The sequence below is a fragment of the Shewanella sp. DNRA4 genome (assembly GCF_012843185.1).
Classification (GTDB): domain Bacteria; phylum Pseudomonadota; class Gammaproteobacteria; order Enterobacterales; family Shewanellaceae; genus Shewanella; species Shewanella xiamenensis.
In genome coordinates this window covers 57672-173014 of the sequence record NZ_JABAIP010000009.1, presented here as the reverse complement: position 1 = coordinate 173014, position 115343 = coordinate 57672, and the positions used below count along the sequence as shown (strand labels likewise).

The following is a 115343-nucleotide window of genomic DNA, read 5'->3' as shown; positions in this document are numbered from 1 at the left end:
GAATAATATTTTTTAAATTCTTTGCCATCAAATCGATTCAAACCATTTAAAGTGCCAATCCAAACATAGCCATCTTGGTCTTCAGATATTGCTGTGACAGTGCTCTGGGATAAGCCTTCTGCAACGCTAAAGGATTTTGTGTTTAGATTGGTCGGAATTGACGAAGAAGTATGAACCAATTCTTGGCTAATAGCGGGCATACAAAACAAAAAAACATTGATAATAAATAGATACTTTAAGAGTATTTTCGGCATAGTGTTGTTCTTAGTATTGTCCGAGGATGCCATGAAACAATTGTGTTACATCACTTTTCCAGAAATAGAAGCTTTTGTCAAAAGTGAGAATGTAAAAATTCCTTTAAATTGCAGACAGATGGCGTTAGATAGTGTGCAGCATTTGATCTAAGGGGCGGATTGGCCATGTTTTACATTAATTTTTACTACAAAGACCAGAGATACTACTGCACAAATGCATGAATGCAGCGGTTTTGTTTGTTTACAGTAAATGCTGGATTAATGATCTAACAGCTTTTTTTAGGTTAAAAATTGAACTTTTCAGCGTTTTGTTTGAACAGTTTTAGATCGGTAATCATATTGTCAGATTTGAGGGCAGATTGAGATACATGCTCAGAACCGGTACTAAAAAGCACTAAGCGATCACTATGCTTAGTGCGCATTTTTTGCATCATAAACTTGATTAAATCGGGGCGGGTGAGCTTGCTGATTTCAGCCACAACCAGTTCCCGTTGATTGAACTGATAATCTCGATTACCGACACTCACCCAATAACGTTGGCCACGAGTTTTAAGATTGGCATCATGTTCCATTACCTGGTTGATGAGTCCTTGTTTTGTGCTTTCCCATTCTTCATTCGTTATTTGCATAACAGCATAGTTAAAGTCCGCGATAAACTCGTCGATTGCTTCCAGTAAATGCAGTGGACCCGTTGTGGGTGATTGAATATAGAAAATGAGCCCAGGATGGCGATTTAGTGGAAGGTAACCTGTGCCAACCATGTAGCCTAATTGTTTTTCAGTACGCAGTTCATGGAAGAAGGTTGAGGACATCGCGTGATTGAGTAAGCTAAACAGTGCCATTTTTTCTGGCGTTGCCCTTGCTGATTGGTAATAGACGATAATGGCGCTGTCTTGATGATCTATCGCCAGTTCTCTTAAAAGGGTGCCTTGTCCGGTTAAATTAATTAATTCACGGGTGGATTCTGCGCTAGGGCTAGAGACTAGGGACAAGATATGCTCCAGACGTTTGCCGAGTGCCTGCGCCTCTGAGACTAACCAATCGCCGTAAATTAATCCTTCTAGATAAATTTTTTCGTAAAATGCCCTTACATGGTTATGTAGATCATTCAAGGTTATATTTTCAAGTGCTTGGGCCATTCTGGCTGGTTCGTAACTGCGCTTCTGTAATGTTGCTGTCAGGCTGGTGAACAGTTGTGAAATCGGCTTAGCTTGAGCTAAATTTTGCCAACTACGTAACAGCTGAGACTTGATTAAGGCAAACCGTTCTTCGGTAAAATTACGTTCTCTTGCTTTATGGATAAGCAAAGCTAACAGTGTCTCTTGATTACCGGTAAAACCGGATAAATGTAGCGTTATGCCCCCTTGGTGTGGATAGATGTTGTAGCTTAATCCTGCGACTTCAGCTTGATAAGTAGGCTCGGTTAGATAATCGAGTAACATCTCGACATACAAGCGGGTGAGAGCGGCATGTTTGGGGGTTTTACTTGCTTGCTCAGAGTCGAGTGATAAATACATATGCCCTTTAGGGACATTAAATTCATCGTCTTTTTTATGCCAAATACGATATCCCGTGGATTTCGCAACGATAACAGGGACTGCGACTTCGCTTTTATCGGGGCGAGCAATAGAGTCTGCCACGATAAAGGGATTGGCAGCAGGTAACTGGAGTTCTGGACGAATCTGAGTGACTTGCCAACGGGCGAGGGACTCAGGCTTTATCGGCAAAATTTGGTATGGCGTGTGATACCAGTTAGCTTTACGGTCGTTCTTAACGGACTGTGCAATAAGTTGCAACCGCATGTTTTGCGGTGTCATTAGTGCCAATAACTCGAGTGTTTCGGGCACGTCTAAACCATCCATACGATAATCACCAAAGAGCAGATCTTCCACTTCATAGTGGTGCATATTGATGCTTAAGTGGCTGGCCAAATCGAGGGATTTAACGTGTTCTTGATAGCGAAATGCCATTTTTAGCAGATTTGCTCGCTCCAAATAGCGCCAGTCTTCAAGGCCTTGAGTTTTGATTAACTCAATATACTCAAAACAGCTGCAAACAATGTCTTCAATATTGCTCATGCCTTTATCTGTGAGCTGCAGGCCAATGCAATAGTCCTTGAAGTTATAGCCATTGACACCGCCACCTGCCGATAAATTATTCACTAAACCTTGTTCTTTAAGATACGACAACAGGCTGCCTTTACTCTCATTACCGAGAATATGGCTAATGTAGGTGAGAGGTTTACGTTTGTAGTAGTGGTCGATGCCTGGGAAATTAAAGCTGATGCTTAAACGTTTTTGTTCCTTTAATGGAACAATATTGATTTGCTTAAGCAGTTCATTTTGTGAAAACAGCGGAACATCAGGATACTGTTTGACTAAGTTTAAGTTACGGATCTCGCTGAAATATTGTATTGCAAGTGCTTGCAACGCATCTAACGACATAGGTGCAACTAAACACAGTGTCATTAAATTAGCACTGTAGTGAGTTTGATAAAACGCCAATAACTCGCTTCTAACCTGTGCCTGCGTTCCTCCTAAAGTAACTAAGTTTCCCACGGAGAACTTTGAGAATGGATGCTGTTGATTGACGGTTTCTTTTAGCACTTGATAGCTGCGGCGGATATCATCTTTCAGCTTTAAACTAAATTCAGATTCAATGGCTTGGCGTTCTCTATCCACCAATTCCAAGTCAAATTTTGGCGCGATAAAGAATTGGCTAAATCTGTCTAAGGAGTCGGCGAAAACATCAGCATTGATGGTAAAAAAGAAATTGGTATGCTCGGTGCCTGTCCAAGCATTATTGCTGCCACCATGCTGATTGATAAATGAGTGGTATTCGCCTGAGTCGGGGAATTTTTCGGTGCCTAAAAAGAGCATATGCTCTAAAAAATGCGCCATACCGGGTCTATCCACAGGATCATCAAAATGTCCCACTGCGACCGCCATGGAGGCGGCGGCTTGGCTAGCGTCCAAATCTTCCACCAATAATACCCGCAGCGCATTATCTAACACGAGATAACGGTACTGGCGATGATCGTTTGGACTTTTGTAAATAGACTGAGAGGCTTGCAAAGAGACACTCCGATGACGATGGCTTGTTATATATTGATAGTCTTAATGGTTTTTGGCAAATATCTCTTGTGCTTATCGACTAAAGATTAACTCTTGCAAGGTTTGTCGAAATCCATTTTAGGGCTACAATTGGGATAAAACAAAAACAAGTATGGGTAACGAGAGACGTATGCAGCTATTTTTGATGCGACATGGTGATGCTGGATTTAATGCTCAGTCGGATAGGGATAGAACGTTAACCGATGTTGGAAGACACCATACAGTGTTAATGAGCAACTGGTTAGCTCGAAGCGTCAGCGATTTTGATCTTGTTTTGGTTAGTCCTTACTTACGGGCTCAGCAAACTTGGCAAACATTGAGTCAACATTTTCCTGAGCCGCGCAAATGGCTGGTTGCCGATGATCTCGTGCCATCTGGCGATCCTGCCAATGTCGCCGCCTTGATTTTGGCTTATGCCGAGTTATACAAAGCCGATAAAGTGTTGGTGATTTCCCATATGCCGCTGTTAGGTTATTTGGTGAGTGAGCTAGTTGCAGGTGTTGAACCGCCCTTATTTGCGACTTCTGGGATCACATTAATCGATAAACATGCCGAGCAAGCCTCTCTTATGTGGCAGCATGCTCCCCATAGTATTAGTTAATAAATTCAATATAAAACAAAGGGCTCACAGATGTGGGCCCTTTGTTTTAGTATGCTTTTTTTTATAGAGTTGGATAGCTTAACGTCTATGGGGCTGGTCGCCAATATCGATAAGTACTAGCAGCGCCGCATCGCCACCCCATTCTTTGGGCGCTTGGTGAAAGGCTTTCACCATAGGATGTTGCACTAACCACATTGGCACTTGTTGTTTAAGTATGCCCGTGCCATAACCGTGCATCACACAACAACATTGGCTTTGCTGTTTTACACAGGCTTGGATCAGCGCTGCTAATTCGAGTTTGGCTTCCGACTGGCGATAACCGTGTAAGTCCAGCAGTAAATCCGGCTGATAATCGCCACGTCTTAAGCGTTTAAGCTCCAGACTATCGACACCCTCGTCGAGCCAACGCATTGGCCCCTGAACGGGCAGTAAAGGTTGATAAGTATCTGAGAAATAACTATTAGCATGCAACTGCTGCTCTTTTAGTTCAATTTCTTGTTTGGTTTTTAGGGGCGCGCGAAAATGCCGCTTATCTTGGGTGATAGGTTTTATCCCCTCGATTAGCGCCGAAAACATCGCCATGCCTTCTTTGTCATCGTCTTTATTCATGGCGGGTATTCTATTGAATCCTATGGTTTCTGAATAGAGTTCAGTTACAATGTTTGTGAACATACAAGCGGGAGAGCGTTTTGGATAAGATCTTTGTAGATGAAGCTGTGACAGAGTTACGCACCATTGGTGATATGTTGCGTTGGGCGGTGAGCCGCTTTAATGATGCTAATGTGTACTATGGCCACGGGACGGATAACGCGTGGGATGAGGCGATTGCCTTAGTGTTCCATGCGCTGCACTTGCCTGAAGAAATCGGCCAACAGGTGATTTTAAGTAACTTAACCAGCAGCGAAAAACACAAAATCGTTGAGCTGATCATTCGCCGCGTACGTGAGCGTTTGCCTGTGCCTTATTTAACCAATAAAGCGCGCTTTGCAGGGCTTGAATTCTATGTGGATGAGCGCGTATTGGTACCTCGTTCACCTATCGCCGAGATGATCGCCAATCGCTTTAGTCCTTGGTTATACGGCAAGCCAGTTAATCGCATTTTAGATTTATGTACCGGCAGTGGTTGTATCGCGATTGCCTGTGCCTACGAATTTGATGAAGCTGAGGTCGATGCGCTCGATATCAGTGATGATGCCCTCGATGTGGCGCAAATCAACGTTGAAACCTTAGGGGTGATGGACAGAGTGTTCCCGATGCAATCGGATCTGTTTTCAGCCATTCCTGAAGGTCCACAATATGATTTAATTGTCTCTAATCCGCCCTATGTGGATGAAGAAGATATCGGCGATATGCCAGATGAATACCACCATGAGCCTGCGATTGGTTTAGCCTCGGGTCGTGACGGCCTCGACTTAACCAAACGCATTTTAGCGAATGCGGCTCAATACCTGACACCAACGGGCATTTTAGTGGTTGAGGTGGGTAACTCTATGGTGCATCTGATGGAGCAATTCCCTGAAGTACCTTTCACTTGGGTTAACTTTGAACACGGCGGCGACGGTGTGTTTGTGCTAACTCGTGATCAATTGATCGAACATCAATCGCTTTTTGCCATTTATCGCGACGCGGAATAATCACAATAAGCACATAAATTAGGTTGAGTCTTTTCCCGCTGCCAGTTAGGCTTGCAGCGGGAAAAAGAATTGTCCAGCCATTGCTGGGCGCGGAGCGAGAAGCAAATCATTTAAGGTGTAAAAAGCGGATGTCTGGAAACAGTATTGGTCAAAATTTTGTGGTGACTACCTTTGGTGAAAGTCACGGTGTGGCGCTCGGTTGTATTATTGATGGTTGCCCACCAGGGCTCGAACTCACCGAAGCCGATATGCAGCATGATTTAGACCGCCGTCGTCCTGGCACATCCCGTTATACCACCGCGCGTCGTGAGCCTGATGAAGTACGGATCTTATCCGGTGTGTTTGAGGGCAAAACCACGGGCACCTCCATTGGGCTTTTGATCGAAAACACCGATCAGCGCAGCCAAGATTATTCCAATATCAAAGATTTATTCCGTCCAGGACATGCCGATTACACCTATCAGCAAAAGTATGGCCTGCGTGATTACCGTGGTGGCGGCCGTTCATCGGCACGCGAAACCGCTATGCGGGTTGCTGCAGGCGCTGTGGCGAAAAAGTATTTAAAGCAAGTGCATGGGATTAATATCCAAGGCTATATGTCGCAACTTGGACCGATTAGTGCCGAGACCCTCGATTTTAGTCAAATCGAGCAAAATGCCTTTTTCTTCCCCGATGCGAGTAAGCTCGAGGCGCTGGATGAGTATATGCGCGAGCTGAAAAAATCCGGTGATTCCATTGGTGCAAAAATTTCGGTGGTGGCGACTAATGTGCCTGTTGGACTGGGTGAGCCTGTGTTCGATAGGCTCGATGCCGACATCGCCCATGCCTTAATGGGCATAAACGCGGTAAAAGGCGTGGAAATCGGTGATGGTTTTGGGGTTGTGACGCAAAAGGGCTCAGAAGGGCGCGATTTAATGTCGCCGCAGGGTTTTGAATCTAATCATGCGGGCGGCATCCTCGGCGGCATCTCATCGGGTCAACCGATTATTGCTCATATCGCATTAAAACCGACCTCGAGTATCAGTGTGCCGGGTCAAAGCATGACGGCCCAAGGTGAAATGGCAGAAGTGGTGACTAAAGGTCGTCACGATCCCTGTGTCGGGATCCGCGCGGTACCGATCGCCGAAGCTATGCTGGCGATTGTGTTGATGGATCATCTGTTAAGACACAGAGCTCAAAATCAGGATGTTCGCAGTCATACACCGATTCTCGGCATGAGATAGGCGCGATGAATGAGACAGTCTGCATGGAATAATGATGCATAGCGGCTGTGTAATAAATGGAATGCGTTAATGTTTACAATCTCTAGCACAAGCCAGCAATTACGCTGGTTATGTGCTTGCTATTTTTTCTTCTTTTCAATTCTCGGCACTATGATCCCCTACCTTGGGGTCTTCTTTGAAAACCGGGGATTTAACCCTCAAGAAATCGGTTTTTTACTCGCGATTTTAATGGCGACGCGTATCGTGGCCCCCAATGTGTGGGCGAAGGTGGCCGATCGTACTGGCATGCGTTCCGAATTAATTAAGATGGGCGCGGGCGCTGCGATGTTGGCGTATTTAAGCTTTTTCTATCACGGTGGTTTTGTGTATATGGCGCTGAGTCTTGCGTTGTATACCTTTTTCTGGAACGCGATTTTGGCGCAGCTTGAGGTGATCACCCTCGAAACCTTAGGTGAAAATGCCAGCCGCTATGGACAAATCCGCAGCTTTGGCAGCATTGGCTATATCTGCTTAGTGGTCGGTGCCGGTTTTGCCATCGGTCAATGGGGCACCGAGGTGTTGCCCTATATTGGTTTAGTTTTGTTTACGGGGATGCTGGTGTGTGCCTTGCCATTGCCTGCCAATCGGGCTATGCGCCCACAAGGACAAGAGCGCCAGCCACTTAAATGGACTAAACCCATTCTGTGGTTCATGGTGTCGGCGATGTTATTACAGATGAGCGCAGGGCCTTTTTACGGTTTCTTTGTGCTCTATCTTAAGCAGGCGGGTTATACCGAAGCGGCCGCGGGGATTTTTGTCGCCCTCGGTGCAATGGCCGAAATCGTGATGTTTATGTTTGCGCCTCGCTTGCTTGGACGTTATGGCGTCAATACCTTGCTTGTCGTCAGTATTGCCATGACCGCCGTGCGCTGGTTGTTGGTCGCCTTTGGCGTAGAGAGCATGTTATTGCTGGGCTTAAGCCAAGTGCTGCATGCGTTCACCTTCGGCTTGACCCATGCGGCCTCGATTCAATTTGTGCATCGAAATTTTGATGCCAGTCATCGCAGCCAAGGGCAAGCCCTGTATGCCAGCTTAAGCTTTGGGGTTGGCGGCGCACTCGGCACTTGGATTTGCGGTTATATCTGGGGTGATGGTAGCGGCGCTGTATGGTCTTGGGTATTTGCGGCGGCCTGTGCCTTTGCGGCCATGTTAGCGGTATTTTTGATCCCTAAGGATAGGGCGCAAGCGGTTGCTGCATAAGCTTATATTGATTGTGAAAGTAACTCATTGTAAAAACTAGAATAATTAACAAGAGAGGTTAAGGTGATCCGGTTTCGTTTAGGCTTAGTCATCAATCCACTGGCGGGTTTAGGTGGCAGTGTGGGTCTTAAGGGCAGCGATGGCGTGGCAGAAGAAGCCCTTGCCTTAGGCGCCGAGCCCAAGGCGATAAAGCGTATGATGCAAGCCTTAGAAGTGATTGCCCCTTTTGCCAAAGATATCGAAATCATTACCGCCTCAGGTGTGATGGGGGAGGATGCCGCCAACGCCTTAGGTTTTAACACCCGTGTGGTGTATCAAACTCCGGATAAAACCCAAGCCGTCGACACGCAAGCCGTAGTGCGTACCTTGCTTGATGAACCGTTAGATTTATTACTGTTTGCGGGGGGCGATGGCACGGCGCGTGATGTGTATAGCGTGTTTGAACAAGCCGTTATCGACGATAAATTACCCGTGCTTGGTGTTCCTGCTGGAGTAAAAATCCATTCAGGTGTTTACGGCATCACGCCCCATGCTGCGGGTATGGTGGTCAAAATGTTGCTTGAGGGTGAGTTAGTCAGCCTGATGAGTGCCGATGTGATGGATATCGATGAAGTAGCTTTTCGCCAAGGCACGGTGCGCGCCAAACGGTTTGGTGAGCTATTAGTGCCCGCTGAACCCCGTTATGTGCAAGCGGTGAAGATGGGCGGAAAAGAGGTCGATGAGCTCGTGCTTGCCGATATTGCCGCCGATGTTATCCAGCAAATGGAAGACGAGCTGTACATTATGGGCTCGGGCAGCACGGTCGCCTTTGTAATGGAAGAGCTTGGGCTCGATAACACCCTGTTGGGGGTTGATCTTATTCAAGATAAAGCCTTGGCGGCGAGTGATTTAACCGCCAAGCAGTTGCTCGACTTTACTCAAGATAAGCCCGCAAAACTGGTTATTACCTTGATTGGCGGGCAGGGGCATATTCTCGGTCGTGGCAATCAACAGTTGTCGCCAGAGCTTATCCGCCGCCTCGGTAAGGACAATATTATTATCCTCGCCACAAAAACTAAGCTAAAAGCACTTGAAGGACGCCCCTTAATTGTGGATAGTGGCGACCCTCAATTAGATCGTGAGCTTTGTGGCTATTACAAAGTGACGACGGGTTACCATGATTATGTGATGTATCAGGTGGCCAACCCCGACTAATCAGATTTATTCTCCTCGGAGATTGCAAGCACCGAGGGGCCAGCGGCCATTTGGGCGAAATACGTTATTGGAGAGTTTGACCCGATGTTAGAGCAGTATGAAGAAGCACTAGAACAGTGGATTGAGTCTGTCGTAAGCCATGGTGATGACGACGCCTTATTTGCCTGCGGTTATCTGCAAGGCCATGTGGCGGTGGTGTTATCGCAACTCGAAGACGAAGGCGAGAGCACTTTAGAAGCCTTACTTGAAAAAATGACCGACTGTTTAGCCCTCGCGCGCCAAGAATTAAATGATGCCGATTTTGCATTAGTGGAAGCGGCTTGGACACAATTACATGGCAAGATTGTTAGTCATTTAGCGGCCTAATTAATGAGTATATCCACGACGACTTCGGTTGATGCCATGGCTGAATCTGAGGGGCAGCAAGCGGTTTATATCGGTCTAGTCAATCCGAAAACCCCGACGAACGTAGGCGGCATTATGCGCGCTTCGGGTTGTTATGGTGTCGATGCCGTGTTCTACACGGGTAAACGCTATGAATATGCCGCCCGTGGGCCGCAGCAATATAACGCCGATACGCAGAGCGCCGCCGAGCGGATTCCATTGACTGGAGTGGCCTCCTTACTCGATGCGCTCCCCTCTGACACTAAGCTGGTGTGCGTGGATTTAGTCCTAGGGGCGACACCCTTACCTGAGTTTGTGCATCCCGAGAAAGCCTTTTATGTGTTTGGCCCTGAGGATGGCACCATTGGCCAAGAGATTATCGATAGGGCGGATGCCGTGGTGTATGTGCCGACGGTAGGCTGCATGAATCTGGCTGCGTCGGTCAATGTGCTGCTGTACGATAGATTAGCGAAAGCCCATCGTGAGCAAGTATCAGCTCAAACCGAGTTCGATGGTGATGCCTTGATCCGTCAAAGTCGCGACAATAATAATCGCACTCGTGTTAAAACCACTAAGCGTGAGTCTTCGAAGTAGTCTTTACAATCAGCATCTGTTCCAAAAAGGATTAAGCAATGGCTTAATCCTTTTTTGTTTTTGCACTTTTATCTTGAGAAAATACCAGCATTGGAGTGCTTAGTTTTCTCTTAGCGATAACGCTTAATTGCTGCAACTCTGCTTCTTTATTCAACAACTAATCAGAAACACTAAAACCACTGTGCTCACTTTCACTAAAGTGCTTTGCCTTTGAGCAATTTGCGTAGCCACATTCGATTCGGGCTGAGTTTATGGAGTGTAGGCCAATCGAGTGGAAGCGGCTCACCGGTTAATTGTGCCGCTAAGCATTCGGCCGCCAACGGCCCTGAACTTAGCCCCCGCGACCCTAAACCACCTAGGATATAAAGGCCATTGAGGATGGGAGCTGGGGTTGTTTGCCAATAATGCTTGCTTTGTTCGGCCTGCTGCTGATTGAGTTGATGCTGTTCATAGCGCGCCAATATTTCAGCCACATCGGGCGCGCAGCCCATCATCGGGAAATGATCCCGCGTTACCATGCGCACGCCAACTCGGGCGCTATTGCCCCTGATGTCGATATCGTCAACCCAGGCTTGATTGGGGTAGCTTTCTTGCATTTTGCCTAGGTTTTCCCGTTGCTCCTGCGGGCAAAAATCGAGGTGAGCTGCCGCTTTTACATAACTGGCGCCAAGACAATGCAAGCCTTGATGACTCGGCGTGAGGTAACCATTCGCGCATAACACGGTCGCCAATTGGCTCAGTTTAAATTGGGCGGGGACGTGGCTCACTTGGCCGCGAAACGGACTTATCTGCAAACGTTCACTGGCCGAAAACTGTGTCAGCTGCGCGCCATTGGCGAGCACGAGTTGGCTGTATGGTCCAAAACGTTGGCCTTGAGTGTGGAGATACCAAGCATTTGTATCACACTTGATTTCGGTGATGTCGGTATTGAAATGGCACTGCACATGGGCAAGTTGCGAGGCCTTATCCACCGCGGCCTTGGCGTATTCAAATGGGCATACCCAGCCACCGAGTGGATAAAAAAATCCAGCCTTATCAATACCTATTTGAGCGATTTCGTTGGCTTCATTCGCATCAACAGCGTAGGCGATTTCCGCTGGCCAGTCTTGGCTTTGGATGATTTTATCGAGCCGTTGTTGGCTGCGCTCATCATGACCCGTTTGCAGCACACCACAAAAATCATGGGAAATTGGTGTCACGCCAGATGTTCCGTTCGTGCCCATCGTTGATGCAAGACTCAGCGCCTCAATACGGCGGCGACTGAACAAAAAGGCCTGTTGGAAAAAACGGCTAAGTTCATCATTTTCTGGCGTGAGTAGGGGATAGATGGCCCCTTGGCGATTACCAGACGCGCCTTGGCCTAACTCATTATCCTTACAAAACAATATGCTACTTTGGCCTCGTTCGGCGAGTGATAGCATCAGATGTGCTGACGCGAGTCCGCCGCCTATGATGGCAATTGGCTGCTCTTTAGTGGCGAGTGCCGAAGGTTTTGGGGTAAATGCCTGAACGGTATCGGCTTGTTGACGCAGCAATTTACGCTCATGGATCAGAATATTGTCGCTGATAATCTGGCTTCGCAGTGAGTCGCAGGTATTTTCATTGAGAGCGTCTTGGCTGACGTCAAGCGTGCTAAAGCCGCAACTGTGGGCAAGGTGTTGCGCTGTTTCACTAAGATTAAGCCCAATCAGTAGGGCATCATCCGCACTCAAGCGCGCCATTTGCCAGAGCTGCTTACCATTTAGCTGCGCAGGTAAATGCGGTAAAACCAGCCATTGCTGAATGGGATGAGAAGTACTGTGGGGGAGTTGGCTAAGTGCTGTGTTCAGATCGCCAAAATGCAAATCGACTGTGATTAGGCCGTCATCAAAAATTAATCTCTGGCACCCTATAATGCGCGCAGGCTTTGCCTTAAGTATGGCATTGGCAATGGGTTGTAAATGAGGCTTGGAAATTAAACTTTGCGATTGATCCCAAAGTAATTTAAGTTCGTAATCGTTAATGGGATTGGGCTCAAACACTTTGACTAACAGACGCGTTTTGCCTTGAGATTGAGTATGCGTTTGCCAGTGATGCAGTAAAGAGAGTAGCTCGAGTCCATCGCCTAATCCCCATTGCCCCATGACGTGCAAGCCCTGAATGAGCTGAGTTGATTGCGTCGGTAAGCGAGAGAGTTGAAGGAGAGTAAAATTGTCCAGAGACTGTGCAGTAGTCAATGCGCATTGGGGATAAAGGTTGATTAGTTGCGGGTAATCACGCTTAAATTGGTAAGATTTTTGGGGCTTAGCAGTCAAAGAAATATACTCTCGGTCTCATATTAGGCATTATTTTACCCGCCTTTATGGAAAGCTGACCACTTAATTGAAGCAAAACAGATACTATTGGCTCAGCAAAAAGTAGGTACTGACATGTACACAATGGATAGCAATAAAATGAAAAGAGTCGTGATCACCGGAATGGGTGTTGTTTCAAGTATCGGTAATAACAAGCAAGAAGTGACTGAGTCACTTAAAGCGGGCCGTAGTGGTATTACACATTCCGCTCAGTTTGAAGAAATGCAACTACGTAGTCATGTATGGGGCAATATCAAATTAGATCCTTCTGAGCTGATTGACCGCAAAGCGCTGCGTTTTATGGGCGATGCCGCGGCATATGCTTACATTGCAATGCAAGAAGCCATTAAGGATGCTCAGTTAACTGAAGAGCAATATTCAGATCCTCGCGTAGGGTTAATTGTGGGTACAGGCGGCGCTTCGTCTTCTAACCAAGTGCAAGCGGCTGATATTCTACGCGAAAAAGGCGTAAAACGCGTGGGTCCTTATATCGTGCCACGCATTATGTCGAGCACGGCCAGCGCTTGTTTAGCGACACCCTTCAAAATCAAAGGTATGAACTACTCAATCAGTTCAGCCTGTGCGACCAGTGCTCACTGTATCGGTCACGCCGTTGAACTTATCCAAATGGGTAAGCAAGATATGGTGTTTGCGGGCGGTTCGGAAGAAGTGGATTGGACTCTGACCATGGGCTTTGATGCGATGGGCGCGCTATCGACTAAATACAATGCCACTCCAGAAAAAGCCTCTCGCACCTATGATGCTGACCGTGATGGTTTCGTTATCTCTGGTGGTGGCGGTATCTTAATTGTTGAAGAGTTAGAGCACGCTCTGGCTCGTGGCGCGAAGATTTACGCTGAAGTGATTGGTTATGGTGCATCATCAGACGGTTACGATATGGTGGCTCCGTCTGGCGAAGGTGCGGTGCGTTGTATGCAAATGGCACTGGCCGATGTGGACACACCAATTGACTATATCAACACCCACGGTACATCTACTCCAGTAGGTGACGTGCGTGAATTAGAAGCCCTGCGTGAAGTCTTTAAAGACAAGTGTCCACCAATTGCATCTACTAAGTCTATGACTGGCCATGCATTAGGCGCCGCAGGTGTACATGAAGCGATTTACAGCTTGATCATGATGGAAAACAGCTTTATTGCCCCAAGCATCAACATCGATAACTTGGATGAAGCTGCGAAGGACATGCCAATCGTGCGTGAATACCGCGATGCAGAGCTAAACACTGTCATGAGCAACAGCTTTGGTTTTGGTGGCACTAACGCAACGTTAGTGATGCGCAAATATAAATAAGTCATTATTTTTGTTAAAAAAGGAAGCTTCGGCTTCCTTTTTTATTGGCTAAATTGAGTAATACCAATCACATTAAATATCTAATCAGTTCAGAGCCTCACAGGCATTTCAATCCAAGGCGCATTGATGCAGAAATGGTTATTCCCTTTTAAGTCAATGTAACGCGGGAGTGGGATGCCAGTGTGGCTCCCGAAGGGCGGGTTTCTACGCGCTTTATACTGCGTTTAAGGCTTTCGACAGAGCACCACTATGCCTTCAAGCCTTCGCCTTGTCTAAAGCGCGTTGAATTCCCGCTGAATGAACAGATATTTAATACGATTGGTATAATTCGACTCAGGGATTGGGTTTATGATCAGAGTCTTGCTAGAATCCTTGGCTACTCACTCTCTAGCCCATTTTTATCAGAAAGGTCCCCATGAAGATTGTTGTCGATGAAAATATGCCCTATGTCGAACCCTTATTTGGGGCGTTAGGCGAGATAATCCCAGTCAATGGCCGCACGCTAACGCCTGAGCAGGTGCAAGATGCCGATGTGCTGCTGGTGCGCTCTGTCACCCGAGTCAATGCCGCACTGTTAGATGCCAATCCAAAACTTAAGTTTGTCGGCAGTGCAACTATAGGGACTGATCATGTGGATCTGGCCTATCTTGCTGGGCGTGGCATTCCCTTTTCGAATGCACCCGGCTGTAATGCGACCGCTGTCGGGGAGTTTGCCTTTATTGCGATGTTAGAACTGGCGGCGCGGTTTAATTCGCCGCTCAAGGGTAAAGTTGTGGGGATTGTCGGTGCGGGCAATACTGGTAGCGCAACGGCCAAATGCCTCGAAGCCTACGGTATTAAGGTATTGCTCAATGACCCCATCAAAGCGGCCGAAGGCGATCCCCGTCATTTTGTGAGCCTTGAAACCCTATTACATGAAGCGGATATCATCAGCCTACATGTGCCCATCACTCGCACTGGCGAGCATAAGACACTGCATTTATTCGATGAATCGCGCCTAATGAGTCTTAAACCTAATACGTGGTTGGTGAACTGTTGCCGCGGTGATGTAATTGATAATCAAGCCTTAATTAAGGTTAAGCAGCAAAGGGATGATCTTAAATTGGTGCTCGATGTATGGGAAGGGGAACCGAATCCCATGCCGGAGCTGGTGCCTTTTGCTGAGTTTGCGACTCCGCATATCGCCGGTTACAGCTTAGAAGGTAAGGCTCGTGGCACTTTTATGCTGTACCAAAAGTTGTGTGAGTTGTTAGCCATTCCGGCCACCAAACGCTTTTTCGAGCTATTGCCTCCATTTCATTTTAAGGCGGTTGAACTCGAACAAGTCCCCGATGAAAAAGCCCTATTACAGCTCGCAAGATTCGTCTACGACCTGCGTGATGACGATGCCGTATTCCGAAATGGCTTTGCAAGGTCGAATGGCTTCGACACTATGAGAAAAAATCACAAACATCGACGCGAATTTAGTGCATTGGCGCTGGCTTATCACGGTCAATCTGAGGTAGATTGGTTGTCCAATTTAGGTTTTTCAGGAGTCGGTCGGTAATTATGTCGCAGGAATTTAATGTTGTCGTTTTAGGTGCATCGGGTGCAGTGGGTCAAACAATGATTGAGATCCTCGAAGAGCGTAACTTCCCGGTTGCGAACTTATATCCTTTAGCCAGTAGCCGTAGCGCCGGTGAAACGGTCAGCTTCCATGGCAAACAAGTTACCATTTTGGACGTCGAAACCTTCGATTGGAGCCAAGCGCAGTTAGGCTTCTTCTCTGCCGGTGGTGATGTCTCGGCCAAGTGGGCGCCTATCGCAGCTGAAGCGGGTTGTGTGGTGATCGATAACACCTCTCACTTCCGCTATGACATTGATATTCCATTGGTTGTGCCTGAAGTTAACCCCCATGCGATTGCTGATTTCCGCAACCGTAATATTATTGCCAACCCGAACTGCTCGACCATCCAAATGCTGGTGGCTCTAAAACCGATTTACGACACTTATGGCATCAGTCGTATTAACGTGGCGACTTATCAATCGGTCTCTGGTACGGGTAAAAAAGCGATTGAAGAACTGGCAAAACAATGCACTAAGCTGTTGCAAGGTCTGCCTGCTGACGCTGACGTTTATCCAAAGCAAATCGCGTTTAACGTATTGCCGCAAATTGATAAATTTATGGACAATGGCTACACCAAAGAAGAAATGAAAATGGTCTGGGAAACCCAGAAGATTTTTGGCGACGATGACATTCTCGTTAACGCGACTGCTGTGCGCGTGCCGGTATTCTATGGCCATTCTGAAGCGGTTCACATCGAAACTCGCCAACCTGCCGATGCAGAAGATATTAAAGCTTTACTGCGTAATGCCGAAGGAGTGGTATTGTTCGAGTCCGATGACGAATATCCAACTGCTGTGACCCATGCAGCGGGTACCGATCCTGTTTACGTGGGCCGTGTGCGTAAGGATATCTCCCATTCTCACGGTATTAATCTTTGGGTAGTGTCGGATAATATTCGTAAAGGCGCAGCCTTAAACAGCGTGCAAATTGCCGAGATTTTAGTGAGAGATTATTACTAAGTCTTAAGTAGCAATTGATGCCCAATGAAAAAGCCTGCTGCCAGCAGGCTTTTTTTGTTTTACAATTGTGAACAGTAGCAGGGCTGGGATTTCTAGTTTATAGTAATCTCAATAAATACAATTGCCTAAAGCCTGTTATCAGCGAGATAACTTAAATAGCGCTTCAAAGGGAAGGATTGATGAAATTTCGCACTTCGTATCTTGTGGGCCTGATGGCCACCGTTTTAGCTGTTTTTTCCACGACCTCTTTTATTGATCCTGCGATAGCTGCCGATACTCCCAAAATAAAACCTTTAAAAATCATGGGACCAGATGGACAAATCCGTCAGGTCAATCATCAATATGGGCCAACGACCGCTAAAGATACTTTCTGGAGTATTGCGCAAAAAGTCCGTCCCGATGCCAGTGTCAGTGTTTATCAAGTCATGGCTGCAGTATTTGATGCCAACCCCCATGCGTTTAACTCCGACAGTTACAATAGCCTCGAACGTGGCATGATTTTGCTTATCCCTTCGAAAGAAGTGATGTTATCCATTCCCAATAGTGTAGCGATTGCCCGCGCCGAACGCAGCGATAAGCAAGTCCGTAATACCGCCAAAGCGGCGACTAAACCAGTATCTAAACCCACTGTTGTCACTCCCGTAGTTGAAAATAAACCTAAGGTAGAGCCTCAACCTAAAGTCGATGTTAAACCCGAAGCGGCTAAGACCGAAGTTGCTAAAACGGATGCCGTTGCGACGCCACCCGCTGCGACGAAAATGGTGAGTTCCGATGTGAATACTCGCCTTGAGGCCGCGGAGAGCAAAAATTTATCCTTAACTGATGAGTTAGCCAGAGCACAAGATCAGCTCGCGGTAAGAAATGCCGATGTTGAAGCCCTTAAAGCCAAAATTGAGGATTTAAACCAACAAATTGCGGTATTAGAGGAAACCTTACAGGCGAGTAAAAAGCAAAATCTTGCACTGAAGGCCGAGGTGGAAGCTGCTCAAGCCCCATCAGATGCCGATGCGCAGCCGCAAACGCCTACTGAGCCTGAAGATCTATGGCGAAACTTGATAAATAATCCGCTGTTATTGGTTGCAGCAGCGGTGGTCCCTGCATTGTTACTACTGCTGCTTGTGTTCTGGATGCTTCGTCGTAAGCGTAATAAAGAACGCCGTGAGTTAGCAGCCCAGCAGGTAGCCATGGCGACAGGTGCTGCTGGTGTGGCAACGGGAGCATCAGTGCTGGCGATGGATGACGATGATCTTGACGATATGGCTGTGCATTTAGACACTGACCATGCCGATTCCATTGATAGCTTATTAGATGTCGGTAGCGTGAGTTTACAACCCGAGCATGAAATGACCGATGGCCATGAGCAGATGGACATCGCTTCTGAAATGTTTATTGACCCAGGTGTTAACACTGCGGCAGAACCACAATTTGAAGAGGACGAAGGCCAATCCTTAGATGATCTCTGGGCTGAGGCCATGGGCGACCAAGAGGAAGCCTTTGCGGAAGAAAAACCCAAATCAGGTAATATTCTCGAAGAAGAGGATCTTGATGCATTATTGGCAGGGCTTGGCTCCGAAGAGCTTGATGCGCCATCTACTAATGAGAACCTTGATGAATTAGCGGGATTTGATATTCCAGCCGACCCAGAGGTGGTTGATGCAGCTGAGTTAGATACCGATCAAGATTTAGCCGCATCGCTTGCTGCTGAATTAGATAATGAACTTGAAAATATAGCGTTAACTGAAACGGCTGAAGATGATATTGATGCCTTGCTCGCCGGGTTTAATCAATCTGAAATGACCGATTCGGTATCTGAGCCAGTGGCTGAGGACGACCTCGATGCATTATTAGCGGATTATGGTAAGGAAAACACCACTACAGCATCCGATCTTAGCGATGAAATTGCTGCTGAATTAGATAATGATTTAGCAGAGCTAGGGGTCGCGCAAACCGACGATATTGATGCGTTACTGGCCGATTTTGATAAACCAGCTGCGCCAGAGCCTGACTTAAGCGATGAAATCGCCGCAGAATTAGATACTGAACTTAATGATATCGGTGTCATTGAATCCGACGATATTGATTCTCTGCTCGCAGGTTTGGATGCACCAACCGCGCATGATCCTGCGCTTGCAGCAGCCATTGCTGCCGAATTGGAAGATGAACTAAACACCGACCTGCCAGTCAATGATGATCTTGACCAGTTGCTCGCAGGTTTTGAGGACCAAGATTCGGCGGAACAACAAACGTCTAGCGATGAATCCGACATCCCTCACGATATGCTGGCAGCAGAGCTCGAAATGGCATTACCTGAAGAGTTATCGTCTGCAGATGATGATCTCGAATCTCTTCTCGCCGAATTTGATGTGCCAGAGCAGGCTGAAGCCGACGCGGATGAGTTTAATTTCGACCTCGAAACCACCTACCCTGAAACAGATGATAAGCTCGAGGATGAAGGCTTACTCAAGGGCATCGGTGCTGCCCATGCGATTGATGGTACGGATGATACCTTTGAGCTTAGTGATACGATTGCGAAGAGCCCAGATGATAATCCTAACGAAACCATTGAGCCAACATTTACCGGTTTCGATGCTGATAATCAAGCGGATGATACGGTACTCGCCACAGCAGGTTTAACGGCTGCGACAGCTGCCGCAGCGGCAAAAGTTAAAGAGAAAGAGGCTTCTTTCTTTAACGACTTAAAAGCTAACAAGAGTAAAGATCCCCACGTACTGGATTGGGACACTGAGCTTAACTTTGCGCCTACGTCTAGCGCACAAACTGACAGTCCTAAATCCGAACCTGTTGCACCCGTGGATCCTATCGCTGTCGATCCGCAAGCGGTTTCCCCGCGTCAACCTCTGGAATTTGTTTTAGACGAACCGATTGATAAGGTCGAGCCTACATTCGAGATTATCACTGACAAAGATGATGATATTGTTGATGAGGATGTCGCTCATGAGTTTGCTTTCAGGGCGGACTTAGATACTGATGACGATATCGATTTAAGTGACGACAATGTGCTTGCTGCTTTTAGTGCCAATACCGAAGTTGAAGATGATGAGGTATTAACACCAGAAGATAGCTTTGCCCTCGATGAAGAGCACACTCTCACGGTCGATGAAGCATTAGCAGCGCTAGATGCGCAGGAGTCACGTCAGTCGAAGAAGTTTGTACCTGAGCATGATTTGACTAATTTCCAAAACGAACATGGCTATATCGATATTGAAAAACTGCTTAATGACGCCGAGCAGGATAACACTGAGACAGATCTCTACCCTGAAATGGATGTGGATATGAGTGATGTGGGTGCCCTGATTGGTGATGCAGCCATGATTGATGTGGACGATGAAGAGAACTCTGTTAACGCTAAGCTCGATTTGGCCCGTGCCTATATCGAAATCGATGACAGTGACAGTGCCAAAGCGCTACTCCGTGAAGTTCAAATTGATGGTAATGAGCGTCAACAGGACGAAGCGGCTCGTTTACTTAAAGAGATCGGCTAAGTTTGAACTGGCATTAAGCTTTAATGTTAACGATCAACGGCGCTCACAGCGCCGTTTTTTTTACGGGCTGCTGTGATAAAATGCGCCGCTAAATTAATTGTGAGGATGTGTGATGCGGATTGCATTAGGTATTGAATATGACGGCAGTGGCTATTTTGGTTGGCAGCGTCAGGCCGAAGTCGATTCAGTACAAGGGCAATTAGAACAAGCCTTGTCTAAGGTGGCAAACGAGCACATTAGCTTGTTTTGTGCAGGAAGAACCGATGCTGGTGTTCATGCAACGGGGCAGGTAGTGCATTTTGATACCAACGCCGTACGTAACGAAGGTGCCTGGACCTTAGGTGTTAATGCCAATTTACCCGATAATATTGCCGTACGCTGGGTAAAAGAGGTAGATGAGAGCTTCCATGCCCGCTTTTCGGCCACGGCTAGACGTTACCGCTATGTGATTTACAATCATAATCTTCGCCCAGGGATCCTACGCCACGGCGTCAGCCATTATCATGGTGATATCGACGTTGATAAAATGCATATTGCGGCGCAGGCGCTGCTCGGCGAGCAGGATTTTACCAGTTTTCGTGCTATTCAATGTCAATCTAAAACCCCGTTTCGCAATGTGCACAGCGTTAAAGTGACGCGTCAGGGCATGTATGTGATCGTCGATATATCTGCCAACGCCTTTTTGCACCATATGGTGCGTAATATTGTCGGTTCGCTGCTGGAGATTGGGCTTGGCAACCAGCCATTGACCTGGATGGCGGATCTGTTGTCACTAAAAGATAGAAATCAAGCCGCGGCAACGGCTAAACCGAACGGACTTTATCTTGTGGATGTGACATATCCGGAGCAATATCAATTGCCAAAGTTAGCGCTTGGGCCATTGTTTATGTTGGATTAATGGCTTTTATAGTGGCAGAGCTTAAATGCGTTTCGAAGGAAGGAAATAACCGATGACCATAGCCCCAAGTGAATTGACAGCCTTAGTTGCGCCAGGAGCAAACGCGCCACTGGATCAATGGCTCGCGTATTTATTATCGATTCACCCAACCGAAATCGACATGGGATTAACTCGGGTTTCTAAGGTTGCCGAGCGCCTTAATGTATTGGATTTAGGGCCAAGTCAAATTGTCACTGTTGCTGGCACCAATGGTAAAGGCACGACCTGCGCCATGCTAGAGAACATCCTGCGTTTATCAGGGTTGACGGTGGGCGTCTACAGCTCGCCCCATATGCTCAAATACAATGAAAGGGTGCGCATCAACGGTCAGGACGCCAGCGATGACGCCTTTGTAGCGGCTTTTGAACAGATTGAAGCGGCACGTGGCGAGATTTCGCTGACCTTTTTCGAATATGCCACCTTGGCGGGCTTAATCCTATTTAAAGCGGCCAAGCTGGATGTGGTGATCTTAGAAGTCGGTCTTGGCGGCCGTTTAGATGCCACTAACATGATTGATGCTGATATCAGCGTCGTGACCTCGGTTGATTTAGACCATGAGGCGTATTTGGGTAATACCCGTGAGCTGGTTGGCCGCGAAAAGGCGGGGATTTTTCGCCAAGGAAAACCTGCCATTGTCGGCGAGCCAAACTTGCCCCATACCGTCAATGATGTCGCCCAACACCTAGGCGCCAAGTTGTATCGAGTCGGGACAGAATTTACCTATCAGCAAAATGGCAACACTTGGGACTATCAAGGGCAAGTACTTAAATTAACACAGCTTAGTCTCCCCACATTGCCATTACCCAATGCTGCGACAGTGATTGCCATTGTCGAACAGGGTTGGCCACATATTGCTGCCGATATTATTGCCAAAGGCATCAGCAGCGCCCGTTTAACTGGACGTTTGGAGCAAGTCAATGAGCAGCCACTGATTTTACTCGATGTGGCTCATAATCCACATGCTGCAAGGTTTTTAGTCAAGCAACTCACGCCCATCGTCGCGGGTAAGCGAGTGTTTGCCCTGTGCGGTATGCTAAAGGATAAGGATATTGGCGGCGTATTACCTGTGGTTTCGCCCTTAATTGACACTTGGTACTTAGTGAGTTTACAGGGCGAGCGTGGCGCTAATGCCAGCTTGCTACGTCAAACATTAGCTCAAGACTGCAAGGCCCTCGAATTCGAGGATATCGCCACGGCTTGGACGGCATTAAAAGCGCAAATTCAACCCGATGATGTGGTAATTGTGTTTGGCTCCTTTTACACTGTGGCAGGTTTTAAGTCTCTCTTTAAGCAGGATAACCGTTTTGTCTAGCCAGTTTCATAATCGATTAGTCGGCACTGTGGTGCTGGTCGCCCTCGGGGTGATTTTTTTGCCGGATATTTTAGACGGTAAGAAGGAGCGGCAAGAGGAGCAATTTGCCGAAATTCCCTTACGTCCTACCGCGATAGCGCATAAAAATGCCGATGACACGTTTGAAGTGCTATCTGCGCAAGACGTGGATGGCAAAGATGTTATGCCAGAAGAGCCTTCTCCCAATGATGAGGCGACATTAGCGCAGGCAGTGGGCGCGGATGCTAAGCCAGAGTCTAAACCTGAATCTGCATCTGAACCCGTGCAAGCTGCGGCTAAGGAGCAACTTAAGCCACAGGCCGTACAAACTGATGCCAAGGCTGAGTTGAAGGAAACGGCAAAAACTGAAACGGCAAAGTCTGAACCTAAAAAAGATGCACCTAAGCCTGCGATAGCTAAAACCGAACCTAAAAAGCCAGAGGTTAAACCAACCACGGTTGCAAAAGCTGAAAAGCCTAAGGCCGAAACGGCGAAAACTGAATCTGCAAAACCTGCCAAAGACGATGGCATAAAAGTGGTGAGTCGTGATTCATTAAAGCCCGGACTTACCCTGCAACTGGGCGCATTTAGCAATGCCGCCAATGTGAAAGCGCTAGTGGCGCAGTTGCGTAAAAGCGGTTACAAGGCGTACACAATTCCAGACACACCAAAGGATGGCGTGTTGACTAAAGTGTTTGTGGGGCCAGATGTGTCAGAAGTTAAGTTGAAGAAAATACAAGAAGAAGTTGAAAGTCTGACACGTTTAAAAGGTCGGATTGTGCCTTTTAATCCGTTGGAATCTTAATGCAGAACTGCCGAGGCTGAAATAATTTATTTACCTCTCTAGGGGTGAGAATCGTTTCAGTCTCTGGTAGAATCGCGCCGTCTTAAAGCCTATGCTGGAAAGCCATCTCAATGGTTTGGATTGATTACGCTATCATCTTCGTTATCGGGTTATCGACTCTTATTAGTCTGATCCGTGGATTTGCCAAAGAAGCCATGTCGTTAGTGGTATGGTTTGCTGCTTTCTTTGTTGCCAGTCAATTTTACCAAGACCTCGCCATCCATCTGACACAAATGAACGATGAGATGCTGCGCAATGGCGTTTCTATAGCCATTCTTTTTATCACCACATTAATACTCGGTGCCCTTATCAATTACATCATTGGGCAATTAGTGGTTAAAACCGGATTATCTGGCACTGACAGACTTTTAGGTCTGTGTTTCGGTGCTATTAGGGGCGCGTTGATTGTCAGCGCGCTGCTGTTTTTTATGGATGCTTTTACAGGCTCACCTAACGCCCAATGGTGGAAGGATTCTGTATTAGTGCCCGAATTTGGCGTTGTCATCCAGTGGTTCTTTAACTATTTGGAAAACACCTCCAGCTTTGTACCCAAACTATAAAAAAGACAATAAATTTATCCTAAGTGATGAAAAATAAGTCTGCTTTGAACTCTGTCGTGCTATTGGTGCAGACTCAAATCGAGGCGAAGGTCGCTGGTCAAATGGCTGGGGAGTTACTTCGTGTTTTACTTATATTTCACATGAAAGGGCATAGAACATCTTACAATGAGGAAGCTTACCCATGTGTGGTATCGTCGGAATAGTTGGCCAATCATCGGTTAATCAGACCATTTATGATGCACTGACTGTGCTTCAACACAGAGGTCAGGATGCGGCAGGTATTGTCACCGTTGATCGTGGTGCTTTCAGACTACGTAAAGCCAATGGTCTGGTCAAAGACGTATTTGAAGTCAAACACATGCAGCGCTTACAGGGCAATGCGGGCATTGGTCATGTGCGTTATCCTACTGCTGGCAGTTCCAGCGCGTCAGAGGCGCAACCTTTCTATGTTAACTCGCCATTTGGGATTTCATTAGCCCATAACGGTAACTTAACCAACACGCTTGAATTGGCCGAAGGCCTGATTAAAAAGCGTCGCCATGTGAATACCACATCCGACTCCGAAGTGTTGTTAAACCTGCTCGCCGATGAGCTACAAAAAACCACGAGCTTAGCACTGACGGCTGATGAAGTGTTCGACACTATCGCCAAAGTGCATGAGCAAGCCCGTGGCGCTTATGCCGTTGTGGCGTTGATTGTTGGCCAAGGTTTAGTCGCGTTTCGCGATCCTTTCGGCATTCGCCCCTTAGTGCTGGGTAAGCACGAAACCCCAACTGGCACTGAATATATGGTTGCCTCTGAGAGTGTGGCACTCGATGCTGTCGGCTTTGAAGTGATGCGTGATGTCGCGCCGGGTGAAGCGATTTATATTTCCCTCGACGGTAATCTTTACACTCGCCAATGTGCAAAAGAGCCAAGCTACTCGCCCTGTATCTTCGAATTTGTGTATTTTGCGCGTCCAGATTCTACTATCGATAATGTCTCGGTTTACGCCAGCCGCGTGAACATGGGTGCCAAGCTCGGTGAAAAGATCAAAAAAGAATGGTACGACCATGATATCGACGTGGTGATCCCAATTCCGGAAACCTCATGCGATATCGCATTAGAAATCGCCCGTTGCATGGACTTACCTTACCGCCAAGGTTTTGTGAAAAACCGTTATATCGGCCGTACCTTTATTATGCCTGGCCAACAAGAGCGTAAAAAATCGGTACGCCGTAAACTCAATGCCATCAACACTGAGTTTAAAGGTAAGAATGTCCTGTTAGTCGATGACTCCATTGTACGTGGTACTACTTCAGAGCAAATCATTGAGATGGCCCGTGAAGCAGGGGCGAAGAAAGTGTACTTTGCTTCGGCTGCACCGGAAATTCGTTTCCCGAACGTGTACGGTATCGACATGCCAACCTCGAATGAGCTTATCGCACACGGTCGTGATGCCGATGAAATTGCTAAGCTTATCGGCGCCGATGGCATTATCTTCCAAAATCTGCCGGATCTAGTCGAAGCGGTGAGAATGGAAAACCCAGAGATAAAACGTTTCGAAACGTCAGTATTTGATGGTCACTACATCACCAACGACGTTGATCAGTCCTATCTCGATCATTTAACGCAGCTTCGTAACGATGATGCCAAAGCTGACCGCAATAAGGATATTGGCACTAACCTTGAGTTACACAACGTCTGCCATCCATAAGACTAAACGCTTAAGATGAAAGAGTGTGCTTGGCGTTAAGCGTCGGCACACTTTAAAATGCACAATAAAAAGCCAGTGATAAGTCACTGGCTTTTTGTTTGGAATTTTAATCTTTAGGAGATTTTTGGATTCTCGTTGGATTGGCTCTGTGTTAGCTCATCCTGCGCATTTTTACGTTCAACCCAATAGTCAGCATGGTGAATACCGAGTTTTTCAGGATCAAACTGTGGCTCAATACCTTGTTTTTGCTGAGATTCATAATCTTTAAGACAAGTGAAGGCAATTTTTTGCAGGAGAATAATGGCAATAATGTTTAACCACGCCATAATTCCCACACCAATATCACCCATCCCCCAAGCCAAGTCTGCGGTTTTCACTGTGCCATAGACTGTGGAGGCCATTAGCACGACTTTCAGTACCACTGTAAGCCAAGGACGATTCACTTTGCGATTGATATAAGCGATGTTTGTTTCGGCAATATAGTAGTAGGCCACAATGGTGGTGAAGGCGAAGAAGAATAGCGCAACGGCGACGAACATATTACCAAAGCCTGGCATCATGCTTTCCATTGCGGTTTGTACATAACCAGGGCCCGCCGCAATCCCCGCAATCCCGGTATAAAGCGCTGCGCCATCAGGGCCCTGCACGTTATACAGGCCCGTGATCAGCAGCATAAAGCCAGTGGCTGAGCAGACGAACAGGGTATCAACATACACTGAGAAGGCTTGCACTAACCCTTGTTTGGCTGGATGACTCACGGCGGCGGCAGAAGAAGCGTGCGGCCCAGTACCTTGACCCGCTTCGTTGGAGTAAATACCGCGTTTTACCCCCCACATAATCGCAAGACCTAAAATCGCACCAAAGCCTGCATCGAGTCCGAAGGCGCTTTTTAGGATCAACAGAATAATATCGGGCAGCTGGCCAATGTTAAGGGCGATAATCACGCAGGCGACAATGATATAGCCGAGCGCCATAAAAGGCACTACAGTACTGGCGAACTGCGCAATCCGTTTCACCCCTCCAAAAATAATAAAACCTAATAGCATCGCAAGAATGGCTGCTGTGACATTAGGGTCAATATTGAAGGCGGTTTTTAAGCTTGAACCAATGGAGTTGGCTTGTACCCCTGGCAGTAAAATCCCGCAGGCAAAAATGGTCGCAATGGCAAATGTCCAAGCGTACCACTTCATGCCTAAGCCTTTTTCAATATAAAAGGCGGGGCCGCCGCGGTACTCCCCGTTGATTTTTTCTTTGTAGACTTGGCCTAAGGTGGATTCAACAAATGCTGAGCTTGCGCCCAGAAACGCTACCATCCACATCCAAAAAAGAGCACCTGGGCCACCAAAGGTAATCGCCGTGGCAACACCTGCGATATTACCGGTACCTACACGACCCGCTAAGGTCATGGCTAAAGCTTGGAAGGAAGACACGCCAGCATCGGTGCTTTTGCCATCAAACATTAGACGGATCATTTCGGGTAAATGACGTAACTGTAAAAAGCGTGAGCGCAGGGAGAAAAAGAGTCCTACACCGAGGCAAAGATAAACGAGCGCGGGACTCCAGACGATATTGTTGACCGCATTAACAATCTCATTCATATAATTCAACTCCAATATTCTGTTGTTTTTTGCAGAGTTTTTAAGATTTTTTTAGGTGATTTTGGGTACTAAACAGCCAATTAGGCCTAAGGTTAAAACGCGTGTGTGCGTCCAAGAGCTTCAACATAACGATTTTTTTAGTCACTTCATAGCTAAAGTTGTTAAATATTTGATAATTTAACGTTCTTTATTTGATGGGGTTACTGAGGAGCTTTATTTTGCAGCGTGTTATCTCTGCTGCATTGAGATTTGTAATCTAGCAACTTGAATCATTGAGAAAAGCGGGGGAGATAAGGCGAATTGATTGAGACTATTAACTCTGCCACAGTGGATAGCCGGGACGGTATTTGTGCAAGGCAAACAAAACTTGGCTTAAATTACCAGCCATAACAGCATCCACAGTCCAAAGAGCCATGCCAGGCTACGGCGGCTAACGCGATGTTTTAATAGCAAAGATAGACTTACAGCTACAGGTAGAAACAGGATAAAAGCCCAAGAGAGGAACGGAACCTCAAGATTTAATGTTTCAAGAACCATCCCACAAAGCAGACTTAATGCCAGTAATAAGAGGCTATGAAATAGCATTAATTGATTGAATCTTAATACTAATGCTGGTTTGAATGCGGGTTTAGCATGATAGGGCAAGGTCAGTGTATTCATCTCTTTTTCCTGATTCCTCTTTAAGTGATGGAAGGAATAATAAATTTAGATGAGAATGATTCTCAACTAAATTTACACAGCTTTAGTGTTCAGTTAGAGCTTAACGAGCTAAATTGGCTCTTGAGCTAAAGAAGGCTGTTTGCACTATTGTCTGCTTTGGGCTAAATTACACTGTAATTATATCCAGTGTTTAATATAGATATGATCCTCTATATTGCTGAAAAACCAAGCCTTGGGCGTGCCATCGCCGATGTGCTACCAAAACCCCACAAAAAAGGTGACGGGTTTATTGAAGACGCCCAAGGAAACTGCGTGTCTTGGTGTGTTGGGCATTTGCTTGAACAGGCCGAGCCCGATGCCTATAACCCCGAGTTCAAATCGTGGAAGTTTGAGCATTTACCCATAGTGCCCGAGAAGTGGCAGCTTAAACCTAAGGTCGCGACCCGTAGCCAACTCACTGTACTTAAAAAGCTGGTAAAACAGGCTGATACCTTAGTGAATGCGGGTGATCCAGACAGGGAAGGGCAATTATTGGTTGATGAAGTAATCGCCTATTTGGGCGTGACGGGCGATAAATTACAGCAAACGCAGCGACTCCTTATCTGCGACTTAAACCCGCAGGCGGTGAAACGTGCCTTGTCGCAACTTCGTAGTAACCGTGAGTTTATTCCTTTGTCTACTTCTGCACTTGCCCGGAGCCGTGCCGATTGGCTCTATGGCATGAATATGACACGGGCCTACACCATCCAAGGGAAAAAGGTCGGCTATCAGGGCGTGCTATCCGTCGGTCGAGTGCAAACCCCGCTCCTTGGGCTTATCGTGCGCCGCGATGAGGAAATCGCGCGATTTCAATCTAAACCCTTTTATGAAGTCTTAGCGCATTTAGTAACGGATAAACAACAATCTTTCACTGCGAAGTGGCAACCCAGTGAAGCCTGTTTACCTTATATGGACGAAGAAGGGCGAGTGCTTGCTAAGGGCTTAGCACAAAATGTGGTGCGTCGGATCACCGATAAACCCGCCAAAGTGACCCAGTTAAGCACTAAGGATAAACAGCAGAATCCGCCATTGCCTTACAGTTTATCTGCACTGCAAATTGATGCAGCTAAGCGGTTTGGGATGAGCGCTAAGGAGGTGCTCGATACCTGCCAGAGTTTATATGAGCGGCATAAGCTGATTACCTATCCGCGCTCTGACAGCCGCTATTTACCTACAGAGCAACATGGTCTAGCAAGCAGTGTATTAGCGGCCATTATGGTGGGGGCGCCCGAGTTAGTCGCACACGCTGAGGCGCCGAATCCTCGGCTTAAATCTAAGGCGTGGGATGATAAAAAAGTCGATGCCCACCACGCTATTATTCCAACGGAAAAACAGCCGAATTTAGGCAGTTTAAGCCAGCGGGAAAGGCAGCTTTATCTACATATTGCCCGCCAGTATTTGGCGCAGTTTTACCCCGCCTATTGCTACAGTGAAACGGCGGTCGAAGTGACGATTGAAGGTGGTCTCTTTAAAACGAAGGCTAGACAGGATAAATCCCTAGGTTGGAAACAACTGTTTGCACGGGAAGCTGATGAACATAAAGAGTCTATGGGGCGAGAATCGCTTAAAAACACTGATGATAAAAGTACCGATAAGGATGCAGAAGATGAGGTGTTTTGTGGCATTTTACCGCCTTTAGCCCTAGGACAAATCCTTCACTGCAACCAAGGTGAATTGGTCGAGAAGCAAACTCAGCCCCCCAAAGCCTTTACCGATGCGACCTTGCTGAGCGCCATGACGGGGATTAATCGTTATGTGACTGACCCCGAGATCCGCAAAATTTTAAAGGAAACCGATGGCTTAGGGACGGAAGCGACCCGCGCAGGCATTATTGAACTGTTATTTAAACGGGGATTTATTCAGCGTCTGGGCAAGTCAATTGTGGCAACTGAGGTGGGTAAAGGTTTAATCAATAGCTTACCCCTTAGTGCCACCACGCCCGATATGACGGCGCTGTGGGAGGCAAGCCTAAATGGCATCTGCCATAAGGAAATCTCTTATCAAGGATTTATGCAGCCACTGCTGGGGACGCTAAATCACTTAATCGAAAATGCGGGCGCCCAATTACCCTCAGCCCTCAATGGCTTAAAAGGACAGGGTTTTAAGCGAGCAGCTAAAAAGTCCGTCTATCGAAAAGCGGGAGCCAGAGGCGCTGCTGGCGGGAAAAAAGCCGGAACGGGCGCTAAAAAAGGAAATGCTAGAAATTCAGCCGCAGCATCTTCCACATCCACAACAGCTAAACCGACCGTCCCTAGACGGCGAACGAGCAAAGCGACCGCCCAAGCCTGATGACACAAATGTAATCAAACTGTCGATAATGTTCGCGATTTGGTAACGATATTTAATTTATTCCGCGATATTTAATTACCGCCAATCACGTTATTTCGTGATTGGCCGATCCACTTCTAAAAAATACCTAGAAACTCAACTTTTCTGCTCCGTGGCATGCTAACTGCTTTGCCTTGGCCGGAGAATATAATAAGCCAATCAAATCATAAGATTATTTATGATTTAGCTGAATGAATAGGTATAGATGATATGAAAATGAAATTGCTTGCAGTGATGATCCCCGCGATGTTACTCACAGGTACAACTCATGCGGTCGAGCTGTATAACGATCAAACCAATAGTGTCAATATGATGGGGTGGTTAGGCTTTGCGGCGTTAAATGATGGTCATGAAACCTCAGTTATCGATAACTTTTCCCGGGTGGGATTTCGTTTTGACCGCCAAGAGAAAAACGGCTGGCGCTCCTTTGCCCATACTGAATGGGGTATTAATATGGTCACCAGCGACGATGGTCTAATTTATACCCAAGGCCAAGGTGGCGGCCAATTATCCGCTTCAAAAACCTCAGATTTCCTATTTAACCGCTTAGGTTATGTTGGCATGTCGCACGACAAATGGGGCACCCTCAGCTTTGGTAAGCAGTGGGGAGCTTACTACGATGTTGCCTATACCACGGATGTGCTCAATGCGTTTACTGGCTGGTCGGTCGGTGCTTATACCTTCGGTGATGGGGGGTTAACGGGGGCTGGACGTGCCGATGCGGCGCTGCAATACCGTAATACTTTTGGCAATCTACATATCGCGGTGCAATACGCTTCTAAGCAAAATAGCGATGTAGCAATTTATGACAACCAGGGTCACGCCTTAAACGATGGTTCTGAGCTGAGCTTCGACCCAAGCTATGGTGCGAGTGCGACTTACTATTTCACTGATAAATTTAAGGTGTTAGCAGGTTTTAACCGTGGCGACTTCACTGGCAATCTTGCGGGTAAAGACGTAGACAACACCAACCAAATCATCGGTATCGGCGCACAATACGGCAGTTTCTATCAATATGCACCGGGTCGTGATGCTAAGGGATTGTATGTTGGTTTTAACGCCCATAAGAGTGAGCAAAACGAGTTAGTGGGGGGCGAACTGTACGACTCAACTGGTGCTGAATTTATCGTCGCCTACCACTATGATAATGGATTCGTGCCTAGCCTACTGCTGACTTACCAGGATTTGGATACCGATGAAAACACGGCAATTCAAGGTAAATGGACCCGTCAGTTTGCTGTGCTTGGTCTGCATTATCGCTATAGCCGCGACACCATCATGTATGCCGAAGCCAAAATCGATTTCAGCGATATGGACGATAAAGCCTACGAAGACCTACAAGATAACAACTACGCCGTTGGTATTCGTTATTTCTTCTAAGTTCAATGACTTGAGCGACTAATTCGGCAGCATAAATCAAAGGCCACAGATTGTGGCCTTTATTATAACTATCCATTTCTACTCAAAGAGTTAAACAATCCCTAACTTCTTCATTTTACTGCGCAGGGTATTAGCATTGATATCCAGTAATTCAGCGGCACCGCCCGGGCCATAGAGTTTACCCCCCGTGATCCTTAAGGCATGGTTGATGTATTTTTTGGTCATCACCTCTAGCGGCACCAGCTTATCGCTGGCATGGCTTGGATCGATAATCACGGTTTGATTTGATGGGGTTTTCACTTCTTCACAGTGTTGTGGAACCAGAAAACGAAAGTCAAGCGGACCTGCAGGATGCTGGATCATGGCGCGCTCAAGCACATTGATAAGTTCTCGCACATTGCCGGGCCAGCCATATTGATTGAGGATATTCAACTGTTCTGGTGCAATCCTTGGTAACTGCGGCAAATTAAACTTGGCACTGAGCTGCTCGACAAAATGTTGCACTAACAGAGGAATATCTGTGCGTCTTTGTCTGAGTGACGGGATCTCGATGGGGAAAATCGCCAGTCGATACCAGAGATCTTCACGGAACACTTCTCTGTGCACCATAGCTTGAAGGTTTCTGTGGGTCGCCGCGATAATACGAATATCAAGTTGCACTGCATCGTGGCCGCCAACACGGGTGATACAACTATTTTGTAGAACCCTGAGTAGTCTAACTTGGGCCGAAAGCGGTAGCTCGCCAATCTCATCCAAGAAAATTGTGCCGCCGTTGGCTTGTTCGAAGTAACCAATTTTGCGCGAATCGGCACCTGTAAATGCGCCTTTTTCATAACCAAAAAGCTCGGAGTCAATCAAGGTATCAGGGATAGCGCCACAGTTAACCTTGATAAAAGGTTTACCCGAACGTTCCGACAGCTCGTGAATGGCGTTGGCGATGACTTCCTTACCGCAGCCGGTTTCTCCCAGCATTAACACTGTGGTGTTGATTTTGGCGATGGATTGCACCTGCTGCATCACCTGTTTTAGGCCCGAATTGGCACCAACCACGCCATTTTGAATATCTAAAGTGCGGCGCAGACTGACGTTTTGTTTTGAGAGCGCTTCATTTTCTTTGAGTAAGTTTCGATCCCTTAAATTTAGCGCCGTGATCAGCGCTAAGTTCTGCATATGCGGCGCGATTAAGTCGGCGTGACGTGGTCTAAATACCCCTGTCGTTTTGGCGTAAAAGCCAACGATTCCAAGATGAGTATTTTCTATCGACATTCGCAGGATAATCAGTGACCGAATATCTTTAATCACCTGAGGTGCGACTAATGCAGTAACAGGATCATGCTCAATATCATTAACAATTCTAACCCTTGGTCGCTCGGGATCTTCTAAGTATTGCGCCATTTTTTCAGGAATTTGGACACGCTTATCGAGCGTACAACATTGGGTGTCATCTACATGGGCAATAAACTGTATATCATTAAATTGTTTGCGGAAAATGTTCACAAATAGCCCATCAATGGGCAGTTCATCCCGAATAAACTCAAAGTAGCTCTGTAGGGATTTCTCCAGTTGCAGACTACTACAGAGCCTTAGGGTTGATTCGTAATAAAAGTGTTTTTCCATTGATATTTCAAGTTGATCACTAAGTATCGTGATTGTAGATCTTTATATTTCGTGATTTTGTGCCTGCAATCAAAATTCACCACTTAAATACTTCCTTTTAGGTGCTTGGCACAGCACCTGCACTTTCATGCTGACAAGTTCCAGTGATTATTGAAGGAAATCAGCATGAGTAAAACCCAAGATATTAATGCGGGGCGTCGCCAGTTACTAAAGGGAGGCATGGTCATAGCCGCAGGGCTGGGGGCAAGTATGGCGCTGCCTGCCACAGCAAGTTGTGATTCGGCCCCTGTCAGCTTTGATGAAATAGTGGATGTGCTGGTTGTTGGCAGCGGTTTTGCTGGTATGTCAGCAGCGCTGCAAGCCAGAGAGGCCGGTGTGAGCGTGATGATTATCGATAAAATGCCTGTCTTTGGTGGCAACTCGACCATCAACGGCGGTGCGATGGCGGTAGCAGGTTCTGTCCTACAGAAGCAGGCTGGGATTGAAGACTCAGTCGATGCCATGGTCGAAGACATGTTACGGGCAGGCCGCGGCATGAACGATGTTGAAATGCTTAAACTGGTGTGCAACGGCACAGCAGAATCTTGCCAATGGCTAATTGATTACGGTGTTCACTGGAAGCCCTTTGTACAACATTTTGGCGGTCACTCAGTACAACGGGTACTGCAAACCGTTGAAAGCTCAGGTGCGGGCATTATTCGTCCTTTGATCAAAGCTGCGCGTGACAAGGGCGTCATCATGAAAAATCAGACCAAGCTCGAAGGCTTTGTAAAAGATGAGGCTGGACGGGTGATCGGTGTCGAAGTTCGTGAAGGTTTTTATTTTCCCAATGAGCGCACGGGTAAAATACGCCGTATCGGCGCGCGCCGCGGCGTGATTATGGCGACCGGTGGTTTTGGCCGTGATATCGAATACCGCATGATGCAATTACCTGAGTTAAATAGTGATTTAGATTCAACCAACCATGCAGGTGCCACCTCTGAGGCACTCAAGCAAATGATGCTGATTGGGGCCAATCCCATTCATTTAGACCAAATTCAACTCGGTCCCTGGGCATCTCCTGACGAGAAGGGGTTTGGCACGGCTTCACAATTCAACACTATTGCCACTTATCCCCACGGCATTGTTGTCGATGTACGCACCGGCGAGCGTTTCTTCAATGAATTAGCCGACCGTAAGGCGCGGGCCGACGCCATTATGACCAGACGAGATGAAAAGGGACAGCCTGTCTACCCCATCGGTTTTACCAATGCCGCCGGTGCCAGCAAGGCGCAAACCCTAGATTGGGGACTGAAATATAACGTCATCAGCAAAGCCGAGACCTTAGACGAACTGGCTGCTATTTACGGCATGCCTGCTAAGGCGTTAAAGGCGCAAGTCGAGCGCTGGAATGAGGCGGTTAAGACTGGTGTAGATAAAGAATTCGATCGACCAATGCAAGAGGCCATCGTGCTAGACAAAGGACCTTGGTATGCGGTGCGCATGTGGCCGAAGGTGCATTACTGCATGGGCGGCGTGAAGGTAAATACCCAATCCGAAGTGCTGCATTTGGTCAGCAATAAAGCCATCCCCGGATTATATGCCGCTGGCGAAGCAACCGGTGGTATCCACGGTGCAAGTCGATTAGGTGCCTGCGCCGTTGCTGAAGGGGTGGTGACGGGGCGTAACGCTGGCCGTAACTGCGCCGCAGCGAGTGCTGTGACACTTAAGCAAGCCTAGATTTTACTAAATATAACAAAATGTTGGAGATGATTATGAATAAATCAGTGTTGATGGCTTCACTCACCTTGAGCTTACTCTCAGGCAGTGCGTTAGCGATGGAGCAAGTCGTGCTTGATGGTAAACATTTAACCCAAGACCAAGCTTGGGCAATTGCCGATGGCGCTAAAGTAAAAATTGCTCCACAAGCGAAAACCCAATTAGTGAAAGCACACGAGCTATTGATGGAAGCCGCACGTCTAGGTAAACCCGTTTATGGTCTAACCGTAGGTGTTGGACTTAATAAAGACCACAAACTGTTCGATGCTAATGGCAAATTGAGTGATGCAGTACTCGATGCCTCAAGAAGTTTTAACTTTAGTACTTTTCGTGCTCATAGTGCAGGCGTGGGTGACGCTGCGCCCATCCGCTTAACACGTTTGGCATTAGCTGTGCGGTTAAATACTATGCTAGCCGGACAAACCGGTGTGCAGCCTGTGGTGGCAGAGCTTTATGAAGCTTATCTTAACAAGGGGTTGACACCTGTGATCCCAGCCAAGGGCACGGTAGGTGAGGCGGACATTCTACTCTCATCCCATGTCGGTTTAGCCATGGTTGGCGAGTGGGAAGTATTCTATAAAGGTCAGCGTGTTAGCAGTAAAGAGGCGATGGCTGATGCGGGCATTACGCCATTAGTCCCAATGGGGAAAGATGCGCTGTCGATTTTATCTAACAACGCCTTTGCCGTGGCGTATGCAATGCAAGGTTACCGCGAGGCGAAGCAACTATTGGTCGTGTCGCCCACCGTCTTTGGCTTAAGCCTTGAGGGATTAAACGGTAACGTGGCGCCATTCTTGCCACAAACCAATGATATTCGCCCATTCCCTTATATTAAAACCGCCGCTAGTGACATTTTAAAACAACTCGATGGCAGCTATTTATGGCAGCTGAATGATGAGCGTCCTTTGCAAGATCCGCTGAGCTTTAGAACGACAGCTTATACTTTTGCTGGCGCCGAACAGGCCTTAGCTTCATTGGATGAAGTACTCAATATCCAAATCAATCATTCAGATGATAACCCCGCAGTAATTGTGGGTGCCTCAAACCAGTATGCACAGTTCCCACAAGTGGCTAAGTATTTGGTTGAAGGGCAGGGTGGTGTATTCCCAACCACTAACTTTGAGCCGCTGCCTGTGGCTCTCGCGGTGCAAAACCTGAGTGTGGCCTTGACCCATGTGTCCCATAACAGTGTGATGCGTACGATTCATTTGTCCGATGAACACTTTACTAAGCTGACGCGCTTCCTAAGTGCGCCTGAAAACCAAGGCCATGCCTTTGGTGCGATTCAAAAAGCCTTTGTGGATATGCAAGTGCGTAACAAGCAGTTAGCGACGCCAGTCTCCTTCGATGGGATTTCTATCGCTGGTGGTATTGAAGATACCTTCACTAACCTTAAGTTAGCGTCGGATAACCTGATCCAAATCGTGGATAACACGCGAGTTATCTATGGTTTAGAGCTGCTACATTCAACTCAAGCGATTGATTTACGCAAACAAGCGAATCCTGAGCTGCAACTTGGTAAAGCGACGCAAGCCATGTACAAGGCTTACCGCGAGAAAGTGCCTTTTGTTGCGAAAGATCGCCCATTCACGCCGGACATCCAAGCGTCGACTGACTTTATTACACACTATTAATCTGCGATGCGGGGCACCATGCCCCGCCTAGGAAGACTCTGATGTTAAAACCCGTATTTATTCTATTACTCGGTGCCATGCTGGCAGCACCTATGGCTGCTAATGCAATGAATATCAAGGATTACCATAAAGAGGTAATGACTGGAGCCGATGGTAAAGTCGATTGTGCGGCATGCCACGGTGATGCAAAACGTAAAACCGTTCCCGATGCTGCGACTTGCAGTCGTTGTCATGGATCACCCGAGGAAGTGGCTAAGTTGACTGCGCGCCCTGCGGATGCGGGTCATTCGGTTGAGCCGAATCCCCATAACAGTCTGCATTATGGTACTGATCTGCCTTGTACTTACTGCCATCAGGAACACAAAGAAAGTAAAGTCTATTGCAATCAATGCCATGAGTTTACTTATCCCCAAATGAAACGTTAATTTCATCCTCGTTAAACACCCGCTCCCCTGTATTTTGACGATTATTGTCATGCACTCAACTTTGTTGAGTGCATTTTTTCAGCAAAAAAAAGAGTAATCCAACTCGGATTACTCTCACGGAAAATAGGTCGTTGAACGTTGTAGCCAAAATCACTCATTTGGATGAGGAGCCTGCACACAATGACAGCTTTTACTTAATTAACCCTTAAAATTAACATTTATCTTAAGAGTTCACCGCGGTTGAGACTGATGAGCTTATCTAAGATCCGCTCGCCATCCATTCGAATACCATTGTGTTCATATTCTGAGGTTAACCAATACTTTAGGTGCGCTACCTGTTTGGTGGTTTCTAGGCTGAAATCCATCTCGACATACATATCTTCGCTATAAATCGCGGCCGCAACTGGGACGCGGTTTTGGCTGAGCTGCTCAAGATTGTATAGCGCTGGCCAGTCCGTTTTATGGGCAAGAATATTGGCTGCGGCTTTAAGTGGCGCTAAATGGCTAAATTGTTCAAACATCCAAGGGTAAATCATCTCGCCAGTAAACAGGAAAGGCTTACCCACTTGATAGTTAAAGGCCGGATACTGCTCCCGTACCCTATGGGCAGACCACTGTGACGCACTGTGTTGGCAGTAGATGGCCTCGTGTAACAGGGCAAAAATTGGGTTGGTGTTATAGTCGAGTAATTGGCAGAAATGATTTAAAAACAGCGGGTTGACATAATCACCTTGGGGCGAGTGCACTAGGGCCTGTTCAAGTAAATAGTAGACTGACTCAGGGCCTTGCTCCATGCCTAAATTAATGCCAAGCAGTTGCAGCATTTCAACCGTGAGGCGTTCACCCGTGGCTAACTGCACTGGATGTTCGAGTAAATGTTTGGCGAGGCGAGTCACCAGATGCTGCGCATCGTGGAAGCGCTGGAAGAAGTCCTTATTCTTGGCGAGTACGCGCTGATAGGTGGCTTGATAAACCTCATCACTGCTGCGCGTGAAGGAAGGAATACCACCTGTGATATAGGCTTCACTTACGCCCTGAGGCGCAGCACTTAAGTAGTGCAGCACGCAGAAACCACCAAAGCTTTGACCGAGGATAGCCCATTTATCGGCGGGGCAGAGCTGGGTGCGGATTGATTCGGCGTCACGGATGATATTGTCGGCTCTAAAATGGCTTAAATATTCGGCCTGTTGCTCAGGGGGTAAGTGACTGAGGCTCTGATAATTGATGGGGCTAGAAAGGCCTGTGCCCCGTTGATCGAGCAATAAGACTCTAAACTCTTTGAGTGCTCGACGGATCCAGCCGCTATTGCTGGCGGGCCGCATAGCAGCAAAGCCAGGACCTCCTTGGAAAAAGACGATATAGGGTAATTTTTTATCTTTATTTTCAATGGCGCAAAGTTCTCTCGCAAACACAGTAATCTGCTCACCAATGGGTTGTTGGTAGTTGAGTGGCAAAGTAAATGTGTGTTTCTTGGCGAAAACACCAGCGAGCATCATATCGGGTTTCATCAATTGACCTTAAGGGCTAGGCTTGTTATTTATGGCAGATTGTATACAAAAGCCCTGTTGTCGCAAGTTAGGATTATTTGATTAGCCTTTGGTTGAGATCAATTTTTATTATAAAAAATTGAGCCATGATAACCCTCTTAGCGTAATCTATCGGCTATGGATAACACGAGATTGAAGCTATGAAGTACCAAATTATTCCTGTGACACCTTTCCAGCAGAATTGCAGCTTGATCTGGTGTGAAAAAACTAAGCATGCAGCGGTTGTCGATCCGGGAGGGAACGTTGACCGTATTTTAGGTGAAGTCACTAAATTAGGGCTGACCCTTGAAAAAGTGTTACTCACTCATGGTCATATTGATCATGTTGGCGGTGCTAAGTTATTAGCACAACAAACGAATGTACCCATCGTTGGTCCACATGAGGCGGATAAGTTTTGGATTGAAAATCTGCCTAAACAGAGTCAAAACTTTGGTTTTCCCCACTGTGATGCCTTTGAACCCGATCGATACCTGTGTGATGGCGATACCGTCACCGTGGGCGAGCAAAGTTTGACTGTGCTGCATTGTCCTGGCCACACACCAGGACATGTGGCGTTTTATTCGGCCTCATCCAAGCTTGCATGGGTCGGAGATATTCTCTTTAGAAGCTCGATTGGCCGTACTGATTTTCCTCAGTCAAATCATCAAAGCTTGATCCATTCAATCACCTCTAAACTCTGGCCTTTAGGCGCTGACGTGGAATTTATTCCTGGCCACGGACCTATGTCTACCTTTGGCGAAGAGCGTGAACATAATCCCTTTGTGGCTGATCAGTTACTGCTCTAAGTTGCATAACACTGCGTCGATTGACTTAATATCAGCCAAAATGCGAGTTTTAATCAGGTACAATTCATATTTACTGTGCCTGATTAAACCTGCAAACCTCATCTCTGCTTGACACACATCTTGGGTCTTTTTAGTTAGATTTATCCGCAACTATCTATTTTTAAGCATTATATTTTGACCTAAACCAAATATCGGTTATTTACGCAACTGAGAATTGCTCGTAACTCTGTGTATTATTCATCAAAATTCTGTTTTTTACTTTTTAGTTACATTTTACTGACTAGACTTAAAGCTAACGTTGTAGGTGTCTATCGGGGTAACTATGAATACAAAAACGATGATGAGTGTTGTTTTTTCCACAATCGTCGCTAGTGCAGTGATTACGGCGGCGCTGAGTTTTAATGTCAAATCTAAGATTGAACTTTTTAATGATGCTGCGAATATTCGCTATCAATCCTACCAAATTGCTGATGAACTTCGGCAAAGTTCTGATGATTTGACCAGACTTGCCCGTACCTATGCGGTGACTGGGGATGAAAAGTACGAAAAAATGTATATGGATATTCTGGCCATTCGTAACGGTGAAAAACCTAGGCCGGAAAAATATCACCAGATTTATTGGGATTTGGTGCTCAGTTATGGCGATAAACCTAAGCCTGATGGCGCCAGAGTGGCCATCAAAAGCCAAATGAAGGCTTTGGGGTTTTCCGATGAGGAGTTCCATTATCTCGAGCAGGCACAGCAAAATTCTGATGCTTTAGTCGCCCTTGAGGTCAAGGCGATGAACGCGGTGAAAGGAATTTTTATCGATCCAAATACCCAAACCTACAGCATTAAAGGTGAGCCGAATCTCGCGATGGCGAGGGAATTACTACATAGCGATCAATATCATAGTGAAAAAGCCAAGATCATGCAGCCGATCGATCAGTTTTTTACCGCCTTGGATAAACGCACTGAAGGTGAGGTGAGTAATCGATTGGATTCTTTAAATATGGCACTCAATGGTTCGCAGTTTGTACTCTTTTTGGTGATTTTAGTTGCCGTTGGCGGCTTTATTATTGTTAAAAGTAGGATTGTGACTCCACTCGTACAAACCTGTCGCGAATTACTCGATATTCAAAGGTCTAAAAATCTTGCCCGCAGGATTTCAGTTTCGACTCAGGGTGAAATTGGGGAAATTGTTAACCAAATTAATTTATTCATTTCATCTCTAGCCAGTTCATTAGCGACGACGGACAGTATTGCGAAGGAGGTGGCAGATCTCGCTAAACAAACCAAAGCTTCGATTCAAGTTTCCCGTCAAAGCTCAAACCGAGTCGCCAAAGAGCTCGATGCCAGTGCGAGCGCGATGGAAGAAATGACGACCACCTTAGTGCATGTTAGTGAGAGCACCTCGAACGCCGAAATTCGGGCAGCGGAAAATGAGACCCATGTGGGCGTTGGTCAGGATACGGTTTCAGAGGCATTGAATGCGATGGCGGTGCTCGAAAGTGAATTTACGACCACCCAAGATTCGATGCAGCATTTGGTGAATGAGAGCACTCAAGTCAGTAATGTATTAAGTGTGATTAAAGCGATTGCTGAGCAAACTAACTTATTGGCACTCAATGCCGCCATTGAGGCGGCGAGGGCGGGTGAGCAAGGGCGTGGTTTTGCGGTGGTAGCCGATGAAGTGCGTTCACTCGCACAGCGCACTCAAGATTCTACCAAGGAAATTGATGATATTGTTGCCAGTTTACAAAATCGCACCAATCAGGTGGGCAGCTCAGTCACCCAAGCGGCTAACTTAATGAAAAAAGCCTCAGGTGAATTGCAACGTATCGTGACGGTTTTTGATGATATTCGCCATAGCACTGCGGCGATTCATGGGATTAATACCCAAGTAGCGGCATCAACCGAAGAGCAATCTCTGGTGTCTAAGGATATTGCCACCAGTCTTATGGTAATCCGCGATAATTCCCGCGAAGTGTCACAAATTATTGAGCAAATCGAATTCACCTCTATTAGCTTAGATAATCAATCCCAAGCACTACGAACTAAGGCTGGTGAGTATCAGTTTTAACCCTTAGTTCAAGGCTATCTCACACTTGTTGACAGGGATGTCAGCTTTATCCTTTAGCTATTTTGTGTTTCCCCGCTTTTGCCCTTTTAAATTCAATTTTCCTTTGTTAGCTTGTTCTACATAAAGATAATTTTTTAATCAGTTACGCTGATTTCAATCGTGGATGCATTAAATGTGTCCCTAAGTTAGCGAAATAGAGAGGAGTCAATGTCGATGGATCACCAAATGGAAGACTTATTAGAACATTGGTTGCCCCTCGCGGATGATTCATGGGTGCTGGCGGTGATTACCCATATCCAAGGCTCGTCCTACCGTAAACCCGGCGCCATGATGTTATTCCACGAGTTTGGCCAAGGCGCAGGGATATTAAGTGGTGGCTGTTTAGAGGCCGATCTTCGCCGTCATGCGCAGCAAGCCATGCAATCGCAACAGATTACTTGTATCACCTATGATGCAACCGATGAATCCGATGCCAGCTACCGCCTAGGTTGTGGTGGTAAAGTCGATATCATGTTGATCCCTCTGCTTAAAGAAAATCATGATCTTGGCCTAGTGGACATAGTACAAGCGTTTCGCAAGGGGCTGTCGGGCTACTATCAATTGCCCTTAGTGCCTGCGGGCAGCGATGCTCGCAGTTACGCTGCACAGTTTTATCCGGCGCAAAGTGCCCCTTTTCCTACGGCGGATTTTCCAAAGGCGGGCATACTCAGTCAGCCTGAAGGGGAGGCGCTTATCATCCCACTCAGACCACGATTTCATTTAGGGATTTTTGGTGGAGGAATAGATGCTAAACCCGTGGCAGCGATTGCCCACAGTTTAGGTTGGCAGGTGAGCGTGTTTGATACGCGCACCGCCTACGCCAGAACGGCGGATTTTCCCCATGCTCATATCGTCAAGCAAAGCCTTGATGATGCCGAAGCGCTTGTCGCGCAATTAGATTGCGCCGTGGTCATGCACCATAACCTGAATTTGGATGCGGCGGCGCTCAAAGCTATTCAACCTTTTGATCTTAAATATGTTGCACTCTTGGGGCCCGCTCATCGGCGGGATAAAGTGCTGGCGATGGCCGGACTCAATACGGAGTCGTTTAGTGGCTTTTTCTCGGCACCCGCGGGGCTTGCTCTTGGTGGCGAGTTACCGAGCGCCATTGCCTTGAGTATCTTGGCCCAATGCCATGGGGTGCTTCATGACGCGGCATTTTCCTCGCTCGATGGAATGATGCCTTAATGCACATCAGGCAAAGATTGCTCATTGCTGTGCTCGCGGCAGGTGAGAGCCGGCGCTTTCAGGGGGCGAAGCTGGCACAACGTTTATCAACAGCGGCGAGTGAGGGGCAAGGGCATAGCATCTTACAACGCCATATCGACCGTTTGGCTCGCTTCACCTCGGCTCCATTAGTAATGGGAGCATCTAATCAAGTCACCGCAGACCTGTTGGTCGTGCTTGGTGCCCATCAAACATTGTTGCGTCCGCAACTTGACGCTCTCGGAGCGCTAAAACTGACGTTGCTTGATAATCCTAATTGGCAAACAGGTTTGGCGTCGTCGCTGCGAGTTGCGGCGGACTTTGCAAAAGCGCAGCAGTTTGATGGCATGTTACTCACCTTAGCGGATCAAGTTGCGCTGACATTTGAAGACTATCGGCAGGTGATTGAGACTTGGCAGACGAGTCAACAATCTGTGGCCGCTTTTTATACGAACGAAGCTGAGATGTTGAATGGACAAGGGACGTTGGATGAACAAGGAACGTTTGATGAATTAGGCGCCCCTGCTATTTTTAATGCCTCAATACTCGATTTATTAACGGATTTGACTGGCGATCGCGGCGCCAAATCTATCTTAAAACAACTGGCAAATGTGGGTGAGTTAGTGGCAGTTCCTTTGCCCCATGCCGCGATTGATATTGATACTAAAGCCGATCTTGCGTCGTGGTTGGCACTTAAGGAGTGAGTTATGGCAATACCATCCTCGGAGGCGGCAAAGGACCAGAGTCTTGCGATGCCTTCCCTAAACCTGACCATTAATGGCAGATCTTTTACCTTAAATGCGGATCCGAATATGCCTATCCTCTGGGCGTTACGGGATATTTTAGGCTTAACGGGCACTAAATATGGCTGCGGCGCGGGGCTCTGCGGCGCTTGTACCGTGCATTTAGATGGTCAGCCTGTGCGCGCCTGTTTAACCAGCGTATCCCAGGCGCAAGGCAAGCAACTGACCACGATTGAAGGGCTGAATAATCAAAAGCTTAAAAATGCTTGGGCCGAACACAATGTACCTCAGTGTGGTTATTGTCAGGCGGGGCAATTAATGTCAGCAGCGGCTTTAGTCACTCAGCATCCAAAACCATCGGCGGAACAAATTGATGCTGCCATGTCGGGTAATTTGTGTCGCTGTGGTACTTATCCTCGGATAAAAGCGGCGCTGCAAAGCTATGCCAAGCAGGAGGGCTAAGATGAGTACATTCACCGCAGTTGAAAATATCAGTCGCCGCGATGTGTTAAAACTCTTCGGCGCCGTCGGGGGCGGTCTCGCCCTTGGTGCCAGTGGCCTCAGTTGGAGTCCAATGGCATTGGCACAGGACCAACAGGCGCGGCTCAATCTGTTTATCGCCATCGGTGAGGACGACAAGGTCTATTTGACCTGCCACCGCTCCGAAATGGGTCAGGGGATCCGCACGGGGATTTTACAAATCTTGGCCGAAGAACTGGAGGCTGATTGGGATAAAATTGTGCCTATTCAAGGGCTCGCCGATAAACGCTACGCCAGCCAAAATACCGATGGTAGCCGCAGTATTCGCGAAAACTATGATCGCATGCGTGAGATGGGCGCGATGGCTCGAACCATGCTTGAGCAAGCCGCAGCAGCCCGCTGGAAAGTCCCTGTGAGTGAAGTGCAGGCTAAAGATCATCAAGTGCTGCATGCCAAATCTGGCCGTTCTGCCAGCTTTGGCGAATTAGCCCTCGATGCGGCGGCATTACCACTGCCTGCGGCTGATTCGCTGCGATTAAAGGCGGTTAAGGATTTCAAGCAAATAGGGGCTTCGCGTCAGATAGTCGATATGCAAGCCATGCTCACGGGTAAGGCTGTCTATGGCTATGATATCCAACTGGATAACATGCTTTATGCCAGCATTATGCGCCCACCCGTATTGGGGAGCGATGTGGCTAGTCTTGGCGATAGTGCGGCGCGCAACGTAGCGGGTGTGGTCGATGTGTACCGTTTGCCAACGCCCAAGGGCGCTCCCGCTTTTCAAGCCTTAGGCGGCGTAGCTGTGGTGGCGACAAATACTTGGAGTGCGCTGCAGGGACGTAAAGCCTTGCAAGTGAGCTGGACTGAGTCTGCCAACAGTAGCCACGATTCTAAAACCTACCTGCAAGAGCTGGTGGACAAGGTACAAGCCCCTGGCAAGGTGGTACGTCAAGTTGGTGATGAGGTCAAAGCGTGGCCGAAGGACGATACCCTTAAGGCGATTTATACCGTGCCTTACCTTATCCATTCCTCCATCGAGCCGCCTGTGGCCACCGCTAATGTGACCGAGAATAGCTGCGAAATTTGGGCATCGACGCAAACACCTCAAAGTACTCAGCAAAATGTGGCTGCGGCCTTAGGTATCGCCGAAGATGCGGTCAAAGTGAATGTCACGCTTCTGGGCGGCGGCTTTGGGCGCAAGTCCAAACCAGATTTCAGTGTGGAGGCGGCGCTACTCTCCAAGCAATTTAAACGGCCGGTGAAGGTGAGTTGGAGCCGTGAGGATGAGATCCAAAACGGTTATTACCATGCCATCAGTGCCCAGTGTTATCAGGCCTTGTTCGATGCCAATAACCAGCCAACGGCGCTGCTGGCGCGTACAGGCTTCCCGTCAATCAGCTCCACCTTTGCCGAGGGCGTCGAGTATCCATCCGGCGGAGAGTTGGACTTAGGTTTTGTTGATGTGCCCTTTGCTCTGGCAAATTTACGCTATGAGGCTGTAAAGGCCAACGCCCATAGCCGTATTGGTTGGATGCGCTCGGTATGTAACATCCAACACGGGTTTGGCGTGGGCAGTTTTGTCGATGAAATGGCCCATAAAGCTAAGTTATCTTGCCCCGATATGTGGCGCAGCTTACTGGGGCAACCAAGGCAAGAGACTTTTGAAAACCAAGGCTTTAAATATGGCAACTATGGTGAAGAGTTAACTCGTCATCCCGTTGATGTCGGCCGTTATCTCAAGGTGATAGAGGCGGTTGAACAAGCCCAAGCCAAGGCGCCGAAAGCGGGTAAGAATCAAGGTTGGGGCTTTGCAGTGCACCGCAGTTTTGTGAGTGTGGTTGCGGTAGCGATACGGGTCGAGGTTGGTGAAGATAACCAGCTTAAAGTGCTTAATGCCATTGCAGCGATTGATGCCGGCACTGTGGTTAACCCCGACAGGGTGAAAGCACAGACCGAAGGCGCGATAGTATTTGGCTTAAGCTTGGCACTGATGGGGGAAATTAGTTACCAAGAGGGTAAGGTGATGCAGTCTAACTTCCATGATTATCCCCTGCTACGTTTACCCCAAGTGCCAGAGATGGAGATCATCATTATCGACTCGGATGCGCCGCCTGCGGGTGTAGGTGAGCCCGGCGTACCGCCGGTGGCGCCTAGTCTGACCAATGCGATATTTGCCGCAACAGGCCTTAGGATCCGCGACCTGCCGGTTAATAAACAGTTAAAGGTGTGATGCTGTAAACGACACCTGAGTGAGCAAAAAAGCGCCTAATAAGCGCTTTTTTCGTTTTTTTACCACAAATAAATTGCTTGTTAGCAAATTTACGGGCATTAATGCCGAAAATTAGCAATAGATCAGGTTTTTGTTACCAGAATAGAGGTAATTTAACCAATATGTTTACTCAAGTGACCTAAGGTATGCGGACTCGCGTACACATTCATTTGAATCGGTTACTAGTCGGCCTGTGAGTCAGTTTTCGATTGCAGATCCCTACTAAAAATTGATCGACACGGAAGTGAAGGGCGCTATAACACCATAATACAGCCGCACCTTGAGCGCATTTGAGTAGTTAACTTCCGTGAAAACAATAAAGGGGTCATCATGGAAAATCGTTGGCAGGTCGCTATTTCTGCGGGGCTATTAGCCGCAATATGGTGTGGTATCGCAGATACTTTTCATCTTGTTACTTGGATTGGCTTTTTAGGTTGTAGCACGTTTTTTGCTCAGCCGAAGGCCGGTTTTCAAGGCGTGATGATGGCGTGGTGCACCAATCTCTCCGGTGTGTTTTGGGCTTGGCTCATTATCAGCGGTAGCAGTTTTTTCGTATCGCCTGTGGCGGGTTATCTGTTTACGGGTATCGCTACCTCGGCAATGTGCCTACAGGCCAGTTATCAAAAGCTCAGTTTTATTCCCGGTGCCTTTATCGGCTGTTGTATTACCTTTGCCATGGCTGGGGATGTGGCCAATATTGTGCCGCCTTTAGTGTTAGGCGCACTGTTAGGTTTTTGTATGAGCTTGTTAACGGCGCAGTTAATCACCCTTCGCCAAAAATGGTCAGCATCAACAGGTTCTGAAATCGCCAGTGCCGATTAATCTTCCATCACTTTTGTGTTCGCATGATAGCCATGCGGTAACTGAGTGATCGAATAGATGAGCTATAATGCTGATTTAGTACCCGATAGCTTTAGGTCTTAGGAAATATCAAGATGAAACAAATCCAGTTTCGCACCATTGATGCCATATTGATCAAGTTCAGTCTTAACGGCAAATTTTGGATTGTCTGTTCTATGGTGGCGTTAATCACGGCTACCATCGCACTTATCAATTACCAACATGCTCACCGCAACCTAGAAGCAGCCTCTTTGGCTCGAGTTCAGGCGACGGTTGATACCTTTGCCCAAGTCGCAAATGCGCAACAGTTGCAGGGCGATGCATTATCACAATTTGCCCGAGACAATGGGCTGAGTGTTGTCTCTCGCCAAACTGAGGCGCAGCGCCAAAGGGATAATGTTACCGCCAGCGCCACGGTGGCATCTGGCAGCGCGCTCGCACTGTCGCAAAATGTGTCCGAATGGGAAAGTGATGGCCGCAGCGATGCTAATTTGATGTTTTGGCTTGCATTAATCGGTTTATTGCCCTTATTCCAATTAAGCTATTGGATTTCAACTTCCCTCGGCGGTGGTCTGTGGGATATGTACATGGCCATCAAACGCTTAGCCGATGGCGACTTAAGTTTCAGATTAAACTTTTTCGGTACTGATGACTTCAGCTTAATCGCCCGCGAAATTGACCGCTGTGCCGATAACATGAGCGAAATGGTGAGCGCTATCCGCAATAATGCCCAAACACTTTCCCTCGCTGCCGATGAGTTTAATCAGCAAGCAAAAATCAGCGGTGAGTTAATTGGTGCCCAGCATCAATTTTTAGATTCAGTGGCTGTGGCCATGGCGCAAATGACTTCGGCGATTGAAGAAGTGTCGGTTAATGCCAGTAACACTTCACTACAGACTAAAGATAACGCCAGCCAAATGAGTGCCAACCAAGGGCGTATTAGCCATACGGTGGACAGTATTGGTTTGCTCTCAACCAAAATTGGTGCAGCCTTTTCATCGGTAGAACAATTATCTAAGGATGCGGCGGCTATTGATGCGGTAGTGACAACCATCAATAGTATTTCTGGGCAGACTAACTTGCTGGCGCTGAATGCGGCCATTGAAGCGGCGCGCGCAGGTGAGCAAGGTCGCGGTTTTGCGGTGGTTGCCGATGAAGTGCGTACCTTGGCAGGGCGAACCCAGCAGGCAACGGTAGAGATCCAAGCGATGATCGAAGGCTTACAATCTGGCACCCGTCAGTTATCTAATATCACCACCGAGATTGTGGATCGTGCCGATGAAAGTCGTAGCGCCATTGTTGCCGTCGGCAGCGATGTGGAAGGCATGTCGCAATCAGTGAATGCTGTATTTGATATGAGTAGCCAAATTGCCGCATCGGCGGAAGAACAGAGTGTTGCCGCCCGTGATATCGCCGCTCAACTTAATGAGATCCGCCATCAATCCAATACCATTAAACAAACGGCGCAGCGCAGTGTCACCCTCGCGCATGATTTGCAGCAGGCCTCGGTTGAACTCGAAGGGATCCTTAAACAGTACCGCACTAGCTAAGCCGAGGCTTTTATGGATTGGTTCTCATTAGTATAAAAGCGAAACGGTGGTTAGCTGGCGAGGCTTAGTCGCCAAATCTAAATAACTAAATACAAATGGCGGTTGCATCTAATGTAGTCGCCATTTTTTATGCTTATTTACATCCGTTATCGTTATTGCTTTGGCCGAGACACGCCAAAATTAACCAAAGCCTTACAGACTTTTATTTACCCTTACTGCACTGAAAATACAGTTTAGTTCTGACTCAAATTGTTGTTAATAAAAGGTAAAAACTTTATCAGTCTAAAGCGTGACTTTGGTTTCATTATCAAAATACCGTTGGAGAGGCGCTGAAACTGGGGTAGGTTATCAGCCTTATATCCCCAGTGATTAGGGGGGGAAGGCATAAGAGAGATTTGACGAACATATGCAAAGGGTTGAGAAAGCAGCTTGCGTGGTTAAAGACACACTTGATGGCTACCAAGAGGAATTTGATGGCTTGGTGAGGGAATATGCGAATTTCTCCCATACTCAAGGTGAAGCTTACTGCGATTTTTTTGTTGATATAGCATCTATGATGAATGGTTCATGGCTATTAACGGCCGAGCTTGAGTCTGACACTATTGCTAATTTTAAATCCTTCGACTGGTACCGTATCTTGGCCATTGATGAAGCGCATTCACCAGAAGATGAACTGATCACATTGTTACAGACGGCCTATAAAATCGGCTATCTCTGGTTAATAGAACGCTTGTCATCACTAAAACAGCAAATAGAGATGATTGAAATCCGGCTGTATCACAATGGTAGTCTTGATTATCAAGCTTTGAATTAGCGGAATGAGGTTGATTTTCCAAGCTCAATATCTGCCTTTTATTGGTAATGAGTGCGACAACCAACCCGATAGCATTGTGTTTTCATTAATGGATTACCTTCAATTGGTCGATGATACCGGCCGAATTATTCGCAACGATAAACGTGGATGCATCAGTGAAAATAGCGCCAAGATACTGAACAGATTAAATATCCCCCATGATAATTGGCTCAAGCTAACCACCGAGTTTGGCAAACTATTTCACGGTCCTGTGGGCACTCTGCAAGAATTGACCGACTACTGCGAACACTTAGAAAAGCGACGACGGCATTTTGCGTCAAGCTGTCAGCACTTTCACTGCAATTGACAACGACTGACATCACTTCAAAAGCCTACATTCAGAACACATCCCAAGCACTAAGGAACGATATCCCTCGTCTGAAATGCTCCATTTTTTAAGGAATTAGCGCAATTTATTGCCTCTATGCTGCCCCTATGGCTTTTAATGACTCTCATTTAAGCAATATTAGCCAGAGCAGGTTGTATGCAAACCGAAAGTGCATTATGTTGTTGATTTAAAATGGGTGGCTGGATTTTTTCCTATCCACTAACTTTCAGTTGTATTTAAATTGGAAAATTTGAGCAAAGGAATAGAAAAATGGCTATGAATCCAATAGTTAAAGCGCAGTTAAATACTTTTGGAAAAATGAATCCTCATGAAGATTTGGATGAGTCTAATTTATTTGAGGTGATGTCTATATTTTCAATAGAGAATGGTATTCTTGGAGAAAATATAGATCCGTTTAGAGCCCATCTAAAAGGTAATGAATTTGGTATTGATGGAGTAGCAATTTCTATCCAAGGAACACTTTGTACAGATGTCGATGAAGCTGCAGAAGTTTTGGCTATTGGTAAAAACCATAATTCTGAGTTTCATTTCTTTCAATCAAAAACATCTGACAAATTTGATTACGGTAACATTTCTAAATTTTTAGATGCAGTTTATGATTTTTTTACGAATCAATCATTAGTAACAGGTGAGCAAATAGAGAGCTTGATAGAGATAAAAGAGGCTATTTATTCTGCTGCAGCTAAAACAAGCCCGAAATTACGATGTTATTACTGTACTACTGGGTCTGGTGAAATATCTGATCTAATAAGTCAATTGATTAAAAATAATAAGGCGCGCTTAGCTGAATTAAATATATTTGATGAAATTAATATTGAGTGTGTCGGGGCTAAAGTAATTCAGAATGGCTTCCGTGCAGCAACAAATTCTTCATCTGCAAAACTACACTTTCCAAAAGCCGTTACTATGCCACCTCATGATAAAGTAGATGAGGCATATATTGGGTATGTTTCTGCTTCTGAGGTATTGGCGATTGCTTTTGGAGAGCCTGATCAAGATGGAATTACTCATATTAACAGATCGTTATTTTATGATAATGTGCGAGACTTTAACCCCGAATCAGAAATTAACAAATCCATAATTCGCGAGTTGAAGTCAGGAGATAACTCTTCATTTGTTTTTAAGAATAATGGAATTACCGTTGTTTCAAAAAGCATAGAGCGTAAGGGAGATACATTCAATCTTGAAGACTATCAAATAGTAAATGGATGTCAAACCACTAATATACTAGCTCATGTTCGTGAAACGGTTGATAATATATTTGTCCCATTCCGTCTAATAGGCTGTAGTGATATTGATTTTGTTTCTAGTATTATTATGGGTACTAATCGTCAGAATGAAGTTAGGGAAGATCAATTTTGGGCATTGCGCCCATTCATGAAAGATCTAGAAGAGTATTGTGCATCCCAAAGTAGTGAAGACCGGATTTATATAGAAAGGCGAGATAATCAGTATAGAGATGTAGGAATTGAGCGAACACGTATTCATCGACCATCAGATCTGATGAAGGTTGCGGCCGCGATGTTTTTTTTCCAACCCCATCGTGCTGCACGAGATCATCGGGGTATAAGGAAAGAATTCGCTGAACGCATCTTTTCGGATAATCATAATGTAGAGCTCTATCATGTTGCTGCATTAGCATTATATAAATTTGATTACTTGGTACGCTCAGGAAAAATAGATAGAACAAGAGTTATTTTTCGTTTTTATGCTTTGTATGCACTAGTGAGAAAAAATTGGGATACACCAGATATATTGGATGCTCCGATAAAGTCTCAGAAAAAAGTTACAACTGCTATCATCGCAGTTTTAAAAAATAATGATAAGTTCGCCGATCAAATAGAAGAGGTTGCAGCACATCTTGAAGATATAATTTCGAAATCAGGTATAACCAGTCGGGAGAAAATCCGAGATTTTATTCGAACAGAAAGTGTTGTAGGCGAATTTACTAAAAGGCTTTTTCCAAAAAGAGCAAAGAGGTAATCAAAGCCGTATAACAAGCACATTAGCACCGCAGGGGGCAAATAACGCTTGGCTTTTAGTACTCACTCCCAAACAAAAACATCGGCCTAGGCCGATGTTTTTCATATCGATTAAAGAATTCACCCAAGCGAGTTAGGCTTCTTTAAAGGTGCTCCAAATTGGCGCGTGATCTGAGGGTTTATCGATGCCGCGCAGATCGTAATCGACGTCGGATTCGACTAAACGTGCGGCCAGTGACGGCGTAGCTAAGATCACATCGATGCGTAGGCCACGGTTATCATCGAAGCCTTTGCTGCGGTAATCGAACCATGAATAACGCTCGCTGCGGTCGGGGTGTAGTTGACGGAAGGTGTCCACTAATCCCCAATCTTGCAGGGTTTTCAGCCATTCACGCTCTTCGGGTTGGAAGCTGCATTTACCGGTTTTTAGCCAACGTTTGCGGTTGACTTCACCAATGCCGATATCCAAATCGATGGGTGAAATATTGATATCTCCAATGATGGCGATATCTTCATCGTTGTTATGATTAGCGTGCAAATGCGCCATTAAGTCCTGATAAAACTTACGCTTAGCAGGGTATTTTGTCGGATGGTCGATACTTTCGCCCTGAGGGAAATAACCATTCAACACAGTTAGCGGGCGGCCATTTGCCTGAGCAAAGGTGCCGATAATCATGCGGCGCTGCGCATCTTCTTCATCGGTTGCAAAACCCTTTTGCACCTTAAGTGGGGCGGTTTTGGAGAGCATGGCTACGCCATAGTGCGCCTTGCCACCGTGGTAATGCACGTGATAGCCCATGGCCTCGACTTCGGCGAGCGGGAAGGCTTCATCGTGCACTTTGGTTTCTTGCAGGCCGATAATGTCGGGCTGATGGCTGTCGATTAACGCTTGCAATTGATGCAGGCGAGAACGCAATCCATTGATATTGAAAGAAACGATTTTCATTAAGGGAGAACTCGTTTAAAGGGTTTTACCAGAACGCTTTGATATACGCCCGCCGCGAAGTAAGGATCGGCATCTGCCCAGGCTTGAGCCGTGGCTAACGAATCGAAATCCGCAACCACTAATGAGCCGCTAAAACCCGCATCGCCTGGGTTTTCGCTATCGATAGCGGGGTGTGGACCCGCAACAAGTAAGCGACCTTCATCGGCCAGTTCCTGTAAGCGTGCTAAATGCGCAGGGCGCGCCGCTAAACGTTTTTCTAAGCTGTTCTCAACATCTTGAGCTGAAATCATATACCACATTATTTGAGTTCCTTGCGTTGATCTTCGGGAAGATGTTTGTAAAGGTAAAAGACGGTGATAACGGTATTAATCAGGGTTAAGGCGGTGAGGCCAAACACTTTAAAGTTCACCCAAGTTTCTAATGGCAGTCTAAAGGCGACATAGATATTAACTAGGCCACAGATGGCAAAAAAGCTTACCCAGTACCAAGTTACGTGTGCCCAAATCTTATCGGCCACCTTCATCTCTTTACCCAACATGGACTTTAAAATCGACTTGTTGAGTAGCTGGCTCACACCAAGGGCTAGGGCAAATAAAGCATAAATAATAGTGACTTTCCACTTGATAAAGGCATCGTCATGGAACACTAAGGTGAGGGTGCCAAACACTGTCACCATAGCGAAGGTAATAAGGTGCATCTTCTCCAATTTTTTGTACAGTGCATAGGTCACGACTAATTGCAGTGCGGTGGCTGCGATTAAGGCGCCACTGGCGATATAAATATCGAAAAATTTATAGACGGCAAAAAAGATAATGAGGGGCAGAAAATCAAGCAGTTGTTTCATAAATAATCGTGTTAAGAAGACGTGGGCTTGAGTGTAGCACGGGGGGCTAGAGGTAAAAAGCCGTGAAAGGTGACCGATTGCTAACTGTTGCATGAAAGCGGCGCGATCGGCTGTTGCAATCCATGTTGCCCTTATAAGTTGCCTGACCGATAAGGCTAAGCTTGCGCGGCACGTTTGGCTTGGGCGCGCGTGGCTAATGGGCAATCGCCGCAGCGATGACTGTTGGTGAGTTGATACCTTAAGCAGCATACGCGGCGAATATTGTCAGCGTGAGCAGCTGAGGCGGGCAGCAGATTAATGCTGTTGTAGAGTGGATTCGCCTCGCCATCTTCAAAGGCTTTTGTGTTAAATAGAAGTTCCTTAAGGTGTTCAAATTCAATATTTGGCAATGCCATTTCGCCTAAATACCAGTGAATAAGATAGCCTAAATGGCTCCAATACAGCTTGGCGGGTGTTGGGCTTAAACCGGTTAATCGCTCAACACTAGGGACTAGATGGCGTTGAATCCACTGAATAATTTGTCGTTCGCGGTGGGGCGTTAAGACCGTGGTTTTAACTATGGCAGCTTTTACTATGGCGGTTTTCACCTGAGGAGTGGGGGCTAAGGTTAGTTGAAACTCAAAACCTGCGACTCTGCCCGAATCGTGGGGCCTAAGATAAAAATGCTCAGGCGCTATATCAATTTGCTCAATCTGCTCAAGGGGGCTGGAGAGCGAGTGCGGCGCATTAATAATCCACTCCAGCATGGGTGGCACTAATAGACCGAAATACCACTGCCCCCAGAGCGAGTGCAGGGCTTTGGAATTATGGCTATGGCTGAGCAAAATCTGCTCGGGAATATTTTCTAATGGGATGGGTGATGTGGTTTTTGCCAAAGGTGGATAGGCCTTGGCAAAGTCCAGTAATAGCTGCTGATAAACGGCTGGCTGACTCCAAGTATCAAAACTGAGCCCTTGGGGCTTAGTGGTTGCCACAAAATGCTGGGCATAAAAAGGGGCGCGCTGCGCTAGGTACTGATTAAACTCCTGAGCTACTTGAGTTAAATCCATTTGACTCTTTGTTAAATCCATTTGGTTATTTGTTAAACCGAGTTCTGTTTGTTTGGTGCTCGCAGTGTTTAAACTTTGCGAGCATTTGCTATGGCAGTGCTTGGTATGACTCGGTTTAGTCTTATTGGAAAGCTTGACTAAGGCAGGGGCTGATTCTCCTTGGCGCGCCATAATCACTCCTTTGGCTTGAATTGATTAAACTGCGGCGAGTCTACTCTCCGCAGTTTTCATTGATGAACAACTGGTTATTGACAGCCTGTTAGAAGCGATAATCCAAATTCACGCTCATGCTGCGTGGGGCGCCGTATTGGAACTGGCTATATTGCCCCACTTGGCTGTAGTAGGTTTTATCTAAGGCGTTGTGCACATTGGCGCTTAGCTTTAGCTGCTCGGTAAAGGCATAACTTGCCATTAAGCTTGCCAATGCATAGGAGTCTTGCTCAACCTCGACTCTGCCTAAGGGCGAGTTCACGGTTTGATAGACTCGGCTTTGCCAATTGACCCCAGCGCCAAGCTGCAACTTGTTCCAATCGCCGCTAAAGGTATAAGTGGTAAAGAGTTTTAGCTGCTGGCGAGGGGAAGTTGTGTTGATGCGATTGCCCTTAGGATCGTCGGTGCTGAATTGGGTGTAGCCGAAGTAGATATTCCAGTCATCGGTGATTTTGCCCGTGGATTCAAACTCAAAGCCTTGGGTTTTCGTGCCGTTAACCTCTCGATACACTGGAATAGTGGTGCCCGGCAACACATCACCAGTGCGTTCGCCAACATTATCTTGGCGAATTTCAAATACCGACAACGACATATCTAAGCTTTCATCCATCAAGCTGGCCTTAATACCCGCCTCGTAGTTTTTGCCTTTGACGGGGTCGATGTAACTGGCATCGATGCGCTGCAAGGTTTGCGGCGCAAAAATATCCGTATAACTGGCGTAAAGGGAGTATTGCTCGCCCAGAGCGTAGGTCAGGCCAAAATAGGTGGTGAGCTCATTGTCGACCTTAAAATCATACTTGCTGCCAAAGTTATCTTGGTCGGTTTGCCACTGGTTCAGGCGCAGCCCCGCAAGCAATGCCAAGGCATCGGTCAGATTGAGCTGCGTGGCTACATAGGCGGCGCTTTGTTCGGTTTCACCAAATGAGCCCGTGGTGTGAGTCTCCTTCCACTGAGGTTTTGGATACTGGAAGTTAGGATCGCGAAAATCACCCAAGGGCGGCACGGCGGCCGTAGGATAATAGTAAGGGTTGGCAAACTCTTGGCGCTGACCCGTCCAACCAAAGGTGAGCTGGTGCTCTTGGCCAAACAGGGCAAACATTCCCTGCGCCCGTAAGTCGAGGTTATGTTGGGTACGACTACCATCGACATAGGCGATTGAGCCTGCAGTTGCGCCTATGTTTGTTACCGGATCGGGATAGCCTGTAGCCCAGAGTACATCGTATTTCAGCGAGTTATCGCCGTAACTGTAGGTGCCTTTTAGTTCCCAACCGTTATCAAAACGATGTTCAAGGCTGGCGAAGGTATTAAGCCCTTGGGTATGCGCCGAGGCCCAATCGGGGGCCGTGGAGGTAGCGCGATCGTAATTTGTACGGCTGCCATCACTGTGGAACAGCGGCAGACCGCCGGACATAGTGCCTTCGGGCGTGGTGTCTTGATAATCCACGCCTAAGGTAAGCAGTGTGCTGGCGGTAATATCGGTTTCAACAATGCCATAGAGGGTGGTGCGTTGTTGCTCATATCTGTCTTGGAAGGATTCCTTATCTTGATAGGCGGCGACAACACGGCCACGAATGCTACCACTGTCATTTAAGCCGCTGGATAAATCGACCATGCCGCGCAGATTGTTCCATGAGCCGACACTCACTGAGGTGCTGCCCATAAATTCTTGGGTCGGGCGTTTACGAATAAGGTTAATCGCGGCCGAGGGATTACCCGCACCCGTCATTAACCCTGTGGCGCCACGGACAATTTCCACCCGCTCGTAGATGGCGGTATCGATAAGGTTATCGCCGTAGTTAAAACGAGTGTCATAGGTGGTGGGCACGCCATCGTAAAGAATACTAGTGACCGCAATTCCGCGGGAGCTGATGCTGTATCTGTCGTTGTCCATCGGCCGAGCATTGATGCCGGCCACGCTGGTCATGGCTTCAATCACGCTGTTTAACTGCTGATCTTGCATCATTTGGCGAGTCACAGAGGTGACGGATTGCGGCGTCTCTAAATAAGACAAATCTAGGCCTGTTGCCGTGTTCATTGCTGGGGTTTTGTAGCGCTTATCGTGGAGGTCCTTAGCGCCAACGACATTAATGATTTCAATGTCTTTGGTGGATTTCTGGGTATCGCGAGTATCGGCAGAAGCATAGGGCATGCTGAGTATGGCAGAGCAGAGGATAAGCTCTGGGCGTTTGATGACGAGTTGGCAGTGCGCCGCGAGTTGGTTGAGGGGGAAGGTTTTCATAATAATGATCTTAAATTCCATTTTGGCTGTTTGATTGACTAGGTTGTTTTTGGGCACAGATGAGTGCCCAGAGTGGGCGTGGGCCCACTCAAGGTTAAAAATCTTTAGGGTTTGGGTTTAAACTTCTGATTTCCAAAGGCATGGCTTTGCCTAAAGGCGGCTAGCGGATTATCAATCCCGCCCGCAAATCGCAGATTTTTCTCCCTGTCGGCTAGGTCAATCATCTGCTGGTTGTTATTAAGCTGAATGCGATTCAGGCAAGTGCGCACGAAGCTGTCTTTAAAGAGATCGTATTGTGCAAATTTGTCCGCCAACTGCGGATGCTGCGCTTGATAGTCGCGTACATTGTCTGCCACAAGCTCCCAAAACAGCGCTTCGCTGACCTCGGTTTGCTTATCCAGAATTGGCGCTAAATAACGGAAAATACAGTCGAAAATATCGAGCAAGATATAGTTGAGCTTCATCTCTTCCTCAAGCTCGACCGCAAGGCGCTGCACTTCTTGCGGCAGTGGCTCGCTGCCGTTCAGTACCGCGACTTCTTCTCCGATATCCTTCATCAATATTTTGACTGGGATACCGGCATCGAGCACTAAAATCAGGTTCTCGCCATGGGGCATAAACACCAGATCGTAGGCAAAGAAAGCGTGCAGTAGCGGCGATAAGTAGAGGTTGAGATAGCGCTTGACCCACTCCTTGGCGCTTAAGCCTGAGTGCGCGATTAAGGCGGCAAGCAGGGCTTGCTCCTGATGATCGACGTGCAATAGCGCCGCCATGGTCATCAGGGTTTGCTGCGGCTCAATATGCGGCAACGGACTCTCGCGCCACAGCGCCGACAGCATTTTCTTATAGGCGCTATCTTGGGTGAGTGCCTCTTCGTAATATCTGTGGTGATAACCGATTGCGGCGATTTCTTTTAGGATCACAAAACCTTGCTCGGCAAAATAGCTATCGCTTTCGATAAGCTTGGCCACCCAAGCGTTGATCTGCGGGGTGCAGCTCATATACAGCGGCGAAAGCCCGCGCATAAAGCCCATGTTTAGGATAGAAAGCGCGGTTTTGACGTAGCATTTTTGCGGCGCAGTTAAGTTAAAGAAGGTGCGGATCGATTGTTGAACTTGATAGCAATCTTGGCTTTCGCCGAGGTAAATAATGTCGCCACGGGCGATTTCGCCAGCAAAAGTGCGGGCAATTTTTTCGCGCCACTGCCAAGGATGAACGGGCATAAAATAAAAGCTATCGGCCGCTTGCCCCTTTGCGCTTAAGTGTAGTTGAAACGCGGTGAACTGTTCGCCAAGTTCCTGTTTTAATAAGCTATCATGGTCTAGCCATTCGAGGGCGGAGAAGGTGGTTTTGTCCTTACGCACTGCAATCCACACTAGCTGAAGCGCGCTGGCACTCTCGGGGGCAAATTGGTCGTAGTCCTGCATATCAAAACCAATGCGGCCATTATTGGCGATAAATACTGGGTGCCCCTCGGTCATGCCCGCCTCAATGGTTTGATAGTCTGCCTTAGCGAGTGTTGCGGCGGGGATGGCTTGATGGGCCAACTTATAGGCCTTGCTGTAGAGGGTGCTGGTGATTTCCTCAAGGTAAGTGGGCAACAGGGTTTCACTTATGCCTAAGGCATCTTTCAGTTTGATAATCAAACTCATGGCATCGAGTGGCTTGTCTTGGCCCGCGCTGCTGACCCGAATCGAACCGGTTTCTATCTCAAGGTGGTCGAGCTGATAATGGCGCGCACTGAAGTAATAGGTGCAGTCCTTGAGCCTCAGCTCATAGTGATTGATGCCTGCCGCTTGGCGGTAAATTTGTGGGGTGATGATCTTCTCATGGGTAAATTCGCAGAGGATTTTCTTCACCAAATGGCGATTGGCCGCCTGCCAATGTTGGGGCGTTAAATGGGCGGGCACATGGGCGTAAGAGGATAAAGCCTCGATATTCGGCAACTCGGATTGGGCGAATGGTTTGAGTAATAAGGTGTTAGTGGCTAAGTTCATCGGTTCACCTACAAAGTGATAAGGTTAAAAGTGACTGGGTAACAGGACGATTTTCACTCGGCAATTGGGGGGCAGCTTGAGTTGCCGTCTGGCAGCTTTGGGCACTGCAAAAACCTAAAAATGCGGCTTTGGTACTGAGTTGGATGGCTTTTTGATAACGGATCCCAATTTGGCAATTTAAGCGGTGGATTTTGTGGTTTTGCTGATCTGGCTCGACTACCAGTCGCGTAAAAGCAAGGGTTTCAAGAACTAGTTGGGCGATAGCCTCCATCACTTGGCGGGATAAGCCATGAACGGGTTTGCCTTCAATCGGCGCAAGGATTAAATGCATACCGCAATCGAGCGGCTTAACCTGATAGTGCTGGCCAATTTCGTCATGGGAGGGATCGTAGAGTTCCACCATAAACAGCGGTTTGGTTTGCCATTCACCGATCAGCGAGAACTTGTGCTCGCTTGGCGCCATCGCTTGAGCAAGTGCATCAAGACTCATCCCCTGCATGCCCCAAAACTTGGCATAGTCTTGGTTAAGCCATGATTGCAGCATGGCAATGTCTTGCTCAAGGTTCAGTGGTTTAAGCACAAACTCATTGATTACAATCTGTTTTGAGAGCAAATCTAAACAGCGTTGGCTCCATTGGCTGGCCATTACAGTGCCTCCTTATTCGGTGCCATTAAGGCCGATGCACTGCCACCAGAAGGGCTTATCCGTAGCACGGTTTGTGGCTCATTACTGGGTTGTTGCGTGGGCTTGGCTGACGGATTTGACTCCTGACAAGGCTTAGAAGATGCAACCGCTGAGTGAGTGTTGCTTTCGACGGGTTGGTTTTTCGCGTCGTTGATGTTGTTGGGGTCAAAGGTTTGGAAGGCGATCCGCGTTTCAATCGGATAGGGGGCGTAACCTAAAACCGCTTGCAGAATGATGGCATTGCGATAGCAGCCCATACCCAAATCGGGTGAGCTAATGCCATGAGTATGTAGGCCCGCATTTTGGATAAAAATATCGCCTCTGACATCGATGCCATAGTCACGCTGGATGGCGAGTTGGCCACGATCATCAAATTCGATTTGTGATTTAATTCCTTGAATAAAATCAGGTAAATGATATTGATAGCCAGTGCCTAAGACGACGGCACCTGTCAGTTGCTCGAAGGCATATTCTTGCTCGAGGTGGTTGAACTTGAGTGTCAGCTTGTCGCCCGAGGTATCGATTGCTGTCAGTGCCACGTTAGTCAGCAGCTGGCATTGGATATCGCTGACTAAACGCTTTTGGTAAAGCAGGTCATAAATATCGTTGATTAGCTCGGCATTGATCCCCTTGTAGAGGGACTTTTGCTCTGCGATTAAGCGATGGCGTTTTTCCGGCGACAGTTCGTGGAAATAATCCACATAATCTGGCGAGGTCATCTCTAGGGTGAGTTTGGTGTATTCCAGCGGATAAAAGCGTGGCGAGCGGGTCATCCAATTTAGTTGATAACCATATATTTCAATATCTTGTAGAAGGTCATAAAAGATTTCCGCAGCACTTTGGCCACTGCCAATCACTGTGATAGCATTTTGGCTTTGCAAGTAGGCTTTTTGCCGCATATAGCTGGCGCTGTGCATCACACGCGGGTCTTGAATTGGGCAATTATCGGGTAGATAGGGAGTTGTGCCTGTACCTAATACCAGTTTGCGGCAGAGATAAGTGTGGGGTTTACCACTGCGTCTATCTACTCCCGTAACATGGTAGATGCCTTCACCGGCGTTGTAATCTAATTGTGTGACCTTAAAACTGAATCTCAGATTGGATAGTTGTGTGCTAACCCATTGGCAATATTGGTTATATTCATGCCTTGGGAGAAAGAAGTTTTCACGGATATAAAAGGAATAGAGTCGGCCTGTTTGTTTGGCAAAGTTAAGATAACTAAAACGACTTGTCGGATCGGCCATAGTGACCAAATCGGACATAAAAGGTGTTTGTAATCGAGAGGAGTTGATCAGCATACCCGGGTGCCAATCAAACTCGGTTTTAGCATCTAAAAATAAACAGCTGAAGTTATTAAGAGGTTCACACAGAGCCGCCAGTCCTAGATTAAATGGGCCTATGCCAATGCCGAGTAGATCGTAAATCGTACGATCAGTTTCCTTTTTTGGGGTAGTCACTTACGCCTCCTTGAATTCCTATTAAAACGGTTGCAGCCACCATCGACTGATGGATGAGTAGATGAGTGGACCTCTCTACTGTTGCTTTATGAATCATTCTTTTGTGCTGCCGAACAGGAGCTTTACCGCTTGTTTTGCTATTACTTGCTCAGTGCAACGAGGAATAAATTAGCATCATAAAAATTACAAATGCAAATCATTCTCATTTGCCACTTGTCGGATGAGTCGTACTTTTGACTGTTAAATAAAAGGCTGAAATACGGTTTGTCGGTGAGTTGATCAATGGGGAAGAAGGAAGGTCTAAGAGGTGTCTAAATGTATTATCAAAAATAATATTTATTTAAAAACAGTTAATTAAGTTGTTTTTTGGTTGGTGAGATTTTGCACTAATTGTTTTTAGTGGCTTTTTAGGAGGCAACGAAAGTATGAATAACTGCTGAGTGTAAATCGACTGTAAATCCGAATTAGTTCGTCAATTAACACTGCTAGTCAGCTATAAAAGAGTGGATAAGCAAACGTAAAAGCCATCTTAAAAATGGCTTTTTGTGGAGTCAAAAGCAGAGGGAGAAGCAAAGGCCTAAGGTAATTGCACAAAAGCGGCGGTAAGTTTACGCACTAGGGGCAATACCATCAGCAGAGTCGGGAATGCCACCACCCAAGAGATAAACCATGCGCTCAACCAGAGCTCAACAAATTGTGCTGATGCGCCGACACCATTAAAAGTACTGATCCCAGAAACGATGCAACTCATTAAAATAGAAAGAAAAAATGGCATCACAACTGTGGCGTATTTTGCGGGTAACTTTGGTGTACCAAAAATAGTGCGGCTTTTATTTGTTGGTACAGAGTGTAAGCTGGACATGGAAACCTCAACAGGGTGTGACTTAGGCGAAAGAGCTTGCTGATTAGTGCTTAAGATTTACATGTATTTATGTAAACCCAAAGCGCAATCCGTTCGCCATTTTAGGAGCAAAACACGGCAAAAGCTATGGTGATACAGACCGATACTGGTCGTTTTGCGTTGGGTGAATAATCAGAACTAATCGTTTTATCGCCTAGGCTTGCCAATTGGTTGCCCATAATTCCCCGGTAACGTTGACCCAGTGACCGCGAGAAATTGGTGAGGTACCGAGTTCATTATCAAAGGGTAGGGTGAAACTTGATTGCAGTAAATACACAGTATCATCAGGCGTTTGGGTGATTTCAACAATTTGTCCCGAGGCCTCAAAGTGACAATTATGTTTGGGGAATTGCAGACTTTGGCGATGTTCAATAATGTCGGTTTGCAAATTTGCCTTGGCTAAACGGCCAAACAGTTCAACCGTCACCCATTGATTGACGGGGAAACGTTGCTTAGCTTGTTGATCATTGCCTTGATAGTAAAACCACACTGGAGCGCCATTATCCCATTGGGCGGCGACTTCACCTTGAAAACCACAGCCCCAGGGGGTGACGTCGAGAATATAGATCCGATACTGCATATAAAGTCCATTTACCATAACAAAAGCGTCGATATTATTTGCGCTATATTAACATTTATCTCGTAAACGCATGAGACACAGATCCTAATATAAGCCTTGGGTTTGACAGTTTTAAGATGCTGTTGATTCTGTGCTAGCCATGGTTGTTACTGCTATGGGGAATATATAAAAAAGGGCCAACTCTGCTGATTTGGCCCTAAATCGGGACGTTATTCAGATGAATAGATTAGGTTGCCGCTTTCATCGCGCGGGTAAAATCGCCTAATGCTGCAAGTAGTTTCACTTCATCCTGTTGATAGGTTTCGATAATTTTCACCACGGCCGAGCCAGAAATTGCACCCGCGGCGCCTGCTTGAATGGCGGCGCTCACTTGAGCAGGCTCTGCAATCCCAAAGCCTAATAGCGGTGGCGGCGCATTAAATGCTTGCAGCTTAGCTAAAATTTCTTCAACGGGCGTACCTGCCTTAGTGTCTGTACCTGTTACGCCAGCGCGGGACAATAGATAGGTATAGCCTTCACCACTTTGGCTGACCTTCGCAAGGGTGTCACTGTCGGCATTGGGCGGCGCAATAAAAATTGGCGCAATGCCATGGGCTTTGGCCGCTTGAATAAATGGTGCGGCTTCTTCAACTGGCACATCGGCAATTAACACTGAATCCACGCCCGCTTGCTGCGCTTTGGCATAAAAAGCATCTATGCCATTGGCGAATACGAGGTTCGCATACAGCAATAACCCAATTGGAAGTTCAGGGTATTTAGCGCGGATCTTGGCCAGCAATTCAAAGCAGGCTGTTGGTGTTGTACCCGCGGCTAAGGCTCTGAGATTTGCGCCTTGGATCACGGGGCCATCGGCGAGCGGATCAGAGAAGGGAAAGCCTAACTCCAGCGCATCGGCACCGTTTTGCACTAAGGTGTCGATAATTTTCAGTGACAGCTCAGGACTAGGATCACCCAAAGTAACAAAGGGCACAAAGGCGCCGCGGCCTTCGGCTTTTAAACGGCTAAAAGCGGCGTGATAACGGCCAGCTTGATGAGGGATAGTTTGGTTTGAAATGCTGCTCATCTTAGTTATTCCTCTTTACCGTTTAAAATGTCTGACACAGTGAAAATATCCTTATCGCCTCGGCCTGAGAGGTTGACAACCAAAATGGTCTCTTTGGTGCACTCTTTCGCCAGACGCATTGCATAGGCTAGGGCGTGGGCCGATTCGAGCGCCGGAATAATCCCTTCGCTGCGAGCCAGTAATTGGAAGGCTTCTAGGGCTTCATCATCGGTGGCCGATTCATAGCGGGCACGGCCGATGGCGTTCAAATGGGCATGCTGTGGGCCGACCGAGGGAAAGTCTAATCCTGCTGAAATCGAGTAAGACTCTTCGATTTGGCCTTCGTTGTCCTGCATCAATGGGGCTTTCATACCAAAGAAAATCCCGGTTTTACCATGTTTTAGCGGCGCGCCGTGCATATGGGTATCAATACCTTTACCCGCAGGCTCGACGCCAATCAGCTCAACATTGGCTTCATCAATAAAGTCGGCAAACATCCCGATAGCATTGGAGCCGCCGCCGACACAGGCGATGACCGCATCGGGCAGGCGACCTTCGCGCTCAAGTATTTGTTTTTTGGTTTCTTCACCAATAATACGTTGGAATTCACGCACTATGGTCGGGAACGGATGTGGTCCAGCAGCTGTGCCGAGCAGATAGTGGGCTTTTTCGTAGCTACCAGACCAGTCGCGCATCGCCTCGTTACAGGCGTCTTTTAAGGTGGCAGAACCAGAGGTTACAGGGATAACCTCGGCGCCCATCAGCCGCATTCTAAATACGTTAGGTGATTGGCGGGCAACGTCTTTCGCGCCCATATACACTTTGCATTTTAATCCCAGCAGTGCACAGGCAAGGGCGGTGGCAACACCGTGTTGGCCTGCACCCGTTTCGGCAATGATTTCTTTTTTACCCATACGCTTAGCCAGTAACGCTTGGCCTAATACCTGGTTGGTTTTATGGGCGCCGCCGTGGAGTAAATCTTCCCGCTTGAGGTAGATTTTAACCATGGGATTGGGGCTTAAATTACGGGTTAAGGTGAGCGCCGTGGGGCGACCCGCGTAGTTTTTCAGTAAGTCGGTAAACTCGGCTTGGAAGGACTCATCGGTTTGTGCGTCGACAAAAGCACTCTCAAGTTGCTTGAGGGCGGGGACTAAAATCTGCGGTACATACATACCACCATATTCGCCGAAATAAGGGTTAAGCTTTAACTGTGACATACCTTGTTCCTTATCCTATTCATTTGTTTCAATGGCGGTTTAGGTTAACGCCATCGAGTTTCAATTCTTGCTAGCCTGTGCTTTGCACAGGTTTTTATAAAAGTGGGTCTAGAGTCGTAATTGACTAAATGCCGCTTGGATTTTCTCTGCCGACTTAATGCCGGGGGCCGTTTCGAGGCCAGAGTTAAAATCTAAACCGTAAAATCCTTGGGCATTGGCTCGGGCAGCATTGTCAGCATTGAGGCCGCCCGCAAGCATGGCCTCGGCTTTATGGGCAATGGGGAGTTGCCAATCAAAGGCTTGCCCAGTACCACCAAAACCTGCGTCATTCTTGCTATCGAAGAGATAACGCTGTACCCCTCTTGGCATAGCAGCAAGTTCGCCGCTTTGAGCATCGACACTGACCGCCTTCCAGATTTGGGTGCTCAGTCCGGCCTGTTGCAGTAATTGGCTTAGCTCGGCAATTTCCAGCTCAGTTTCGCTGCCGTGCAGTTGCAGCGTGGCTAAGCCACATTCTTGGGCGATACTCGCCATGAACTCAGGCGTGCTATTAACAAACACCCCGACAAACTCAATGGCGGGCAAGTTAGCGGCGCGGTATTGCTGTACTAATTGTTTGGCGGCATCTTTAGTGAGCGCGCGTGGCGATTTTTCAGCAAAAATCAGCCCAGCATACACGGCGCCAGCAGTGGCCGCCGCTTGAATATCTTCAAGGCGGGTGAGACCGCAGACTTTATTGTGACCGAAGATCAATTTACGGCAGGCTAAATCAATGTCTTCTTCGGCCATAATCGAGCTCCCGACCAAGAAGCCATCGACCAATGGACTTAAGCGGCGCACTTGATCGTTAGTGTAAATGCCCGATTCGCTGATCACCACGCGATCGCTGCCAATGTGTGGCGCAAGGGCTTCTGTGGTGGCTAAATCGGTACTTAAATCCCGCAAATTACGGTTATTAATACCAATAATCGGTGCATTTAAGGCGATGGCGCGCTCAAGTTCTTCCTCATTACTGACTTCGGTCAGCACATCGAGTTGATACTTGGCCGCCTCGTTGGCAAGTTGTTGATATCGCTCATCATCGAGCACTGAAAGCATCAACAGAATCGCATCGGCGCCCTGATGAGCCGCCAATTTGATTTGATACTCATCAACAAAAAAGTCTTTACACAGAATCGGTTGGCTCACTTTGGCCCGCACTTTCGGGATATAGTCCATGTCCCCTTGGAAAAATTGCTCATCGGTTAATACCGAAATCCCAGCAGCATATTGGGTATAAATAGAAGCGATGGCTTCGACATCAAAGTCTTTACGGATTAAGCCTTTGGATGGACTGGCCTTTTTGCACTCTAAAATATAACCCGCCTTCGGGGCTTTTAAGGCGGCAAATAAACTACGATCCGAAATCTTGGGGGTTAAGCTGTCTTCAGGAAAGCGCAACTTAAGGGCGGCGATATGGGCGGCCTTTGTATCGACGATACGGGTTAAAACGTTGGCTTTTGCGGTGCTGGTTTGCATGCTACCCCTTACATCCTGCGATGCTTGATTATCTTCCGAGCGATGCGCCTCGGGTTGTTGAACCTGTGCCATGGTCATTATTCCTGTGCTTCGCTGCTGACTTTAGCGAGTTGATTCAGTAATTCAAAGGCTTTGCCACTTTTTATGGTATTGAGCGCAAGGGCGGTGCCGACTTTGACTGAGTCCGATAGGCCACACAGATATAAGGCACAACCGGCATTGATGGCAACCGCATGGGTGTGGGCATCGCTGCCTTGCCCTTGCAAAATTGATTGAGTGATTTTGGCGTTTTGCGCAGGTTCGCCTCCTTCAAGCTCACTAATGTGGGCCTGCGGCACACCAAAATCCGCCGGCGTTAATTGATATTCAATAATCTCACCGTCTTTGAGTTCGGCGACCTGTGTGCTGCCATGGAGCGCCACTTCATCTAAACCACTGCCGTGTACCACCATGGCTCTTTGCGTGCCGAGGGCTTGCAGTACGCGTGCAATGGGTGTCACCAGCTCTGGGCTATACACCCCAAGCAGCATAAATTCTGGGTGCGCTGGGTTAATCAATGGCCCTAACACATTGAATAAAGTGCGAGTTTTCAACGCTTGGCGCACAGGTACTGCATGTTTGACACCGCCATGGTAGTGGGGCGCAAACAGGAAACACAGATTGAGTGATTCGAGGCAGCGGCTCGCCTGCTCGGGTGACATGGTTAAATCGATGCCAAATTGGGCGAGTAAATCTGAAGAGCCCGATTTGCTCGAGACGGAACGATTACCGTGTTTTGCAACCTTGGCGCCAGCGGCTGCGGCGACAAAGGCAGCTGTGGTGGAAATATTGATGGTATTAAAACCATCGCCACCGGTGCCGACGATATCGATAATCCCTTGGTTACGGCTTGAGGCTGGGTAGGGAAATGGCTTAGCGGCGGCGCGCATCGCATCGGCGGCGCCGCTGATTTCGGCAATGGTTTCACCGCGAATTTTAAGCGCCATTAACATGCCCGCCATCACGGCTTCATTCATTTCACCTTGGATAAGGGTGCTAAAGAGGCTGGCGGTTTGCTCGCGCGTTAATGCCTTACCCTGAAACAAGATATCGAGCAGGGGCTGAATCGATGTTGCGCTCATTATTGGGCTCCTGCGGTATTGTGGGCGATGTCTTGAGTCAAAAAGCGTAGGGTTTGGGTTAACAAGGTGCTGCCCAAGGTCGTTAAGATGGATTCTGGATGAAACTGAAAACCGACCGCCCTGTGCTCGGCATGCAAAATCGCCATAGGCATATCTTCTGTGGTGGCAATAACATCAAGACAATCAGGTACTTTTGTGGCTACTAAGCTGTGGTAGCGGGCGACAGGTAAGGGCGAAGGTAAGTTAGCAAACACGCCTTCACCATTATGGAAGGTGGGACTGGCTTTGCCGTGCACCACAAAAGGCGCGCGCTCCACTTTGCCACCGTAATATTCCACCATGGCTTGATGACCCAGGCAGATCCCCAGCATAGGCACTTTGCCCGCGACTTTGTCTATTAGCGCCATCATAGAGCCCGCTTCATGGGGCGCACCTGGGCCTGGCGATAAGACTAAGGCGCTAGGCTCGGTTTCCGCCAACACCTTGTCGGCAATATAGTCGGCGGCAACATCGTTACGGTAGATCACCACTTCACAGCCAAGGCTTCTAAATTGGTCGACTAAGTTGTAGGTGAAGGAGTCAAAGTTATCGAGTAAATAGAGTTTCATCTTAGGCTCCTTATCTTGGTTGTTCAGTCGTAGTGGTCGCAGTTGCTTGATGGCTTTCATCCAAGCCTGCGCCCATTTTGATGGCTGAAATCACTGCCTGCGCCTTTTGGCGGGTTTCATCGGCTTCACTTTGAGGATCTGAGTCAAATACCACGCCAGCTCCTGCTTGGATATGAGCAACACCGTCTTTCACAAAGGCGGAGCGGATAACGATACAGGTGTCCATATCCCCAAGGGCGTTGAGGTAACCTACGGCGCCGCCATAGCTGCCTCGGCGGGTCTTTTCCGCCTGACGCACCAATTGCGAGGCGCGCACTTTCGGGGCGCCAACCAGGGTGCCCATATTCATACAGGCTTGGTAGGCGTGGAGCGCATCTAAGTCTTGGCGTAATTGGCCAGTAACGCGGCTGACTAAGTGCATTACGTGGGAATAACGGTCGACTTTAAGTAACTCGGCTACTTTACGACTGCCACTTTGGCTGATTCGAGCGATATCATTACGGGCTAAATCAACCAACATTAAGTGCTCGGAGAGCTCTTTTTTATCTAAGCGCAATTCGAGTTCGATACGGCTATCGAGGTCGAAATCAATCTCGTCGCTGGCGGTTTTGCCGCGCTTACGGGTACCTGCAATCGGGTAGACTTCGACCTGATTATTGCTGGCTTCATATTTCAGCGCGCTCTCGGGTGAGGCGCCAAAAAGGGTGAAGTCATGGCCCCTGAAATAAAACATATAGGGGCTGGGGTTGGTTAATCGCAGCGCGCGGTAAGCCCCTAAGGTATTTGGGCAGGGCAGGCTAAAACTGCGTGAGGGCACCACTTGGAAGATATCGCCCGCAATAATGTGTTCTTTTAAATCGATAACGGTTTGTTTAAAGGCCTCATCACTGATATTGACTTGCTCAGTCGCTGTTATCCCAACCAGCGCGGGCGCAGGTTCTATATCATTGGCTAAGGTTTGGCAGTCAGCGCTAATGTGGCTAGCTCGTTTGGCTAAGGCTTGGGTCACCTCAACCTGTTTTGCAGAACCTTCACTAAAATTGTGGGTGATGATTTCGGCTTGTTTTTGTTTGTGATCAATAAGAATTAAGGTTTCGGCAAGATAAAATAAATAATCAGGGCAATCATTTGCACCATTTGGGGCTTCTGGCAGTGGCTCCACTGTATCAATCAAATCGTAGGAAAGTACGCCACCTAAAAATAAGTCTTCGAATGCCGGCGTCTGACCACAGTCGATATGTTTAACAAACAAGCGTAAACCATCAAGTGGCGAGGTGGACTTTAAGCGGGCATCTTCGTCCTTAAGCTCAGTGTCTTTTTGTAGCGTGACCACTAGGTTGTGGCCATCGCGTTGGCATTGAGTTTGGCTTGAGCGAGCACTAAAAAATTGCTCGATGGGGGCAAGTAAACTGGCACCATTGTCGCTCAGTGCGCTAAAGCGTAAACAATACCCGTCGCAGCGGATCATCAGCGCCGCATGGGTCATCACCATGCTCTTAAGATTTTCCTTGCTGTTTATTTCTGCTGATTCCAACAACATGGTATGGGGCGCATCTTGAGTGATGTGTTGGTACAAACGCAGCGGATCGCTATGGTATGCCAAGGTGGCCTTGATCGTATGTGAACGTGCAAATGTCTGCGGAGGTGAGGGGAAATTCCCTCCGTCGGCTTGGGTAACCTGATTAAATGTCTTTAGGGTCATGCTGTTATCTCGCTTTTATCCGTTTACCGCGTTGCAGACATTTTTCGCACCAACAAAAAAGCCCGCATTTCTGCGGGCTTTTGTTGATTCTGTTACTTTCAAATGAGCACAGAGCTTCACACCACCCGCTACGTTGGGAAGTGCCACCACCAAATGATGTTGAAAGAAGCGTTAGTATGGGTCATTCAAAAGGGTCTCAATAATTCGTTAGTTGAGCTATAGAAAACATGAGCCTGAGGCGAAAGTCAATTGAATATTTTTCAAAATGATGGATTCATGTGGCTAACTCACTGTGTCAAATGCGGTTCCTGCTGGATAAAGTGTGAGATAAATGCACATTTCATCTTAAATTAACGTACAATAACGGCATGAATACTCAAAGCATCTTGGCTGACTTGCACAGCCACACGACCGCATCTGACGGTCATCTCACGCCGTCCGAGCTGGTCGCCAGAGCCCTTGAAAAGGGCGTGCAGTTATTTGCGATAACGGATCACGATACGGTTGCAGGCTTAAGTGAAGCCCGCGCCTTCAATCAAGCGCAGACCGAACCGTTAAAGCTGATTTCTGGGGTTGAGATTTCAACCCGCTGGAATAGTTACGATATTCACATTGTGGCGCTCAACTTCGATGAAACCCATACAGAGTTATTAACGTTTTTAGAAAACCAGCGTGAGTTACGTGAGCTTCGCGCCGAAGAAATCGGCCATCGATTGGCTAAAGCCGGGATCGAAGGCGCCTATGAGGGCGCTAAAAAACTCGCCGCAGGCGCCGCCTTAAGCCGTGGTCACTATGCTCGTTGGCTTGCCGATCACGGTTATGCGGTGGATATGCCCAGTGTATTTAAGCGTTACTTAGCCCGTGGTAAGACGGGTTATGTGCCCAATAATTGGGGCGATATGGCCAGCGCAATTAAGGTGATCCACAACGCGGGCGGGCTCGCGGTATTGGCCCATCCTAGTGGTTATAAGCTGTCTGCCAAGTGGTTAAAGCGTTTAGTGCGAGAATTTAAAGAAGCTGGTGGGGATGCCATGGAAGTGGTGCTCGGCCAGCAAACGGTGGATGATAGGGCCAATTTAGTGGCGCTGAGTGTCCAAAATCAGTTGCTTGCATCGATAGGAAGTGATTTTCACTTTCCAAGCAATTGGATTGAATTAGGTAAAAATCTCTACCAGCCTCAAGGTATTGATTGGGTCTGGCAGTCGGGATCTTGGGTGGAACGACCATGAGTCAATTTTTTTATGTACACGAAGTAAATCCACAGACACGTTTGATTAGTCAAGCCGTGGCTGTGCTGAAGTCCGGCGGCGTAATTGTGTATCCAACCGATTCGGGTTATGCCCTCGGTTGCATGATCGGTGAGAAAGACGCAATGACGCGCATTACTCGCATTCGTCAAATCGAGCATGATCATAATTTCTCGTTAATGTGCCGCGACTTATCTGAATTAGCGACCTACGCCAAGGTGGATAATCAGGCCTATCGCATCCTAAAAAGTTGCACGCCAGGGCCGTACACTTTCATTTTTAAGGCGAGTAAGGAAGTCCCCCGTCGTCTGCAAAATGACAAGAAAAAGACCATTGGTATCCGCGTGCCAGACAATGTGATTGCCTTAGCACTGCTCGAGGCGTTAGATGCGCCGTTGATGTCGACCAGTTTGGTGATGCCAAACGCAGAATTTGCCGAGTCGGACCCTGAACATATTCGCGACCTGTTAGAGCATCAAGTGGATGTGATTATTCATGGTGGTTATTTAGGTGAAAAGCCAACCACTGTCATCGATATGTCGGAAGATGGGTTCGAAGTCCTGCGTGAAGGCGCTGGGGATGTGACTCCGTTTCTGTAAAATCAGGTTTGTCTCAGCGATAGTGTGTGGCAGCGTATGTTAGCCCGATAAAACCGTCATTTGGCAGTTTTATCGCCATTAAATTACGGGTATAATCGCGCGTTTGCGAAGAAGCGAGTCAACTCGATTTAATGAGACTGATACTGTTTGCTTGGGAATGGCGGTTTCAAGGTGATTGTTTTACATGGGGATAGCGGATGCAGGGCACGCAACAAAGTTTACCCTTAGCCGTTGTTCGTGGTCAGGCGATGACCGAAATGCCGCAGGATTTGTTTATTCCACCTGAGGCGTTGGAAGTGTTCTTGGAGTCCTTTGAAGGGCCGCTAGACTTACTTTTGTATCTGATCCGTAAGCAAAAATTAGATGTTGTCGATTTACCCATTTCTCAGATCACCGCGCAATATTTAGAATATATCGCGATGCTCACTCAGGCGCGTATTGAACTGGCCTCGGATTATTTGGTCATGGCGGCTACACTGGCCGAGATTAAATCCCGTCTGCTGCTGCCGCGTATGGTGGCGGAAGATGAGGTGGAAGAAGATCCACGGGCCCAGTTGATCCGTCAATTGAAGGCCTATGAGGTAATCAAGGAAGCCTCGCAAAAAATTGATGATTTACCTCGGCTTGAACGCGATGTGTTTCAAGCAATCGCGGCACCTTCACCGAATATCAAACCTTTGGTGATTCCGCCTGATGTATCGTTATTTGAAATCGCCCGCGCCTTTGGCGAGGTGCTTAAACGTATCGATGCCAATGAAGATCATCATGTTAAGCGTGAACAGTTATCGACCCGCGAGCGCATGAGCCAAATTTTAGCCATGCTTAATAGCGAGACGTTTACGCCCTTTGAGCGTTTATTCAGTGTCGAAGAAGGCCGCGCCGGTGTGGTGGTGACCTTTTTAGCGCTAATGGAATTGGTCAAAGAATTATTAGTGGAATTGTACCAAACAGAGCCGTTTTCAACTATTTATGTAAAGGCCTATTAATTGATGCAGATAAATCCAATTCAATTAAAACAGCTTATTGAAGCGAGTCTGTTTGTATTGGGGAAACCCTTGTCGGTGAAAATGTTGAAAGAAACCGTATTGGCGGATTTCAGTGTTTCCAGAGACAAAATCAAAGCCGCATTGGACGAGTTGCAACAGGATTATCAGGAACGGGGTGTTCAACTTGTGAAAGTGGCTGGAGGTTATCGCTTCCAGACCTTGGAAGTCCTGAGTCCGTTTTTGCAACCCCTGTGGCAGGAAAAAGCACCTAAGTATTCGCGGGCAACATTAGAGACTCTGGCGGTGATCGCCTATCGTCAACCTGTGACCCGTGGCGATATTGAGCAGGTGCGTGGTGTGGCCATTAGTAGCCACATCATCAAAAGTTTGTCAGATAGACATTGGATTAAAGTCGTTGGCCATAAAGAAGTCCCGGGGCGACCCGCACTCTACGCCACGACCTTAGAATTTTTAGCCTATTTTGGCTTAGATACCCTCGCGGATTTACCCGCGCTTACGGATACTGAGTCATTGCAGGCGGTATTTTCGGGTTTGAAAGTAACGCCTGAACAGTCAGAAGAGCAAGATACTAATGAGTGAAAAATTGCAGAAAGTCTTGGCCCGTGCAGGCCATGGCTCCCGTCGTGAGATGGAGGCATGGATTGCTGCAGGCCGAGTTAGTATTGATGGCGTGATTGCCAATCTTGGCGATCGTATCGAAGCTGATGCAAAAGTACGTATCGATGGTCGAGCCATATCGCTCAAGTCTGCCGATGATGTGATTTGCCGCGTGCTGGCCTATCACAAACCCGAAGGTGAGATTTGTAGCCGTAAAGACCCTGAAGGTCGTCCAACTGTGTTTGATCGCTTGCCTAAAGTGCGTGATTCGCGCTGGGTTGCGGTAGGCCGTCTGGATATCAACACTTCAGGCCTATTGCTGTTTACCTCTGATGGTGAACTGGCAAACCGTTTGATGCACCCGTCTAACGAAGTTGAACGCGAATACGCGGTTCGTACCTTTGGTGAAGTACCAGAGGCTGCGGTACAACGTCTGCGTACCGGCGTGATGTTAGAAGACGGTATGGCGCAGTTTGATGCCATTAAAGCCGCGGGTGGTGAGGGTATGAACCAATGGTGGCACGTGTGTTTACGTGAAGGCCGTAACCGTGAAGTGCGCCGTTTATGGGAATCCCAAGAGGTGCAAGTTAGCCGTCTTATCCGTGTGCGCTATGGTATGGTGGAATTACCTAAATCCTTACCCCGTGGTGGTTGGATTGAATTGCCAATTGAGCAAGTTAACTACCTGCGCCAATTAGCGGGTCTTGAACCTGAAACTCGTACTATGCTGGCCGCAGATAAACACAGCGTGGCCCGTGCGCAGGTGAAGAGTGCCAAAATTCGCCGCGCGGTGCGTAAGCATAAAGTCACCTCAACGGGTAAACCGAAGCCAACGCGTCAACGTAGCTAATCGGTTTATGTTACCCAGTTAAAAGGCCGCTTGCGGCCTTTTTTGCTTTCTGTAGCCTATGGTTATGCTATAACAAGCCTGAAGATGACGAGGAGATGAACCATGGAATTAATATCGGTCAAGCGAATTTGGGAGCAAGGTGAGCATAATGCTTTTACCGATCTGGTGTTATACCAAGGGGCGTTATTTTGTGTATTTCGAGAAGGCTCTGCTCACGTATCTCCTGATGGCGCTTTACGTATTCTTTGCTCCTATGATGCCGGGGAAAATTGGCAAAGTGTGGCGCTGCTGACTTCGGCTCATGCTGATTTACGGGATGGCAAATTAATTGAATTTCGAGGTGAGTTGTTGCTATTGGGTGGTGGTACTTTGCACAATAAATCAGGTTTACAATCCTATCTTTGGCGCTCAAAGGATGGCGTAAATTGGTCCGAGCCGCAGGCGGTAGCTGATAAAGGTTACTGGTTATGGCGTTTAACTGAGTATCAAGATGCACTCTATGGTGTGGGATATCGGGCGGGGCCTGATGGAGACACTCGCCTGTATAAAAGTAATGATGGTACCGAATTTACGCCTTGGATGCCTGTTTTTAACGACCAAGGTTATGTAAATGAAAGTTCGCTGGTATTTCACCAAGGGAGTTGTTTTTGTTTATTAAGGCGCGATCCCGTGTGGAGTGACGAGTTTTTAGGTTTACTGGGTCACAGCTTGCCACCTTTCAAGCAATGGACTTGGCAAACACTCGATAAACGCATTGGTGGGCCAGTGCTGTTTGTCTATCAATCCCGTTTGATGGCGGTTGTACGTCTTTATGAAGGGAACATTCGCACTGCACTTATTGAAATAAATCAAGAGACGGGCGCTATTCATGAGAGGCTCACGTTACCTTCGCAGGGCGATACTAGTTATGCTGGCATTGTTCTGAAAGGTGATCATCTTTGGGTGAGCTATTATTCTAGTCACGAGCAGGTATCGGTTCCCGATAATATTCAAGTCCAAAGTGATAACTTGCAAGAGAAGTCTAAAACAATGATTTACTTTGCTAAAATTAGACTCAGCGACTGAGTAAAAGTAAAGGGAACCATTCGGTTCCCTTTACTTTTATACCACAGCGTTTAGTGAGCCTTACTTACTGGGCATTGAATTGCTGACCGTTAATATCGCTAGAGTCCTGTCCCATTAAATACAAGTAAGTCGGCATGATTTCTTCGGCCGTTTTTAAATCCAATGGATTTTCGGCAGGGTATGCTTTAGCACGCATTTCGGTGCGCGTTGCGCCTGGGTTAATGCTGTTCACGCGGACTGAAGTGCCATCACATTCGTGGGCGAGTACCTGCATCATGCCTTCGGTGGCAAATTTCGAGAAGGCATAGGGCCCCCAGTAGGCGCGGCCCTGACGACCAACACTGCTTGAGGTGAAAATAATCGAGGCACTTGGTGCTTGGCGTAGCACTGGCAGTAATGCCTTGGTTAGCATCACTTGTGCGGTGACATTGACTTTAAGTACATCTTCAAGAGAAGGAATATCGATGTGTTCAAACGGACCTAGGGCGCCGAGTAAACTGGCATTATGCAGTAAACCATCTAAATGGCCGAACTGTTCGCTGATCGTGTCGGCCATATCACGGTAGTTTTGTTCGGTCGCACCTTTTAAATCCAGTGGCACAATGGCTGGCATCGGATAACCCGCTTGCTCGATAACATCGTAAACGGCTTCGAGTTTTTTAACGGTTTTACCGAGTAAAATCACCGTGGCGCCATGCTTGGCAAATTCGATAGCTGCCGCTCGACCAATGCCTGCTCCTGCACCAGTGACTAAAATAGTTTTACCTTTAAGTAAATCTTTTGCTGCTTGATATTCCAACATGAGCCTTTTATTCCTCTTGGCGAAAATGCCCGCCACTTCTAGAGTCGCTGAACTGCTAAACGCATGTTTCAAACAAATGAATGAAACTTTGTTATAAATAGCTAAAATCTTTGTGACAAACTTGTGGCTAACTCAATATTTTTACGTTAACTTGAAATGAGTTAGGGGCTAACATAAGCCCTATTAGTCATAGCTTTTGCGCTATTGTGACTAATTTCTTGGGGAAAACAAAACTATTACAACAAGATTTGGGGAAAAAAAATGAAAAGACTCATTTTGTGTGTTGCGATTGCATCAGCACTGGGCCTCACAGGATGTGGCGAGGACAGTTATAACGAACTCAAGGATAAGACGGAGCCGCTCATCCCTGAATCCCGTATGGTATTCGACCCTGCTAACTCTAAAGTTCCTTTGCCAAATGACCTCCTGTTCAGCGGCACTAAGGATGGTACTTTATCTATACCGGGTGAAAGTTCTGGTAATTATACCGATCCTCAGATTGCACTCGGTGCATTAGATGGATGGTCAACTACGTCGCCCATTTCAATTGATATCGATTTAGCAAAAGATCATGATGGCACCCAGCTCACCCTGATGGCGGCATCTGTTGCCCAGCCGGGCGCGGTAAGAATGTTTGAGGCTACCGTGGGGGGCGCTTTGTCCTCTGATCCTGAGTGTAAAGCCAAACCGTCAGTATCAGCTTGTAAAGTAGGGGCTGAATTACAATTTGGTGTGGACTTTGTTTCTACTGCCTCAGGCAATAAAGTCGTCATTATTCCACTAAAACCGCTTAAAGCGGGTCAGTCTTATATTTATGCGACCACTAAGTTAATTCAGGATTCAGAGGGACGCGGCATTGCCCCTTCAACAACCTATGGTACGTTGAAGATGGATATCAATACGCTGCCTCTAGAAACGCCAGATCAACTGATGTTGCAAACCTTAGTCAATAGTTATGAGAAGGGGATAGCTGCTGCACATAATGTTGATACTTCAACCATTACCTACTCTGGCTTGTTTACCACTCAATCAGTCGCAAATGTTTATGAAACCACAAAACTGTTGATGGCAAGAGGCGCTCCCTATGCACCTAGTTTTGCACAAATGCCGACTCCTACTGGGTTAACTGTGGCTCAGGCTGCGGGATTAAAACCAGCAGATGGTATGGCTTACGTGGTTTCTAGTTTAGCGGATGTTTATACTGCAAAAATTAAACTGCCGATTTACGGTGATTGTTCTTCTGTCAGTTGTTTATCTGCTGAAGGTAAACCACTAATAAATGGGAGTTGGAAAGCCCAAGGCGATAGCCCAGTTTCAGTGCTATTAGCGCTGCAAGCGGGCACCTTAAGTCAAACAAACTTTGGTATGCAGGCTGTCGCTAATGGTATTGCTAACCCTGCTGATGCATTAGCTAATCCTTCGCTAATGGCAGGTAAAACCTGGCTATTAGACGATGGTACTGCGGTTGATAAAACCAAACATTTGACCAAATTTAACCCAATCCCTGCGATTAAAGGTTATGAAACGGTACCTGTACTGATTTCTATGCCTAATGCCACTAAACTCGCGGCCTTCTATCAGCAGCAAGGCTTAACCTTTACACCACCAACGTCAGGCTGGCCAACCACGATTGCGCTGCATGGTTTAGGTGGCGGTAAGGAAATGTCTTTAGCTTATGCGGGTTCTTATGCGGCCATGGGCGTGGCAACGGTAGCTATCGATATGCCTTTACATGGTGCTCGTTCATTTGATGCCAATGGGGATGGTATTTACGAAGTTTCGGCAACCGATCCCTCTTTTGGCAATGTGATTGGTACTCCGGATGCCTTTAAAAATGGTAACCCGTTAGTCTTTGTCAATATCTCAAGCACACTATCTGTGCGAGATAACTTCCGTCAGGCAACCATGGATCACCTTGGCGTGCGTTTAGCCTTAACTGGCTTAGCACAAGGGCTTGCGCAGGCTAATCAACCACAAGTATTTGATGTCTCTAAGATCAGTGCGCAGGGGTTAAGTTTAGGTGCGATTGTGGGAACCGATTTTGCTACCTATGCCAGCACGGGGATGAGAAATCCAACCACGGGTGAAGCCTTACCTAACCCTTATGTGATTAATGCGGCTTCTTTGGTTGCTCCTGCTGGTGGTTTAGCAGGCGCTTTTGCCGGTTCAGCCACCTTCGGTCCCGTACTGTTTAATAATGTCACTGCTTCGGCGACATTCAAAGCTTTAGTCGATAAGGCTAATACGGCAGGATATGAGCCAGGCAGCCCTGAATATGCGGCTTTAGTTCAGGCGGTTTACGCGCAATTTATTCCTACTTTTGCCTTTGCTGTGCAAACGGCGGTGGACTCAGCAGATCCGGTTAACCATGCTGGCATGTTAAAAGCAACAGGATTACCTGTGCACTTAATTGAAGTCGCCGGTGATGGTAATGGTAACTTAGCGGATCAAGTGTTACCTAATAGTGTCGATAACTTCCCATTATCAGGTACTGAACCGCTGATCTCTGCAATGGGTTTACCTTGCGTCGATGCTACGACTAAAGGGCTTGGTGTGGTGCGTTTTGCCAAGGGTCATCATAGTTCTATTGTTGACCCAAGCGAGAAGAGTTCTACAGATGGTATGGCTGCTGCGGCAACGGTAGAAATGCAAACCCAAGTAGCCACCTATGCATCGACTGCGGGTAAAGGTGAGGCCACTATTTACGTCACCGATCCAAGTGTGATCGCGACTTGTCCTAACTAATCCGAGTTAAATCCTAAAAACCCAGCCTTTGCTGGGTTTTTTTATGGCGCTTTAGGCTGTTAGAATAGCGCGCATTAAACCGGATCACCTTAGGTCCCAACGGAGAGTACTTTGGAATTTCTATACGAATATGGCATGTTTTTGGCCAAAGCTGTGACTATTGTTGTTGCGATTGTTGCTGTGATTATTGTCGTCCTCGCGTCCACTGTGAAGCACAAATCGGATAAAGGTGAACTGAGGATCACTAACCTTTCAGAAGAACTGGAAGAACTAAAGCACAGTTTGAAGGAGGAACTGCTGACGAAGAAGCAGTTTAAAGCCTACGAAAAACAGCTGAAAGCAGACGAAAAGGCGAAGGAAAAAGCGGCCGAAGAAGACCACAAAGGCAAGGTTTTTGTCATTGATTTTAAAGGCAGTATTGATGCCGCCGAAGTGGCTTCTCTGCGCGAAGAAATCAGCGCGATTTTAACCATCGCCGAAAAGGGTGACGAAGTTATTGTCAATGTCGAAAGTGGCGGTGGCATGGTGCATGGTTATGGATTGGCATCGAGCCAGCTCGATCGTCTGCGTCAGGCCGAGATCCCATTAACGATTTGCGTGGATAAAGTTGCCGCCAGCGGTGGTTATATGATGGCCTGTGTCGCCAATAAAATATATGCCGCGCCATTCGCCATCGTGGGTTCTATCGGGGTCGTTGCTCAGTTGCCTAACTTCAACCGTTTGCTGAAAAAGCACGAAATTGATTATGAACAACACACAGCCGGCGACTTTAAGCGCACCTTGACCGTCTTTGGCGAAAATACTGACGAGGGCAGACAGAAGTTCCAACAGGAGCTCGAAGAAACCCATGAGCTGTTTAAAGCTTTTGTAACCAAATATCGTCCTCAGCTCGATTTGGCAAAGGTGGCCACCGGTGAACATTGGTACGGTCAACAGGCGATTGAATTAGGCCTTATCGATGCGATTTCAACCAGTGATGATGTGTTAATGCAGTTAGCGGGCGAACGTACCGTGTATAAGCTGCGATATCAGGTGCGCAAGAAACTAGCCGATAAAATCGCCCATGGTGCGTCCCTGTCGGTAAATGCGATTTTTAATCGATTAGTTGAGAAAAATCGTCCCATGTAAGCCGACGCACTGACTTAATACCGATGAAAACGCCTGCGAATATGCAGGCGTTTTTGTTTTGTTTGGGCGCGAAATGAAATAATACATTTTTTTAACATTAAGTTTGGTTTAAGACTATTCAAAATAAGCGAGATCTTATACAACTAATCACCTAGGGAATTAAAAGCTGAACAAATCACATTAAGGATATTCCATGTTACAGCGCGTCGATTACAAGACGAACCTGATGGTAGGCGATCAAACCTATCCCGCATTTGAGCTGCGTAATATTCTCGACTTTATTGCCTCACAGTTAGGCGAAAAAGCCTTACAGCAAGTCTGTGGTCATATTGGTGTTGGCCGGACTGAGCTTAATCATTGCCAGTTTGTCTTTGTCTGGCAGGTGGAATATGCGATGGAGTTTTTACGCTTACAGGGTGGAGATCCCGATATTGGTACTAAATTAGGGCTGAGTTATCGGGTGAGTAGCTTAGATGTATTGTTGCCCCATCTTGCTCAACTTAGCTCATTGCAGGCCTGCTTACAGTTTGTGATTAATCACCCGAGTTTAGTTGGTAGTTTTACTGATTCTTTGGTACGTCTAACAGATGACAGTGTTTGCATTCGTTGGCTTAATACGGGTCGTATTGATAAAGCACAATACGGATTTCAGTTTTTACACAGTATTGGGTCACTATTGGGGCTCGCCAGAGAGCTGACTGGGGAGGCGATAACGCTAAGTCAAATTAATTTGGTTGGGTCAGGTCGAGACTGCCATTTTTTAGAGGAGGCAACGGGTGCGAAAGTGCAGTTTAATTGCGAATATTACGAATGGAGTATTTCCCTTGATTATCTTGCTCTTGCAATAAACTATCCTTTCCCTAAATTTGCAGAGGTAACGCCTTCAGCTTTTACCACCTCCTTTATCGAAACCGTGTTGATAGCGATCCGCGCACATTTTCCCCATGTACTTCATTTAGATGAAATGGCGGCGCAGCTGCATATGAGCGACCGCAGTTTTCGGCGTAAACTTGCACAGCTTGGATCGAGTTATCAGCGTCTCGTTGATCAGGTGCGCTGCCAACGGGCGGTCGAGTTGATTTTAGCCAACAAGCTAGATATTGAGGCGATTGCCGAGACCTTAGGCTACAGCGATGTGAGCCATTTCCGTCAATCCTTTAAGCACTGGATTGGCCATCCGCCAGGGTATTTTAGTCGGCTTAACTGCGGCTAAAGGATAGTGAACTAGCTTAATTGGTTAAAAACGGAAGCGATACTTTAAGGGAAACGGCGCTATCCTATATTCAATTTCATCCTTGTTTATCCCTTTTATTTTTGTTTAACGTCACTCCATTGCTATGCAATGTGAGTGACATTAGGGCGTGTTGACGTTTCGAGATTAGATTTTGTTCGTTCTGGAAAGCACGTGCTCGCGAAACGAGGAATGATGTGTAGTTTACTCAAATGACGAGCGGCTCTTATGACAGAAAGTAAGAGCAAGGGCTTGCCAGACGAACCTTTAGGGCAGCATTTGGCTGGCTTTTCTGCCGCGTTATCGTCCGTTTATGTAGAATAACTACACTGCACGGACTTTGCCTTGCATAAAAGCCAGCCACATTGCTGCAAAAATAACCCTGAAACGTCAACACGCCCTAGTACTACTCAGCACTTTCCTAAATACAATTACCTAAACTCGGTGCCAGTGAATCAATCCATTGACGAATTAATTCAACGCCTTCTTGGTGCTCAAGATTGCGACCGATAGGCGGCATGCGATCTTTCGGTTCAGAGAGCGTTTGGCGATACAGCAAAATCGAATGTTCAGCATTGCCGGGGACAATATCGTAATCAAGTCCTTTCGCACCGCCATCCCATCCCGGAGGCTGCTTGCAGATCCCATATTGATAACTGGTGTGATCAATATAAAAACCGAGGCGTAATCCAGAGATACTGGCAAAGCCTTTAGCGCTATGGCAGTGGGCGCAGTTTACATCTAAATAGCCCTTAGCGCGGGCGGTTAAATCGGCTTGAGGGTTGTCAATTGCATAGGTTTTGGCCACTTGGCTTAACTCGGGTAACTGCTCAAGCTTGCCTTGTTTGGCCCACAGGCTGAGTTGATTGACGATTTGTCCTTGGTCGACGATGTCGCGATTCAATAAGTGGGCTTTAAGGCCAATCGGAATGATTTGGCTGCTGTTATCTTGGTTGGTTTGGTGACAAATTTTGCACTCGGCGCGGCTCGGTATGTTGTAATCGAAGCTTTGGCTTTGGCCTTGGTTAATCAGGGTATGATGCACGCTTGCGCCGGCGGTAAGCAGCTTTGCCTCACCTTGTTGCCATTGATAAACCAGACTTGTCCAACCTTGAGGGCGTTTTATCAATAGCCGCGTTTCGATTAGCGTTTCGTTGGCTATGCCTGTGATAGCCGTATCCTGTGGAAGAGCAAAGGTTTTAACCAGCACGGCGCCAGTTGGAAACTCAAATGCCTCCTGCGCTTGGTACTGTATGCTGCTGCCCGCGGGTAAATAGATAAAGCGGTATTTGCTGGCATAGTTAGAAAACAGCTGCGTAGCGAGCTGATAGCTAAACCCCGGAGTTTGTGGCTGTATGGTTGGGTTAGTTGGGTCGATAAAGAGACCATATTGACTTAACACTGGGCAGTCTTCTGCCATCAAGGCGGGCCAGTTAACTTGCCCTGAAGTATTCACACAAAGGCTAGTTGGTATCGTTGGATTGGTTGGGGTCGTGGGCGGCGGTGTTTGGCCGCTATCGCTGCTTTGGCTGTCACTACCGCCGCAGGCTGTGAGCAGCACAGTGATAATCAACACCAACGAAAGTGTTTGGCGATTTTTCATGGATTATCCGCTCTTTAAGCTGTTGCTTGAAATAAGAAGACCTAAGTTGGTCTTCTCTGTCAGGATGTCGCTCTGTCTTGAAGTGGTAAGCAAGTGGGTGATTACAAGCATGCTTTCACCCACTGTTACGTTAACGCTAGCGTGAGCAGCTTGCTGCAGGTAGACGTTTAATCCATTCGCTGATCAACGCGACGCCTTCATCATGGGCTAAGCTTCGGCCAATTTCAGGCATACGATCGCCCGGAGTCGTGCTTTGCATTCTAAAGTGCAGGATGGACTCAGCGGCATTGCCTGGGACTATATCGAAACCTAAGTTTCCACCGCCATAGGCAACCGGTGATTTACAGGTGCCATGGGAGAAACCTGCATCATCGCTGTAGCCACGCCAGTACTCGAGTTTTAGGCCAGTATTAGAGGCGTTGCCCTCGGGTCTATGGCAATGGGCGCAGTTGATGTCGAGATAACCCTTAGCCGTTTGCATTAATGCTGTATCGCTTAAGCTTGCGACGGTCGCTTCGTCACCATCGTGGTAGGCGGGCACTTGTGGTACTTGGCTTAGGTTGGGCAATCCTTGCAAAATACCAAGGCTTTCCCATTTCAGCAGTTGGTTCATACTGCCGTCTTGATAGCTGAAATTGCGGTTCAAATGGCGCGCCTTAGGACCAATAGGCACAAACACGGCGTTGCTATTGTTATCAGCTTTAAACTGGTGACACTGCTTACATTGGTTCATGCTCGGAACCATGTAGTTAAAGGTCAGACTTTCCCCTTTATGGCTCAACGTTTGGCTGCTAATCGCTCCCGCTTTCGCCAACGTGGCATCGGTTTTATCTGCATTCCACACATAGGGCAGTGCGCTCCAGCCCGTTGGACGATGGATGAGTAAGCGGGTTTCAATCAAGCTCTCGTTGCTAATACCGCGCTTACTGGTATCGCTTGGCAAGGCAAAGGATTTGACGATAACGCTCCCCACAGGGAAATCAAACGCTTCTTTTTCGGAGTAACTGGCTTTTTGTCCCGAAGGTAAATACACAAAGCGATATTTACTGGCGTAGTCAGTAAAGAGCTGCGTGTTGAGATCGTAAGGGACACCACCTGAATTCGGGCCTGTGGTGGGGTTTTTGGCATCACTAAACAGGTTGTAATCCGACAGTTTAGGACAGTTTGCTTTCAGCAGTGCATCCCAACTAACATTTGAGCCAGTCGCTTTACACAGACTTTGATCTCCATCGCCGACTAAACCCCCTTCGCCTTCACCGATAGTACCACCGCCACCGACCAATACGCCGCCATCACAACCTGCGGTATTATCGTCAACCCCGCAGCCAAATACTTGGCCTGCAAAGGTGACGGTATGCACAGGCAGACTCACTTGGGTACATTTCAGCAGGTTGTTCTGGGTTTTCTCGTATTGCACATCGGCGATGCTGATATCCGTATTGCTGTTGGCATAGAGCCGGCCATAGGATACGTTGCCGTTATCACTGGCGCAGACGTTATCGCTACCGTCAGTGGCAAAGGGCGTCTCTTTCAAACCGAGGTAAGCGGCGGTGCCGTTATTAGCAAGCATTTCCCCTAAGCCGTCGTAGAGTACGCCAGGTAACGTGCCATGATTTATGATATAGGCTCGAATAATATCTTGAATTAAATAACCTTTTGGCTTGCTACCATAATCGGTAATTACGTTGTCGTGTAAATAAATATTACGTGGTACAGGACGCCAACCATCCTCAATCGCTTGACCAGGTTGACCATAGTTGCCGACAAAGGAGGTCATATCGGGTTCTGCAATAAAAAAGCTACTCACAGTCACTCCTAGGGTGTCGTGACGGGTAATTTGGTTATTGAAAATTTCCACATCTGCGGTGGATAAAATGATCACTCCAGTGCCTGGCGGCACAATATGCACACCTGCGGGGTTAGCAGAAGCATTGGCGAAGTTCGGCGTGTTGTTGTCATACACTTTGTTGTTGAAAATCCGCACGCTAGAGCCGTATCTGTGGTTATTGATCGGCAAGTCGAACACTAAAATCCCACCCGTATTACCCATCGCTTCATTGTTATACACGTCGGCATATTTGGAGTTTTCGATTTCAATCCCCGCCACGTTTTCTTTGGCGATATTGCGACGCACCACAATATATTGGGACTGCCCAACATAAATCCCCGCATCGGCACTGCCGCGAACATAACTGTCTTCAATCAGAATGTTTTCACATTCAACCGGATACAAACCATAGGCACCATTATCTTTATCGAGTTCGCCTTCCCATACTGCACCAACGCGGCGCAGGATAATGCCGTTAGTGTTTTTAAGTTTGATACCATTGTTTTTTGCCTCATTAACCGACAGATCTTGAATGGTAATGTTGAGAGCGTTTTGCACGAAAATCCCATCTCCCGAGTTCGCTTGGGCGAAATTAAGGATAGTGTCCTTCATCCCGTAGCCCATGATAGTGACGTTTTTGGCATAACTGCCATCCCCATCTACATCGCCATCGAACAGCAAAGTTGAGTCGATATTAAAGGTTCCTTTAGGAAGCACGATCACTGCACCACTTTGCGCGTTAATTAAGGCTTCTTGAATACGCATCGTGAGGTTATCGCCAGCGGGGATTTTGATTGCACCTTCGGGAAAGGTGGGTCCAGTTTCAGGTGGCTGCACCACGGGTGGCGTTACCACTGGGGCGGGATCATCGTCAGAAAAACAACCTGTTAGATTGAATGCCATTAATAGAGCTATGCCTGTAGGCATTAGCCAATTCGCCTTACGATTGGGGTTGCTCGGCAAAAAATGACGCTGTTTGGCTGTCGATTCTTTGCCTGAGAGTGATTGGATTGTCTTGTTGAACATAGGTGCTCCTGCTTTTGTTATAATTTCGTTAACAGGATGCGCTAGGAGCAGGAAAAGGCAATGTGAAATATGGCCAAAATCATGCCGTGTACAGTGAAGGATAGGACATGCAACCTATTCATTTTTTTAGAATGGTTAAGCCAAAAAAGCTGACCACTTAATGGCTGTTTTAAACTATTTTGGGGATATTTAAGCCAGATTAGAACAAAGTGTTTACAAGATGAATAAAACATCATGAAGCGAATGATTAATTAGATTGCCTCTCCAAAATCACTATGTTAAAAATCGTTCGATTAAATAGGGTTGAATAATAAAATAAAGTTAATTTTATTTTAATGTCCTATCAATGCTTATTGTTGATTTTATTTGCAGATTAAACAGCGTTTGGAGAGTAAAATGGGTAGGCGGATCCGTGTGATTATTAGTTTGATAATATTCACAGTCTCGTTGTTTCTGCTATATAACTTAGAGCAGGATTATCAGTTAAATGATATTTTTTTAGAGATTAAACAATTTGCACCATCAAAAATTTTATTAGCGGTTTTATTGACGTTGGTCAGTTATCTACTATTAACATTATATGATTATCTTGCCATTAGAAAACTAAAATCGCCCTTAAGTTATCAACAGATAGCTCCTGTTTCATTTCTGGCATTTACCTTCTCTAATACGATAGGTTTTTCATTATTGACCGGCACATCTATACGCTACAAATTTTATTCTGAATTAGGTTTGAGTGGCAATAATATTACCCAGGTTGTACTCGCTTGTTCAGTGACATTTTTCCTTGGACTTTTCTTTATCTGCGGACTTGCTCTGATTAGTTTTCCTGCAGAGCAACTTTCCGACTTACCGTTGCCAACTTGGTTTTTCTCTCTTAATCGAGTGATTGGTATCTTGATGTTGCTGGGTGTCATTAGCTATTTTGTATTTAGCCTGATCTGGAAAAGGTCTATTCATTTTCGTGGGTTCGAATTGGCACCACCGATTTTTTCCTTATCTCTAAAGCAGTTTCTAGTATCGAGTATTGATTGGATCGTTGTGGGGACATTATTTTACTCTCTACTACCTGAGGTGGATGGATTAAGTTATTTACAGGTCCTTAGCATCTTTTTTGTAGCCAATGCAATCGGGGTGCTTGCCCATGTGCCTGGAGGGATTGGCGTATTTGAAACGGTAGTTACTGTTACCTTATCGCAATATTTACCTGCCGAACAAATTTTAAGTTCAGTAATTATTTATCGATTAATGTATTACATAGTGCCATTTGTTTTAGCGCTGATGTATTTTGTGGCAACCTTAGTATTAACTAATAAGGATAAGTTTTCTAAGTTAAATGTTAATTTACAGATTGTCAGGCAATTATTGCCACCATTATTAAGCATTAGTGTTTTTGGCGTTGGCTTAGTGTTGTTGCTATCGGTTGTTAACCCTTCCATTATTCATAAATATCATTGGCTAGGTGAGATAGTGCCGCTACCAATTGTGGAACTATCAAGTTTGATATTGAGTGCGAGTGCTATTTTACTCTTGCTATTATCACACGGTCTATTTAAACGTTATCAAAAAGCGTTTGAGTTAACGCAAAAACTCTTATTGGTAGCCATGGTGTTTATTGTACTAAAGGGCGCTCAGTGGCAGATATCCCTCGCACTTGGTCTTATCTATTTATTAATGCTGCCCTGCGAGCAGGTTTTTTATCGCCAAGGTTCTATTGTGGGAATTAAATATTCTTTTGGTTGGGCCTTATCGCTGGCTGCGGCATTATTTTTGATGATGTGGGTGCTATTTTTTGCCTATCAGGATGTGGATTACGATCATTCACTTTGGTTTACTTTTTCTCAAGATAGCCATGTGTCCCGTGCATTGCGGGGTGGAGCGGTTGCCCTAGTGATCTTGTTGATTTTTGGCTTTCGCTACGTGTTAGCGATGAGAAGGCCGCAAACCAGTCTATTGGATGAGCATACTTTAAGCTGCGCTATGGATATCGTCGCTAACGCCCCAAGTAGCCACGGATTTCTTGCTTTAGTTCAAGATAAGTCATTGTTATTTAATGAAGATAACGATGCATTTTTAATGTATGCCCGCGCAGGACATTGCTGGGTTGTGATGGGCGATCCGATTGGAAATCCAGATAAATTTGATGATTTACTCTGGCAGTTTAGGGAGTTATGCGATGCTTACGATGGTTGGCCAGTATTTTATCAAGTCACGCAAAGGTATTTACCCCACTTTTTAGAACAAGGGTTGAGCCTATATAAACTCGGCGAGGAGGCCATAGCGCCCTTAGCGGAATTTGATTTACAGTCGAGTAAGTATCGTAGCTTGCGTCAAAGTCATGCGAAGGCTTTAAGGGAAGGGTTACGGTTTAAAATTATCGAGGCCAGTGAAGTGAAGGCCCTATTGCCAACGTTAGAGGTTATTTCTTCGAGCTGGCTTAAGGCGAAGCAAGGTCGAGAAAAGGGATTTTCAGTTGGGTATTTTTCTGCTGCTTACCTGTGCGCCACGCCGATGGCCTTAGTGTATTTAAACGACGAGCTTGTAGCTTTTTCCAATGTGTGGACCAGTGCGGCCAAAATAGAGTTTTCGGTTGATTTGATGCGCTATGAGCCTAGTTTATCGGGCAGTAATATTATGGATTTTTTGTTTACAGAACTCTTGCTATGGGGCAAACAGCAAGGATATCAGCTGTTCAATCTTGGCATGGCGCCCATGTCTGGATTGACTGATAGAGCCTTGGTGCCATTTTGGACTAAGCTTGCCAAAACGGTTTATAAGAAGGGGAATAAATTTTACAACTTTCAGGGGCTTAGAAGGTATAAGGATAAGTTTAATCCAAGGTGGGAGGCTAAGTATTTGATTTGTTATGGTGGGCTCTCTTTACCTGTAGTGGTGGGCAGTCTGGTGACCTTAACGAGTCGTGGTACAACTGGCGTGTTTAAAAAGTAGGTGCGAGATGACGAAATCCTTAATCAAGCTACTGAGCGTTTTACTTTTATGTTCCACTGCTAACGTCTTTGCTGATGAGTTTGCCGATAATCTGGGGCTGACCCTATTGCCTGTCGAATCATCAACTCAGGTAAAAGCTGCGTCATCCCATGCCAAACCACCGTTGGTGATTTTTTTGAGTGGTGACGGTGGCTGGGCAACGCTTGATAAAGCCGTAGGGGGCATTTTGCAGCAGCAGGGCTGGCCTGTCGTCGGCTGGAGCTCGCTGAAATATTATTGGAAACAAAAAGATCCTAAAGAGGTCACCCAAGATACCTTAGCGATTATTGATAAGTACCAGGCGGAATTTGGCACGCAAAAAGTGATTTTGATTGGTTATTCCTTTGGGGCCGAAGTGATTCCCTTTGTGTTAAATGATATGCCCGCTCAATATCGGCAGAATGTCTTGGGCGCTGTGCTGCTTTCTCCTTCACAATCTTCGGATTTTGAAATCCATGTGAGTGAGATTGTCACCTCGGATAACCAATCGGCTCGTTACTTAACCTTGCCCGAAGTGAACAAACAAACCACTGTGCCTATGCTTTGTCTCTATGGTAAAGAGGACGATGCGCCGCTGCATTTATGCCCAGAGGTCAAGCAGCCCAATGTCACTGTGATGGAATTAAGCGGTGGCCACAGTTTTGATGACGATTACGATAAAGTAGTCAAGCTGATAAAAGGTTGGCTGAAGCTAAGTTAGAGGGCTTTAGTGCATGGCATCGTATAAGCGTAATACTTTGGAATAAAAGATAAAAGGGCGCAAATGCGCCCTTTGTTATCGGTCGTGCTACAGCGAATAATTAGAGCTGGTAGCTAATGTGCTGATGGAAGCGCACCACGAGATCTTCACGCTCAGGATCTAGCCCAATCTCGGCGGCAAAGGTTTTCAATGCGGCTTCAACGTTATTCATAAAACGGCCATAGCCTGAGTCATCACAGTCCTTCGCACCCGCGACAATAGTAAAATGCGCGGCTTCGACTAAGTTATCAGCATCCCAGCGGCGAATTACTTGCTGCTCAGTTGCGTTCGGGTCAAAACCAATCATCTGCACTTCGGCCTTGCTGTCGAGTTTTTCAAACTTACTGTTACGCACTAAGGGAGTTAAGCCGTTGGCGATCATAGCCAAGCGCGTTAATTGCTTATTGGTCGCCGCCTTGATGAAATTATCCTCAAGGTGTTGATATAACGGGCTAAAGTCAGTTGCTGACTCTGGTAGTAAACCTTGTTTGAGTTTGCGACTCAGCGGCAGGCTGACGGTGACATAGGTGAGTGAACTGACATTTTCCGGCAGGTCACATTTTCTGGCCTTGTATCTTGGTGCAATGGCTCTGAGTTTATAGCCGTAGGTTTCTTTATTACCTTTTGATTTGGCGAATAAATCATAGGATAAATGCTGGTGGTCGCGGATCTTTACCTTAAGATCTTTAATCGGCAGCTTAGGCATTAATTCGTTTAATAGCTCCCGTACACGGGTATGGAAATTAGCTGAGTTGCTGCGGATTTCATCGCCAGTCGCTAAGAAAACAATACGCAGTTTGCGGGCGCGGTAGTTGTCCGCAGTGAACAGATTTTGTGCCTCGTGATAGGCGGGATTGTAAAAAAACAGAATTTGTTCAGCGGTTTGGAAACAATACGCTTCGGTATGGTAACGCACGACTGGCAGTTTATCGTTAGTGATCACATGGACGTTACGGAGATCGTGTTGTTCTGCCAAGTTAAAAATAATGCGGCTTAAGGTTTGATAACAGCTATGGTAATCGGGGTATTGCGCCAGTAATTCATCCGTGACTTTAATTTCGGCGGTGATGTACTGATTGGTACGAGCTTCCTTGGGTATGTACACTTTTTGCTGATGGCTAAGGGACATATTGACTCCTTGTTGGGTTAACCATTTGCTAACACGAATTTTACTGTTTATCTCAGGCGTTAATGTTGCGTTGGAGCATGTTTTTATCGCTTAAATACAAGTTTACATCAGCAAGCTGTTTATTAGCTTAAAATTGCAGCGATTTTATTGAGTTAAGGCTTTTTCAATCCAAGGTTGCATCCAAGTGGCAATCTTCTCTTGGGCCTTTTCATTGGGATGAATACCGTCTCTTTGCATCAACTCTGGATGGGGTGCGACCTCCTGCATAAAGAAGGGGATAAGGTCAATATCCTCATCTTTTGCAATCTCTTGATACACTTGGGTGAACTTTTGGCTATAGCGAGGGCCATAGTTAGGCGGTACCATGATTTCGGTCAGTAGCACTTTAGCACCGCTATTTTTGGCTAGGGTAATGATTTGGGTTAGGTTATTTTTGAGTTGCGTCGGGGGGAATCCACGTAGACCATCGTTACCACCGAGTTCGACTACTACCAAATCGGGGGCAACGGAATCGAGCAGCGCAGGCAAACGACGCAAACCGCCCGCTGTCGTTTCACCGCTCACCGAACCGTTGGTAAATTCATGCTCGGGTAAGTTTTTTTGCAGCAGCGCCACCCAGCCTACTTGTTCCGACATGCCATAGCTGGCACCTAAGCTATCGCCGAGGATCAACACTTTCGCCGCCTGAACTGGCGTGGTTATAAATAGACTTAACAGGATGCAGGCGCTCACGGCCTTTGCCATAGGCTTGCATCTTAGCAATTGACGCAAGAACGATTTGTATAAGAAGGATCCTATGTCTAACGTCGTTTCAAAAAATAGTGCCATTAATGTGGTTAACCTCGAAAAATCGGTGACTACTCAGGAAGGTTCGCTCACTATCCTCAAGGGCATTAACTTAGATGTCAAGCAGGGCGAAAGTGTCGCGATATTAGGACCCTCCGGCTCGGGTAAATCGACATTGCTTGGCTTACTCGCCGCGCTCGACACCCCAACGGCGGGGGAGATTTGGCTCGATGGCCAGGCCCTATCACCGCTCAATGAAGAACAGAAAGCCGCGCTGCGTAAGCAAAAAGTGAGCTTTATTTTTCAATCTTTTATGTTAGTTGATACCTTAACCGCCCTTGAAAATGTGATGCTACCGGCCGAGCTTGCCGGGGTTAAAAATGCCAAGGAGAAGGCCGAGGCCATGCTGGGGCGCGTGGGGTTATCCCACCGTTTGACTCATTTACCTAAACAGTTATCCGGCGGTGAGCAGCAAAGGGTGGCCATTGCCCGCGCCTTTATTTGTGAACCTAAAGTGCTATTTGCCGACGAGCCAACCGGCAATTTGGACAGTGTTAACGGCCATAAAATTGCCGATATGTTGTTTGAGCTGAACCAAGAAAGCTACACCACGCTCATCCTAGTCACCCATGACTTACAACTGGCGAAGCGTTGCCAAAGGCAACTGGTTATGGACAACGGCCACTTGCAGGAAGAGTTGGATTCGGCCCAATCGCACAATGTGAATGACAACCTTGAATTAAGCGCCAAGGAGGCCTAACCCATGGAGCTTAATTTGGCATGGCGCCTGTTTAAGCGCGAGTTGCAACAGGGGCAGTTGTTATTGATTATCCTCGCCATTACCTTGGCGGTGCTGTCGGTTAGCGGTCTTGCGCGGGTCAGTGAGCGTTTGCAAGTTGCTATCAACGGACAAGCGACTCAGTTTATCGCCGCCGATCGTATTATCGACTCTCCCGTTCAAATTGACGCCAGCATTCTGGCCAAGGCCGAGGAGCTTGGCCTTAAGCATGTCACCAATATGCAATTTAATTCCATGGTGTATGCGGGGGATAAGTTTCAGTTAGTCACAGTGCGTGCGGTTGAGTCCGGTTATCCACTTAAGGGAGACATCGAACTTAAAGCGGTCAATGGCCAAGATGTAAAAGCCCAAGACTTGCCCCACGCCGATGAGGTGTGGTTCGAGAGTCGCTTAGGGGGACTCTTGGGATACCCGCAAACACTGGAATTAGGCAACAGTGAGTTTCGTTTAAGTCAAGAAATCAGCCGCTTACCCGATGCGGGTTTTAATCCGTTTGCTTCTTCCCCCGTGGTATTAATGCGGATAGAAGATGTCGCCAAGACTGGGGTTATCCAACCCGGCAGCCGAGTGACGTATCTGTATCAATTTGCCGGTGAAGAAAGCGCCTTAAGCGCCTTTGAAAATAGCGTTAAACCGCTGCTGAATAATTCCCAGCGCTGGGTCGATGTGCAGTCTGGCGACTCACCGATAGCGGGCGCGGTGAAGCGGGCGGAGCGTTTTTTACTGCTGGCAAGCTTGCTCGGTATTGCCCTTGCTTGCGCCGCGATTGGGATTGCCGCCCAGCGTTACTGCCAACGTCATTATGATGTGGTGGCTATGCTTAAAACCTTTGGTGCCTCGTCAACGCAAATTCGTCGACTATTTGGCATCCATTTATTGCTCGTAACGCTGTTTGGCATTGTGCTGGGGTTAATCGGCGGGGCACTGCTGGATTTAGGCATTAATCAACTGTTACCCCCTGAAATCGCTGCCTATTCGCCGCCATTGACACGACCGCTATTGCTTGGGATCAGCACTGGGCTTATCAGCGCTTTTATGTTTTCGGCCTATCCTTTAATGCGTTTACTGGCGATTCCGCCGCTGCGCGTTTTACAAAGACAACTCGAAGGCTTGCAGCTTGGCATGTGGCTGCATTTACTCTTAAGTTTAGGGGCGATGGCCCTGTTGGGATATTTGTATTCCCAAAGCTGGGCGCTGACACTGACGGTAGTCGCGGCTGTGCTGCTACTCGGCGTATTGCTCAGTATTTTAGGTTTTGTGATGATCCGCCTTGGCCACAGTGTCGGCATGAAAACCACCAACCCATTGCAACTGGCACTTGCGGGGTTACGCCGCCGTGCGCGGCAAAATGCGGTGCAACTGGTGGGCTTTAGTGCGGCTTTGGTATTGTTACTGACGATTTTGGCGCTTAGACAGGATTTACTCAACGAGTGGCAAAAACAGCTGCCCGAGAATGCACCTAACTATTTCTTGGTCAATATCGCCCCCGATGATGCTAAACCATTAAACGACTTTATGGCACAAAAGGGCATAGCAGCCACGGATATCTACCCCGTCATTCGTGGCCGGCTAACGCAAATTAATGGTGAGATCTTGATCTCTAACGAGCAGGCCGAGGCCGGAGAGAAGGGGCGAGTAGGGATTTCCCGCGAGCTTAATCTCACTTGGCGCAATAGCTTGCCTGCCAACAACGAGTTGATTGAAGGGCATTTTAATCAAGCTGCTGATGAGGTGTCGGTGGAATCCGGTGTTGCCGATCGTTTAGGGCTAAAACTGGGCGATACGCTGACCTATATGATTGATAACCAAGAGCTAAGGGTTAAGGTCGCCAGTATTCGTGCCGTGCACTGGGAAACATTACAGCCAAACTTCTTCATGATCTTCACCCAAGAAGCGTTGGCGCCCTTTGCCTATACCTCGATGGCAAGCTTTTACCTCGACGACAAAAATGCGGATGTACAAGGGAGTGGCGCACCAAAGAACACAGTGATCCTCGAACTTATTCAGCAGTTCCCTACGGTATCGATTATCGATGTCGGCGCCATGGTGGGGCAATTGCGGCAGATCATTGAGCAGGTGTCACTGTCGCTGACGCTGGTTTTGGTCCTCGTCTTACTAGCGAGTTCCTTAGTGCTTATCGCCCAAACCGAGGCGGGAATGGCGACGCGCCAGCGTGAACTCGCGGTGCTGCGTACCTTTGGCGCCTCGGGCTGGTTACTGCGTAGTGCCACTGGGCTTGAATTTGCCTTACTGGGGGGCATAGCTGGGGTGCTTGCAGTGATAGTGGCGGAATTTGCGCTGTATCTGTTAAAGACCCAAGTGTTTGAGCTCAACGTGTATATGCACTGGCCCTGGTGGGGGATTGCCCCAGTCTTCGGCGCCTTATTGGTCGCGCTGCTGGGTGTATGGCGCTGCCGCCAATTACTCAATCAATCCTGCGCTGAATTATTAAAAGTGGGCACTTAAGATGAGGTCAGTTTGGAGCTGAAGTAAACGCTGTAACACCTCATTTGTAAAATGAAAAGCACTGACATAACCAGTGCTTTTTTATTGGCGGTGAAATCGTTGCTATCATTGGATGACAACGATGATGACTTTACCGTTCAGTTCATTACAAAGCCTTGTAGGGTTACATTATAAAACTGAGGTAGCCCTGCAATACAATCAAATTGACGATATCGATAAAGAAGGCGCCGACAATCGGTACCACCATAAAGGCCTGAGGAGAAGGGCCAGTGCGCGATACCAGTGCGCCCATGTTCATCACTGCGGTTGGGGTGGCGCCCATACCAAAGCCACAGTGACCGCCAGTGATCACAGCTGCATCGTAATTGCTGCCCATCACTTTAAAGGTTACAAAATAGGCGAACAGCGCCAGCACGACGGTTTGCACCAACAGGATAATCAGTAGTGGGATCGCTAGATCTAAAATTTCCCACAACTTGAGATTCATCAATGCCATAGAGAGGAATAACGACAGTGCCACTGTGCCTATCACATCGATACTCTCAGTATGCGGTTTATAACCACGGGTGACTTCGGTGATGTTGGCGATGATAACGCCAAGAAACAGGGCATAGACAAAGTCTGGCATCTTGAGCCAATTCAGCTGATATTCGCTGACAAACACAGTAAACCATTTTGCCCCCGCAACGCAGATCAGCAGTACAAACAGGGTTTCGATGATTGTCTTGGCGGTAACTTGGTCCTCTTCGAGCTGATCATAGGTTACCAGTTGTGGATGCGTGGCGTGGTGCTTACGGCCCATGCCGTAACTAGATATCAGATTGTGCTTGCCAATGAGTCGCTGCGCGACAGGGCCACCGATAATACCGCCCATGACCAAGCCAAAGGTCGCCGCCGCCATGGCAAGTTCTAAGGTGTTGATGCCGTAGTTTTCGGCAAAGGTTTGTGACCAAGCAACACCTGTTCCATGGCCGCCAGAGAGGGTAATCGAGCCTGCGATAAGTCCTAAGATAGGGTCTAAACCAAGGAGGCTCGCGAGACTCACGCCAACCGCATTTTGAATAATAATATAGACCGAGGCCACGCCGAGAAAGATAAACACTTTCTTGCCGCCACTAAGCAGTAGCTTATAGTTAGCCGATAAACCTATGGTGCTGAAAAACATCAGCATTAAGGTATTTTGCATGGGTAAACTAAAGATGAGAGTGATGTCTTGGAAATGTAAAAAGGCAACGACTGCGGCGATGACCAGTCCACCTACGATAGGCTCTGGAATATTGTATTGTTTAAAAACACGCACATGGCGATTGATGGAATGGCCAATAAACAGCACGAAGATAGCAATTAAGAACGACTCGAGTTCGCCAATTGTGTAAGTGGTGTGCATGATAGTTCCTTACAAATGGTTTGTGTGGGAATACCGCTCGACTCAAGGTGAGTTAGGGTGACCCATCTCATTGTTTAGCTCTCGCTAATGCTAAGTGTTAAACGCGCGATCTAAGGACCGATTCTTGTCAATCCCCAAGGTTGGAGAAGAAATATTAAGCGCGAATATGAACCGTATTGGTATAGTTGATCAGCATCGCCACTGAGTGGGCGAGTACTGAAGATAATGGTCTTGCTTGGGGCGTTAACTGTGCTTCAGTGCGGGTGCTAACACGACAATATCGATAAGCAAGAGGCGAAAGTGTAACAGAAAAACGGGTTGATGTCGCTAAATAGTCTTTAGAATCATTGTGTTGCATTTATGTTTTGATGCTGTTGCCAAATCGGTCTAATCAGCCTTGTTGCACTAGGCTGATAAACAAATTCTATACTTGGTTTTTTATCTCTGATTTCTAAGTCATTCTTCAGCATCATATTAACGCTTGCCGATTGGCTTGATAACATTTTATTACCAAGCCAGTTACGGGGTATGAATGACGCCATAAAACAGATTAACTTGTGAGTAGGTCTTTAAGTGCTGGCTCAAGTTGAGCAAAACGGAAACTAAAGCCTGCGTCGAGCGCATGTTTGGGGAGAACAAATTGGCCTTCGATCAGCAGATCCGCCATTTCACCCATTGCGAGTCGTAAAACTGGTGCAGGTGCTGTCATAAAGGCTGGACGGTTTAATACTCTACCAAGAGTTTTAGAAAATTCAGCATTACTGACAGGATGGGGGGCTGTGGCATTAAATATGCCTTGGCAAGTTTCATGACAAAGTAGAAAGTCGATCAGGGCCACCATATCGTGGATATGTATCCAACTCATCCCTTGACGACCATGGCCTATAGGCCCACCAAGGCCGAGTTTAAAGGGTGGGAGCATTTTAGCTAGCGCACCGCCATGCCCAAGCACTATACCCGTGCGTAGGATACAAACACGGGTTTTAGTTGCAGCCTCTAGCGCGAGTCGCTCCCATTCTTTACAAATGTCATGGCTGAATTCAGGGTGGGGGGCTGCGTGTTCGTCAATCGTATTCGCGCCTTGACGGCCGTAAAAGCCAATTGCAGAGCCGCTTATCATCACCTGAGGTGGATTACTGCTTTGCAAAATCAGTTGGCTTAGTCTTGCGGTGATATTCCAGCGACTATCGCAGATGCGTTGTTTTTGCTGCGCACTCCAACGTTTAGCAACAATCGGTTCTCCGGCGAGATTGATCACGGCATCGATATGATTCAAATCATCAATTTCGTCTAAGGAGCTTAGATATTGATGCTGCGGGCCCAATAATTGCCGACTATTGGCAGGATGGCGAGTCAGCAATAACAGTTGGTGATGGTTGGCTAAATGGGCCACTAATTGCTGACCAATAAACCCACTTGCTCCCGTTATCAAAATCTTCATCGTCAAATCCTTAGGTGAGGGTGGCTTCTTTTATTTCAAACCTTATAAGCAATATACGACAACGGACAAGTGGGGATCACTTTATTGATTTTTTTGGTAACACAGTTCCATCGATACCGAATCAGCAAAGCGCAGGGCATGGGGCTTATCGATTTCGACACTGGCAAATTCAACCCAAGGATGTTCGCTGGCAATGGCTAAGGTTTGGCTGGTAAGGTTTTCAAGTAGTGAGAAGCGATTGTTTTCAATCAACTCAATGATCTTTTTTGTGATAGTACGATAATTAAGCGCATCATCGACATTATCGCTGTTGCGAGCTTTGGCGGCGCAGTAATGGATAACGACATTAATGATTACATCCTGCCTATTTTGGATTTCATCTTCTTTTATGCCGATAAAAGTGCGCAGTCTTAAGTTTTTAATGCGTATAATCGCGGTTTCTGGTTTCATAATAACAATCTAGTATCTAATGCTTAGGTGATTGAGTTTGAGACATTTCTTAGGCTAGCCTAACAACTTTATCGAAGATCAAGAAGGATTTTTACTCCATGACACGATCCAATTCGCCGACTGCCGCCTATAAAGGTTTTGCAGTTATGGCTTTTGTAGTGATTATTTTGGCAGGGATAAAGGCCGCCAGCCCGATTGTTGTTCCCTTTGTTTTATCCTGTTTTATTGCGGTGATTTGTAATCCAGCAATTGTCTTGATGACTAAGTATAGGTTGCCTAAATGGCTTGCCGTAATCCTGCTAATGGGGTTTATCGTGTTGATGGGCTTATGGCTCGCCTCTTTAGTGGGCAGTTCAATCAATGAGTTTTCTAAGCAGTTGCCCCAATATCGCGATCAGCTGGTGGAGCAGTTTTCTTGGGTGCTACATAAGTTACAGGCACTCAATATTCAAATCTCTAAGGAGCAAGTGTTAGCCTATTTTGACCCTGGCATGGCGCTATCCATGACCACCAATATGTTGTCGGGTGTGGGTAATGTGATGGCGAATTTGTTCCTTATCATCCTGACCATCGTCTTTATGCTATTTGAAGCGCAGTCTTTACCGAAAAAATTGCACTTGGCCTTGGATGATCCGGATATGCGCCTGCAACAGATTGACCGTTTTCTGCAATCGGTAAATCAATATATGGTGATTAAAACCCTCGTTAGTTTAGCGACGGGCTTGATCGTCGGTATTGGACTGGCCTTTATCGGTGTGGATTACGCGCTGCTTTGGGCGGTTATCGCCTTTTTATTCAACTATATTCCCAATATCGGTTCAATTATTGCTGCTATTCCTGCTGTATTGCTGGCCTTTATCCAATTAGGCCCCGCGGCTGCAGGCGGGACCGCGCTGCTTTACATCGGCGCGAATATGGTGATGGGCAATGTGGTCGAACCTAAATTTATGGGCCGCGGTCTCGGGCTTTCCACTTTAGTGGTATTTCTATCGTTAATTTTTTGGGGCTGGTTGTTGGGTTCTGTTGGCATGTTGTTGTCGGTTCCCTTAACCATGGTGGTTAAAATTGCCCTTGAATCCAGTAAGAGTGGTAGCTGGTTAGCCATTTTATTGTCCGATGATGTGGATGATAAACTGGTGAGCCAATCGACAAGCACTACTCCGGTTTTTGAACCTGTCGATACTCATCCAACTGATAAGAAGTAGTAGATAATGCAAGGTTTTATAGATGCACTGGCGACAATAAAAGTCAGTGAAGATGCCACGCGCTTATTCCACGGCCGCGGTGGACATTATCCAGGTTGCGAGCATCTTTGCTTAGATTGGTTCGCGCCCGTATTGTTATTGACCAGTTTTTCGGCCCTTGAAGCAGCTGAGCTCGCCCTTTGCCAACAGGCCATTACGGCACGTTGGCAAGTGATACAACCCAATCAGCCATTAAATTTGGTGTATCAATACCGCAGTGGTGGCGAAACCTTTAGTCAATTACTGGCGGGTGACGTGCCAGAGCCTCATTTCGTGACTGAAAATGGTGCGAGGTTTCAGGTACATTTACTGCGTGGTCAAAACCACGGTTTGTTCCTCGACATGGCCAATGGCCGTGAATGGGTGAGAGCCAATGCACGCCACAAGAAAGTGCTGAATTTGTTTGCTTACACCTGTGGATTCTCGGTGGCAGCACTGCAGGGCGGCGCCGATGAAGTGGTGAATATGGACATGAGTAAGGGAGCGCTGGCGATAGGTAAGCAGAATCATCTGCTGAATAGCTTTACCGCTGGCGCGCGTTTTTTAGGGCATGATATTTTTAAATCGTGGGGTAAATTGCGTAAGTTAGGCCCCTATGACATCGTGGTTGCTGATCCGCCGAGTAATCAAAAGGGCAGTTTTGTAGCAACTAAGGATTATGTGCGTTTGCTCAGGCATTTACCCGAGTTGTTAGCCGATAATGCTGAAGTCTTGCTTTGCTTAAATGCGCCAGAGCTTGACACTCAATTTTTGCGTCAGCAGGTTGAGGAGGCGGCTCCTGAGCTTGAATACCTTGAACGTTTACCTAACCCTGCATCCTTTGCAGACATCTCTGAGGAGAAATCATTAAAGGTGCTGCGGTATCGTTTAAAAGCGTAAACTACAGTAGTCATCAGGGTTAAGTGGCCTTGATGACTACTTTTATAGCATCCATATTACCTTTCTACGCAATTGCTCCCATTTTGCACTCATCTTCTTATATGCTTTATTTATCAACCACAATTCTTTAGCACATCATCCTACATCGGCTGAAAGTCTTTCATGGTTTAATACTGCTTTTTGGCATTTTCAACGATAAAGCACCGATTTCATCTTTAAGTTGGAAACAAAACTGAAAGTTTTCTGTAATTGTTGATTTTGCTTTGGTATACTCAGCGCCACGGAAATTCCCTTTCCTCATGGGCAAAATGTCTGCATAGAACGACATGCCTTTGCGACCTTACAAAATCGAGCAGGAGTTGTTATGGAAGTTCATGAATACGAAAACGCTTACTACCAAGTTAAAGACGATGTGATGACGTCTTTACCTGCGCAGAACGAAGAAGAAGCGGTCTAAGTTCTGTAAGCCATTCGCTTACAGGACAATTCTGAGTCTGAAGTAACAAATACAAGCACATGAAAATAGCAACCTTAGGGTTGCTATTTTTTTATCTGAGTTCGGATATTCGTTTGATGCGTTATCAACCTATTAGCCATTGACCTTACGTTTTTCGGGCATAATCTCAACGATAATCCATTTACCGCTTATTTTATGCAGGCGAATTGTTCTGTCATCAATCCAAGGTTGCCCTCCCTTTAAGCCCTTCATCTTGACGACCACCATAACGTCTTTGGTGAACTTACGGAAAAAGTCGATATCAATATCATCAATTTCCATTTCGACATTAGTCATAGACAGGCTAAGCACATTACGTTGTACTGCGGCAGCGATATAGTAGTGGGTGAGTACCTCTTTGAGCTGCTCATTAACATACTGCTTGGCTTTTTCGACATCTCGGTCAACATAAATGGCGCTAAAAAAGCCTAGGCTGACTTCTTCGGGCGTGAGCACGTGTTGTTCTTTGTCTGTGGGTTCGCCACAGCCAAACAAAAACAGTAATGAAAGGAAAAATAAGGTTCTCATGGCTTTTAGTTATAGGAATTTGTCACGAGTATCGCGATTTTAGCGGCTATGTTCAAGTTTTGTAATAATGGGCATCTTTGGCGAGAATGTCTTGACTCCTGTCCAATGGTTGTGGCATACCTTAAAGGATTCGCTTTTTAGGTTATCCACAGAATCTGTGGAAAAGTATGTTGAAGACTAGATGGATACTTTATAAGTGTCTGATACTCTAGCGCTTTATTGGCTGGTTAAAAAGTGACGCCTTTCTGTTAAGCCTTATTTCTGGCCTTTCCTTGTGGATATTTTTATAAAACTTTCCAGTCTATTCACAGCGTTTGTTTTTCATCAGCAACATTTTCACCGTATTTTGGCTTTAATTTAAGCGTTTAATACTGTCTATTTTGCGACCATTTGCCTCTGGAAATAAAAAAGCACTGAACAAATCAGTGCTTTTAGCTTGAGCGTGTTGTTAGCTCAATTTACGATTTTTTAGCATCGTTTTGTGACGCTTGAATTGCCGTGAGGGCGATAGTGTAGACGATGTCATCCACTAACGCACCGCGGGATAAGTCGTTCACAGGTTTACGCATGCCTTGTAGCATTGGGCCAATACTGATCAGGTCAGCACTACGTTGTACTGCCTTGTATGTAGTGTTACCCGTGTTGAGATCGGGGAACACAAACACTGTGGCTTGACCAGCTACAGGGCTGTTAGGTGCCTTAGAGCGAGCCACGTTTGGCATAACGGCCGCGTCATATTGCAGTGGACCGTCAATAACCAGATCAGGACGTTTTTCTTTGGCGATACGAGTGGCTTCACGTACTTTATCCACATCTGAACCAGTACCTGAGTTACCCGTTGAGTAGCTGATCATCGCTACTCTAGGCTCGATACCGAAGGCTTTAGCAGATTCTGCCGATTGAATCGCGATATCGGCCAGTTGTTCAGCATTAGGATCGGGGTTAATCGCGCAGTCACCGTAAACCAGCACTTGATCTGGCATCAACATAAAGAAGATGGAAGAAACAAGGCTCGAGCCTGGGGCTGTTTTTATCAATTGTAGCGGTGGACGGATGGTGTTGGCGGTGGTGTTAACCGCGCCAGAGACAATGCCATCGACTTCGTCTTGTGCCAGCATCATAGTGCCTAGCACCATGTTGTCTTCTAACTGCTCTTTGGCAACGACTTCGGTTAAGCCTTTACTACGGCGTAGATCCAACATTGGCTCTACATAGCGATCACGTACTTCATCGGGGTCGACAATGACAACGCCTTCACCCAGCACGACATCTTGCTGAGCCGCTATACGCAGAATTTCATCTTTTTTACCTAATAGCACGCAACGCGCGATACCACGTTCAGCACAAATGGCCGCGGCTTTGATCGTACGAGGTTCATCACCTTCAGGCAGCACCACGGTTTTGTGGGCGGCACGGGCAAGCTCGGTTAGCTTGTAACGGAACGCTGGTGGTGACAGGCGATGTTCCCGCGGAGAGTTTTTCGTGACGCTCTCAATCCACGTTTGGTCGATATGGCTAGCGACATATTCCTGCACTAAGTCGATACGTACCGCATCATCCACTGGCACTTCATGGTCGAAGCGTTGGATATTTAATGAGGTTTGCCAAGTATTGGTATCAATCAGGAAAACCGGTAAACCTGTCTCAAAAGCTTGTTCACAGAGTTTAAGGATCTCTGGCTCAGGCTCGTAGCTACCTGTCAGCAGCAGGGCACCAATCTTCACGCCGTTCATGGCGGCAAGACACGCTGATACGATCACATCGGAGCGATCGCCAGAAGTCACCAGTAAAGAGTCTGTCTTAATATGGTTGACCATATTAGGTAAGCTGCGAGCACAGAAGGTGACTTTACGTAGACGGCGAATATTCATCTCACCGGCATTAAGAATCCGTGCGCGTAAGTGTTTAGCTAAATCAGAGGCGCGTGGTGCGACTAAGTCTAGGTTGTAAGGCACGCTACCTAAAATGCGCAGTGGGCTCTTACCCGGCAGTTGGAACATGATAGAGGCATCAGAGCGTTGTACACCTTGATGATCAAACACTTCTGATAAGTCAGGGCGTGCACGACCTTCATCGTCCACCGGTGCACCAATCTTGTTGATCACGGCACCAATCAGACGTTTGTTGTTTTTGCCACCCCAAGAGTTGTAGGCAATTTCGAGGCGATTCATTAACCCTGTTGGAGTATCACTGCCAGGAGTGGCAATGAAAATCACGTCAGCATCCATAGCTTTAGCGATAGCGTAGTTAACGTCATCGGCAAAGGGATGGTTGCGGGTAGGTACCAGACCTTCAACAATCAGGGTTTCGGTGTTGCTGGCGCATTCTGCGGCGCGGGCAATGATTTGCTCCATCAGCACATCGGTTTGATCGGCGCGGATCAACGCTTCAGCATGGGCCATATCGAAGGGCTCTAACGGATTAACCGTTGGCGATTTGCTTAAAATCGTGGTTGAGCGTTCTGGACCGTTGTCATTCGGACGAAGCTGTGAAATAGGCTTAAAGAATTGGACTTTTACCCCGTGGCGCTCTAAGGCGCGCACCATACCAAGGCTTAAGGAGGTCAGGCCGACTCCTGTACCTATGGGGATTAACATAATATTTCGAGACATAAAAACCTCTAAGTTCGATGGTTTTTGGCAGAGTAGTCTCTGCGGATTTGCTTGTGTTTGTTTAGTTGTAGGTCACTAATAATAAAGCCGTTTGACGACGCAAACGGCTTAATGAGTCTTATTATTTACTAATGAGTTTAATTGAATCTTCGGCGATAACCCACTCTTCGTTGGTTGGGATGACCATAGCGACAGTACTGTTGTCGGCGGTGATAATGCCTTTTTTACCGAAGCGTGCCGCTTTGTTGCGCTCGCTATCAACATGGAAATTAAAGATTTGCAGCATGTTGAGCACTTTCTCGCGGATAATATCGGAGTTTTCACCAATACCGCCAGTAAAGACTACGGCATCTAAACGACCGAGCGGCACAGTGTAAGACGCGATATATTTCGCTAGACGGTAGCAGAAAATCTCCAGTGCTAAGGTTGCACCTTTATGGCCATCGGCATAACCTTCTTCGATGCCACGGCAGTCGTTAGTCAGTTCAGAAATCCCCAGCAGACCACTTTGCTTGTTCATCAGGTTGTTGACTTCTTCCAGCGTGTAACCGAGTTGGTGTACTAAGTGGTAGATGATAGATGGGTCGAGATCGCCACAGCGTGTGCCCATGACTAAGCCTTCAAGCGGCGTCAGTCCCATTGAGGTATCAACGCTCTTACCGCCTTTAACCGCTGTCACAGAGGCACCGTTACCTAAGTGCGCGCAGATCACATTGGTTTCTTCTAAAGGCTTGTTCAACACTTTAGCGGCTTCACGGCTGACAAACAGGTGGCTAGTGCCGTGCATGCCATAACGACGGATACCGTGCTCACGGTACAATTTGTATGGCAGGGCGTAGATGAAAGCGCGCTCTGGCATACTTTGGTGGAACGCAGTATCGAACACCGCCACTTGGGGCAGTTTAGGGAAAGATGCAATGGCCGCGCGAATGCCGATAAGGTGCGCAGGGTTATGCAGCGGTGCTAGTGAAGAACATTCTTCAATACCTTTGATCACATGCTCGTCGATGATCACAGAGCGGGTGAACTTTTCTCCACCGTGCACGATACGGTGACCTACGGCTTGAATTTGTGCGGCTAATTCAGGTTGACCCGCGAGGATTTTATTGACGATAAATTCAACGGCTTCACGGTGAGCGGTGAATGCACCTAAAGAGGACTCATGTTTTTCACCGTTGATTTTCCATTTAATGCGCGAGTCTTCTAAGCCAAAACACTCGGCGAGGCCAGAGATCTGATCGTCACCTGTTTGCGCGTCAATGACGGCAAATTTGAGTGAGGAGCTACCGCAATTGAGTACTAAAACCAGTTTATTAGACATGTGTAAACCTTTTGCCATTGTGTTTAAGTTAACGATTCAAAATCTTGGGAACACGCGAGTAATTTGCCATCACAGTCTTGGGGCGTAGTGCCAGATTGTGCTATGGTAAAAGCAGTATTCCTCTGTAGTAGGTGTCTAAAATTGAGTCTCAATATTCTCAAAACCTTAGGTGACGGTCGTCGTTATATGAAGACGTGGCCTATGGTTAGACAACTGGGTTTGTATTTTCCTGAGTATCGGGTGGTACGCGCCACTCAGCTTGCCATTCTGGTGATGCCAGTATTGGCAATTTTAGCGAGTGTGAGTCAGCTCTATACCTATGGTTGGGGATTTTTACCCCAAGCACTCACGATCGCATTGTTTTTTATCAGCTTGCCATTGCAGGGCTTGTTATGGCTTGGCTGGCGTGCGCGCCATCCATTACCGTTATCGCTGTTCGACTGGAGTAATCAGTTGAGTGCGAAATTGTCTGCCATGGGCATTCATTGCCAATCCTTGGGCGCTAAGGCGTGTTACCTTGATATGGCGCTCATCTTAAAAATAGCCTTTGAGCGCTTAGATGCCAGTTATTGGGAGGAGCTTTAAGCCTCCCTTGGCGCTTAATATGCCGCGTTAATCCCCTGTGAGCTAAACACGGCTTTAATTTTTTCCATGGTTTCGCGACTAGGTGGTGCGACACCATCGAGTTGATAGCTTTCTCCCATCGCTTCCCACTTGTGTTTACCAAGCTCGTGGTAGGGCAGGAGTTCTACTTTTTCAATATTCTTCATGGGTTTGATAAATTCGGCCAGTTGTAATGCCGAGGCTTCATCATCAGTAAATCCACCCACGACCACATAACGTATCCAAGTTGGCTGATTGCGTTTGGCGAGGTACTCGGCAAATTGCAGCGTTCTGTGGTTGCTAACCTTGGTCAGTTCAATGTGTTTATCGTCATTCATCTGTTTGATATCGAGCAACACCAGATCGGTATTATCGAGTAGCTCATCAATCACTGGCGTGTACTTACGCACAAAGCCATTGGTATCTAAACAGGTATGAATGCCTTCTTTTTTACAGGCTTTAAAGAGTTCGGCGACAAACTCCGCTTGTAATATGGCTTCGCCGCCGCTAGCGGTGACGCCGCCGTTGCTGGCATCGAGGAAGGGGCGGTAGCTAATGATTTGGCTCATTAACTCGTCGACTTGTACTTCCTTACCGCCATCGAGATCCCAAGTATCACGGTTGTGGCAATATTGGCAGCGCATTAAACAGCCCTGCATAAAGGTGATAAACCGTATGCCTGGACCATCCACTGTGCCAAAGGATTCCACTGAGTGGATCCGACCGGTAACTGCCATTGTGACTCCTGTTGAAATAAGTGAGGCTGTAGCACATTGTACTACAGCCTTACCTAATTTAGCTTACAGACCTTTTGTGAACGTACGCGTGATCACATCTTGTTGCTGTTCTGGAGTCAGTGAGTTGAAGCGAACTGCATAACCAGAAACACGAATGGTCAGTTGTGGATACTTGTCTGGGTTGACAACCGCATCCTCGAGCATTTCACGGTTCATCACGTTCACGTTCAAGTGTTGACCGCCTTCGTGTCCTTCGTTGTGGGCAAAATATCCGTCCATCAACGCCGCCAGGTTAGTACGGCGACCGTCTTCATCTTTACCTAGGGCATTAGGTACGATAGAGAAGGTGTAAGAGATACCGTCCTGAGCGTGGGCGAAAGGCAGTTTAGCCACTGAGGTTAACGAGGCGATTGCGCCTTTTTCATCACGGCCATGCATTGGGTTTGCACCCGGTGCAAATGGCGCACCTGAACGACGACCGTCTGGGGTGTTACCGGTTTTCTTACCATAAACTACGTTCGAGGTGATGGTCAGAATTGACTGCGTTGGGATCGCGTTGCGGTACATTTTACGGTCGCGAATTTTCGCCATAAAACGTTCAACTAAGTCACAGGCGATATCGTCAACACGTGGGTCGTTGTTACCAAATTTTGGATAGTCACCACTGATCTCAAAGTCAACGGCAATGCCATTTTCATCACGTACAGGTTTAACTTGAGCGTACTTGATGGCTGACAGTGAGTCGGCTGCGATTGAAAGCCCTGCGATACCACAGGCCATAGTGCGACGTACATCTCTGTCGTGCAGCGCCATTAGCGCAGCTTCGTAGGAGTACTTGTCGTGCATGTAGTGAATGGCGTTCAGTGCTGTGACATATTGCGTTGCTAACCAATCCATTAAACCGTCTAAGCGATTCATCACATCATCAAAGTTCAGCACTTCGTCAGTGATTGGGTCGGCTTTTGGCGCGATTTGGATTTTCAGTTTTTCGTCAACGCCGCCGTTAATCGCATACAACATGGTTTTCGCTAAGTTAGCGCGAGCACCGAAGAACTGCATGTGTTTACCCACAACCATAGGGCTCACGCAGCAAGCGATCGCATAATCGTCAGATTGGAAATCTGGACGCATTAAGTCATCGTTTTCGTACTGAATTGAGCTGGTGTCGATAGACACTTTTGCGCAGTACTTTTTAAAGCCAACAGGCAGTTTTTCAGACCAGAGCACAGTGATATTTGGCTCAGGGCTTGGGCCCATGGTGTATAGCGTGTTCAAGAAACGGAAGCTTGATTTGGTCACCAGTGTACGGCCATCTAAGCCCATACCGCCGATAGATTCGGTTGCCCAAATTGGATCGCCTGAGAATAACTCATCGTATTCTGGAGTACGTAGGAAACGCACCATACGCAGTTTCATCACGAAATGGTCAATCATTTCTTGAGCTTGTTGCTCAGTGATAACGCCGTTTTTCAGATCGCGCTCGATGTAGATATCGAGGAATGATGAAGTACGGCCTAAAGACATTGCCGCGCCGTTTTGGCTCTTAACCGCAGCTAAGTAGCCAAAATATGTCCATTGGATCGCTTCTTTGGCGTTTGCGGCTGGGCGAGAAATATCGAAACCGTATTTCGCGGCCATTTTCTTCATTTGGCCCAGTGCGCGGTGCTGCTCGGCAATTTCTTCACGCAGTTGGATAACGTTAGATAAATCTTCGCCGGCTTCAAACTGGGCTTGCAGCGAGCTGAACTGGGCAAATTTATCCTTCATTAAGAAGTCGATACCGTAAAGTGCAACACGGCGATAGTCACCGATGATACGGCCACGGCCATAGGCATCGGGTAAACCGGTTAATACACCGGATTTACGACACGCCATGATTTCAGGGGTGTAGACGTCGAATACGCCTTGGTTGTGGGTTTTACGCAGTTCTGAATAAATGTATTTAACATCTTCATCTAGTACGCGATCGTAGGCGGCGCATGAGCTTTCCACCATACGAATACCACCGTTAGGTAACATAGCGCGCTTGAGAGGCGCGTCGGTTTGTAAACCAACAATAGTTTCTAAATCTTTATTGATATAACCCGCGTCATGGGAAGTGATGGTTGAGACCATCTTAGTATCGAAATCTACTGGCGCGTGGGTGCGGTTTTCTTGCTTGATGCCTTCCATCACTTTGTCCCACAACTGGGTTGTGGCTTCGGTGGCACCGGCTAGAAATGACTCGTCACCTTCATAGGGAGCATAGTTTTGTTGAATAAAGTCACGTACATTGACTTCAGATTTCCAATCGCCAGGGGTAAAACCTTCCCATGCGTTGGCAAACAGTTCAGTTTTGTCGGTCATCGTACTAATACCTTTTGGTTGAGATAAAGGTCATTGGCGCTCATGGTGTAAGCCATGTTGAGTATAGGCCAATTGCTATTTCCTGATTAAAGCTCCCTTCAAGATGACGCCCTATGATGGGAACTGGAACTTGGGGATGTTTATCGCGCCAAGTGTCTGTCTATTGATACCCGATAAGATGACAAATATACGTTTAACGTGGATTATCGGCTATCGATAACTCTTTTTATAAATTGGTAAGACCAATTATCCATAAGCATATTAACATAGCTCTTACTGTCTCGCATCTTAAACGGGCGAGTTTGTACTCTGTTAATCTTAAATTTGCTAGCGAGGTAGCATTTTTTTAGCACAATAAGGATTAAAGCACGCTTTTGTTGGCCCATTGCGGGCTGAAGCTATCGCTTATTTAACAGACTGTCGCGCTTTTAACCGGCGAAAGCTATCACCGTATCGATTGATTTTTAATGGTTACGATTTAATCTCCAATGAGCAGGTAAAGCTGGGATGACAAAGGCCTGATTATACGGAATGCTTGGCGGTGCTAAAGCATTTAAAGATAAGGATGTTGATGCGGAATATTGTTGTGTCGGGCTTCGAATACTGTGATTTCTTGTTGAGCCGCTATTTAAAAGATTACAGCACTTAGTCAACAACCCGCCATCTCAGTGAAGGATACTTATGCTTCACTCACTCTGTATAAGGTTAAATCTGCTTAATCTAGTCAGTGAATAATGCTTAGATGGGCGGTGATAAATTGGCAAAATGCAAACAAAATTGGTATGACCAATTAACCTTTTGTGTTTGCCTCTTCAAAAATTTTACATTTTACCTGTGAATAACATCACGCTTTGGCAATCTCTGCTTCACAGCGAATACGATTTGTATGTTACAAAGCGTGACTTTAGTGAGTCATCATTTAAGCAAGTCTTAATGTAAATTTTGATTGGTTTGATCTGCGCTTGGGCGCTGTAGGAGAGACCTATGTTGCAAGTTCGCGTTTGTTTATCGGGTTTGGGAGTTCAGTTATGAAAGACTCACATGCTAACGCTCCACAGACATCATCAAATGGTCATGAGCCTGTGCAGGTTTCTTCGCATTTTAGTTGTTATCACCAGGCTGAAATTTACGGTAAAAGCAAAGTGGTTAAGGCGCCTTGGCAATCCTTTGGTTTAGCGGTATTTGCGGGTGCCTTTATTGCTTTAGCCTTTGTGTTTTACCTGACCGTCACCACGGGCGCGGGCGATAGTGCATGGGGCTTAGTACGTCTTGTGGGCGGTATCGCCTTTAGCTTAGGGTTAATTTTGGTCGTGATTTGCGGCGGCGAGTTGTTCACTAGTTCAGTCTTAAGCAGTGTGGCTTGGGCGCAAAAACAAGTGACTACCAGTGAGTTACTCAAATGCTGGACGCGAGTTTACCTAGGCAACTTTGTCGGCGCCATGTTAATGGTCGGCTTGATTATGGCGGCGGGCTTATATGAGCTTGATGGCGGAAATTGGGGACTAAATGCTTTAAAGGTCTCACAACATAAGCTGCACCATACATGGATTCAAGCATTTAGCTTAGGTATTTTATGTAATATGCTGGTATGTCTTGGTATTTGGATGACCTTCGCCAGCCGAGAATCGCTAACCAAAGCCATTTTATTGATCCTACCTGTAGCCATGTTTGTTAGTAGCGGTTTTGAGCACAGCATTGCAAACCTGTTTATGGTGCCGTTTGGGATAACAATTCAAGCTGTGGCAAGTCCGGAGTTTTTTGCTTCTTTAGGTATTACCCAAGAACAATTTGCTGATTTAACGGTAACAAATTTTGTATTCAATAACTTAATTCCTGTGACCTTAGGCAACATCGTCGGCGGCGGCGTGATTGTTGGCCTCGGCTATTGGTGGATTGAGCAAGGACAACTTGCCTTACCCGATCCACAAAAATCCCATCAGGCTCATTTTTTCGCGTCACCATTGCATACTGAAAAGGCGAAAAATAGCCAAGAGACTAAGTCATTAAGGGACTAAGTAATTAAGAGAAAGTAATCAAGAGAGTAAGTCACTTAGGTTTGTGAGTCTCTCTTTGAGTGATATTTGCCTTAGGCTCATAAAAAAATGCCCAGTTTTACTGGGCATTTTTTGTTTTTTCACCGCAAAGGCTTTTTTATGCAGATTACTTGTTTGTGATAGATGTGACCATTTTGCATATTCATGCAAGTGAATGAAGATTTTATATACTGATTTAAAGCGCTTTAGTTTATAGTGCGGCCTTTTCCGTTTGACATAAAATGGCGCATCTATGACGACTCCACCTTCGACGAATCAGCCAACAGAAGCAGCTCAGACTGCTCCGGCATCATCCGCTTCACACACTCCCTCACCATTTCAAATGCCCGATACCTTAGTGATCATCTTTTTTGTGGCATTGCTTGCGGGATTAATGACTTACTTTATCCCCATCGGGTCGTTTCAAACCCAAGAGGTGCATTATCTAACGGATGGTGTCGATAAAGCGCGGACGGTGGTCGACCCTACTTCTTTTGCCTATCAATTGGATGCTGCGGGCGAGCCTAAATTGCAACCTGTGGCATTGTTTAAAGGCGAGGGCGGGGTTGGCTTTTTTAACTTCGCCTTTGAGGGCCTAACTTCAGGATCTAAATGGGGCAGTGCGATTGGCGTGATCATGTTCATGCTGGTGATTGGCGGCTCTTTTGGGGTGGTGATGGCCACAGGCACCATAGATAACGGCATCTTAAAGTTAATCGATAAAACCCGTGGCAATGAAAAGTTATTTATTCCGGTGATATTTACGCTGTTTTCCCTTGGTGGCGCCGTGTTTGGCATGGGAGAAGAGGCCATAGCTTTTGCCATTATTATCTGCCCATTAATGATCCGTTTGGGCTATGACGGCATCACCACTGTGATGGTGACCTATGTGGCGACTCAAATTGGTTTTGCCAGTTCTTGGATGAATCCCTTCAGTGTGGCGATTGCACAGGGTATTGCGGGAATACCGGTTCTTTCGGGCAGTGAGTTTCGCTTTCCTATGTGGCTTGGATTCACCTTGCTCGGGATTGTCTTTACTATGCGTTACGCCCATCGCATTCAGCAGCAACCCAGTTTATCCCATAGTTTTCAGTCCGATGCTTATTTTCGAGAGCATCATGCCAATACGACATTAGAGAGTCGCTTTAATCTTGGCGATATACTGGTTTTAGCATTGTTAGTGCTCACTATGGGATGGGTGATTTGGGGCGTAGTGGTAAAAGCTTGGTTTATCCCTGAGATTGCCAGTCAGTTTTTTACCATGGGTATGGTAGCTGGCGTCATTGGCTGTGTGTTTAAACTTAATGGATTGACGCTTAACAAGGTGGCGCAGAGTTTTAAGGACGGCGCTAAAACCATGTTAGAGCCTGCTCTTTTAGTGGGATGTGCCTCGGGGATTTTACTGCTCCTTGGCGGCGGTGCACCGACTGAACCGAGCGTGTTAAATACGGTACTTAACAGTGCTGGCGGGGTGATTGGCCATCTGCCTGATGCGCTCTCGGCGTGGTTTATGTTGCTGTTTCAATCTGTATTCAACTTTTTTGTGACATCAGGGTCAGGGCAGGCTGCCTTGACTATGCCACTGATGGCACCTCTTTCTGACATCGTTGGTGTGACGCGCCAAGTGGCGGTATTGGCCTTTCAATTAGGCGATGGGCTCACCAATATCATTGTACCTACTTCAGCGTCTTTGATGGCCACTCTTGGCGTATGCCGCGTCGATTGGGGCAACTGGCTGAAATTTGTCTGGCGTTTTATGTTGCTGCTGATGTTGGTCTCAAGTGTGCTGGTGATTGGCGCGCATTATCTTGGATTTAACTAGCAGCGAGGATTTAGCTAGGCGCTAGGGCAACCTAAAACAGCGGGTAAATAGGCTAAGGGCTAACTCAGTCGAACGGTGAAAAAGGAGATAAAAAAACGGCATCCGAAGATGCCGTTTTTGTTGATACTAATTTATATTAGAACTTTTGAGTATAAGTCATTGTGTATGTACGTCCGTATAGGTTGTACAGTGATGAATCATATTCTAAGTCAGAGTTTAGTACAGGGTCTTCGTTAGTTAAGTTACGGATACCAAAGCCAATTTTACCATTCCAAGACGTATTATAAGCGTAGCTTAAGTCAAACGTTGTTTGGGACGTTAAGTGACCGATTTGTTGATATGTCTTAGGATCGGTACGTTCTGCTTGACTGTCGATATATTGAGAAATAATCGATGCCGAATGTTCGCCATAAGTCCAGTCAATTGCCCAAGTGAAGCGAATTTGTGGCATACCATTGCGACCAATCTTGTCGTTTACAGGACCATCAAAATACTCTTCTTCGTCATAGTTCAATACGTAAGTTAAGTCGTAGCTTGTACCAAACTCACCGATTGCTGTTTCAAAGCCAGAGTAAGTGATGTTGAAGTCAATACCTGAGGTTTCAAAACCATTGCCGTTTGCTTTTGGTGTAGTAGCGGCCAGTAATTTACCATCTGCAGTGTTACCTGCACGGACAATTTCACCACGGCTTAAGTTGCCATAACCTACTTTTTGTTCTTCTTTTAGCAGTGAGTCTAAAGACACAAAAGTGATTACGTCATCAATCTTCAGGTTGTAGTACTCAACTTTAGTGCTTAGGTTATCTGTAATATCCCATACTAAGCCTAAGTTGTAGAAGTCTGAAGTTTCAGGATCAAGCTCTTTGTTTGCTTTACGTGTCACGTCATACTGTTTTGCCTTACATTCGGCAACAGGCGTACCTTGTACGTCACAGTAGTGGTAGTCAGTTGCAGTATCAGCACTAAATGCATCTGCAGCGAGTAAGTCAGATAATGACGGAGCACGGAAACCTTGTCCCCAAGAAGCGCGGAAAACAACACCATCAATAACTTGGTATCTTAATGCAACTTTAGGCGTAGTCGCTGAACCAAAGTCTGAGTATTTGTCGTAGCGGTAAGCTAAGTTCAACTCTAAATCTTCAGTTACAGGGATGATAGATTCCGCAAATACAGCGTAAACATCACGGTCGCCTGATGAACCATTACCAGATGAACCAATAACATCACCGGCAGCAGTTTGCGCATCTACGTTCGCTTCGTATTTGTATTGAAGTGCTTCGGCACCCACATACCAACCAATGTTACCCGCTGGTAGTTCAATGGCCTCAAAGTTCACACCAGCATTCAGACTTTGGAATTCCATGATGTCTTGCTTGAGTGTTTGATGCGCCATGTCGGCGATAACAGAGGCAGAGTTACCTTCTGGACCGAAATTAAAGATACCGTCTTTAACATATTTTTCTACAGTCGGTCTGTGAACATAACCAGTACCATAGTTGCTGTTTTCAGCTAGGTTATAGTGGTAAGTCACATCCCAACCAAAGCTATCGTGACTACCCACTAATCCTAATTGGATATCAGTGCTGTAATCGATAGTGTTGGCATCGCGAGTCCCTACATCGGTAAAACGATAGTAAACACGGCCCGCATTTTGGTTTTTGCTTACACCAGTCATGTTGCCAGCGGCATCATAGTTTTGAACGTCTACTTGACCTGGAGCAACGTTGAACCAACCTGCGGCCGGGGCATATCGACCGAAGGTTTCATTGCGCGCGAAAAGGCCCTGTCCTTTGAAGGTAATTTCATCAGACAGTTCATATTCACCATTCACATAACCTGCAGTGTATGAACGTGCAGCATGGTCAGCAGCTTCTGAGGTATAGTCATAACCACAAACATAGTCACCACTACCTGCATCATAAATGTGGCCGCCGCCAACCATTTTCGGGTTATTACACGCAGTAAGTGGTTGGAAACCACCAGTTGTCATATCTAAGAAGTTACGGGCATAGATAGACACACCAGTGGTATCATCAAACTTAGGTGCTAAAACGTTGGTTGAGCTAGAGAACCAACGGTCACGTTGATAAATGATTTCACGATTTAAGTGTTCAAATGAGAAGGTCACGTTACCTTTTTCACCGACAGTACCACCCACAATGTGGGCTTTCCATTCTTCACCACCGTCCTGTGTCGGTTGTGTTGCTGTCGCTGAAACTTCTAGGCCTTCATAACCCTGTTTCAAAATAATGTTAACTACACCTGCTACCGCATCTGAACCATAAACCGCTGATGCGCCATCGGTTAACACTTCAACACGTTCAATCGCCGCAGTAGGGATAGTGTTCAAGTTGACGGCAGTACCACCTAAAGTGGGTGAACCAGGCATACGTTTGCCATTTAATAATACTAATGTACGGTCTGAACCTGCACCACGTAAGTTAATCGTGGCTTGAGACTGAGCGCTGCTACCTGAACGTTCAGAAAAAGAACCGAATGAGTTTAAGTTACTTCTTCTTAGAACATCAGTAATACTTAATTCGCCGGTCTTTTCAATTTGTGAAGCATCAATTGTAGTGACAGGTGAAGAACCTTCTAGATCGGTACGCTTAATACGTGAACCTGTTACTTCGATACGTTCAACTTTAGCACCATCTTCAGCAGCGATGGCTACAGAAGTTGATAATGCTGCCGTGGTCGCACCACCAATTAACGCAAAGCGAATCGCTTTAGCTAATACTGAATTAGCACGCATGTTATTCTCCCTAACTCTTATTTATTATTTCGTTTTTATTTTATTAAAAGGATTCTTTTGTAAATTAAAGAGTGTTCCTTTTAATTAGGTTCAGGATATAACCACAAGAATATAACAAGTGCAACAGTGTTAAGTTTTAACGAAATGTTAATTTTTGTTGTTAAAACAGAACAAACATGCGCTTCATCCCATTTTTGATATCTTTTATTATGTTTTCTATGATTAAAATGTTTTTTAATGGTTTAATTTGTTTAAGATTTGTTGTTTTTCGTTTTGATTTTGTTTGTTTTTGTTTTCTATTTTGGTTTTGGTGGTATTTTAAATTTATTTCTTAATGAAAATATTATTTTATAGTCTATTGTACTGTTTGGTTTGATGGTTTTGAACTTAAGTTTAATTTAATGTTTGGCGTATCGTTTATTTTTTGCTAAGCATGATGTTTAATCAAAAAGGTATATATCTATTTTGGGTTGAATTTT

Annotated in this window: 89 protein-coding genes, 1 pseudogene and 1 other annotated feature (1 of these 91 only partly in view); of the genes and pseudogenes, 51 read left to right on the top strand and 39 right to left on the bottom strand. The window is 46.8% G+C overall.

The window, feature by feature from the left end; translation table 11 throughout:
• Positions 1–254, bottom strand: the start of a protein-coding gene (locus HG547_RS11635) for an EAL domain-containing protein (RefSeq protein ID WP_169547913.1). Its footprint begins 4030 nt before the window's first position; the window shows 254 of its 4284 coding nt (coding positions 1–254); it begins with the start codon at positions 252–254; the stop codon falls past the left edge of the window.
• A gap of 284 nt (positions 255–538) precedes the next feature.
• Positions 539–3328, bottom strand: coding sequence for an insulinase family protein (locus HG547_RS11630; RefSeq protein ID WP_169547912.1), 2790 nt, complete (start codon positions 3326–3328; stop codon positions 539–541).
• A gap of 169 nt (positions 3329–3497) precedes the next feature.
• Between HG547_RS11630 and sixA the strand changes: the two genes are divergently transcribed.
• Positions 3498–3968: a phosphohistidine phosphatase SixA gene (gene sixA, locus HG547_RS11625; protein ID WP_169547911.1), complete on the top strand. Its 471-nt coding sequence runs from the start codon at positions 3498–3500 to the stop codon at positions 3966–3968.
• Between the two features lie 78 nt (positions 3969–4046).
• Here sixA and smrB read toward each other — a convergent pair whose 3' ends face one another.
• Positions 4047–4577 carry an endonuclease SmrB gene (gene smrB, locus HG547_RS11620; RefSeq protein WP_041416788.1) on the bottom strand — a complete coding sequence of 177 codons (531 nt, stop codon included), beginning with the start codon at positions 4575–4577 and terminating at the stop codon, positions 4047–4049.
• A gap of 80 nt (positions 4578–4657) precedes the next feature.
• On the opposite strand from smrB, the gene prmB reads away from it, so the two are divergent.
• The 6 genes from prmB to HG547_RS11590 all read left to right on the top strand — a co-directional run bounded on the left by prmB (position 4658) and on the right by HG547_RS11590 (position 10236).
• Complete coding sequence (gene prmB / locus HG547_RS11615; RefSeq protein ID WP_169547910.1) at positions 4658–5602, top strand: 50S ribosomal protein L3 N(5)-glutamine methyltransferase; 945 nt, start codon at positions 4658–4660, stop codon at positions 5600–5602.
• Positions 5603–5730: 128 nt separating this feature from the next.
• Positions 5731–6825: a chorismate synthase gene (aroC, locus tag HG547_RS11610; RefSeq protein WP_169547909.1), complete on the top strand. Its 1095-nt coding sequence runs from the start codon at positions 5731–5733 to the stop codon at positions 6823–6825.
• 69 nt (positions 6826–6894) lie between these two features.
• A complete protein-coding gene (locus HG547_RS11605) occupies positions 6895–8064 on the top strand; it encodes an MFS transporter (protein WP_169547908.1) in 1170 nt (389 codons plus the stop codon).
• A 63-nt stretch (positions 8065–8127) separates the two neighbouring features.
• Positions 8128–9258 (top strand): ATP-NAD kinase family protein, encoded by a 1131-nt coding sequence (locus HG547_RS11600; RefSeq protein WP_169547907.1) that lies wholly within the window; start codon positions 8128–8130, stop codon positions 9256–9258.
• Positions 9259–9342: 84 nt separating this feature from the next.
• Positions 9343–9624, top strand: coding sequence for a YfcL family protein (locus HG547_RS11595; protein ID WP_011622202.1), 282 nt, complete (start codon positions 9343–9345; stop codon positions 9622–9624).
• Between the two features lie 3 nt (positions 9625–9627).
• Positions 9628–10236: an RNA methyltransferase gene (locus tag HG547_RS11590; protein WP_169547906.1), complete on the top strand. Its 609-nt coding sequence runs from the start codon at positions 9628–9630 to the stop codon at positions 10234–10236.
• Positions 10237–10430: 194 nt separating this feature from the next.
• Here HG547_RS11590 and mnmC read toward each other — a convergent pair whose 3' ends face one another.
• Entirely contained in the window at positions 10431–12530 is a 2100-nt protein-coding gene (mnmC, locus tag HG547_RS11585; RefSeq protein WP_169547905.1) for an FAD-dependent 5-carboxymethylaminomethyl-2-thiouridine(34) oxidoreductase MnmC, read from the bottom strand.
• Between the two features lie 138 nt (positions 12531–12668).
• Here mnmC and fabB point away from each other — a divergent pair, with 138 nt between their 5' ends.
• From fabB to purF, 10 genes are all read left to right on the top strand, one after another.
• Positions 12669–13880 (top strand): beta-ketoacyl-ACP synthase I, encoded by a 1212-nt coding sequence (gene fabB / locus HG547_RS11580; protein WP_037420122.1) that lies wholly within the window; start codon positions 12669–12671, stop codon positions 13878–13880.
• Positions 13881–14062: 182 nt separating this feature from the next.
• Positions 14063–14299, top strand: coding sequence for a hypothetical protein (locus tag HG547_RS20840; protein ID WP_342194053.1), 237 nt, complete (start codon positions 14063–14065; stop codon positions 14297–14299).
• The gene (locus HG547_RS11575) at positions 14296–15426 is read left to right on the top strand and encodes a 4-phosphoerythronate dehydrogenase (protein WP_169547904.1); all 1131 of its coding nucleotides are present in this window, start codon (positions 14296–14298) and stop codon (positions 15424–15426) included. The genes HG547_RS20840 and HG547_RS11575 overlap by 4 nt, the downstream gene beginning before the upstream one ends.
• Positions 15427–15428: 2 nt before the next feature.
• Positions 15429–16445, top strand: coding sequence for an aspartate-semialdehyde dehydrogenase (locus HG547_RS11570; protein WP_169547903.1), 1017 nt, complete (start codon positions 15429–15431; stop codon positions 16443–16445).
• Positions 16446–16624: 179 nt separating this feature from the next.
• Positions 16625–19948 (top strand): FimV/HubP family polar landmark protein, encoded by a 3324-nt coding sequence (locus HG547_RS11565; protein WP_169547902.1) that lies wholly within the window; start codon positions 16625–16627, stop codon positions 19946–19948.
• Between the two features lie 112 nt (positions 19949–20060).
• Positions 20061–20846 carry a tRNA pseudouridine(38-40) synthase TruA gene (gene truA / locus HG547_RS11560; RefSeq protein WP_169547901.1) on the top strand — a complete coding sequence of 262 codons (786 nt, stop codon included), beginning with the start codon at positions 20061–20063 and terminating at the stop codon, positions 20844–20846.
• A gap of 52 nt (positions 20847–20898) precedes the next feature.
• The gene (gene folC, locus HG547_RS11555) at positions 20899–22197 is read left to right on the top strand and encodes a bifunctional tetrahydrofolate synthase/dihydrofolate synthase (protein WP_047536579.1); all 1299 of its coding nucleotides are present in this window, start codon (positions 20899–20901) and stop codon (positions 22195–22197) included.
• Positions 22190–23020, top strand: coding sequence for an SPOR domain-containing protein (locus tag HG547_RS11550; protein ID WP_047536581.1), 831 nt, complete (start codon positions 22190–22192; stop codon positions 23018–23020). The genes folC and HG547_RS11550 overlap by 8 nt, the downstream gene beginning before the upstream one ends.
• A 110-nt stretch (positions 23021–23130) precedes the next feature.
• Entirely contained in the window at positions 23131–23619 is a 489-nt protein-coding gene (locus tag HG547_RS11545; RefSeq protein WP_011072963.1) for a CvpA family protein, read from the top strand.
• Between the two features lie 181 nt (positions 23620–23800).
• Positions 23801–25315 carry an amidophosphoribosyltransferase gene (gene purF / locus HG547_RS11540; RefSeq protein ID WP_037420099.1) on the top strand — a complete coding sequence of 505 codons (1515 nt, stop codon included), beginning with the start codon at positions 23801–23803 and terminating at the stop codon, positions 25313–25315.
• A 113-nt stretch (positions 25316–25428) separates the two neighbouring features.
• On the opposite strand, the gene HG547_RS11535 is transcribed toward purF, so the two are convergent.
• Both HG547_RS11535 and HG547_RS11530 read right to left on the bottom strand, forming a co-directional pair.
• Positions 25429–26913 (bottom strand): alanine/glycine:cation symporter family protein, encoded by a 1485-nt coding sequence (locus tag HG547_RS11535; protein ID WP_037430090.1) that lies wholly within the window; start codon positions 26911–26913, stop codon positions 25429–25431.
• A 372-nt stretch (positions 26914–27285) separates the two neighbouring features.
• Positions 27286–27573 (bottom strand): hypothetical protein, encoded by a 288-nt coding sequence (locus HG547_RS11530; protein ID WP_169547900.1) that lies wholly within the window; start codon positions 27571–27573, stop codon positions 27286–27288.
• 201 nt (positions 27574–27774) lie between these two features.
• Here HG547_RS11530 and HG547_RS11525 point away from each other — a divergent pair, with 201 nt between their 5' ends.
• Positions 27775–29901, top strand: a complete 2127-nt coding sequence (locus tag HG547_RS11525; protein WP_169547899.1) for a DNA topoisomerase III — start codon at positions 27775–27777, stop codon at positions 29899–29901.
• Positions 29902–30150: 249 nt separating this feature from the next.
• Positions 30151–31320, top strand: coding sequence for a porin (locus HG547_RS11520; RefSeq protein ID WP_169547898.1), 1170 nt, complete (start codon positions 30151–30153; stop codon positions 31318–31320).
• A gap of 90 nt (positions 31321–31410) precedes the next feature.
• Here HG547_RS11520 and HG547_RS11515 read toward each other — a convergent pair whose 3' ends face one another.
• Positions 31411–32937 carry a sigma-54 dependent transcriptional regulator gene (locus tag HG547_RS11515; RefSeq protein ID WP_088585382.1) on the bottom strand — a complete coding sequence of 509 codons (1527 nt, stop codon included), beginning with the start codon at positions 32935–32937 and terminating at the stop codon, positions 31411–31413.
• Positions 32938–33102: 165 nt separating this feature from the next.
• Between HG547_RS11515 and HG547_RS11510 the strand changes: the two genes are divergently transcribed.
• Genes HG547_RS11510 through HG547_RS11500 form a run of 3 tightly spaced genes read left to right on the top strand, consistent with a single transcriptional unit; the run spans position 33103 to position 36754 of the window.
• A complete protein-coding gene (locus tag HG547_RS11510) occupies positions 33103–34656 on the top strand; it encodes a flavocytochrome c (RefSeq protein WP_144345088.1) in 1554 nt (517 codons plus the stop codon).
• Between the two features lie 35 nt (positions 34657–34691).
• On the top strand, positions 34692–36329 hold the full coding sequence (locus HG547_RS11505) for an aromatic amino acid ammonia-lyase (RefSeq protein WP_169547897.1): 1638 nt from the start codon (positions 34692–34694) through the stop codon (positions 36327–36329).
• Between the two features lie 41 nt (positions 36330–36370).
• Positions 36371–36754, top strand: coding sequence for a cytochrome c3 family protein (locus HG547_RS11500; protein WP_169547896.1), 384 nt, complete (start codon positions 36371–36373; stop codon positions 36752–36754).
• A gap of 218 nt (positions 36755–36972) precedes the next feature.
• Here HG547_RS11500 and HG547_RS11495 read toward each other — a convergent pair whose 3' ends face one another.
• Positions 36973–38262 (bottom strand): alpha/beta fold hydrolase, encoded by a 1290-nt coding sequence (locus tag HG547_RS11495; protein WP_169547895.1) that lies wholly within the window; start codon positions 38260–38262, stop codon positions 36973–36975.
• Positions 38263–38441: 179 nt separating this feature from the next.
• Between HG547_RS11495 and HG547_RS11490 the strand changes: the two genes are divergently transcribed.
• The 11 genes and pseudogenes from HG547_RS11490 to HG547_RS11440 all read left to right on the top strand — a co-directional run bounded on the left by HG547_RS11490 (position 38442) and on the right by HG547_RS11440 (position 51460).
• Entirely contained in the window at positions 38442–39086 is a 645-nt protein-coding gene (locus HG547_RS11490; RefSeq protein ID WP_037420082.1) for an MBL fold metallo-hydrolase, read from the top strand.
• Positions 39087–39408: 322 nt separating this feature from the next.
• The gene (locus HG547_RS11485; RefSeq protein WP_047539240.1) at positions 39409–41148 is read left to right on the top strand and encodes a methyl-accepting chemotaxis protein; all 1740 of its coding nucleotides are present in this window, start codon (positions 39409–39411) and stop codon (positions 41146–41148) included.
• A 213-nt stretch (positions 41149–41361) separates the two neighbouring features.
• Positions 41362–42375, top strand: a complete 1014-nt coding sequence (locus tag HG547_RS11480) for an XdhC/CoxI family protein (protein WP_169547939.1) — start codon at positions 41362–41364, stop codon at positions 42373–42375.
• Positions 42375–43097 carry a nucleotidyltransferase family protein gene (locus tag HG547_RS11475; RefSeq protein ID WP_169547894.1) on the top strand — a complete coding sequence of 241 codons (723 nt, stop codon included), beginning with the start codon at positions 42375–42377 and terminating at the stop codon, positions 43095–43097. Before HG547_RS11480 ends, HG547_RS11475 begins: the two co-directional genes overlap by 1 nt.
• A 3-nt stretch (positions 43098–43100) precedes the next feature.
• Positions 43101–43598, top strand: coding sequence for a (2Fe-2S)-binding protein (locus HG547_RS11470; protein WP_140907266.1), 498 nt, complete (start codon positions 43101–43103; stop codon positions 43596–43598).
• 1 nt (position 43599) lies between these two features.
• A complete protein-coding gene (locus HG547_RS11465) occupies positions 43600–45846 on the top strand; it encodes a molybdopterin cofactor-binding domain-containing protein (RefSeq protein WP_169547893.1) in 2247 nt (748 codons plus the stop codon).
• A gap of 369 nt (positions 45847–46215) precedes the next feature.
• The gene (locus HG547_RS11460; RefSeq protein WP_037420065.1) at positions 46216–46707 is read left to right on the top strand and encodes a DUF1097 domain-containing protein; all 492 of its coding nucleotides are present in this window, start codon (positions 46216–46218) and stop codon (positions 46705–46707) included.
• A gap of 113 nt (positions 46708–46820) precedes the next feature.
• Positions 46821–48275 carry a methyl-accepting chemotaxis protein gene (locus tag HG547_RS11455; protein ID WP_169547892.1) on the top strand — a complete coding sequence of 485 codons (1455 nt, stop codon included), beginning with the start codon at positions 46821–46823 and terminating at the stop codon, positions 48273–48275.
• A 433-nt stretch (positions 48276–48708) separates the two neighbouring features.
• Positions 48709–49089 (top strand): hypothetical protein, encoded by a 381-nt coding sequence (locus HG547_RS11450; RefSeq protein WP_348981362.1) that lies wholly within the window; start codon positions 48709–48711, stop codon positions 49087–49089.
• Positions 49090–49120: 31 nt separating this feature from the next.
• Positions 49121–49435, top strand: a pseudogene (locus HG547_RS11445) (transposase); the annotation flags it as partial.
• A gap of 291 nt (positions 49436–49726) precedes the next feature.
• A complete protein-coding gene (locus HG547_RS11440; RefSeq protein WP_169547890.1) occupies positions 49727–51460 on the top strand; it encodes an AIPR family protein in 1734 nt (577 codons plus the stop codon).
• 132 nt (positions 51461–51592) lie between these two features.
• Here the strand turns inward: HG547_RS11440 and xthA are convergent, their stop codons facing one another.
• The 16 genes from xthA to HG547_RS11360 form a co-directional block, all read right to left on the bottom strand.
• On the bottom strand, positions 51593–52405 hold the full coding sequence (xthA, locus tag HG547_RS11435; protein ID WP_169547889.1) for an exodeoxyribonuclease III: 813 nt from the start codon (positions 52403–52405) through the stop codon (positions 51593–51595).
• Positions 52405–52704: a YciI family protein gene (locus HG547_RS11430; protein ID WP_169547888.1), complete on the bottom strand. Its 300-nt coding sequence runs from the start codon at positions 52702–52704 to the stop codon at positions 52405–52407. Before HG547_RS11430 ends, xthA begins: the two co-directional genes overlap by 1 nt.
• The gene (locus HG547_RS11425) at positions 52704–53249 is read right to left on the bottom strand and encodes a septation protein A (protein WP_011716559.1); all 546 of its coding nucleotides are present in this window, start codon (positions 53247–53249) and stop codon (positions 52704–52706) included. The genes HG547_RS11430 and HG547_RS11425 overlap by 1 nt, the downstream gene beginning before the upstream one ends.
• 155 nt (positions 53250–53404) lie before the next feature.
• Entirely contained in the window at positions 53405–54469 is a 1065-nt protein-coding gene (fhuF, locus tag HG547_RS11420; RefSeq protein ID WP_169547887.1) for a siderophore-iron reductase FhuF, read from the bottom strand.
• 88 nt (positions 54470–54557) lie between these two features.
• Positions 54558–56768, bottom strand: a complete 2211-nt coding sequence (locus HG547_RS11415) for a TonB-dependent siderophore receptor (protein WP_169547886.1) — start codon at positions 56766–56768, stop codon at positions 54558–54560.
• 83 nt (positions 56769–56851) lie between these two features.
• The gene (locus HG547_RS11410) at positions 56852–58744 is read right to left on the bottom strand and encodes an IucA/IucC family siderophore biosynthesis protein (RefSeq protein WP_169547885.1); all 1893 of its coding nucleotides are present in this window, start codon (positions 58742–58744) and stop codon (positions 56852–56854) included.
• A gap of 4 nt (positions 58745–58748) precedes the next feature.
• Entirely contained in the window at positions 58749–59390 is a 642-nt protein-coding gene (locus tag HG547_RS11405; protein WP_122040728.1) for a GNAT family N-acetyltransferase, read from the bottom strand.
• Entirely contained in the window at positions 59390–60886 is a 1497-nt protein-coding gene (locus HG547_RS11400; RefSeq protein ID WP_169547884.1) for a lysine N(6)-hydroxylase/L-ornithine N(5)-oxygenase family protein, read from the bottom strand. Before HG547_RS11400 ends, HG547_RS11405 begins: the two co-directional genes overlap by 1 nt.
• A 577-nt stretch (positions 60887–61463) precedes the next feature.
• Positions 61464–61748, bottom strand: coding sequence for a DUF2798 domain-containing protein (locus HG547_RS11395; protein WP_037428620.1), 285 nt, complete (start codon positions 61746–61748; stop codon positions 61464–61466).
• Between the two features lie 193 nt (positions 61749–61941).
• Positions 61942–62367, bottom strand: a complete 426-nt coding sequence (locus HG547_RS11390) for a hypothetical protein (RefSeq protein WP_037420023.1) — start codon at positions 62365–62367, stop codon at positions 61942–61944.
• A 226-nt stretch (positions 62368–62593) separates the two neighbouring features.
• Positions 62594–63430 (bottom strand): tryptophan synthase subunit alpha, encoded by an 837-nt coding sequence (trpA, locus tag HG547_RS11385; RefSeq protein WP_055648772.1) that lies wholly within the window; start codon positions 63428–63430, stop codon positions 62594–62596.
• A 5-nt stretch (positions 63431–63435) separates the two neighbouring features.
• The gene (gene trpB / locus HG547_RS11380; protein ID WP_037420018.1) at positions 63436–64626 is read right to left on the bottom strand and encodes a tryptophan synthase subunit beta; all 1191 of its coding nucleotides are present in this window, start codon (positions 64624–64626) and stop codon (positions 63436–63438) included.
• A 108-nt stretch (positions 64627–64734) separates the two neighbouring features.
• Positions 64735–66144: a bifunctional indole-3-glycerol-phosphate synthase TrpC/phosphoribosylanthranilate isomerase TrpF gene (trpCF, locus tag HG547_RS11375; RefSeq protein ID WP_226871934.1), complete on the bottom strand. Its 1410-nt coding sequence runs from the start codon at positions 66142–66144 to the stop codon at positions 64735–64737.
• 77 nt (positions 66145–66221) lie between these two features.
• Positions 66222–67265 (bottom strand): anthranilate phosphoribosyltransferase, encoded by a 1044-nt coding sequence (gene trpD, locus HG547_RS11370; RefSeq protein ID WP_169547882.1) that lies wholly within the window; start codon positions 67263–67265, stop codon positions 66222–66224.
• Complete coding sequence (locus tag HG547_RS11365) at positions 67265–67873, bottom strand: aminodeoxychorismate/anthranilate synthase component II (RefSeq protein ID WP_169547881.1); 609 nt, start codon at positions 67871–67873, stop codon at positions 67265–67267. The genes trpD and HG547_RS11365 overlap by 1 nt, the downstream gene beginning before the upstream one ends.
• Positions 67874–67883: 10 nt before the next feature.
• Positions 67884–69575, bottom strand: a complete 1692-nt coding sequence (locus HG547_RS11360) for an anthranilate synthase component 1 (RefSeq protein ID WP_169547880.1) — start codon at positions 69573–69575, stop codon at positions 67884–67886.
• 52 nt (positions 69576–69627) lie between these two features.
• Positions 69628–69733: a sequence feature (Trp leader region), on the bottom strand.
• 210 nt (positions 69734–69943) lie between these two features.
• On the opposite strand from HG547_RS11360, the gene HG547_RS11355 reads away from it, so the two are divergent.
• The 6 genes from HG547_RS11355 to HG547_RS11330 all read left to right on the top strand — a co-directional run bounded on the left by HG547_RS11355 (position 69944) and on the right by HG547_RS11330 (position 74940).
• Entirely contained in the window at positions 69944–70804 is an 861-nt protein-coding gene (locus HG547_RS11355; RefSeq protein ID WP_144345103.1) for a PHP domain-containing protein, read from the top strand.
• Positions 70801–71421: an L-threonylcarbamoyladenylate synthase gene (locus HG547_RS11350; RefSeq protein ID WP_037420004.1), complete on the top strand. Its 621-nt coding sequence runs from the start codon at positions 70801–70803 to the stop codon at positions 71419–71421. Before HG547_RS11355 ends, HG547_RS11350 begins: the two co-directional genes overlap by 4 nt.
• A gap of 197 nt (positions 71422–71618) precedes the next feature.
• Positions 71619–72407 (top strand): ScpA family protein, encoded by a 789-nt coding sequence (locus tag HG547_RS11345; protein WP_037420001.1) that lies wholly within the window; start codon positions 71619–71621, stop codon positions 72405–72407.
• 3 nt (positions 72408–72410) lie between these two features.
• On the top strand, positions 72411–73007 hold the full coding sequence (gene scpB / locus HG547_RS11340) for an SMC-Scp complex subunit ScpB (protein WP_037419998.1): 597 nt from the start codon (positions 72411–72413) through the stop codon (positions 73005–73007).
• Complete coding sequence (gene rluB, locus HG547_RS11335) at positions 73000–73875, top strand: 23S rRNA pseudouridine(2605) synthase RluB (RefSeq protein WP_037419997.1); 876 nt, start codon at positions 73000–73002, stop codon at positions 73873–73875. The genes scpB and rluB overlap by 8 nt, the downstream gene beginning before the upstream one ends.
• 102 nt (positions 73876–73977) lie before the next feature.
• On the top strand, positions 73978–74940 hold the full coding sequence (locus HG547_RS11330; protein WP_099458335.1) for a hypothetical protein: 963 nt from the start codon (positions 73978–73980) through the stop codon (positions 74938–74940).
• A 64-nt stretch (positions 74941–75004) separates the two neighbouring features.
• Here the strand turns inward: HG547_RS11330 and HG547_RS11325 are convergent, their stop codons facing one another.
• Entirely contained in the window at positions 75005–75742 is a 738-nt protein-coding gene (locus HG547_RS11325; protein WP_037419993.1) for a YciK family oxidoreductase, read from the bottom strand.
• A 261-nt stretch (positions 75743–76003) separates the two neighbouring features.
• Here HG547_RS11325 and HG547_RS11320 point away from each other — a divergent pair, with 261 nt between their 5' ends.
• The 3 genes from HG547_RS11320 (at position 76004) to HG547_RS11310 (ending at position 80828) form a co-directional block, all read left to right on the top strand.
• Positions 76004–78487, top strand: coding sequence for a VolA/Pla-1 family phospholipase (locus tag HG547_RS11320; RefSeq protein ID WP_169547879.1), 2484 nt, complete (start codon positions 76004–76006; stop codon positions 78485–78487).
• A gap of 111 nt (positions 78488–78598) precedes the next feature.
• Complete coding sequence (gene sohB, locus HG547_RS11315; protein ID WP_144345170.1) at positions 78599–79615, top strand: protease SohB; 1017 nt, start codon at positions 78599–78601, stop codon at positions 79613–79615.
• Between the two features lie 193 nt (positions 79616–79808).
• On the top strand, positions 79809–80828 hold the full coding sequence (locus HG547_RS11310) for an AraC family transcriptional regulator (RefSeq protein ID WP_169547878.1): 1020 nt from the start codon (positions 79809–79811) through the stop codon (positions 80826–80828).
• A gap of 439 nt (positions 80829–81267) precedes the next feature.
• Here the strand turns inward: HG547_RS11310 and HG547_RS11305 are convergent, their stop codons facing one another.
• The gene (locus HG547_RS11305) at positions 81268–82449 is read right to left on the bottom strand and encodes an SO2930 family diheme c-type cytochrome (RefSeq protein ID WP_169547877.1); all 1182 of its coding nucleotides are present in this window, start codon (positions 82447–82449) and stop codon (positions 81268–81270) included.
• A gap of 136 nt (positions 82450–82585) precedes the next feature.
• A complete protein-coding gene (locus HG547_RS11300) occupies positions 82586–85303 on the bottom strand; it encodes an SO2930 family diheme c-type cytochrome (protein WP_169547876.1) in 2718 nt (905 codons plus the stop codon).
• 396 nt (positions 85304–85699) lie between these two features.
• On the opposite strand from HG547_RS11300, the gene mprF reads away from it, so the two are divergent.
• Together mprF and HG547_RS11290 are read left to right on the top strand one after the other, a co-directional pair.
• Positions 85700–88252: a bifunctional lysylphosphatidylglycerol flippase/synthetase MprF gene (gene mprF / locus HG547_RS11295; protein WP_169547875.1), complete on the top strand. Its 2553-nt coding sequence runs from the start codon at positions 85700–85702 to the stop codon at positions 88250–88252.
• Positions 88253–88259: 7 nt separating this feature from the next.
• Positions 88260–88991: an AcvB/VirJ family lysyl-phosphatidylglycerol hydrolase gene (locus HG547_RS11290; RefSeq protein ID WP_140907281.1), complete on the top strand. Its 732-nt coding sequence runs from the start codon at positions 88260–88262 to the stop codon at positions 88989–88991.
• A gap of 100 nt (positions 88992–89091) precedes the next feature.
• Here the strand turns inward: HG547_RS11290 and HG547_RS11285 are convergent, their stop codons facing one another.
• Together HG547_RS11285 and HG547_RS11280 are read right to left on the bottom strand one after the other, a co-directional pair.
• Positions 89092–90159, bottom strand: coding sequence for a DUF3083 family protein (locus tag HG547_RS11285; protein ID WP_037419975.1), 1068 nt, complete (start codon positions 90157–90159; stop codon positions 89092–89094).
• 144 nt (positions 90160–90303) lie between these two features.
• Positions 90304–90903: an arylesterase gene (locus tag HG547_RS11280; protein ID WP_169547874.1), complete on the bottom strand. Its 600-nt coding sequence runs from the start codon at positions 90901–90903 to the stop codon at positions 90304–90306.
• Between the two features lie 52 nt (positions 90904–90955).
• Here HG547_RS11280 and HG547_RS11275 point away from each other — a divergent pair, with 52 nt between their 5' ends.
• Entirely contained in the window at positions 90956–91705 is a 750-nt protein-coding gene (locus tag HG547_RS11275; protein ID WP_047537023.1) for an ABC transporter ATP-binding protein, read from the top strand.
• A gap of 3 nt (positions 91706–91708) precedes the next feature.
• The gene (locus HG547_RS11270; protein WP_169547873.1) at positions 91709–94210 is read left to right on the top strand and encodes an FtsX-like permease family protein; all 2502 of its coding nucleotides are present in this window, start codon (positions 91709–91711) and stop codon (positions 94208–94210) included.
• A gap of 163 nt (positions 94211–94373) precedes the next feature.
• Here the strand turns inward: HG547_RS11270 and gltS are convergent, their stop codons facing one another.
• From gltS to folX, 4 genes are all read right to left on the bottom strand, one after another.
• Positions 94374–95597, bottom strand: coding sequence for a sodium/glutamate symporter (gene gltS / locus HG547_RS11265; RefSeq protein WP_037426727.1), 1224 nt, complete (start codon positions 95595–95597; stop codon positions 94374–94376).
• 154 nt (positions 95598–95751) lie between these two features.
• Positions 95752–95955: a hypothetical protein gene (locus HG547_RS11260; protein ID WP_139122675.1), complete on the bottom strand. Its 204-nt coding sequence runs from the start codon at positions 95953–95955 to the stop codon at positions 95752–95754.
• 192 nt (positions 95956–96147) lie between these two features.
• Positions 96148–97038: a TIGR01777 family oxidoreductase gene (locus tag HG547_RS11255; protein ID WP_037426729.1), complete on the bottom strand. Its 891-nt coding sequence runs from the start codon at positions 97036–97038 to the stop codon at positions 96148–96150.
• Positions 97039–97119: 81 nt separating this feature from the next.
• Positions 97120–97488 carry a dihydroneopterin triphosphate 2'-epimerase gene (gene folX / locus HG547_RS11250; RefSeq protein ID WP_037419769.1) on the bottom strand — a complete coding sequence of 123 codons (369 nt, stop codon included), beginning with the start codon at positions 97486–97488 and terminating at the stop codon, positions 97120–97122.
• Between the two features lie 98 nt (positions 97489–97586).
• Between folX and HG547_RS11245 the strand changes: the two genes are divergently transcribed.
• Together HG547_RS11245 and HG547_RS11240 are read left to right on the top strand one after the other, a co-directional pair.
• On the top strand, positions 97587–98693 hold the full coding sequence (locus HG547_RS11245; RefSeq protein WP_037426731.1) for an AI-2E family transporter: 1107 nt from the start codon (positions 97587–97589) through the stop codon (positions 98691–98693).
• A gap of 6 nt (positions 98694–98699) precedes the next feature.
• Positions 98700–99611: a class I SAM-dependent methyltransferase gene (locus tag HG547_RS11240; RefSeq protein ID WP_169547872.1), complete on the top strand. Its 912-nt coding sequence runs from the start codon at positions 98700–98702 to the stop codon at positions 99609–99611.
• 589 nt (positions 99612–100200) lie between these two features.
• On the opposite strand, the gene HG547_RS11235 is transcribed toward HG547_RS11240, so the two are convergent.
• From HG547_RS11235 to ackA, 3 genes are all read right to left on the bottom strand, one after another.
• Complete coding sequence (locus HG547_RS11235; protein WP_144346156.1) at positions 100201–100635, bottom strand: hypothetical protein; 435 nt, start codon at positions 100633–100635, stop codon at positions 100201–100203.
• Positions 100636–101093: 458 nt separating this feature from the next.
• Positions 101094–103247, bottom strand: coding sequence for a phosphate acetyltransferase (gene pta / locus HG547_RS11230; RefSeq protein WP_037419786.1), 2154 nt, complete (start codon positions 103245–103247; stop codon positions 101094–101096).
• Between the two features lie 121 nt (positions 103248–103368).
• Entirely contained in the window at positions 103369–104568 is a 1200-nt protein-coding gene (ackA, locus tag HG547_RS11225; RefSeq protein WP_037419788.1) for an acetate kinase, read from the bottom strand.
• Positions 104569–104709: 141 nt separating this feature from the next.
• Between ackA and yfbV the strand changes: the two genes are divergently transcribed.
• Positions 104710–105153: a terminus macrodomain insulation protein YfbV gene (gene yfbV, locus HG547_RS11220; RefSeq protein ID WP_086023991.1), complete on the top strand. Its 444-nt coding sequence runs from the start codon at positions 104710–104712 to the stop codon at positions 105151–105153.
• Between the two features lie 14 nt (positions 105154–105167).
• On the opposite strand, the gene pflA is transcribed toward yfbV, so the two are convergent.
• Both pflA and pflB read right to left on the bottom strand, forming a co-directional pair.
• Positions 105168–105908 carry a pyruvate formate lyase 1-activating protein gene (pflA, locus tag HG547_RS11215; RefSeq protein ID WP_037419790.1) on the bottom strand — a complete coding sequence of 247 codons (741 nt, stop codon included), beginning with the start codon at positions 105906–105908 and terminating at the stop codon, positions 105168–105170.
• Positions 105909–105971: 63 nt separating this feature from the next.
• Entirely contained in the window at positions 105972–108254 is a 2283-nt protein-coding gene (gene pflB / locus HG547_RS11210) for a formate C-acetyltransferase (protein ID WP_169547871.1), read from the bottom strand.
• A gap of 1028 nt (positions 108255–109282) precedes the next feature.
• Here pflB and focA point away from each other — a divergent pair.
• Both focA and yfcC read left to right on the top strand, forming a co-directional pair.
• Entirely contained in the window at positions 109283–110269 is a 987-nt protein-coding gene (gene focA / locus HG547_RS11205; protein ID WP_169547870.1) for a formate transporter FocA, read from the top strand.
• A gap of 271 nt (positions 110270–110540) precedes the next feature.
• Positions 110541–112109 carry a putative basic amino acid antiporter YfcC gene (gene yfcC / locus HG547_RS11200; protein WP_169547869.1) on the top strand — a complete coding sequence of 523 codons (1569 nt, stop codon included), beginning with the start codon at positions 110541–110543 and terminating at the stop codon, positions 112107–112109.
• A gap of 136 nt (positions 112110–112245) precedes the next feature.
• On the opposite strand, the gene HG547_RS11195 is transcribed toward yfcC, so the two are convergent.
• Positions 112246–114864: a TonB-dependent receptor gene (locus HG547_RS11195; RefSeq protein ID WP_169547868.1), complete on the bottom strand. Its 2619-nt coding sequence runs from the start codon at positions 114862–114864 to the stop codon at positions 112246–112248.
• Between the last annotated feature and the right edge of the window lie 479 nt (positions 114865–115343).

Excerpts from the sequence above, each read along its gene's own strand:
- HG547_RS11460 (WP_037420065.1), top strand. The coding sequence starts at position 46,216 with ATGGAAAATCGTTGGCAGGTCGCTATTTCTGCGGGGCTATTAGCCGCA.
- HG547_RS11455 (WP_169547892.1), top strand. The coding sequence starts at position 46,821 with ATGAAACAAATCCAGTTTCGCACCATTGATGCCATATTGATCAAGTTC.
- mprF (WP_169547875.1), top strand. The coding sequence starts at position 85,700 with ATGGGTAGGCGGATCCGTGTGATTATTAGTTTGATAATATTCACAGTC.
- HG547_RS11320 (WP_169547879.1), top strand. The coding sequence starts at position 76,004 with ATGAAAAGACTCATTTTGTGTGTTGCGATTGCATCAGCACTGGGCCTC.
- HG547_RS11410 (WP_169547885.1), bottom strand. The coding sequence starts at position 58,744 with ATGAACTTAGCCACTAACACCTTATTACTCAAACCATTCGCCCAATCC.
- HG547_RS11520 (WP_169547898.1), top strand. The coding sequence starts at position 30,151 with ATGAAAATGAAATTGCTTGCAGTGATGATCCCCGCGATGTTACTCACA.
- pta (WP_037419786.1), bottom strand. The coding sequence starts at position 103,247 with ATGTCTCGAAATATTATGTTAATCCCCATAGGTACAGGAGTCGGCCTG.
- trpD (WP_169547882.1), bottom strand. The coding sequence starts at position 67,265 with ATGAGCGCAACATCGATTCAGCCCCTGCTCGATATCTTGTTTCAGGGT.
- HG547_RS11500 (WP_169547896.1), top strand. The coding sequence starts at position 36,371 with ATGTTAAAACCCGTATTTATTCTATTACTCGGTGCCATGCTGGCAGCA.
- HG547_RS11490 (WP_037420082.1), top strand. The coding sequence starts at position 38,442 with ATGAAGTACCAAATTATTCCTGTGACACCTTTCCAGCAGAATTGCAGC.
- trpA (WP_055648772.1), bottom strand. The coding sequence starts at position 63,430 with ATGAGCAGCATTTCAAACCAAACTATCCCTCATCAAGCTGGCCGTTAT.
- yfcC (WP_169547869.1), top strand. The coding sequence starts at position 110,541 with ATGACGACTCCACCTTCGACGAATCAGCCAACAGAAGCAGCTCAGACT.
- pflA (WP_037419790.1), bottom strand. The coding sequence starts at position 105,908 with ATGGCAGTTACCGGTCGGATCCACTCAGTGGAATCCTTTGGCACAGTG.
- folX (WP_037419769.1), bottom strand. The coding sequence starts at position 97,488 with ATGAAACCAGAAACCGCGATTATACGCATTAAAAACTTAAGACTGCGC.
- HG547_RS11300 (WP_169547876.1), bottom strand. The coding sequence starts at position 85,303 with ATGTTCAACAAGACAATCCAATCACTCTCAGGCAAAGAATCGACAGCC.
- folC (WP_047536579.1), top strand. The coding sequence starts at position 20,899 with ATGACCATAGCCCCAAGTGAATTGACAGCCTTAGTTGCGCCAGGAGCA.
- rluB (WP_037419997.1), top strand. The coding sequence starts at position 73,000 with ATGAGTGAAAAATTGCAGAAAGTCTTGGCCCGTGCAGGCCATGGCTCC.
- HG547_RS11240 (WP_169547872.1), top strand. The coding sequence starts at position 98,700 with ATGCAAGGTTTTATAGATGCACTGGCGACAATAAAAGTCAGTGAAGAT.
- HG547_RS11405 (WP_122040728.1), bottom strand. The coding sequence starts at position 59,390 with ATGGCCAGCCAATGGAGCCAACGCTGTTTAGATTTGCTCTCAAAACAG.
- pflB (WP_169547871.1), bottom strand. The coding sequence starts at position 108,254 with ATGACCGACAAAACTGAACTGTTTGCCAACGCATGGGAAGGTTTTACC.
- HG547_RS11275 (WP_047537023.1), top strand. The coding sequence starts at position 90,956 with ATGTCTAACGTCGTTTCAAAAAATAGTGCCATTAATGTGGTTAACCTC.
- HG547_RS11505 (WP_169547897.1), top strand. The coding sequence starts at position 34,692 with ATGAATAAATCAGTGTTGATGGCTTCACTCACCTTGAGCTTACTCTCA.
- HG547_RS11345 (WP_037420001.1), top strand. The coding sequence starts at position 71,619 with ATGCAGGGCACGCAACAAAGTTTACCCTTAGCCGTTGTTCGTGGTCAG.
- HG547_RS11415 (WP_169547886.1), bottom strand. The coding sequence starts at position 56,768 with ATGGAATTTAAGATCATTATTATGAAAACCTTCCCCCTCAACCAACTC.
- HG547_RS11310 (WP_169547878.1), top strand. The coding sequence starts at position 79,809 with ATGTTACAGCGCGTCGATTACAAGACGAACCTGATGGTAGGCGATCAA.
- HG547_RS11485 (WP_047539240.1), top strand. The coding sequence starts at position 39,409 with ATGAATACAAAAACGATGATGAGTGTTGTTTTTTCCACAATCGTCGCT.
- HG547_RS11350 (WP_037420004.1), top strand. The coding sequence starts at position 70,801 with ATGAGTCAATTTTTTTATGTACACGAAGTAAATCCACAGACACGTTTG.
- HG547_RS11430 (WP_169547888.1), bottom strand. The coding sequence starts at position 52,704 with ATGTGGTATATGATTTCAGCTCAAGATGTTGAGAACAGCTTAGAAAAA.
- HG547_RS11270 (WP_169547873.1), top strand. The coding sequence starts at position 91,709 with ATGGAGCTTAATTTGGCATGGCGCCTGTTTAAGCGCGAGTTGCAACAG.
- HG547_RS11510 (WP_144345088.1), top strand. The coding sequence starts at position 33,103 with ATGAGTAAAACCCAAGATATTAATGCGGGGCGTCGCCAGTTACTAAAG.
- HG547_RS11390 (WP_037420023.1), bottom strand. The coding sequence starts at position 62,367 with ATGCAGTATCGGATCTATATTCTCGACGTCACCCCCTGGGGCTGTGGT.
- aroC (WP_169547909.1), top strand. The coding sequence starts at position 5,731 with ATGTCTGGAAACAGTATTGGTCAAAATTTTGTGGTGACTACCTTTGGT.
- HG547_RS11545 (WP_011072963.1), top strand. The coding sequence starts at position 23,131 with ATGGTTTGGATTGATTACGCTATCATCTTCGTTATCGGGTTATCGACT.
- sixA (WP_169547911.1), top strand. The coding sequence starts at position 3,498 with ATGCAGCTATTTTTGATGCGACATGGTGATGCTGGATTTAATGCTCAG.
- HG547_RS11530 (WP_169547900.1), bottom strand. The coding sequence starts at position 27,573 with ATGAATACACTGACCTTGCCCTATCATGCTAAACCCGCATTCAAACCA.
- scpB (WP_037419998.1), top strand. The coding sequence starts at position 72,411 with ATGCAGATAAATCCAATTCAATTAAAACAGCTTATTGAAGCGAGTCTG.
- HG547_RS11495 (WP_169547895.1), bottom strand. The coding sequence starts at position 38,262 with ATGAAACCCGATATGATGCTCGCTGGTGTTTTCGCCAAGAAACACACA.
- truA (WP_169547901.1), top strand. The coding sequence starts at position 20,061 with ATGCGGATTGCATTAGGTATTGAATATGACGGCAGTGGCTATTTTGGT.
- HG547_RS11425 (WP_011716559.1), bottom strand. The coding sequence starts at position 53,249 with ATGAAACAACTGCTTGATTTTCTGCCCCTCATTATCTTTTTTGCCGTC.
- HG547_RS11280 (WP_169547874.1), bottom strand. The coding sequence starts at position 90,903 with ATGGCAAAGGCCGTGAGCGCCTGCATCCTGTTAAGTCTATTTATAACC.
- HG547_RS11245 (WP_037426731.1), top strand. The coding sequence starts at position 97,587 with ATGACACGATCCAATTCGCCGACTGCCGCCTATAAAGGTTTTGCAGTT.
- focA (WP_169547870.1), top strand. The coding sequence starts at position 109,283 with ATGAAAGACTCACATGCTAACGCTCCACAGACATCATCAAATGGTCAT.
- HG547_RS11440 (WP_169547890.1), top strand. The coding sequence starts at position 49,727 with ATGGCTATGAATCCAATAGTTAAAGCGCAGTTAAATACTTTTGGAAAA.
- gltS (WP_037426727.1), bottom strand. The coding sequence starts at position 95,597 with ATGCACACCACTTACACAATTGGCGAACTCGAGTCGTTCTTAATTGCT.
- HG547_RS11590 (WP_169547906.1), top strand. The coding sequence starts at position 9,628 with ATGAGTATATCCACGACGACTTCGGTTGATGCCATGGCTGAATCTGAG.
- HG547_RS11260 (WP_139122675.1), bottom strand. The coding sequence starts at position 95,955 with ATGCAACACAATGATTCTAAAGACTATTTAGCGACATCAACCCGTTTT.
- HG547_RS11595 (WP_011622202.1), top strand. The coding sequence starts at position 9,343 with ATGTTAGAGCAGTATGAAGAAGCACTAGAACAGTGGATTGAGTCTGTC.
- HG547_RS11365 (WP_169547881.1), bottom strand. The coding sequence starts at position 67,873 with ATGAAACTCTATTTACTCGATAACTTTGACTCCTTCACCTACAACTTA.
- HG547_RS11480 (WP_169547939.1), top strand. The coding sequence starts at position 41,362 with ATGGATCACCAAATGGAAGACTTATTAGAACATTGGTTGCCCCTCGCG.
- HG547_RS11535 (WP_037430090.1), bottom strand. The coding sequence starts at position 26,913 with ATGAATGAGATTGTTAATGCGGTCAACAATATCGTCTGGAGTCCCGCG.
- HG547_RS11515 (WP_088585382.1), bottom strand. The coding sequence starts at position 32,937 with ATGGAAAAACACTTTTATTACGAATCAACCCTAAGGCTCTGTAGTAGT.
- HG547_RS11570 (WP_169547903.1), top strand. The coding sequence starts at position 15,429 with ATGTCGCAGGAATTTAATGTTGTCGTTTTAGGTGCATCGGGTGCAGTG.
- HG547_RS11285 (WP_037419975.1), bottom strand. The coding sequence starts at position 90,159 with ATGTCCCTTAGCCATCAGCAAAAAGTGTACATACCCAAGGAAGCTCGT.
- HG547_RS11395 (WP_037428620.1), bottom strand. The coding sequence starts at position 61,748 with ATGTCCAGCTTACACTCTGTACCAACAAATAAAAGCCGCACTATTTTT.
- HG547_RS11255 (WP_037426729.1), bottom strand. The coding sequence starts at position 97,038 with ATGAAGATTTTGATAACGGGAGCAAGTGGGTTTATTGGTCAGCAATTA.
- HG547_RS11575 (WP_169547904.1), top strand. The coding sequence starts at position 14,296 with ATGAAGATTGTTGTCGATGAAAATATGCCCTATGTCGAACCCTTATTT.
- HG547_RS11470 (WP_140907266.1), top strand. The coding sequence starts at position 43,101 with ATGGCAATACCATCCTCGGAGGCGGCAAAGGACCAGAGTCTTGCGATG.
- HG547_RS11360 (WP_169547880.1), bottom strand. The coding sequence starts at position 69,575 with ATGACCCTAAAGACATTTAATCAGGTTACCCAAGCCGACGGAGGGAAT.
- HG547_RS11475 (WP_169547894.1), top strand. The coding sequence starts at position 42,375 with ATGCACATCAGGCAAAGATTGCTCATTGCTGTGCTCGCGGCAGGTGAG.
- HG547_RS11355 (WP_144345103.1), top strand. The coding sequence starts at position 69,944 with ATGAATACTCAAAGCATCTTGGCTGACTTGCACAGCCACACGACCGCA.
- purF (WP_037420099.1), top strand. The coding sequence starts at position 23,801 with ATGTGTGGTATCGTCGGAATAGTTGGCCAATCATCGGTTAATCAGACC.
- HG547_RS11605 (WP_169547908.1), top strand. The coding sequence starts at position 6,895 with ATGTTTACAATCTCTAGCACAAGCCAGCAATTACGCTGGTTATGTGCT.
- HG547_RS11565 (WP_169547902.1), top strand. The coding sequence starts at position 16,625 with ATGAAATTTCGCACTTCGTATCTTGTGGGCCTGATGGCCACCGTTTTA.
- HG547_RS11330 (WP_099458335.1), top strand. The coding sequence starts at position 73,978 with ATGGAATTAATATCGGTCAAGCGAATTTGGGAGCAAGGTGAGCATAAT.
- ackA (WP_037419788.1), bottom strand. The coding sequence starts at position 104,568 with ATGTCTAATAAACTGGTTTTAGTACTCAATTGCGGTAGCTCCTCACTC.
- HG547_RS11195 (WP_169547868.1), bottom strand. The coding sequence starts at position 114,864 with ATGCGTGCTAATTCAGTATTAGCTAAAGCGATTCGCTTTGCGTTAATT.
- HG547_RS11325 (WP_037419993.1), bottom strand. The coding sequence starts at position 75,742 with ATGTTGGAATATCAAGCAGCAAAAGATTTACTTAAAGGTAAAACTATT.
- HG547_RS11525 (WP_169547899.1), top strand. The coding sequence starts at position 27,775 with ATGATCCTCTATATTGCTGAAAAACCAAGCCTTGGGCGTGCCATCGCC.
- xthA (WP_169547889.1), bottom strand. The coding sequence starts at position 52,405 with ATGAAAATCGTTTCTTTCAATATCAATGGATTGCGTTCTCGCCTGCAT.
- HG547_RS11235 (WP_144346156.1), bottom strand. The coding sequence starts at position 100,635 with ATGAGAACCTTATTTTTCCTTTCATTACTGTTTTTGTTTGGCTGTGGC.
- trpCF (WP_226871934.1), bottom strand. The coding sequence starts at position 66,144 with ATGCAAACCAGCACCGCAAAAGCCAACGTTTTAACCCGTATCGTCGAT.
- HG547_RS11290 (WP_140907281.1), top strand. The coding sequence starts at position 88,260 with ATGACGAAATCCTTAATCAAGCTACTGAGCGTTTTACTTTTATGTTCC.
- trpB (WP_037420018.1), bottom strand. The coding sequence starts at position 64,626 with ATGTCACAGTTAAAGCTTAACCCTTATTTCGGCGAATATGGTGGTATG.
- smrB (WP_041416788.1), bottom strand. The coding sequence starts at position 4,577 with ATGAATAAAGACGATGACAAAGAAGGCATGGCGATGTTTTCGGCGCTA.
- HG547_RS11465 (WP_169547893.1), top strand. The coding sequence starts at position 43,600 with ATGAGTACATTCACCGCAGTTGAAAATATCAGTCGCCGCGATGTGTTA.
- fabB (WP_037420122.1), top strand. The coding sequence starts at position 12,669 with ATGAAAAGAGTCGTGATCACCGGAATGGGTGTTGTTTCAAGTATCGGT.
- fhuF (WP_169547887.1), bottom strand. The coding sequence starts at position 54,469 with ATGGCGCGCCAAGGAGAATCAGCCCCTGCCTTAGTCAAGCTTTCCAAT.
- HG547_RS11305 (WP_169547877.1), bottom strand. The coding sequence starts at position 82,449 with ATGAAAAATCGCCAAACACTTTCGTTGGTGTTGATTATCACTGTGCTG.